The sequence below is a fragment of the Marinobacter sp. Arc7-DN-1 genome (assembly GCF_003441595.1).
GTDB classification, from domain to species: domain Bacteria; phylum Pseudomonadota; class Gammaproteobacteria; order Pseudomonadales; family Oleiphilaceae; genus Marinobacter; species Marinobacter metalliresistant.
The window spans coordinates 2,703,085-2,816,482 of the sequence record NZ_CP031848.1; the positions used below are offsets into that span (position 1 = coordinate 2,703,085).

Genomic DNA, 113,398 nt, shown 5'->3' on the forward strand with positions numbered 1-113,398 from the left:
GAGTCGGACGGTTCCAGATTCACCCGGGCAATCAGGCCGGAAGCTCCGCCCCTGGTGGTGGCCTTCACCACCTGTTCTCCATCCTCTGTTACCAACTCATAGCGGGTGAGCTGGTCGATTTTGGGAAACTCCAGAGGCTCCCAGCCGTCGTTAAGGGACTGCATTTCAGAAAACGGAGTCAGGATTGCTTCCTGCGCACCGGCCTGGGAAAACGCCAACAAACAAACGAGGCTCAGAGCCCAGGTTTTGCAATACCCGGTTAAATGCATGACGGTTTTCCTCTGCTCAGACAGTAAGAAGGCAGACAGATGTTTTACCGGAAAGTGCCTTGTTCTGTAAAAGCTACCTGTATATAGTGTCTCCATCCTTGGCAAAATACCATATGTAGTGACCATCGCATAACCAACATGGTTGGCGCCTGATCAATCCCTACATCCTGGTATCGGGAATCCGGTGAGACTCCGGAACTGACGCGCAGCGGTATTGGGGAACGAGCGTGGCATCACAGACACTGGCGCAAGCCGGGAAGTCGCCACGCAAGGCTGAATCGAACGATTCACGCCCCTGAGTCCGAAGACCTGCCTGGGAGAACACTGCACCTTCGCGTTTCAAGGTGAGCAGATCGGACCCAGGCCAGGCTCGTAGGTCGGATTACGCATTCGCTAATCCTACGGTGCTGCTGCTCAGATCCCCTGCCTACGCGAAGGTTATGGAACTCAACGCGTATTCAGGAGAACAAAGCATGTCCGCCTCTGCCCTGGCCGAACCCCGGTCAACCTCACACGCCGATACCCAATCCCTGCAGGTCATCAAACGCAACGGCACCCTCGTTGGCTTTGATCTGTCCAAGATCAGCGTCGCCGTCACCAAGGCGTTTCTGGCCGTGGAAGGGGACAAAGCCGCCGGTTCTGCCCGTATTAACGATGCTGTGCACCGGGTCACCGAACAGGTTATCCACGCCATTGGCCGGCGCCTGAAAGCCGGCGGTAAAGTGCACATCGAAGACATCCAGGACCAGGTGGAACTGGCCCTGATGCGGGCCGAGGAACAGAAAGTGGCCAGGGCGTATGTGCTGTATCGGGAAGAGCACGCCCGCGAGCGTGCCCGCCATGCCCCGGTGGAGGCCCACCCGCACCTGACCGTGAAGAAAACCAGCGGCGAGATCGCCGCCCTCGATCTTGGCCTGATGAAGCTCCAGGTGGAGCAGGCGGCGACCGGGCTCGAAGGCATTGATGGCGATTCCCTGGTGGACGATGCACTCACCAATCTTTATGACGGCATCGCCGAGGAAGACGTACTCTCCGCGCTGATCATGACCGCCCGCAGCCGGATCGAGCAGGAGCCGGATTACAGCGTAGTTACTGCGCGTTTGCTGCTGGAACAGCTGAGACTGGAGAATGCCGCCGCCCTGAACCTGCCCATCAGCCGGCCGCTGGCGGAAATCTACCCGCAGGCACTCTCGGCATTCATTGAGGCCGGTATTCGCTATGAGCTTCTGGACGAAGCGCTGGCGGCCTACGATCTGGAGCGCCTGGGCGCGGCCCTGAAACCGGAGCGGGACCTGCAGTTCGGTTTCCTTGGTTTGCAAACCCTGTACGACCGGTATTTCCTGCACTGGAACAAGGCCCGGCTTGAGCTGCCGCAGGTATTCTTCATGCGGGTGGCCATGGGCCTTGCCCTGCGTGAAGACGATCCGAATGCGCGCGCCATCGAGTTCTACAAGCTGCTGTCCAGTTTCGATTACATGGCTTCCACACCGACGCTGTTCAACAGCGGCACCCGCCATTCCCAGCTGTCTTCCTGCTACCTGACGACTGTCGGCGACGACCTCGAAGACATCTACGGCGCCATCCGCGACAACGCCCTGCTCTCCAAATGGGCCGGCGGTCTGGGCAACGACTGGACACCGGTGCGGGCGCTGGGCGCTCACATCAAGGGCACCAACGGTCAGAGCCAGGGCGTGGTGCCCTTCCTGAAAGTGGTGAACGACACCGCCGTGGCGGTGAACCAGGGCGGCAAGCGCAAGGGCGCGGTGTGCGCCTATCTGGAAAGCTGGCACCTGGACATTGAGGAATTCCTGGAGCTGCGCAAGAACACCGGTGATGAACGCCGCCGCACCCACGATATGAACACCGCCAACTGGGTACCGGACCTGCTGATCGAACGCATGCGCGAAGACCGCGACTGGACGCTGTTCTCCCCCAGCGATGTGTCCGATCTGCACGATCTTTACGGCAATGCTTTCCGTGAACGCTATGAGTATTACGAGGCACTGGCGGAGCAGGGCAAGATCAACCTGTTCAGGAAGACCCCGGCCAAACAACTGTGGCGCAAGATGCTCACTGTGCTGTTCGAGACTGGCCACCCCTGGATCACCTTCAAGGACCCCTGCAACCTGCGTTCACCCCAGCAGCACCGGGGCGTGGTGCATAGCTCCAATCTGTGCACGGAAATCACCCTGAACACCAGCGCTGATGAAATTGCCGTGTGCAATCTGGGCTCGGTGAACCTGGCCGCCCACATCGCCAACGGCGAGCTGGATGTGCAGCGACTGGAGCGCACCGTGACCACCGCCGTGCGCATGCTCGATAACGTCATCGACATCAACTACTACGCCGTACCCCAGGCCCGCAATTCCAACCTCAGGCACCGCCCGGTGGGTCTTGGCCTGATGGGTTTTCAGGACGCGCTCTACCAGCTGGGCCTGCCATACTCCAGCCCCGAGGCAGTGGAGTTTGCCGATGTCGCCATGGAACAGCTCAGCTACTTCGCCATCCGCGCCTCGGCCACGCTGGCGGGTGAGCGCGGCGCTTACGACAGCTATGACGGCTCCCTCTGGCAGCGAGGCATCCTGCCCATCGACTCCATCAGCCTGCTCAAAAACGCACGCAGGGAAGGGGACCTGTCCATTAATACCAATGCCCGGCTGGACTGGACCCCGGTGCGGGAACTGATTGCCCAACACGGTATGCGCAACAGCAACGTCATGGCCATTGCCCCTACGGCGACCATTTCCAACATTGTGGGCGTGTCCCAGTCTATTGAACCTGCGTACCAGAACCTGTTCGTGAAATCGAACCTCTCCGGCGAGTTCACGGTGGTCAATCCCTCACTGGTTCGGGATCTCAAGGCGGAGGGGCTGTGGGACAACGTAATGGTCAACGACCTGAAATACTTCGACGGCTCCGTGCAGCAGATCGACCGTATTCCGGCGGTACTGAAAGCCCGCTACGCCACTGCGTTCGAGCTTGACGCCCGCTGGCTGGTGGAAGCCGCCGCCCGCCGCCAGAAATGGCTGGACCAGGCTCAGAGCCTGAACCTCTACATGGCCGAACCCAGCGGCAAGAAACTGGATGCCCTGTACCAACTGGCCTGGGAACGGGGCCTGAAAACCACCTACTACCTGCGTTCCCTGGGAGCTACCGGCGCCGAAAAAATCGCACCCGTATCCGCGCCACAGCCGCAGGTTTGCAGCATCGATAATCCGGACTGCGAGGCCTGTCAGTAACTGACTTTTTTAGCCACGGACACTCACGGACCCACACGGACGAAAAAACATCTTTGTCTTTGTCCGTGTGGGTCCGTGGCAAATCAAATTAAAAGGAACGAATAATGCTGAACTGGGACGACGAACCAAAAACCGAAACCAGGGCCGCCAATCCAGACGCCCCGGCCCCAGTGAATGTGGACGACAAACGCGTCGTCAACGGCAACACCGACATCAACCAGCTTGCGCCATTCAGGTACCCCTGGGCCTGGGAGTACTTCATGAACGCCAACAAGAACCACTGGACGCCGCTGGACGTCAACATGGCCCAGGACGTCCATGACTACCACCACCGGCTGACCGCGCCGGAAAAGCACGTGTACGAGAACGTGCTGGCCTACCTCACCACCTCCGACATCCTCGCCATGCGCAACATCGGCCTGGCTGTGATGGAAAAGATGAGCGCGCCGGAACTGCAGATCTACCAGGCCCGGCAGGTGTACGAAGAAGCCATGCACACCTGGGCCTACCAGCACTGCATCGAAACCCTGAACCTGGACCAGAGCGAGATCTACAACCGCTACCGGGTGGTGCCCGCCATCAACGGCAAAATCCAAATTGCCAACCGCCGGCTGAACGCCGCCATGCGCCCGGACATGAACCTGCGCAACAAGGATGACCTGGAGGAATTCATCATGTCCTACCTGTTCTTTGCGGCCGTGTTCGAAGGCACCTGGTTCTACAACGGCTTCAGTCCCATCTTCGCCCTCCAGCGCCGCGGCCTCATGCGCGGCACCGGTGAGCAGCTGCAGTACATCCTGCGGGACGAAGCCATGCACTTCTCCTTCGGCTTGAAAGTGGTGAACCAGATTATGGAAGAGGAGAGCATCACCTTCGATCCCAAAGCCGTGCGCGAGATGTGGGATGAGTCAGAAGCGGCGGAAACCGCCTACGCCAACTACATCCTGCGCGACCCCATCCTGGGTTACTCCGCCGAGTACCACAGCGAGCAGTTCCGCTTCGTGGCCAACCGCCGAGCCAGAACCGTGGGCCTGGAAGAGCCGTTCCCCGGCGCGCAAAACGTCTCACCCTGGCTGGATGAACAGGCCACCCTGCGCAAGGAGAAGAACTTCTTCGAGACTCGGGTGATCGAGTACCAGACCGGGGCACAACTGGAGTGGTGAATACGCACTGACCATGAGTTAGCGCAAAGGCTAACCCAGGGGACTGCGCACCCCGGCAAAACCCTGGCCCAGTACATGGGTATAGATTTGCGTGGTGCGCAAGTCCGAATGGCCGAGTAAATCCTGCACCGTGCGGATGTCGTTACCTCGTTTCAGCAATTCGGTAGCGAAGGTATGCCGGTTATGCCGAATTCGGCATAAGCGCCATAATGCCGCATTCCGGATTATGCCGAGTTAGGTGCTTATGGAGTTGATGAGAAAGCTTAAAGAGTCCGCAAGACGCATCAAGCATGATGCGTTGACCGTTTACTTTATTGCGCGGAATCCGGATACACCAATATTCGTAAAGCTTCTCGCACTTGCAATCGCAGCATACGCCTTGAGCCCAATAGACCTAATTCCAGACTTTATACCTGTCCTTGGCTATTTGGATGACGTTATTCTGTTGCCATTAGGCATCATGCTTGTTATCAAGCTGACGCCAGCATTGGTCATAGAGGTAAGCCGGACGAGAGCGGCTGAAGTGGCGGCTCAGCCAGTCAGCAATGGTGCAGCCGCTGTAGTTATTGTTGTATGGCTCTTATGTGCTTGGGCTTTCGGTTACTGGTTACTGGGTATGGTTGGCACCTAACCCCAATAGTTCCAGTTCGTTACGGCCCTGGCGGGCCTCCACCGGACAGCCTTTTCTCCGCTTCGCTACGCAAAGGCTGCCGCTAAACAAAAGCGTTATGTGGTGCCAACCATGCTACACTCACGGGTTTTGGGCAATGTTTAATCACGGGTAGCCAGGAAGCTACTTTTTACTGAAAGGAACTCTCACCATGAGCAATCTGATTGCCGCCTGCGTCGGCGACATGCACGTTTGCCCGATCAAAGGGCACGGCTCCTCCCCCATCATGCCCAACGGCTCCAGCATCCTTGTTGAAGGTAAACCCATTGCCCGGGTGGGCGATGTCACCGGCTGCGGTGCCGTTATTACTCAAGGCTACCCACTGGCGTTGGCTGATGGTATGCCTGTGGCGTACCTTGGCAGCCCCACCAATCATGGTGGTTCCATTGTCAGCGGTAATCCACGAGTGATTTTGGGTGTGGCCACTAACACGGCACCGGTTGTGGATTTCGCCATGGCTGGCACACTGGATGACAAAGGCCAACTTACCCGCGCCGCCAAAAAGTTGCTGGACAAAGACCCGCAGGAATTTGTTCGCAAAGCCGCTCAGAAGGGTGCGTTGATTGACGAAGGCTTGCCGGACGAAGAACCGGAAGATTCCCCCGCTGAAGAAGATCGCCCCAAGGTTCGGGTAGAGGCTGGCATCTTTTTCGACGGCACTGGCAATAACCGCGACAACACCCAGACGTATCAGCAGCAGATGGACGAGTGTCTGACGGCCAATGATGCCGGAGCCATTTCAGAAGAAGAATGCAGCAGCGAACTGTCGCAGATCATGGAGGGCAGTTACCTTAATGCGGAAACCAATGTCTCCAAGTTAGAGCGAATGTATCAGCAGGGCCAAGTCCAGAGTGGCGACCGCGACCAAGTTCACCGCATTTCATCTTACGTATCCGGTGTGGGTACAAAGTCCGGAGAAGCTGACGATGGCCCCAGCATGGGACTCGGCCTTGGCGAACAAGGGATACTCAAGAAAATCGATCAAGGCTGTGCCAATCTGGCGATTGACGTTTTTGATTATGTCAGCGAACCCATAGATGAACTGATTCTTGACGTTTTCGGCTTCAGCCGTGGCGCGGCGACTGCGCGGCATTTTGTCAGGCGGGAGGTTCGTGACACAACGGGTTCCTTATATGGTGAATATAAGGGAAGGTTAGTCAGAGCATTCGAGCGGCAGGGCATCCCATGGCCCAAGAAAGTTACCGTTCGTTTTGTCGGCCTGTTCGATACTGTTGCGGGGATTGCCGACCTCGGCAATCTGGACGTATCGGCTCACGATGCAGAAACCGGACGTATCAACGTCAACCTACGGCCGGAGGATGCCGAACGAGTCGTTCAGTTTGCCGCGAGGGATGAGCGTCGGCACAACTTCTCACTCAACAGCCTCAGGGGTGAGTCCGGCAGCTTGCCGGACCACTTCAGCGAATGGGTGTTGCCTGGTGTCCACTCTGATATTGGCGGCGGTTACCCGGATCGCTTCCGGGAACGGATTGAAGTTCGCCCGCCCCTGGTCGTCAAAGGAAAGGACCGTCGTAATCCCGAAGCCAGTTTCGAATTCTCCCGCATGTTGCAGGAACGGGCGCTGATTAAAAACGAGGCTTGGATTGGGCCACTTAACCCACTCGCCACACTTGAAATTGAACAGGAGCGCTCACGTGGTTTGCCTGGTGGCGACATCACGCTTCGCCTTTGGCTGGACCGCGAGGTTCGTGGTGAATACTCCCGTATTCCGCTGTACCTGATGCATAAGTTGGCGGTGGATGCTGGTGTGCCTTTTGATGTGATTGATCCTGAAGACTCGTCACTTTCTCTTCCTGATGAGTTAATAACCGTCGCCAGAAATCTCGCGGCCCATGTCTGGCATGGCGGTCCGCTGTTGATGACACCGGAATCCAGAGCACTACTGAAACAGCGATATATTCACCATTCCGATCATTACCTGCTTCTTGGCCCCTTATACCCTTTCAAGCCCGGCGAGTATGGCCGCCGAACCGTCCATCCGAATAAAGGGCAATGGATTGAGGGGGAATACCATGAGTATTAAAACGCTCGTCGTCAGTCTTTGCGTTTTTTTGCTTCTGGGGTGTTCGGATCACACTGAATCAGAAGAACCAACGTATGGCCCGGATCCCTCCTATCGAAGTATCTCCGTTGTGGTGCCGCAACACTACGATGCATGGGTGGAGACTTTTATCCTCGAATCTGTGTCGGGTGAAATCGGTTGGCGGGCACCCATCGGCATAATCACCTGCTGTTGGAAACATCCGTCTGGAAAAAACGCAGAATGGCAGGCAATGCCGGGGCTGGTGCTCATCAAGTGGTTTTCGTTTGCAGAACAGCAATCTTACCGGGCGTTGATCAAACTAGAGAATGCTCGAGAAATCGAAGATAAAATGAAACAAATCACCAAACTTGAGCGGTATGGCAATATTCTTGAGGTACCTCGTTACAACCTCGTATTTGGTCTGGCACCTGGAGGAACAGTGGTTGTCTGGATCATGAACGGGGCGGAAAATGCGATTGAAGTGGGGCGGTACGAGGCTACGCCTTACGATCACAAAAAAGAAGGCGAGGTCTACACTAGGCGTACGGAGAGTTATCTTGAAAGGCAGGGAGATTTTCTTCAAGAAAACGGAATACGATACGACGGTTGGTGAACGTTTGCTTTTGACCTTCGAGGCAGGCCCACATAATGCCATGCACCGGATGCCAAACCCTCCGCTTCGCTCCGGTTTTGTCACCGGTGATAGCGGGCGTTATGTGTTACTGCCAAGGAGTAGGTTCTTTTGCCTGAGTTGAAAACCATTGGCCTATTCTTCGTTACCGCTTTAGCGGAGATTGTTGGCTGTTATTTACCCTATCTCTGGCTTCGCGAAGGTAAAACTATCTGGCTTCTGGTACCAGGTGCGCTGAGTCTTGCGGCATTTGCTTGGCTGCTGTCATTACATCCGACCGCTGCGGGTAGAGTCTATGCTGCGTATGGTGGCGTTTATATTTTCATGGCAATTCTCTGGCTGTGGGCAGTGGATGGCATCCGTCCAACGGCCTGGGACTTGGTTGGCTCAGCAGTCGCTTTAGTGGGCATGGCAATCATCATGTTTGCGCCGCGCACTACATAATCGGGTAGCCGGGGGTATTTAACCCCCAGCCCCCACAACACCCTGCATGCGGCTCCGCACAGGGCGTTTCACCGGGAATGGTGAAGCTTGATCCATCCATCACGCAGCGATACCAGACCCTCGGCTTTCAGATAGTCATTGGATAATGCCTGCTGAATGCCGGGCGTCTTGGAGCTACGCCAGGGACCTTTACTGGTAATGCCACACGCTACGGCGGCCTGCACGTGCACACCCAACTTCATCAGGCTCCTGACTTTGGTTCGCGGTTTGCGCCACTGTCGTCAGTAGGCCATTCGCACGCGGCGACGAATCCAGTGATCCAGATCGCAGCAGCGTTGGTAGCCGGTGGCGATGCCGAAGTAGTTGATCCAGCCCCGAAGGTACTGGCTTACCTTGAAAAGCTGGTAGTGCATCGACACACCCCAGTTCCGATTCGTCAGTTCCCGGATACGTTGCTTGAACTTGCGCAGCGTGTCCGGGTGCCAATGGATCTGGGTTCCCTTGAAGGTGAAGCCCAGGAACTTGCTGTCATTGGTTCTGACCACCCGGCTCTTGGTGGTGTTGACCGTCAGTTTCAGGCGGTGTTCGAGGAAGTGGCTGATGCTGGCCAGCACCCGGTCGCCCGCGCGGCGGCTGTTCACCACAATGGTGAAGTCGTCCGCGTAGCGGGCAAACCGATGGCCCCGCCGTTCCAGTTCTTTATCCAGCGGGTCGAGCATAATGTTGGCCAGCAGGGGTGACAATGGGCCACCCTGTGGGACACCTTCCCGACTCTCCAGATAGAGCTGGTTATCGATAATCCCAGCTCGCAGGTACCGGGCAATCAGTCCCAGCAAACGCTTGTCCCGGACCTTGTGGCCCAGGTGTGTCATCAGCAGGTCGTGATTGACCCGGTCGAAGAACTTCGACAGGTCCACATCCACGGTAAAGCGTCGCCCTTCCTTGAGAGCGCTTTGTACCCGTCGCACCGCCTGGTGCGCGTTCCGCCCCGGACGGAAGCCGTAGCTGTCCGCTGAGAATCCCGGGTCGAACAGGGGCATCAGGATCTGGGCAATGGCTTGCTGAATCACCCGGTCTGTCACCGTCGGGATGCCAAGCTGGCGCTTGCCACCGTCCGGGTTTTGTCGATCTCAACCCGGTTGCACCGGCGCTGGTGGTAATCGCCCGATGCGAATCGACTGCTGGGCCACACTCCAATGGCCGCCCTTTACCCAGGCGGAAACTCCTCGATGGTCATTATGCCATCGATACCCGCCGCTCCCTATTGGCTCGAACCTGCTTTCCAGGCTTGTTGTAGATTAGCCCCGGCTGCAGATACCGCATCGAGTAGATCTTCACTAAAGGCTGGCTTCGTGACCGTACGCTGAGTCACGTCATTGCCGGGCGGCATTCGTGCGTCAAGTCGGTCAGGCTCCTCCTTTATTTCCGGTGTTAGGCCCTTCACCTGTCCCGACCATTACGACGGGCGTTTGGCTACTAGTGGCCGCTGCTGACTTCTGCTCAATCACCGGTGGGGTTACCCCCATCGGCGCTATCGGTGTCCATCTCATTCGCTCGCAACCGCCGATGGCAACGGCTGCGCCCAGGCTTGATCGACCAGTGGCCTGACTGGTAATTAACCGATCGCTCGTTGAGCAGATCCCGATGCGTCGGACCGCCCCAGATAAGAGCATGCACTGTCACTGCACTGCTGCATCATTTACGGTGGCCGTTAGATCACGTGGCTTCGTCGTCTGGTGCCAACTCGCCTTCAGCCTACGCCTCATATGATGTTCTTGTTCATCAGCTCGCAGTTTTGCTAGCGGCTTACTTCCGGCCGGCGTTCCGGAGACCGCCCCTCACGGGTTGGCCCTTGCCATTCGCTAGTGGTTAGCGTTCAATCGGGTAAAACCGGCTAAACGGTGATCTTCCCACAGGGGACTTTCACCCCATAAGTTCATGCCCATGCTGGGCGTACACAAGTCGATCAAGTTCGTTCCGGCCGTTGGCCTCCACCGGACGCCCTTTACAGGGCGCCGCTTATCTTCGCGTGTGTGCCAGGCATGGCACCAGACTTGTCGGGTGAAAGTCCCGATACCAGGTATTCGCAGAGCCGAAGGTTAGCGAAAGGGCAAGGGCAAACCCGCGAGGGAATGTCTGGAGGAAGCCCAACGCAAAATGGCGGGATGACGAACAGGAACTGGATATGAGGTGTGACGTCGGTGGGGCCAGTGGGCACGTGACCATTAAGCCCTCCATCTGCATTTGGCCGGCGTTTTATAAATCCAGCATCTACGCAATGAAAGTCTGGTGTCTTACCCTGGGAGATCTCCTGTAGCTGCGCTGGGACGCTGCGTGCAGCCGAAAACCGCTGGGGGCTGAGTGATTGGCCCCGACCGCACAGGAGAAGTCAGCAGAAGGCATAGTACCGCGGATTACTCGGCAGGCATGGCCTGAAGTGAATGTCGGCGGGAAGGCCCGAACGGTGCCCTTTACCGGGCTTAAATGAAGAGAGCAGTCACTGTCGCGATGAGACCCCACAAGGCACCGGAGAAAGAGCAAACGCTGTCCCTGGAAACAGGGGGTGAAGTAGTGGCTGGATCCGGCAGGGAAGACACTCCGGTTGTTCACGATCGACTGATGGAACGGGTGCTGGAGAGGGACAACCTGCGCCGCGCTTTCCGTCAGGTCAAACGCAACAAAGGAAGCGCAGGGATAGACGGCATGACCGTTGACGACCTGACCGCCTTTGTAAAACAGCACTGGCCCAGCATCGCGGCACAGCTACTGGCGGGCGACTACCGGCCCCAGCCGGTTCGTCAGGTAGAGATACCCAAGCCCAAAGGTGGCGTGCGCAAACTGGGCATCCCGACCGTACTCGACCGCTTGATCCAACAGGCGTTGCTCCAGGTCTTGCAGGCGGAGTGGGACGGAAGCTTCTCCCATTCCAGCTATGGCTTCCGACCGGGGCGTTCCGCCCATCAGGCCATCCACCAAGCCCAGCGTTATATCAACAAAGGCTACCGATGGACCGTGGACATGGATCTGGAAAAGTTCTTTGACCGGGTCAACCACGACAAACTGATGACGTTGGTGAAGCGGCGAGTCACGGATGAGCGGGTACTCAAACTGATCAACAGCTACCTCAAGGCAGGCGCTTTGGTGGGAGATGTCTGGGCTCCGGCTTCGGAAGGCACCCCACAGGGTGGTCCACTGTCACCGCTATTAGCAAACCTGTTGCTCGACGAACTGGACAAGGAACTGGAGCGACGTGGCCACCGGTTCGTCCGCTACGCGGACGACTGCAACATCTACGTCAAGAGCCAGCGTTCAGGGCAGAGAGTACTGGCGAGCATCACCGGCTACTTGCGTCGCCGACTGAAACTGGTGGTGAATGAGGAAAAGAGTGCTGTTGGTCGCCCCTGGGAGCGGGTGTTCCTGGGGTTCACGTTCACTCGTAGAGGTGGGGAAAAGCGCCGCAAGGTGAGCGAAGACGCGATCCGGCAGTTCAAGTATCGCGTGCGGAAGATCACCCGGCGAACGCGGGGCCGAACCATGCAAACGGTGATCGACGAGTTGGCGGTGTACCTGAGGGGCTGGAAAGGCCACTACGGTTTTGCGCAAGTGAAATCGCCGATCCAGGACCTGGAAAAGTGGGTGCGGCGCAAGCTACGTTGCTATCACCTGAAGCAATGGGGACGATCCGGCTACCGCCAGTTGTGCAAGCGCGGAGTGAGTGTAAGACTGGCCTGGAATACGGCCAAGTCGGCTCATGGCCCGTGGCGTTTGAGCCGCAGTCCGGGATTGGCGCAAGCCTTACCCCGACAGTATTTTATGTCGATGGGGTTACCGGACCTTGTGGATCGCTGAACAACTCAATCAACCGAACCGCCGTGGTACGTGATCCGTATGCCCGGTGGTGTGGGGGGAGCGGGGCTGTGAGGCCTCGCCCTATCCCGATTAAATCAGTAGTGGTACCGGAGCTGGGCAATGAGCAAAGCGTCATCCGTGACCTTGTAAACGATGCGGTGTTCTTCGTTAATTCGGCGGGACCAGTAACCAGCGAGGCTGTGTTTGAGGGGTTCCGGTTTGCCCACTCCCTCGAATGGTTCTCGTTTGATCTCCTTGATAAGCTTGTTGATTCGGTTCAGGATTTTTTTGTCGGTTTTCTGCCAGTACAGATAGTCTTCCCAGGCGTTCTCGGAGAAGATAAGTTTCATTCAAGAAGTTCCTTTTCCTGCCCACCGCCTTGCTCCAGTTCGGCAACGGATTCCAGCAAACGACGGGCGTTTTTGGGAGCGCGCAGAAGGTATGCGGTCTCTTGCAACGCCTCATAGTCCTCAAGGGAGATCATCACAACGGATTGCGACTTGCTTCGGGTGATGACCACAGGAGAATGGTCTTCACAGACCTGCTCCATGGTTTTTGCTAGATTGGTTCTAGCGGCTGTGTAGCTAATGGCATCCATAAGGCTGCTCCTGTACAGAATGTTGTTCCTGTGCAGAATACCGTACATAGAAGGATTTAACAATTGGCTGCACAGCGACCGCTTTTCCGCCGCTTCGCGGCTCCAAACCGGCACGTGAGCCGGGCGTTACTTGCGACATGAAGTTGCATGAATATATGTTGTAACCCGATGTTTTTTCCGTAACTGAGCGGATGTCGGAAGTGCAACCTGGTGTTCTACCACCAGTATCCTACCCACCATGCGAAAAGGACTTGGTATGAAGCGTTGGGGACAATGAACCATGGCAATGTCGTAGAGCCTTCAGGGAGGAAGAAGGTAACCCGTGATGGAGCCGGAGACTCTGCGTCGATGAGATGGGGGAAGAAGCGAAGGGTCTTCTGTAATGGAAGACATACGGATTCAGGATTTGTCCGACGCGAAAGTGTGCAGACGTCCCCTTGGTGCTTTGGTGCGAGAGAATTTTCGGGATTGATTTTATGAAGGAAGGCAAATGATGGCCGAACAGGCTAGTGCACCTTCAAGCGATGCACAACGCTGGCAGGCGATTGACTGGCCGGAGGTTGAAAAGCGCGTTTATCGACTGCAGGTGCGTATCGCACAATCTGTTCGCGAACAAAGGTGGGGCAAGGCGCGTGCTTTGCAGCATCTGTTGTCGCGCTCGTTTGCCGCGAAAGTGCTGTCGGTCAAACGAGTCATAGCCAATAAAGGAAGTCGCACCGCCGGTGTTGACGGGGTGCTTTGGACGTCACCCGGCCAATACTGGCGCGCGGCGCAAAGACTAGGGACAGCCGGTTATCAAGCGCAACCGCTGCGCAGGATCTACATCCCGAAAAAGAACGGCGATCGCCGCCCTTTAGGGATACCCACCCTTCACGACCGGGCGATGCAAGCTCTCTATGCGTTGGGGCTCAAACCCATAGCAGAAACCACCGGAGACCAACACTCCTACGGATTCAGAGAGGGGCGTAGCTTGCACGATGCCTGCAAACAAGGCTTTATCGTACTGGCCCAAAGAACCGCTGCACAGTGGATTCTGGAAGCCGATATCAAGGCCTGTTTTTGATCGCATCCGCCATATTGGGCAAGGCTTCAACTTCCTGGGCTTTCACTACAGGAAATACCGAGGTACCTTGCTGGTCCAGCCGCAAGACGGCAAAACCCGGGAGTTGCTGGAGAAAGTGCGAGGTGTGCTGAAGAAGTACCGTGGCATCCCTTTCCACGCTTTACTGGCAAAGCTCAATGCCGTCATCAGAGGCTGGGCCTATGCGTATCGACACGTGGTAGCGAAAGAACGCCTGAGTTACGTCGATGACAGGATCTACCCACTGGTTAAAAAGTGGTTACAGCAGGAGCACCGATCCAAGACGTGGGCATGGATCAGAAAGCGCTACCGAGGGCGTTTCAAAGGTCGTATTGAGTATGGGTGCTATTACCCGACCGCGTCAGGTATGAAGCTCATACGGTTGTTCAAGGCCGGGGACTTGCCGATTCGGTATCATAGCAAAATCCGCAGTGGTGCCAATCCCTATGACCTGGCGGACAAAGACTACTTCGAAGCGAGAGCCCGAAAGCAGCGGATGAACGCACGACGGGACCGACGATTCCTCAACAGTTCGTCGTACGAGAAACTGGCCGCCTGAAGGGAGGCCTTACTGGATATGAATAGGTGGGTCGCCTGCGCGGCCTTCAAAGGGCTTGAGCTGTATGATGGGAAACTATCACGTACAGTTCTTATGGGGCGAAGGGCCGCAAGGCCCTTAGCTACCAGGTGTGTCAAACTCATCCCCCTCTCAGCACTATCTTCTTTATGTTTAGTATCACTTTTGATACCATTGAGTGATGGCAAATATAGAAGATATCCTCGCTAAAATGCGAGCTAACCCAAAAAGCATAAGGTTCAATGACTTATGCAAGGTCTGCGAGACCTACTTTGGAGAAGCTCGTCAGTCGGGTTCCAGTCATCGTGTCTACAAAACACCGTGGCAGGGAGATCCACGAGTCAATATCCAAAATGCCAAAGGTAAAGCCAAGCCTTATTAGGTGCGGCAAGTGCTCGCTGCTACCGAGCGGCTGGAGGTGAAAAATGGCTAAGTTTGTTGATCGTTATACATACCGCGTCACTTGGTCGGAAGAAGACCAGGAATATGTCGCAATGTGTGCTGAGTTCCCTAGCCTTAGCTGGCTTGCTGAAACTCAGGAAGAAGCGCTATCCGGTATTAGAGTTCTGGTTAAAGAATGCCTCAGCGATATGGAAGAGAATGGGGAGTTAGCGCCAGAGCCGATGGCAACAAAAAAATATAGCGGTAAGTTTATGGTGCGTGTGCCACCAGAAACACACCGTCACCTGGCGATAGAAGCTGCGGAGGCTGGTGTTAGCCTAAATAGGCTGGTGGCCAGCCGCTTGCATTAAACACGTAACAAGGCCATTAAATTTGTTCCGGCCTTCGGCCTCCACCGGACGGCCCTGTCGGGCCGCCGTTTATTGCTGGCGTGTGTGCCGGGCATGGCACTAGACTTGTCGGGTGAAAGTCCCGATACCAGGTATTCGCGGAGCCGAAGGTTAGCGAAAGAGCAAGGGCGTCATCGCGAGGTGGGGTCTGAAGGAAGCTCAACGCAAATTGGCGGGGCGACGAACAGAAACTGGATATGAGGTGTGGCGTACTCGGGGCGAGCTGGCACGTGACAGCGAAGCCCTCCATCCGCAACTGGGGTACGCTTTATAAATCCAGCGTCTACGCCATGAAAGTCTGGTGTCTTACCCGGGAGGTCTGTAGCGTGTTGGAGGGATCAACTGAGGGGTGGACAATTGCCCTGATCGCTTGCAGAAGTCAGCATGAGGCATAGTATGCGGCCTACTCGCCGGTGTTGCATCGGTGAAGCTGAATAGCGGCAGGAAGGCTGAACGGTTTAGAGGAGAAGCCTTGCCTTGGTACTGCGGTATTGCACCAGACCTGGTGAAGCGGCGGTGGGCTTGGCAAGTGATTGGAACCCGGTTGGCACACTACCGATTCGGCTGTTTTGAATGGACGTTCATGACGTTGGCTCACCATGGTAGTGAATCAAAACAATTAACCGAACCGCCGTGGTACGTGACCCGTATGCCCGGTGGTGTGGGAGGAGGGGCGCCGTGAGGCGCCTCCCTATCCCGATTATGTGTCATGAGGGATCATGGGTATTTTCGAAGTAGGCATGATTGTTTTTATTCCAACGGGCACTCTGCTCCTAAATGCATGGCGCAAGAAATTAGGTAACGGCCGAGGGTGGCGCTACGGTGTCTATGTGCTCGTTTCGATTGCAATGGCTGCAACTCCGCTGCTTTACGTTCGGAGTATCGAGCCTAATCACACCGCGCTGGGGGTTGTTTTGGCTGGGGTAGCGTTTTTTTGGTTCGCAATTGTAGGTGGGCGCAGTGCAAACACATAACCCATATGAGCCTTCTCGGAATCAATAGGCAATAGTCATTTTTTTTGGCCGCACCAGCGGCCAACCTAAACCCATGAGCGAGAACGCCTGCTTCGCGAGTCTCGCGGGGGCTGTCAGGCACTCACAGCAAACACATATAGGGGCTCTCTTACGTGGCTTTGGACCACGGCCTGACCAGTCGTTCCTTCGGTCGGTCAGGGGCACCAGACATTCATCGGTTAACCGGTCACTGGCACTATTCAAGGTGTCGGGCTGCATGGCTCCAGTTAGGGTCAGGCTCAGGACCGGTGTAAGCGCGCTGGCTCATGGTATTAAGGCACGCCCACGGGGTGGCTAATCAAAGCGACTGGCTTCAACGGCGGTGATAGAAGACCGGGCCGGTTTGGTATCGAGTACCAGTCAGCGGACTCCCGGCTTTCAGTCATCATCCTGTTTGATCCAGTTAGACGTCATGCCGGTCATCCTATTTGTCGCCGAACATTTCCTCACACAGATCCGAGATCCAGTACCAGCAGTGCATGCGCTCGACACCGACTACCAGGTCATCGCGAAAGGGTTCGAGCAGTGCCAACAGCGGTTCCGGGCGGGCTTTGATTTCCTTATGCAGCAACACCTCCCCCTGCTGGTCGAGGATGCAGACGTACAGGCTGCGGGCGTGCAGATCGATTCCACAATAATGACGGTGGGTGCTATGGTAAAAATTCATGAGTCTTCTCCCTTGTAGTGCTTGGTCGCCTTCCAGCTTAGCGGGCAACCGCCGGGCTGGGGAGAAGGCTCAATCAGTATCAAATCGTTGCAAGGGACGTTTGACCCGCTGCCCATTTTTGCTGCCGCAAAAACAGTCATCGCCTCAAACGCCCCTGAACTCAGGCGTTAAGTTTCAAGAAATAGATTGCCATGATATCGTTATGTGATATCATGACGGTATGAATTCAAAACAAAAGCGCACTTTGAAAACTATATACACTGATCCGGTATCATCCTCTTTAGCGTGGAAAGATATTGAATCTCTTTTTGTATCTTTGGAAGTTGAAGTAATAGAAGGCAATGGTTCTCGAGTAAGGTTCCATAAGAATGGAATTATTGCGAGTTTTCATCGTCCACACCCGAAAAAAGAAGCAAAACCATATCAAGTCAGAGATGCACGAACCTTTCTCAAACAACTAGGAGTAGAGCCATGAGTAATTCAATGGTATATGAGGGTTATGCTGCTCGCATAGAGTTTAGTTCAGAAGATGAGTGTTTTATCGGGCATATTGCAGGCATAAAAGACGTTGTAGGCTTTCATGGAGAAACAGTTTCTGAGTTAAAAACTGCATTTGAAGAAGCTGTTAATGATTACCTAGAAACATGTCATGCAGTTGGTAAGACACCTCAAAAACCATATTCAGGTAAGCTAATGCTACGCATTCGTCCTGAAATTCACGCAGCTGTTGCTACGGCAGCGGAGTTAAGCGGGCAAAGTATAAATCAATGGGCATCTGAAGCGTTAAATAGAGAAGCGAGCCTATAAAAACTTAACAAATAAGGATAGGTCGCGCGCAGCCGCGACCTGATCCGGTGTTGGACGAGCCCGGTGCTTCTCTATTAAGGAAATAGCGGCGGAGAACTCAGAGGTGATTTCGCCCTGACTTTGGGGCGGCTCTTTCGTCAGGCCAGAGTTGCCCGAGGCCGTCGGTAAAACCGACAGTTGGTTTGCCCTGGCGGGGCACGCATTGATAGCGGACCTCGCCACAGTCCGGCGTATGACAGGCGAGTATCGACTGAATGGCCGCGTGATGCTCCGGTCGCATCCGCTCGCCAAAATGGTGCTGCAGGTTGAGCTGATGATCGCGCAGAATCTGCGCCAGGGTGATCATTCGGTCACCCAGTCGACCTGCAGCCGGTCCACCAGGGCATTGATCATCAAGGCACTGTTCTGCTGGGCCTCATGGGTCATTCGGGTGTAACGGGCGGTGGTCACCGGCCCGGGCCATGATCCGGGACTCGCCGCCCTCAAAGGGCGGCTGGCCGCCGGGAAACAACAGGTCCGGGTGACGATGCGTGGTCCAGTAACGTCGCAGGGCCTTGAGCGTCATCAGCAGCAAAGGCACGAACCGGTCCTTCCTGCCCTTGCCACAGCGCACGTGGACCCGCATCAAGTGACTGTCGACATCGGCAATGGTCAGGTTCAGGGACTCACTCAGCCGCAGGCCCAGGCTGTAGGTGGTGAGGAAGCAAACCTGATAGCTGAGTTTACGGGTGTGGCTGATCAGGCGCCCGATCTCGTTCAGGGAAAGCACATCCTGCCGGGTCTGAACCTTGGGTGGCTTGGCGATGGGCACGTAGTCCCAGGGCTTGCCGAGGACATACTGATAGAAACGCTGCAGGGCATTGCGGGCAATCTTGACCAGACTCCAGGAGCGATGTTCGACCAGGTACATGACATACTGCTGCAGCTGATCGGTGCTAAGCTGGTCGGGACAGGTATCGAAATGGTCGCTCACCTGTCGTAGGCAGCGGGTGTAGAGATCGATGGTTTTAGGGCTTTTGACCCGCAGGGTGAGTTCGGTGAGGTAGCGTTGTTGCAGAGCTTGAAAACGGGTTTGTTCGTGGGTGTTCATCAGACTTCTCCTGACAGGCCCTTCCACAGTGGAAGGGGTCAGGGAAGTACAGACGAATTATGCCTCTGCCGCGTAGCGGCTTCGTTCAACCAGTAGTTGTAGTACGTTCCGGGCCTTCGGCCCTCCACCGGACGCCCTAGTCGGGCGCCGTTTATGCAGGCGTGTGTGCCGGGCATGGCACTAGACTTGTCGGGTGAAAGTCCCGATACCAGGTATTCGCGGAGCCGAAGGTTAGCGAAAGAGCAAGGGCGTCATCGCGAGGTGGGGTCTGAAGGAAGCTCAACGCAAATTGGCGGGGCGACGAACAGAAACTGGATATGAGGTGTGGCGTACTCGGGGCGAGCTGGCACGTGACAGCGAAGCCCTCCATCCGCAACTGGGGTACGCTTTATAAATCCAGCGTCTACGCCATGAAAGTCTGGTGTCTTACCCCGGGAGGTCTGTAGCGTGTTGAGGGATCAACTGAGGGGTGAGCAATTGCCCCTGATCGCGTTGCAGAAGTCAGCAGAGGGCATAGTACTGCGGCCTACTCGGCACGGTGTTGCATCGTGAAGTGAATAGCGGCAGGAAGGCCTGAACGGTTAAGAGGAGGAAGCCTTGCCTTGGTACTGCGGTATTGCACCAGACCTGGTGAAGCGGCGGTGGGCTTGGCAAGTGATTGGAACCCGGTTGGCACACTACCGATTCGGCTGTTTTGAATGGACGTTCATGACGTTGGCTCACCATGGTAGTGAATCAAAACAATTAACCGAACCGCCGTGGTACGTGACCCGTATGCCCGGTGGTGTGGGAGGAGGGGCGCCGTGAGGCGCCTCCCTATCCCGATTATGTTTGTAAGGAGTCAGACTCTCGCGCATGAAATTTAAAAACATTGAAATGCTTATTGATGGGTCAGGTGAAATTACTATCGGACAAGTTGGGCCGGTTCGTTGCGCCGCCACCGCTTCTGATGACCATCAGTGCCTTCGTTACCAATATACACGCGGCAGATAGTCAGTTTAAGCAGGCCGTACCGGGTTTGGTAGTGACTCATGATGTTTTGGGGTGGGAGCTCTTGAACTGAGCGCCAATCGCGATTTGTCCCGATCACGTTATCACGTTCGCCAGGTGGAGTCAGGTAGGCGGGTACTCGGGTCATAGCCGTCATAGCCCTTATCAAGCCGTGCGAAGTCACGGATTCAGGAGTATACGTTTGCATGAAATTGCTTTGATTCTTAGAATGAGAAAAGATTAGCGAAAAATAAAATGAGGCATATTAAGTAATGGAACCAGATAAATTGATGGAAGGCATTTCCAAGGAGATGTCTGTTGCTCTAAAAGCTATGGGTAAAGCCAAGACGGCTGAAGAAAAGCTCATGTACAGTGAAATAGTTAAAAACTTAAGCGAATCGCTTGGGGTTTTTCTCGGTTTGATGAGCGAAATGTCATATATGGAAGATGATGATGGACCAATTCCGTTTTAAAATGACAAAATTTGAAATACCAATGGTTTAAATAGTCTTGTGGTGAAAACTACATTGGAATCTTAAATCACCAATGTGGATGTCATTTGCTAACAAGTGCCTGCAATCGGAAATCGGACAGCCAAAACTGTCACTCAAATTGCTTGCGCAATTTAAGCACCAATTTTGTCTGCCGTTGAGACAGAGGTTATGCAGGGGGCCAAAATGAAGCCACGGATTAGTATGATCACTTTGGGGGTAAATGACCTGCAACGCTCAATTGTGTTCTATGAGCAGGGGTTAGATCTTCCGCGAATGGACTCTCCGCCTGGGGTGGCATTCTTTACGCTGAATGGGACCTGGCTCGGATTATATGGGCGTGAAGCTCTGGCGGAAGATGCGTCGGTGTCTGGAGAATCAAGCGGATTTGCAGGGTTCAGCTTGGCGCACAATGTTAGTTCCGAGCAAGAGGTTGACCAAGTTATGACTCAGGCTGCATCAGCCGGTGCCGTTGTCACGAAGCCTGCTCAGGAAACGGATTGGGGTGGCTACGCAGGTTACTTTTCTGATCCAGATGGTTATCTCTGGGAAGTGGCTCACAACCCGCTGTTCTGGGTCGGGCCCTCAGATGAACCTGCATAACAGTCGCTGTAGTACGCGGCCGATGGCCGCCGGACGCCCTTTTCATTGCGGCTTCGCCTTCATTACAAGGGCGCCGCTAAGCTCATTCGTTATGCCCCTCTCTCAGCTTACTTTGTCGTATACTAACGCTTGACGTTATTAACGCTCTGCGTCATCATTTCTCTATGATCATATCGTTCAAGTGTAAGGATACCGAGAAGCTGGCAAGCGGACGTCGCGTCAGACGCTTCGTCAATTTTGAGCGAGTTGCCTTGAGAAAAATTCGGCAACTCCAGACTGCAAGCCAGTTGGATGATCTTAAAGTACCGCCCGGCAATATGTTGGAGCCATTGCACGGTGACCGCCAAGGTCAGCACAGCATTCGAATCAACGGGCAGTTCCGGGTTTGCTTCCGCTGGACCAAGGCTGGTGCGGAAGATGTCGAAATTGTTGATTACCATTAGGAGGTAACTCATGCGCAACATTGAAGCTGTAACGCCAGGCGAGTTACTGAAGGAAGAGTTCCTTGAGCCGATGGGTATTTCTCAATACCGCTTGGCTAAAGAGATTGGGGTGCCTGCTCAGAGGATCGGCCAGATTATTGCTGGGAAGCGTTCGATAACCGCAGACACGGACCTGCGACTTTGTCGCTTCTTTGGTTTGTCCAATGGCTACTGGTTGCGAGCTCAGGCAGCCTATGACACTGAGATTGCGGAAGATGCGCTTGAGGATCAGCTGAAGAATATTCGTCCGTGGAGTGCTGTATCAGAAATCGGGCATAGGGCATAACCGGCTGCACGGCGACCGGTTTTCCGCCGCCTCGCGGCTCCAAACCGGCGCGTGAGCCGGGCGGTGTGCCAGGCATGGCCCCAGACTTGTCGGGTGAAAGTCCCGATACCAGGTATTCGCAGAGCCGAAGGTTAGCGAAAGGGTAAGGGCAAACCCACGAGGGGATGTCTCCGGAGCGCCGGCCGGAAGTAAGCCCAACGCAAAATTGCGGGATGACGGACAGGAGCTGGATAAGAGGTGTGGCATCGGTGGGGCCAGTGGGCACGTGACCATTAAGCCCGCCATCTGCACTTGGCCGGCGTTTTATAAAACCAGCATTTACGCAATGAAAGTCGGGTGTCTTACCCTGGGAGATCTCCTGATGCTGCGCTGGGACGCAGCGTGCAGCCGAAAACCGCTGGGAGCTGAGTGATTGGCTCCGACCGCACCGGAGAAACAGCAATCGCTGTCTCTGGAAACAGGGGGTGAAGTGGTGGCTGGATCTGGCAGGGAAGACACTCCGGTTGTTCACGATCAACTGATGGAGCGGGGTGCTGGAAAGGGACGACCTGCGCCGTGCCTTCCGTCAGGTCAAACGCAACAAGGGAAGCGCGGGGATAGACGGCATGACCGTTGACGACCTGACCGCCTGATCCAGCAGGCACTGCTCCAGGTCTTGCAGGCGGAGTGGGACAGAAGCTTCTACCCGGCGAACGCGGGGGTCGGGCCATGCAAACGGTGATCGACGAGTTAGCGGTGTACTTGAGGGGCTGGAAAGGCTACTACGGTTTTGCGCAAGCCTTACCCTGACTCGACTAAGCTCTATTGTTGCGTGGTGCGCAACATGCTAGGCTCCCCTCATGATTAAATCATTCCGTCACAAAGGACTAAAACGGTTCTACTCGACCGGTAGCATGGCTGGCATACAGTCTCTGATCACGCCAAGAAGCTGCGTATGCAGCTCGTTGCTCTGGATACAGCCACTTCGGTGGAAGACATGGACATCCCTGGTTTTCGGCTTCACCCATTGAAGGGAAAAGACAAAGGGCGGTGGTCGATTTGGGTTAACGGAAATTGGCGCACGACGTTCGAATTTCAGGACGGCAACGCCGACATTCTTGATTATGAGGATTATCACTAATGACTATGCATAATCCGCCGCATCCTGGTGAATTCATTCGGGAGGTGTACTTGGAGCCTTTCGGCATCAGTTCCCGTCAGCTTGCTTCCAGTCTGGGCGTTTCTCCTTCTACTTTGTCTCGCTTGCTCAAAGGGGATAGTGGTATTAGCCCGGAAATGTCTCTGCGGCTATCCAAGGTTCTCGGACGTAGCCCTGAGAGCTGGTTGGCGATGCAGGGCATGTACGATCTCTGGGTGGCTCGCAGCACGGTGAACCTGGATGGCATTCATCCCCTGGATTTCGAAGCAGCTTAAGGCCAGGCACGGCGGCGGCTCTTTCGTTCCGGCTTCGCCTCCATTGGGGGCCTATGAGCGGACTGCCTGCACCGCCACCCGCGTTCCGTTAAACGCCGCATTCCCTGTCAGTGCATCGATGCGCTGCGAATCCGTCACGTCGTTCATGCTGACCCCAGGTTGCGATTCGGCGATGGACATGCCGGTGTTGTCGCGATTATGGCCCCAGCCCTGTGGAATGCTGATCACCCCCTCGAACATGTCGTCGTCGATTTCCACCGGCAGTTGGATGGTGCCGGTGACTGAGCTGACACTCACCATCTGCCCGTCTTGAAGGCCGAGCTTGCGGGCATCGGCGTCGTTCATCTGCACCGTGCACGGGTTTTTGCCTTTCACCAGCCGGTGGGAATTCTGGGTCCAGGTGTTGTGGCTGCGTGGCAGTCGGCGGCTGATCATGGCGAAGGGATAGTCGTTGCTCTGATCAACCTGCAGCAGGCCCGAGGCATCCAGGCGTTTCAGATCCTCGAGGTACAGCTCCGGCGCGATCCGGATCATGCCGTCCCCGGTCTGGATGCGTTGTTCCAGGCAGGGCTGAAGAGGCCCCAGGTCTAATCCGTGGGGGTTGGCTTTCAGCTTTTCGAGACTCATGCCCTGCTTGCCATAGGCGCCGTGCCTGAGGCCAAGATCCAGCATCGCCTCGGGTGTGACGCCATCGTCTTTCAGCCCGGTCAGGTGCAGGGTCAGATCCCGGAGAATCTCCCAGTCATGTTTCTGGTCGGGTGTTTTCTCGAACATCGGCTCGGAGAATTTGGCGGTGTTGCGCACCGCAAACGAGTTGAAGAAGACATCGAAATGGGGCACTTCCAGGCCCGTCGTCGCCGGCAGGATGATGTCCGCGTGGCGGGTGGTTTCGTTCAGGTAGATATCCACCGACACCATGAAATCCAGCGCCTCGAAAGCCTCTTCCAGCCGGGCGCCGCCGGGCGCGGAGAGCACCGGGTTACCGGCGATGGTGATCATCGCGCGGATCTGGCCGTCGCCCGGCATGAGGATTTCATCGGCCAGGGTGGCGACCGGGAACTCGTTGTTGAAGTAGGGCAGTTTTCTCACCCGGGATTCGTAGCGGCCGTAGGAGCTGGGTTTGCCCTTCTTATCCCGTACCAGATCGAACGCCGGCTGCGGGAACATGGCGCCACCCCGGCGATCAAAATTGCCGGTGAGAAGGTTCAGCACGTTGTTCAGCCACTGGCAGAGGCCCCCGAAAGACTGGGTCGAGGCACCCATGCGGCTGTAGCAAACCGCGCTCTTGGCGGCGGCCATTTCCCGCGCCAGCCCACGAATGGCGGTGGCTGACATGCCGCAGGCCTCCGCCACGGTTTCCGGCGAATAGGGTTGAACCGCACCCGCCAGTTGGTCCAGGCCGTCAATCCGGGGTTCCAGGTGGCCAAGAGTCACCAGCTGTTCGTCAAACAGGGTGTGCACCAGCGCCAGCATGAACAGGGCGTCGGTCTCCGGGCGGATAAACAGGTGCTGGTCGGCCTTCCTGGCGGTCTCGGTGCGACGGGGATCAACCACCACCACCTTGCCACCCCGTTGCTGAATCGCCTTGAGCCGTTTGCCGACACCCGGGGCCGTCATCAGGCTGCCGTTGGAGACAATCGGGTTGGCCCCGATGATCAGCATGAAATCGGTGTGGTCGATGTCTGGAATCGGGATGAGCATGCCGGCGCCGAGCATGTAGTTGGAGGCCACGTGGTGGGGCAACTGATCGGCGGAGGCGGAGCTGTAGCGGTTGTTGGTGCCCAGGGTCTTGAAGAACCGCGGCAGCATGATGGCATTGCCGAAGTTGTGGGCGTTGGGGTTGCCGAGATACACACCGACCGCATCCTGGCCATGTTCCTCCTGGATGCCACGAAAACGGGCTGCGATTTCCTCGAACGCCTCATCCCAGCTGATCGCTTGCCAGCCGTCAGCGGTGCGCCTGATGGGTGTTTTCAGGCGGTCCTTGTCGTTGTAGAAGTCCTGGAGGGCGACCGCCTTTGGGCAGATATGGCCTCGGCTGAACGGGTCGTCGTGGTCGCCTTTGATCGACAGGATCTCGTTGCCCCGGTGCTTGATTTCGAGGCCACACATGGCTTCACAGATATTGCAGGTGCGATAGTGGGTCTGGGTCTCGCTCATGTCGACAGGCTCGGTTTTGGGTGTTGTCGTTGTTGGTTCGAGAAGTGTGGCACAACCGGGCAAAAAAACAGACCGTCGTAAGTCACACAAACCAGGTCAACCCCGGCAAATCACCTTTCTGCCTGCGGTAAAAAACACCGTTTTTCGTCGTACCACCATTTTTCGTCGTACCATGGCGTTATCGCCAAATCACTGGCAAAGAACGCCGGCCCCGGCAGCAGTGTCCTCGAATGGTTCCACGCCTTCCTGGTGCTTGGAACCCGGATCAGCTGTGTTTTTGTCGCCGGCGATGGGGGCGGCAGTTTCATTGAAAAAGTTAACGCGCATTGATCATGCCGGATTCATCCGAAATCACGATCTCCACTCGGCGATTCTGCTGTCTCCCTGCACTGGTATCGTTGGTGGCAACGGGATAGGCCTCGCCATAGCCTTCCACTTCAATCCGGTTACCGGGTATTCCCTGATTCAACAGCTCGCTCTGAACCGACATGGCGCGTCGCTCTGACAATCCCTGGTTGTATTCGGCAGAGCCTGTGCTGTCCGTATAGCCTTCAATGCGTACCCGGCGCTCCTGGTACTGCTTCATAAAGTCAGCCAGTCGTTCCACGGTGCGCTTGCCGGAGGCTTTCAGATCAGCTTTGTTGAGGTCAAAGAGCACATCACCCAACGTAAGCACCATTCCACGTTCGGTTTTCTCCGCTTTGAGAGCGGCCATTTCAGCCCTCAGCGCTTCTGCCTCCATGCGAGCCTCATTCGCCTCAGTTGACTTCATTTGCAACATTAGCTGTTTGCGGCGCTCTTCCGCAGAGCTGATCTCTTCTTCCAGATCGGCACGCTTTCCCTGTTGCATGGCGATCTCGGCGTGACGCTTTGCCAGGTAGGCTGCGTGTTCGACGCGGTTTACGTCAGCGCCTTCATTTAACAGCGCCTGGGCACGATCTAGTTCGATCTTGGCCTGGCGCAGTTGTGCCGCACCACTGCGCGCGACGTTGGGATCCTGCTCTATTTCCGTGTATGCGGCTCTGGCTTCGTCAATGTCGGCATTCTGTTTGGGCGTGCTTGCACAGCCAACCATAATTGCGGACAGCCCGACCGCGAAACCGATAGATAGTGTAACGTTCATTTTTCGTGTCTCCTGTCGCCGGGCTTACTGCTGATTTGAATTGAGCTGCTTGCGGAGGTTTTCGATGTTACTGTTGATCTCGGCAACCGCTTGCTGAGCCTTTTCGGTCTCCGAGCGCGCGCCTGCGAGTTGCGCATCAACCTCGGCCTGCTCCAGCAAGCGCCTGGCTTCCTTGTACTGTTCTTTGTCCATGAGGCCGCGAGCATCGGCCACTTTGTTTTTCGCTTCATTCAGCAACACAGGCTCGAATCTTCGGGCGTCCGAGGCCTCGGCCTGTTTGATGGCGGATTCCGCAGACTGCAGCTCGCTGTTGGGCTTTGGCCCCGGCCCGGCACAGGCGACTAAAAGGGTCGCCAACGTGAGGGTAGTCAGAGTGCGTGTCATTGAAAGGTGCGGTTTCATAAAGGAACTCCCGGGTTCACAACATGATCCGCAGCGTGACGGTACTGGCCATATTGTCAAATAATGTCAAATACGCTGTTTTCCAGTATAGCCAACGGCTCTCAGTTTGCTACTGGCAGGTTGGCCGCGCGTGCGCGAAACGGGACGAAACGGGGACAGGGACGAAAGGGGGACAGAACTATTTTCCCGCAAAATGGATCTGTCCCGGTTTTTGAGAGCAAACTGCTGCCTTTTTGAAGCCTGTCGGAGCTATTGAGGATGTAGGCAAAGGTAAAAGTGGGCAAATCGTCTCTGCAGGTTCGAAGCAGATTAACCTGAAAAGTAGCTGATGAGTTCGGTGCCTGGTACCGAAACACTTAACAATTTTTTCGAAATGACATCTTCCGCTGCGTTGAACTTTGGGGGCGGCTTCGCCACCGTACCCAAAAACCCCATTGCATAAAAAGCTTTCTATAAAGACGGGCAAATCCATTCCACAATAATGCCGGTAACTGCTACGTTTTAAGTTGAGGAGCCTCCCCGCCCCGCTTGATTACCATCCAGCCGAGGATCAATCAGCCGGGGGTGGCAGGTTGGGGCACCCTGCCAAACAGGGAGCAATGTCGTGCACAGCATTTATGGGGAGTTCCATGAACTACGATTTTCTGGACGAAAGCGGGCAAATTCTTCGTGAGGCGGGCCGTCTCGGTAAGATTGACCCCAATGTGATTGAATTTCTCGCGGCACCCGGGCGCGTAGTGTCTTTTCGCATTCCGATGAAAATGGACGATGGCAGTTTTCGGGTGTTTGATGCTCACCGTGTCCGTTATAACGATGCGCTTGGGCCGAGCCGTGATGGGACGCGTATTTCTGCCGATCTCGACCTTGATGAGGTGAAGTCCCTCGCCTTGATTATGTCGATCAAACACGCGGCTGGGCGAATTCCGGCAGGTGGCGGCAAAGGGGGCATCGTGGCCGACCCGCGTGAATTAAGTGACCGGGAGTTCGAGTCACTTTGCCGCGCCTATATTCGCTACCTGCGCCCGAAAGGGCAGGCGTACGATGTCCCCGGTGCGGATATCGGCACGGATCTGCAAACAATGAGCTGGATGCTGGACGAATACGAGTCGGTCACCGGCTATCATGAACCGGCAGCGGTCAACGATAAACCGCCCATCCTCGGCGGGTCGCTGGGGGGCTATGAAGCGACCGGGAGTGGGGTTTTCGATGTGTTCAGGGAGGCCGCGGAGCAGGCCGACTTTGCCATCGAAAATGCCCGTGTCGCTATCCAGGGATTCGGCCAGGTCGGCTCGGTGGCGGCGAGTATGTTCTACGAAGCCGGCTGTATGGTTGTGGCGGTGAGTGATAGCCGCGGCGGCATTTATTCGAACGACGGGCTCGATATTCCCGGCCTGCTGGCGCACAAAAAGTCCACGGGTAAAGTTTCGGGCTTTGCCGGCAGCGAGCCGATTACCAGTGAAAAGATGCTCGAATGTGACTGCGACGTGCTGGTGCCCGCGTCGGTTCAGGGCGTGATTACCGCGGACAATGCGGACCGGATCCAGGCCCGGATGGTCGTGGAAGCTGCCAATGCGCCGACGACCGTAAAAGCCGAAGTGATGCTGCTGGAAAGGGGCGTAACCATCGTGCCGGATGTGCTGGCTAATGCCGGTAGCGTGCACTTGTGCCAGATGGAACGCAGTCAGGGCCTTTCCGATAATTACTGGGATATCGATACGATTAACCGCCTGCGACAGGAGCGGTTGGCAAGGGGTTATCGGGAAGCCGCGAATGCTGCGGCTGACCACCAGGTGAAATCGGTCAGGCTGGGTGCCTGGATTAATGCGCTCAAACGGATTGAAGAGGCGATGCACCTGCGCGGCTGGTGTTAGTCGGGTACGGCCTCGATTTTGAAATAGCAGGGCGCCGCGATTCGGGCGATCTCGACTCGAAACCGGGACAGTGGAAACCGGGACAGAACTATTTTCCCACTTGGGCGTTACTCAGGTTACCGGTGGGTATCTCAATTAGACTTCCTATTCTTGACCGACGGCGATTCCGGCGAGTTGTTTCAGGCGGTTGCAGCATGCATCCAGCCCCTGTTCCGGAATATTGGTGATACCCAGCAGCAACCCGCTTCGGGTCCTCGCCGGATCGGCATACCAGGTAGACAATGGGGCGGGGGCCAGGCCAAACTCCAGCGCTTCAAGAGCAATCGCCTTGTCGTCCGTGCCATCGGGTAATCGAAGCAATAACGCCAAGCCCGCCATGGCTTCATCGGTAGCGGATGCGTTTAAGGCGCGCTGAAGTGAAGAGCGCCGGGCGGTGTAGGTCCGTTTCATCCTGCGCAAATGGCGCAGATAGTGACCTTTGCGCATGGACTCGCCGAGCGCTCTCTGGCTCGCTATCGAAGCGGCTGGGGCCAGAGCGGCGGCAACATCGCCAACCCGGTTTGCCAGCGCCGGCGGCACCACAATAAAGCCGAGACGCAGACCGGGGCTTATGGTTTTGCTGAAGGTGCCGATATGAATAACGCGGCCGTATTTGTCCTGCGACGCCAGAGCCGGAGCGGCGCGACCGGCGAGCTGCAACTCACTCAGGTAGTCGTCTTCGATGATCCAACCCCCGCGTCTGGCCGCCCATTCGAGCAACTGGTGACGCCGTGACAGCGACAGGTAAGCCGCAATTTCAGCCCGCAAGCCTGGCTCACCACGTGGGTCCGGATAGCTGACCGACGCCATGGCAGCCTCGCGGGCGGCGCCTGAGGCAATACGCGACCATACCTTGTAGGGGAATACGTCCTGGGCAGGTATACCAACCTGGAACACCATGGCCGGGTCGCCGAATGGATGCTGGTAGAACTCGGGCAACGGCCCTCGTAAGTCACTGGTGTCTGCCGGATGTGACACCGGCAACCGATCGGCGACAAAGGTACCCGCAGCGCCGCGGGCGACCACCAGTTGCTCATCGATCAGCCTCTCGTACGCGGACTTTACCGTACCGCGCGCGACCCCAAGCTGGGCGCTGAGATCACGCCACGAGGGCAGGCGAGCCCCGGAGTACAAGCGCCCTTCGGAAATGGAGGTTCCGATAGCTTCGACGATCTGTTCGACCAAAGACGTTCCGGCCTGACGGTTCAGTTCTATGCGCAAATCATCCATGGTGCGGTGACTCAGGCGTGGTTTGCGAATGGTACATTGAAAATTGCCATTCATGGTTCTTTTTAATGAACCTTAACCCGGTATTATTGGAAATGACACTTGCTATGGCAGGCCAGAAAGGACCCGCAATGGAAAACCTGCTCGTGATTAATGCCAGCCCTCAGGGCGAGGCGTCACACAGCCGCCAGATGACGGCGCGCTTTACCCGTCGATGGGCTGAAAATAATCCGGACGGCGTAGTGGTTGAGCGCGATCTCGGCCGCTGGCCTGTGCCTCACGTGGATCAGCAATGGATAAGCGCCGCGTTTACGCCGGAGGAGGCAAGGACTCCCAATCAAAGAGCCGCTCTTGAGGTCAGCGATGCTCTGGTCGCCGAACTACAGGACGCGACAACCATCGTTATTGGTTGCCCTATGCATAACTTGTCCGTGCCCAGTACGTTAAAAGCCTACATTGATCAGGTCGTACGTATCGGCGTCACCACCAAACTGGTGCCCGATACCCCGCAGAGTCCCTATGTCGGTCTTTTGAGCGACAAGCCCACCTACCTGATGCTGGTGCGAGGCGGCTACGGCTACGAACCGGGCGGGGCATATGCTCCCATGAACTTTCAGGAACCGTACCTTACCGCCGTCCTGGGTATGTTGGGTATCCAGAGCGTGAAAACCATCACCCTGGAATATACCGCCATGAATAGCGGCTGTTCCGACAATGCGCTTGAGGACACCAACGCATGTATTGACCGGTTGTTCGAGTAGTCGTTTTCAGCGATTTCGGACAATGTCCATGAAGATCCGTTAAATCTGTAAGCATAGTTCTAAGGAGATTCCGACATGCTTTTGAGACATACCCTTCACACGTTACTCGCGTTTCTCGTTTTGGCCGGCTTCAGCTTTTCAGCCTCAGCCGCCGATAAGAAAATTGGTGTACTGGTCTATGACGAAGTGCTGACCAGTGACGCTGTCGCCCCCGCCGAAGTGTTCGGCGTTGCCTCGCGAAAGGCCTGGTTTTCGGACTATGAGGTTGTACTCATCAACGTAGAGCGAAACGAAACGGTGACGACAGAGGAAGGGCTGACCCTCCAGGTCGATGCCACGATCTACGACGATCTTGATCTGGATGTGCTGATCGTCAACAGCGCATACGATATGGACTGGCTCTTTGAAAACGAGGATCTGACCAAATTCATGAGAGATCAGGCCAAAAAGGTCGAGTGGCTGGCCAGCAACTGCTCCGGTGCGTTCCTTTATGCCCACGCAGGGCTTCTGGATGGCTATCGAGCAACAACCTGGGCGGGTGGTGAACCGGACCTACAGGACCAGTTCCCGAAGATTGATGTGGTCGTCGATCAAAACGTGGTGGTTGATCGCAATCGAATCACCAGTAATGGCGGCGTTCCGTCTTATCAGGGGGCACTGGTGCTGCTATGGCTCATGAGTGGCGAAAGCAACGCAAAGGAAGTGTTTGAAACTATCCAGTTCAACCGGATTATACCGTGGTCAGAGATCGAGAAGTTTAAGCCCGATGCCTGATGTGAGAAACCGAACCGAGAAACCTTTTCCGCGGCCTCAAAATAGATCAGTCCCGGTTTTCCTTCGGTGTTGGCTACAGCACCAATGACGTTGCCAGGAACAGCATCAGGCCCATACCGATGATGTCTGTGAAGGTCGTCAGAAAGATGCTGCTGGCGGTTGCCGGGTCGGCGCCGAAGCGTTTGAGCACCAATGGCACTGCCACCCCGAAGATGCCGCTGCCAATGCAGGCGCCGATCATGGCAATGAAGATGACAAGGCCGAGCATGGCGGGGTTGGCGGAATCGGTGGCGAAGGCGTAGGCGAACATGGCGACGCCGGCGATCACGCCCACGGCGGCGCCATTGAGGGCGCCTAGCAGGACTTCCTTGCGCAGCAATTGCCTGATCGGATAGTCATTTATTTGCCCCAAAGTGATACCACGCAGGGTAATCGCCAGCGCTTGACAACCGGTATTTCCGCTCTGACCGGCAAGTACGGGCAGGAAGGCGGCGAGGGCGACGATCTGGGCGATAGTGTTCTCAAACATGCCTACCACGAAGGCGGCGGCAAAGGCGGTGATCAGATTCACCTGCAGCCAGGGGTGGCGCATGCGAAAGGCGGCAAGCACGGGTGTGTTTATCTGCTCTTCTTTCGCGACACCATACTGGGAGCCGGCCTGGGCGCTCAGTTCCGAGGCCATGCGTTCATACAGTTTCCAGCCGCGCACCTCACCCACCACGTGCTGTGCGTCGTCCACCACCGGGTACATTCGGTAGTGCCGGTAAAGCACTTCGCTAATCGCTGCTTCGATCCGTGTGTCCTGTTGAAAGGCGAAGGGCTCGCGCACCATGATGCTGGACAAGGCTTCGGAGGGCTTGGCAAGAATGAGGTCGCGCATGCCCACGACACCGACCAGGCGGTGATTTTCAGTCACAAAGATGTAACTGATCTCGGAAACATCCGCGCTCTTGACCATAAAGGTCAGCGCTTCTGCGACGGTATAGCTGTGCGGTAACGTCGCTGTAACCGGTGTCATCAGTTCACCGATGGTGTCCTCCATACCTGAGAGCACCGCACGGGTGGCCGCGTTGTTCGGCGCCGCTACCTCTCCGAGGTGAGAGGCGATAGTCAGAGCCTGTTCCGTGGGCAACCCCGAGAGAATGAACTGGATATCGTCCGCCGGCAGCGGAAACAGCTCTTCGGCGGCAGCCAGGGGGGTGAGTTCGCGGATGTGTTCAATCCGCTCGGTCAGTTCCATACTCTGCGACATGTCACGCTTCCGTATCCGTGTTGGAGTTCTGACTATAACAGGGGGTGGCGAGCGCGGGGAGAGACTAGTCTGTGTGCTGGAGGCGGGGAGACTGTCTTTCAATCACCAACCAGTTGCTTAACTCGCTGAGGGCTATGGGGCGGCAGAGCCAGTAGCCTTGTAACAGGCCAGCACCCATGCCCTGTAGCAGACGGGCCGTCTGCTCTGTTTCCACGCCTTCCGCCACTACCTGAAAGCCCAGGCCGCGGCCCATATTGATCGCCGTTTCCACAATCATTCGGGAGCTTTCACTGGAATCGATATCCTGCACCAATGCCCGGTCCAGTTTGATTTCCGTGGCCGGTAGCCGTTTAAGGTAAGACAGGGAAGAGTAGCCGGCACCGAAGTCATCAATCGAGATTTTCAGTCCGGTATTGGCCAGCCCTTCCAGCGCCGCGAGCCCTTTCTCGGGGTCATCCATGGCTGCGGTTTCGGTGAGCTCCACGGTAATCTGATCGGGGCGCAGCTGGTAACGCTTCATCCGGGTTTCGAACAGGCCTTTCAGCTCCGACGAGATCAGGTCCCGGGCGGATACGTTGACTGACACGGTCAGTGCCGGATCAACCTGGTGGAGGGTTTTGAGATCATTCAGGGCCTGGTCCACAACCCATCGGGTCAGGTGTTTGATAACGCCGGTTTTTTCGGCCAGTGGAATAAACTCGACGGGAGGTACCCAGCCCCTTTCGGGGTGATGCCAGCGGATCAGGGCTTCCACACCCACGACCTGTCCGGTTTTGAGGTCCAGTTTGGGCTGATAATGCAACTGGGCCTGGTTGTGGTGAAGGGCGCCCCGAAGATCCGACATCAGCGTCAGCCGGCTCTCACTGTAGATGTCGTTCTTGCTGGAGTAAACGCCGGTTTCGAAGGAGCCGTGGGGTGTCATTTCCATGCCGACATGGGCATTCCGGATCAGCATGGCGGCCTTTCTGCCATGCTCCGGGTAGCTGGCGGCCCCGAATCTCAGGTTGGGTTCGATGGCAAGATGATCCAGTAACACCGGGTCGGCCAGCCGTTTGAGCGCCTCGTTCAGGGTCTGGAAGTCGCCACCGGCTTTGCTGACATTGACGAGCAAGCCGAAACTGTCTCCCGAGAGCTGGTACACGCGTTCTTGCCGGCCCTGATTGTCACGGGTTGGGTGGACCATCGGCAGGCTTTCGGCCAGTTCGGTCATTTGCTCCGCCTTGCGCTTTAGCAAGCGCTCACTTCGCTCCAGGCCGAGCGTGCGGTTGATTTCCTTCAGCCGTGACACCCGGGCCACGCCGACCATGTAGCGCCCATCGGGGTTGCGTTCCAGTTGCTCGTCGACCATCCGTTCGAATCGGTTCCGGTTGGGCAGGCCGGTAACCGGATCATGGGTGAGTGCCTCATTCAGTCGGTCCTGGACCTCGCTGCGGGCTTTTTCTTTTTGAAGGTTATCGGCCTGGGCCTGTATTTTCTGTTCCCGCTCACGGTAAAGCCGATCAGCAAGTGCGAGGGTCAGTATGAACGCCTCAAGCCCCGAGCCGATCTGCATGGCGTATTCGGTGAAGAAATTCTCCGGCAGCAGACCAAGCGCCAGGCCGGCGGTTGCAGAAACGCCCAAGGCAAGTGGCGACCAGGCGATGGTGAAAAAGACACCTGCTCGAACACCGGCCGCCCAGGCGATGGGCCCGGCCACCAACAACAGTGAGAAAAAGATAAAAGCGGAGACCGCTGCGATTCGGACTCCAGTCTCATAGTCGAGCAAGGGCGCGCTCAGGAAAAACACAATCTCGAAGGCCAGCATTCCCAGTAACACCCGTCGCAAACGTGGGCTGTGGGAGCGTATTTTCAGGAACTCCATGCAGAAGAGAATCGAGAATATGGCCAGGAAGGGTGTGGACAGCAACAGCACATGGGTATGGAGAAACGGGGCGTTCGGGTAGAGATGCTGAAGGGTGAAACCCCGGAAGGAGGCAAAGAACACGAGGTAGCCGAAAATGGCCAGAGCGTAGAACAGGTACAGCTTTTCCTGCAGTGTGAGGAACACGGCCAGATTGATCAGGATAATGACCGTCAGGCTGCCGTAGTAGAAGAAATGCAGTTTCTCTTCAATGGCAACGGCTTCATAGAAGTCCTTTTGGCGCCAGAGTCGCAGGGGCACTACCATGGAACCCGCAGTGGCTACGCGGATATAGAGGGTTTTGGTGGTGTCCTGCGCAAGCTGAAATCGCAGCAGCATATTGGGGTGGTCGACATCCCTCGGATAAAACGGGCGGGTATCGCCGGTTCTGAATTCGCGGAGCAGGGTGTTTCCGGAGAACTCGTGGAACACGACGTCATCGAGCTGGGGGTAGGCAAGCTCGGCGATCAGAAGCTGGTCCTGGCCGGTCTGGTTCTGTACCGATAGCCGAAGCCAGTAGGCGGAGCCGGTAATACCGAATGAGGCCTTGCCCGAGGGTTTGAGCTGCCATTCTGACTCGGGAATTGTCAGGACTTCGTCTATCCCTGCATCGGCGCCTGGGTCTTCCCAGTACTGAAAATGGCTTTCGATGGGCGCATCCGGGGTAATAGTGATCGTGCCTGAGTTTGCGCTGGCAAGTTGCAGGGCGCAGGAAGCCAGAATCGGAATAAAGAAACGCAGAGCTTTGTTAAGGATCACGAACAGCAAACCCCGTTTGGTGGCCGTCAGACTTTTCTTGCTATCGCATCATTCAGCTTACTCGCCTTTCCCCGGCAAGAAAGCCGGAATCCGATATTTAACGTCGTGATTTGCGCCACATCACCAAGTTTCTGGTGCCCTTCCTTTGTTAAGACCCCATAGAGGGGCGGCGGCCGGTTCAGCGGATAGGAACCGCTGCCTTGGCGCCCGGCAGGGACTGTGTCTACGCCAGGACGACCCTGATAGGCACAGCCTATCTTTGGCTTGGAAATTATCAATTTTATTCGGTCGTCAAATCTCCGTATTGTTCGCGGCGTATATTCAGTAACGTATGAATCCATCAACAAGGAGTTAGCTTTAATGGGCATCATTAACAGCGAGATCAAGCCGTTCAACGCCACCGCCTTTAAGCAGGGCGAGTTTGTTGAGATCAGTGAAGCAGACGTCAAAGGCAAGTGGGCTGTATTTTTCTTCTACCCGGCAGACTTCACGTTCGTTTGCCCGACCGAGCTGGGCGACGTTGCAGACAAGTACGAAGAGCTGCAGAAGCTGGGCGTTGAAGTGTTCTCCGTGTCTACCGACACCCACTTCACCCACAAGGCATGGCACGACAGCTCCGAGACCATCGGCAAGATCAACTACTACATGGTGGGCGACCAGACCGGCACCATCACCAACAACTTCGGTGTGATGCGTGAAGGCCAGGGCCTGGCAGACCGCGCGACCTTCCTGGTCGACCCGGATGGCGTTATCCAGGCCATGGAAATCACTGCTGAAGGTATCGGCCGTGACGCCGACGACCTGATGCGCAAGGTTAAAGCGGCCCAGTACGTTCGCAACCATCCCGGCGAAGTGTGCCCGGCCAAGTGGAAAGAAGGCGAAGCAACTCTGGCCCCGTCCCTGGACCTGGTTGGCAAGATCTGAGTTTCTCCCTCAAGGGAAGCTTACGGACAAAAAACCCCGGATTTTCCGGGGTTTTTTGTATCTGCAAAAAGGTTTGCTCAGAGCGCGTCGAGAATGGTTTCGGCGCTGGTCTGGTCCAGGCCCTGGGCATCGATGTTGAGCAGTTCCACCTTGCCGTCATTGACAATCATGGCGTAACGCTGGCTGCGGATGCCCATCTGGCTCGCGGTTCGGTCCTGGGTCAGGCCGATGGCCCTGGCGAACTCTCCCAGGCCATCGGCCAGCATGGTGATGTCGTCTGCGTTATGGGCTTTACCCCAGGCGTCCATCACGAAGGTGTCGTTGACGGACGTGCAAATGATGCTGTCGACGCCTTTGGTGCGAAGCTTGTCGGCGTTTACTACGAAGCCGGGCAGATGGGCCGCCGAACAGGTGGGCGTGAAGGCTCCTGGTACGGCGAACAGCACCACTTTTTTGCCGGCAAAGAGGTCACCGGTGCGAATCTTCTCGGGGCCACTGGTACCCATCACCTGAAGCTCGATGTCTGGCAGGGTATCACCGGGCTGGATCGGCATTGCTCACACCTCCGTTGTTGTCGTTATTGAAGTAGTTCGCGCCACGGGCTTTGAGGCGATAGAACTCCTCAATGACGCCGGCCATGGCCTCCGCGCAATAAGGCCGAAGGCCGCTGAGAACCAGGCGTTTGGTGACTTCGCCCACGGTTTTGCCGTCTGCGGTCAGCTGGTACTCAAGGAGAACGTTGCCCCGCTTTCCGGCTGCATCCAGGGTCGCGTTGTGCAGCTCAAGGCCCGGCGACGGCAGATCCAGGTTGTCCAGGGCCACGCTCATGCTCTCGTACATCACCATCGGGCGGTCGGGATTGAACATCACCCCATTAGACTCCATTAACGGCTTCAGGGTATGGGGGAAGTTCTTGCCGGAGGCCGCCACGTAGGTGCGGGTGATGTCTTTAATCAGTTGCTCGTCCTGGGTCCGGGCGCCACTGCGGACCACTTCAATGTAGACTTTTCCCGCATCATCGCAGACCTCAATGGCGTCCTCGGTCTCCACGAACTTGAGCGGTACACCCTCGCCGAGCAGGCTGCGGAACCGGAAGGTCATGTTTTCCGAGAGCCCGAAGCGCGCCAGAATAAGGGCGAAGAGCAGGTCCCCGGGGACGCAGAAGCGGCGGGCATCCGGATCGTGGATGGGGTTGAAGTCCCCGGCAATCTCCTTGGCGAACTGACTGGCCTGCAGGGCCGAGATGATTACGTGTCCGTCCTGGACGGAGTGGAAACGGTCTAGAAACATGCGTTGCCTATTCTGGTGCCTGAGAGTGATGTTGCGACGTCCTTGTAACATGATACGTCGACAGGCTTCGGGTGGATATGCGCTATTGGTCAAGCCCCCGGAGACCTTCAATAAATCAGCATAGCAAAGTTCTATCAAACAGTTTGTGGCAATTAATTTGAGCGTACGCTTGCCACGCCGTATTGTTGCGCCATCTTCGCTTAGCGACCCGTTTTAAATTCAGATGCTTAGTTTCAACCTCTAAAGGAGAAGCAGGAATATGTTGGATGCCAATATCAAGGAACAACTGACGGCGTACATGGACAAGCTGCAGCAGCCGATCGAGCTGGTGGCAGCTTACGACGACAGCAAGAAGTCCCAGGAACTTCAGGAGCTGCTGGAAGAGCTGGAACCGATGTCTTCCAAAATCAGCCTGCGCACCGAAGAATCCGATGGTGTGCGTCGTCCTTCCTTCGCCATCAACCGTGTGGGTACCGATATTGGCGTTCGTTTTGCCGGCATTCCCATGGGCCACGAGTTCACCTCGCTGGTTCTGGCGCTGCTGCAGGTGGGTGGGCACCCGTCCAAGGCTTCCCAGGAGGTGATTGAGCAGATTCAGTCACTGGAAGGCAAGTTCGAGTTTGAAACCTATTTCTCCCTGTCCTGCCAGAACTGCCCGGATGTGGTTCAGGCCCTGAACCTGATGAGCGTGCTGAACCCGGATATCAAGCACACCTCCATCGACGGTGCCCTGTTCCAGGACGAAGTGGAGCAGCGGGAAGTGATGGCGGTGCCCAGCGTTTACCTGAATGGTGAGCCCTGGGGTCAGGGCCGGATGACGCTGGAAGAGATCGTTGCCAGGCTGGACACCAGCTCCAGCGAAAAAGAGGCCGAAAAAATCAATCAGAAAGACACCTTTGAGGTTCTGGTGATTGGTGGTGGCCCTGCCGGTGCCTCTGCCGCCATTTACGCTGCCCGCAAAGGCATCTCTACCGGTATTGCCGCCGAGCGTTTTGGTGGCCAGGTGGCCGACACCATGGGCATCGAAAACCTGATCTCCGTGCCTTACACCGAGGGCCCGAAGCTGGTGGCGGCCATGGAGCAGCACGTGAAAGAGTATGACGTCGATATCATGAACATGCAGCGCGCCGAGAAGCTGATCCCGGCCTCACGCCCGGGCATGCCCCACGAGATTCGACTGGAAAATGGCGCGACCCTCAAGGCACGCAGCCTGGTGCTGTCCACCGGTGCCCGCTGGCGCCAGATGGGCGTGCCGGGCGAAGCGGAATACCGCAACAAGGGCGTCGCCTATTGCCCGCACTGTGACGGCCCCCTGTTCAAGGGCAAGCGTGTTGCCGTGATCGGTGGTGGTAATTCCGGTGTAGAGGCAGCCATCGACCTGGCCGGTATCGTTGGCCACGTGACTCTGATCGAGTTCGGTTCCGGGATGCGCGCGGATGACGTATTGCAGAAGAAACTGCGCAGCCTGAAGAATGTGGAAATCATCACTTCCGGACAGACCACTGAAATTACTGGTGAGAACGGTAAGGTCAACGGCCTGAACTATACGGATCGCAACTCCGGCGAGCAGCACCACGTCGCGTTGGAAGGTGTGTTCGTGCAAATCGGCCTGGTTCCGAACACCGAGTGGCTGAAGGGGGACATCGAGCTGAGCCAGCATGGCGAGATTATTGTCAATGATCGCAACGAGACCTCCATTCCGGGGATCTTTGCCGCCGGCGATGTCACCACTGTGCCCTACAAGCAGATCGTGATTTCCATGGGCGAGGGTTCCAAGGCAGCTCTGAGCGCCTTCGACTTCCTGATCCGCAATTCCGTGGATGACAGCGAGAGCGAAGCGGCGTAAACGAAAACTGAGATGTCGGTTTCTCTTCCCTGCTTGCCTGTGAGCTGGCTGCCAGGTAGCTTATCCTCCTGAACGCCAGTCATGCCGGATCATCCAGGGGATGAGTAACTATATGATGTTCCGTACAGCCCTGATTCTGCTCAGCCTGCTTTTGCTATCGGGATTTCGTGTAGCAGATGCCGGGCCTCGTCCCAGCGTTGTTTTCCTCTCGCCGGATGACTCCCGGTTCTGGCAAATGGTGTCGGAGTTCATGGCCGAGGTGGCAACTGATCTGGATATGGACCTTGAAGTCCGGGTCGATCAGGACAGCCACCGCTTCAGTTACCTGAGAATGGCCGAACAGGTTCTCCGCCGTGAGGACAGGCCAGACTACCTGCTGTTCATTTGCAGGGAGCTTGTCACCACCCAAATGCTGACACGTGCGAATGATCTGGGAGTAAAAGTTTTCACCTTCAATACCGATGTGCCTGCCGATACCAGGGTTGCGGTCGGCCTGCCCAGAGAGACCTTGCCAAACTGGATCGGGCATATGGCGCCAGATAACGTCGGTGCCGGTCGCACCCTGACAGCACTCCTTGAGCAACGAGCCGAGCGACTGGATTTAGGCGAGCCGGGGCAGCCGTTGCCAATGATCGCCCTGTCCGGAACCCTGGATTCATCTGCAGCAAAGGACCGGAACCGGGGGCTCGAAGCCGCTGTAGATGACAAGAGTAGCGAGATTCTGCAACTGGTGTATGCCGATTGGAGCGATCGGCTGGCGAAAGAAAAATCGTTGGTACTGCTGAAACGATACCCACAGGTTGCCTCCATCTGGAGTGCCAGTGACGGCATGGCCATGGGGGCCATTGAAGCGGCAAAAATGCACGGCAAGCAACCAGGACAAGACGTTGTAGTCGGTGGGGTGGATTGGGAGCCCCGGGCTCTGGATGCAATACGCCGTGGAGAGCTTGCCACCAGTCTGGGGCGCCACTTCATGGGGGGAGGTCTGGCTCTGCTGTTACTGCACGATTTTCATCATGGTTACGACTTCGCGAAGGGGGTGTCTTCCGCTTCTTTGAGCTACCAGCTTAAGCCGGCCACTGAGGATAATATTCACAAGGTTGAACGGATTTTGGATCCGGAAAACTGGCGGCAGTTGGATTTCCGGCGTTTCAGCCGTGCCCATAGTCTGGCAGAGCCCGAACTATCCCTGAATGCTGATCAGCTTATGGATCGCTTCACATCGGTGCTCTCGGAGGAGAAGGGCGGCGGGCAGGTCGTTAGCAATCGATAGCTACTCCAGATCCGCTTCCAGACTACCTGCTTCAGAAAGAGAAGGTTCTTCCCCTCCCGATTCCGTAAAAAGATGGGGGTAGGCGTTCCGTATACCCGCCACGATAAAGGCGTGGGGCACGTCCTCGAACAGGCCGTGGTCGTTGACGTATTCCATGTGGGCCTCACCGGATTCTGTGTACTCCTGGAAGATCGAATCGTGAAGGCCATCAAACTCCAGAGGCTCCACATTCATCAGTTCACAGAGTTGCCGGTTGAAGGCCGGGGTGGCCTTCAACCATTTACCGTTCAGGTATAACTCGATAAACCCGTGCATGCGGAAAATGTCCGACTGCAGCCATTCGATCAGCCTGGGGCTGGACAGATGGTTGCGCACATCCGCCAGGCCCAGCCGGCTGGGGATGCCAATGGAGCGGGCAGCGGCACCCAGCAGAACCGCCTTGGGAATGCAGTAGGATTCGCCGGCTTCCAGGGCGTAGCTGGCGCTGAAGGTGTTCGGGGCGGTCCGGAACACGTAGGGGTTGTAGCTGATACTGTCCCGTACCGAGAGGTAGAGTGCCTTGATCTGCTCCAGCGGGTCGTCAGGCGCTCCCTCCAGCTGTGCTTCAATCCAGGCCTTCAGCTGGGGCTGGTCGTAGTCAAAGAAGGTGGTTGGCTGGAGATAGGGTTCCATAATCAAAAGTCCGGTATCGGTATCAGCCCCTGATCGTCACCAAATCCCCGCCGACAGGCAATGGCGGTATCCGCCAGAACGATTGCCGAAATAGCTCATTGCTCTGGTGCTGGCGGTTTACTGGCCGCGCATTAGTTCGTAGGTGCACATGTTTACCGCCGAGGCCAGGTTCAGGGAGTCGATCTGGCCCCGACCGTGAATGGTATAGGGCGCCGCCTGAAGCTCAGCCAGTGCGTCCCGTGGCACGCCCCGAGCTTCGTTGCCAAACAGGTAACAGTCGTGCTGCCGGAAGGCTTCCGAAATCATCGAGTCGCCATTCAGGTCGAGGCAGGCAAGGCTTTGGTACCGGCCGGACAGGCTGGCCAGGGTAACCTCGGTTTCCAGGGAAACGTGGAAGAGCGCCCCCATGCTGGCGCGAACCACTTTCGGGTTGTAGGGATCCACACTGCCCGGGCTCAGCAGGCACCGGAAACCGCCAAACCAGGCGAGGGTCCGCAATATCGTGCCCAGGTTGCCCGGATCCTGAACCTCGTGCAGGTAAACGGCTTTTTCGCCGGGTTCCGGCTCAGGAGGGCTGTCCGGCATGGGGACCACGGCCAGAATTCCCTGTGGTGTGCGGGTATCGGTGAGCTGTGCCATCTGGCGGTCGTTGATGAGATGGGTTTTGAACGGGCTTTGCCAGTGCCCGTAGGCACCGGTCACATACAACTCCGAGGCCCGCAGCGCTGGCTGGCGGGTAGCTGCTTCCTGCAGCTCGAGCACCAGGTGCTCCCCCTCGACCAGGTAGTGACCGAGTGACTGGCGGTATTTTTTCTGTTGCAGTTTCCTTATATCAGCCAGATTCACGCGGGGGTTCCCTCACTGCCCTGGAGGTCCTCCAGCATGGCCTGAGCCAGCGCCTCGGCGACCTTGATGCCATCCACTCCGGCCGAGAGAATGCCTCCGGCATAGCCTGCCCCTTCGCCTGCCGGATAGAGCCCGCGGGTATTCAGGCTCTGAAGGCTTACCCGGTCCCGGGTGATACGCACCGGCGAGGAGGTGCGGGTTTCAATGCCGGTCAGGATGGCGTCGTGCCGGTCAAAGCCCCGGATCTGCTTGCCAAAGGCCGGCAGGGCCTCGCGGATGGCTTCGATGGCGTAGGGCGGCAAGGCAGGCGCGAGGTCGCCCAGTTTGATGCCGGGCTTGTAGGAAGGCTCGACCTCACCCAGTTCGGTGGAGGGTTTGCCTTTGATGAAATCACCCACCAGTTGGGCTGGCGCGCAGTAATCGTTGCCGCCCAGCGTGTAGGCCCGGGATTCCAGGGCCTCCTGAAGGTCGATACCGGCCAGCGGGCCGCCCGGGAAGTCTTCCTCCGGGTGAATGGCCACAACAATACCGGCATTGGCGTTGCGCTCGTTGCGGGAATACTGGCTCATGCCGTTGGTGACCACTCGGCCCGGTTCGGAGGTTGCTGCCACCACCGTGCCGCCCGGGCACATGCAGAAACTGTAGACAGCGCGCCCGTTGCTGGCGTGGTACACCAGTTTGTAGTCTGCCGCGCCCAGGGCCGGGTGGCCGGCGTATTTGCCAAGGCGGGCAGTGTCGATGAGCGATTGCGGGTGCTCAATGCGAAAGCCGACAGCAAAAGGCTTGGCTTCGATAAAGACATCGTTTCGCTGCAGCATGCGGAAGGTCTCCCGCGCGCTGTGGCCGAGGGCGAGCACCACATAACGGCTGTCGAGGCATTCGCCACTGGCCAGTTCCACACCCTCGACCCGGCCGTTGCGGATGCGCAGGTCGGTAACCTTGCTTTCAAAGCGAACTTCTCCGCCGAGGCGGATGATCTCCTCGCGCATGGCAGACACCACGCCGGTCAGCCGGAAGGTGCCAATATGGGGCTTGCTGAGGTACAGGATTTCGTCCGGTGCGCCAGCCCGGACAAACTCGTGCATTACCTTGCGGCCGTAGAACTTCGGGTCCTTGATCTGGCTGTACAGTTTGCCGTCCGAGAACAGGCCGGCACCGCCTTCACCGAACTGCACGTTGGATTCCGGAGACAGCTGCTTGTTCCGCCACAGGGCCCAGGTGTCTTTGGTGCGGCGCCGCACGTCCTTGCCACGTTCCAGCACAATTGGGCGGAACCCCATCTGGGCCAGAAGCAGGGCGGCAAACAGACCACAGGGCCCGAAACCGATCACAATCGGACGCTCGGTGAGACCGGCGGGTGCCTGTGCGACCGGGTGATAGTCGGTATCGGGTGCCGGGCGTACGTGCTGGTCTTTTTCAAAACGGGCGAGGATGGCGTCTTCGTTTCGGGCGCGCAGATCTATGATGTAAACGAACTTGATTTCGGAGTTTTTCTTGCGGGCGTCGTAGCTGCGTTTGAACACGACAAAGTCGGTCAGATCAGCATCGCGAATGTCCAGTCGTTCGACAATGGCGGCACGCAGGGCGCTTTCCGGATGGTCCAGGGGCAGCGCCAGTTCAGTAAGGCGGATCATAGTCAGTCCTGCCCGGCTCGTGCCGCAAATGGAGTGGACGTTGCCGGGTAAAGGGGAATCGGAGAATGTTGGGTGAATTGTACGTGGGCCCGCCCCGGTTGTCAGGATTTTGCCGCAGGCGGGCCCGGCACGTACAATTGGCGCAGGCTTTCCCGGTTGATGAGTCCCTATGGCCCGATCCAAAAGCAGTAACCGCTGGCTTGAAGAGCATGTGAACGACCCCTTCGTGAAGCAGGCGCAGGTGGACGGCTACCGCTCCCGTGCCAGTTACAAGCTCCTTGAAATCAACAAGAAGGACCGCCTGATCCGCCCCAACATGGTGGTCATGGATCTCGGTTCGGCACCGGGCGGCTGGTCCCAGGTGGCGGCAAATCTGGTGGGCCATAAGGGCCGCGTGATTGCCTCTGACATACTGCCCATGGATGCCATTGCCGGTGTGGAATTCATTCAGGGGGACTTCACCGAGAATGATGTGTTTGACGCCATCATGGCCACCCTGGGTAATGACCCTGTGGACCTGGTGATTTCCGACATGGCACCCAACATCAGTGGGGTCACCGTAGCCGATCAGGCTTCGTCCATGTATCTGGTAGAACTGGCGCTGGACATGGCCTGTCAGGTGCTCAAGCCCAAAGGCAGCTTCCTCGCCAAGGTGTTTCAGGGTGAGGGTTATGACGAGTATCTGAAATCAGTACGCGCTGTGTTCGACAAGGTCGTGGTACGCAAGCCCGACTCCTCCCGTGCCCGCTCCCGGGAAGTCTACGTCCTGGGCAAGGGCTTCAAGGGCTGACTCAGCCTGTTGCCCTTTCGAAACCCTGCATCCAGGAAGGCGACATAGTTGTCGGTGTGCACCCGGCACTCCGTGGCTCAATTGCGATAATTGTGGCAGGCTGAAGCCTTTTTCAGGGAGAGGGGATGACCGTTATGACGCTGCAAGATTTGCTGGGTACCGAGTTGCCGATCATTCAGGCACCCATGGCGGGTGTTCAGGGAAGTGATCTGGCTCTGGCGGTATCAAACGCTGGCGGACTGGGTTCGCTGCCCTGTGCCATGCTGGGCCCCGGGGCGCTCAGATCCGAGCTGGAGGCCCTGCGGGCCGGTACCGACAAACCCTTCAACGTCAATTTCTTCGCCCATACCTCGCCAGTACCGAGCGACGCCCGGGAACAGGCCTGGCGGGAGGCGTTGTCCCCTTACTACAGCGCGTTCGGTATTGACCCCCAGACCATTCCTGCCGGGGGTGGCCGCACGCCTTTCAGCGCGGAAGCCGCTGCTCTGGTAGAGGAGTTCCGGCCGGCGGTGGTGAGTTTCCATTTCGGGCTACCGGATGCCACATTGCTGCAACGGGTCAAGGCGGCCGGCGCGAAGGTATTGTCGACAGCTACGACGGTTGAAGAAGCGCTTTGGCTGGAGCAGCAAGGGGCAGACGCCATCATCGCCCAGGGGCTGGAAGCCGGTGGCCATCGCGGTATTTTCCTGACCAGGGACATGTCCACGCAGATGGGCACCTTTGCCCTGTTACCCCAGGTGGTGGGCGCAGTAAAGGTTCCGGTAATCGCAGCAGGCGGCATTGCCGACGCCGGTGGTATTCGTGCGGCCATGGATCTGGGGGCGGTAGGCGTTCAGCTCGGGACCGCTTTCCTGCTGTGCCCGGAGGCTACCACCAGGCCCATTCACCGGGAGGCACTGAAAAGCCCGCAAGTCCGCCACACCGCTATCACCAACCTGTTTTCCGGCGGCCCGGCGCGGGGCATCATGAACCGAGTGATGCGGGAGTTGGGGCCGGTCGCAGAGGTGGCGCCTGAATTCCCGCTGGCGACCTCGGCCATCGCTCCGCTCCGGGCGGCGGCTGAAGCCAAAGGCTCCGGTGATTTCACCCCCCTGTGGTCGGGACAGAACGCCAGCGGCTGCCGGGAGATTCCCGCCGGGCAGCTGATCCGGCAGCTCGCCGGCGAGCTATGACTGATCTGATCGCAGAACTGTCCCTGGCCGAGGGGCTGGGCCAGCTTTTTTGGCCTGGTTGCCTGGGTTACCTGGAAATCGATCACGGACGTCTTTCCGAGCACTACGCCCCCGGGTCAGACGACTGACTGAAACAACCAGGGTCCGAGACCACTTTGGCCAATTTCCGCATAGCCCGGCCTGAGCTATCTTGATTGCAGACCATTGATTACCAAAAGCGGACTGGAATCCGAGAGGGCAGGTAATGGGCAAGCAGCATTTCGATGTACTGATCATCGGCGCCGGCGTTTCCGGCATTGGCATGGCGTGTCACCTGAAGCGTGAGTGCCCGGGCAAGTCGTTTGCCATCCTGGAGCGCCGGCAGTCCCTGGGTGGCACCTGGGATCTGTTCCGTTATCCCGGTATCCGGTCCGATTCGGACATGTTCACTTTCGGCTACGACTTCCGGCCCTGGACCGGCGGCAAGGTGCTGGCGGACGGTGCCTCCATCAAGGATTATGTGCGCGAGACGGCCAGAGAGCATGATGTTGAGCGCCACATCCGCTACGGACTGGCGGTGAAAACGGCAGACTGGTCCGGTATGGACAAGTGCTGGAAGCTCTCCGCCCGCAATGAAGCTACCGGTGAAACCGCAACCTTCACCGCCAGTTTCCTGATCGGTTGTACCGGCTATTACAACTATGACCAGGGCTATAAACCGGATTTTCCGGGTGAGAACGATTTCCGCGGCCGGATTGTGCACCCGCAACACTGGCCGGAAGATCTCGATTACACCGGCAGGAAGGTGGTGGTAATCGGCAGTGGTGCAACCGCCATTACCCTGGTGCCGACCATGGCGGAGAAGGCCGCCCATGTCACCATGCTTCAGCGCTCGCCCACCTACCTGATATCCTTGCCATCGACCGACAAGGTTACCCTGGCCCTGCAGAAGTTTTTGCCAGAGAAGACCGCTTACCGGCTTACCCGGGCCCGGAATATTGCGATTTCCCGTTTTCTTTACCTGCGTTCCAGAAAAAGCCCCCGGTTCATGCGGCGCCTGTTTCTCGGAATTATCAAGCGGCAGGTGGCCGGAAGGGCCGACATGCGGCACTTTACACCGGACTACAACCCGTGGGACCAGCGCCTGTGCGTGGTGAAGGACGGGGATCTGTTCCAGGCAATGAAAGCCGGCAGGGCATCTATCGCCACTGATCACATTGAGTGTTTCACCGAAACCGGGATCCGCCTGAAATCCGGTGAAGAGCTTGAGGCAGACATCATCATCCCGGCCACCGGCCTTGATATCCAGATGCTGGGAGGCATTCGGCCGACGGTGGATGGCCAGGAAGTGGTGATGAAAGACAAGGTCATCTACAAGAACGTGATGGTGGAGGGCGTCCCCAACGCCGGCATGATCTTCGGCTACACCAATATTTCCTGGACCCTGAAGGTGGATGTTGCGGCGGAATACCTGTGCCGCCTGATGAATCTGATGGACAGACAGGGTTACCGAACCGTGGTTGCCAGGGATACGGAAAACAGCCGTGCCGAAGACACCATCCTTGGTTCCCTCAACTCCGGCTACATTCGCCGCGCGGCCGACCGCTTGCCTCGCCAGGGCACCCATGGTCCCTGGAAATCTTCACAGAATTATCTGGAGGATGTGAAAATCCTGCGTTTCGAGCCGATTGAAGACGGCTATCTGGAGTTCGACGGCACACGAACCCCTGCCAGAGCGAGTGAATCCAGTGGCTGCCTGCGACCAATCCGCTCGGCTCTGTTTGGGGCCTGATCAGTCAACGGCGGAATGAATCACTTCCCGGCGTACCGCGGCCAGATGTCCTATGCTCAAACTGTCATCACAAGCTTTGGAGGATACTATGCGCTGCATTCTGAAATCGGTTCTGGTGGTTTCGACCCTGTTTTTTGCCACCCTGACCCTGGGTGCTGAAGGTCTGGTAACCGTCAAAAGCAGTCACGACGTCAAGGCCACGGTGGACAAACTTGAGTCCGTATTGAAGGACAAGGGCATGACCGTAATGGCCCGTGTGAATCATCAGCAAGGCGCCAAGAAGGCAGGGCTGGAGCTTCGCCCGACCGAAGTGCTGATTTTCGGAAACCCCAAAGTCGGCACGCCGCTGATGCAGTGTGCCCAGAGCGTGGCCATTGATCTGCCTCAGAAAGCGCTGATCTGGGAAGATGAAAATGGCGATACCTGGCTGGCTTACAATGATCTGGACTACCTGAAGTCCCGCCACGGTATCGAGGGTTGTGACGAGGTGCTTGAAAAGGTGAGTGGCGCCCTGGCCGCATTCGCCAAAGCCGCCACGGAATGATCCTTCGCACCCTACATTGTTAGATTGTTACGACTGGATAATGGCGAGCCTGATGGTTTCATCCTCCACGCTTTGGCTGGCGTCGAAGCGTTCAAGGCCTTGGGCCAGGCTGGCTCTGGAAAGTTCGCCCATATGGCTGTCCACCAGTTTGCCCTGGGCATTGTAGAACAGAGTGGTTGGAAGACCCTGGCTGCCGATGGCCCGGGCCAGCCCTCCCTGGCGGTCGCTGAGCACATGGTTCAGATTGAGGTTCTGTTGGCTGAGAAACCGGCTAATGGTCTCAGGGTGCTCACCCTGGTTGGCAAAGACAAAGTTGACCCCGGGGTAGCGGTTCTGGGCATCTTCCAGAACCGGCATTTCGCGAATGCAGGGAGGGCACCAGGTTGCCCAGAGATTAACCACCGTGGGTTGCCCCCGGGCAAGGGAGTCCAGACTGACCGGTTGCTCGTTCAGGTTGGTCAGGGCTACGTCGGGCAGGCCCTGGGTCTGGTCATCAATCAGGGCAATCACTCCGGTTGTGAAGCCCCAGATCAACAGGCCCGAGGCCACAGCGAACCCCAGTGGCCGGCGGATGTTGGTGCGGCGCCAGAGAAGGTAGCCGGTGAAAATCAGTGCTACCACGAGGCCGGATACCAGATCGAAGCCGCCATCACGAATGTCGATAATGCCCAGCCAGTCGTCCTGATAGTGTTCAAAGTAACGGACTACAAAGCCAAGGCGGGCGCCCACCATGGCAGCGAGGAAAATATCGGCAAGGGGACCGGCGATCGGGAGCTTTTCCTTGCGGCCGGCCAATGCTCCGACAATCAGGGCCACGATAAACGCCAGAAGCAGTAACAGATGTCCTATGGAAAGGCTGAAAGGGCCAACACCTACACTGAGCATGACTTCTCCGGTCATCGGGTGGTTTTCGTTGCGGCAAGGCGACTAGTGTCCCGTCTGGCTAATTCGCTAACCTACTGCGCAGCGCCCTTCGGGAGCCACTGAGGGCCTTGATAGCCGCGTTGCGCCGCCTCGATTTGGAACCACCAAACCTTCATCACCGCGCCTTGCTCTCAAGGCCCTCAGTGGCTCAGTAGGTTAGCGAATTAGCCAGACGGGGCACTGTGACCACTGACATAGGCGTGAGTTCCATCTTTCTGCTTTTCGCTGAAAAATAAAGAGCCTGCTAACTAAAAGCATCTATGGCTATTTCGAAGGTCCTCTGTTACTGTGCCCGCATCCTGCCTCTAGGGATTCCGCAGTTCAAGGCTTTAAGCCCGTGCGACCTTTCCATACGACCTGTCAGAGGACGTCACCCCGATACCGGCGCGTGACTGTAGTCGTCTTTTATTCCATGAATGTTCATGGTATCTGCCCGCATTCGCCGAAACCGGTGTTCGTGGAGGCAGAACAATCAAGAGTTGATTCTATATGAGTTTTTCTTCACTCGGTTTGTCCGAGCAGCTGGTCCGTGCCACCACCGATCAGGGTTATGAAACACCGTCCCCAATTCAGGCCCAGGCCATCCCCGCCGTTCTTTCCGGCCGGGATGTGATGGCTGCCGCCCAGACTGGCACCGGCAAAACCGCCGGTTTCACCCTGCCGCTGTTGCAGCGTCTTGGCGAAACCTCCCGTACCGGCAAGGGGCCCCGTGCCCTGATCCTCACGCCGACCCGGGAGTTGGCGGCACAGGTTCACGACAGCGTGAATCTTTACAGCAAATACGTTCCTACCAAGGCCGCTGTGGTTTTCGGTGGTGTGAAAATCAATCCGCAGATGATGAAGCTGCGCAAGGGTCTGGACGTATTGGTGGCAACACCGGGCCGGCTGATGGACCTGTATCAGCAAAACGCTGTGCGCTTCAACGAAGTGGAAATTCTGGTGCTGGACGAAGCCGACCGAATGCTGGACATGGGCTTTATCCGCGACATCCGCAAGATTCTTGCGCTGTTGCCGGCCAAGCGCCAGAACCTGCTGTTCTCCGCCACCTTCTCTAACGAGATCCGTACTCTTGCGGAAGGCCTGCTGGATAACCCGGTGCAGGTGGAAGTAGCGGCCCGTAACACCGCTGCGGAAAACATCAGGCAGTCTGTCTACCCGGTGGATCAGAGCCAGAAAACGGCGCTGCTGAGCAAGCTGGTACGTGACAATAGCTGGGACCAGGTACTGGTCTTTACCCGTACCAAGCACGGCGCCAACCGCCTGACCCAGAAGCTGGAGAAGGACGGTATTACCGCCGCCGCCATTCACGGCAACAAGTCGCAGGGTGCCCGCACCCGTGCGCTGGCTGACTTCAAGGCCGGCGAAGTGCGTGTGCTGGTGGCGACGGACATCGCAGCCCGTGGTCTGGACATCAAGCAACTGCCCCAGGTAGTGAACTTTGAACTGCCCAACGTACCGGAAGATTACGTGCACCGTATCGGCCGTACCGGCCGTGCTGGTGAGAGCGGTCATGCGTTGTCACTGGTGAGTGCGGATGAAGGCAAACTACTGACGGGTATCGAACGGCTGATCAAGAAGCAGTTGCCGCGCAAGAGCATGGAAGGCTTCGAGCCCACCAACAACCTGCCGCTGAAGCCCAAGGCCAAGGCAGACCCCAGCCGCGCCCGTACCCGCAGTAGTAACGGCGCTGGCAATGGCCGGCCCGGAGGCAAGCCGAAAAGCTTTGGGGACAAGCCAGGTGGCCGCAGTGGTGGCCGGAGCCAGAATGGCGGCGGTCAGCGAAGCCGCTCAGCCCAGCGCCAGAGTGCCTGAGGCCGGTCAGGACAGTTCAGGAAGGCGGAGCAGATGCTCCGCCTTCCTGTTTCTGGCGGACAAAAAAAGGCGGGGCCGGAGGGCCCCGCACAGGAGAGCGCACCTTTCGTCAGCCAACAGACCGTGGCGACTGACGGAGGCACGGGGATCAAAACTTGTAGGACAGGCCTACCATGTAGACCCAGGGGTCGATATCAACGTCAATGGTGCTGGTGTCTGCTTTAGTGTTGCCAGCGTAGGCGTTGATGGTGGCCTCGGTATCGATGTCTGCGTACCAGATAGCGGCGTTTACACCGATGTTGTCTGTGACCATGTAATCCAGGCCAATCTCAGCTGCCAAGCCAAAGCTGTCATCCAGTTCGATGTCGGTGCGGTCCACGCCTGAGGCGAGTGTTGCATAGGTATCGGTCAGAGTCTGGGTGGTTTTCTCTTCAAAGAAGTTGGTGTAGTTCACGCCAACGCCAACATAAGGCTGGAACTTGCTGCCACTTGGCATCGGGAAGTATTGCAGCGTGATGGTTGGCGGCAGTTGCTTGGTTTCGGCCAGTTTGCCAGCGCCACCCAGAATGGATCCATCACCTTCAATGTTGTGCTTGAACGGCGTCGCGCCCAGAACACCCAGAGCAATCTGATCAGTGAACATATAGCTCACGGTCAGGCCCAACTGAGTGTTGGAATCAACGCTAACCTTGGCGCCGTCAAGCTCACCAAGAGCGTTGGAGTTCAAATTGCTGCTGGAGGAATCCGGATCAACAGTCACCACGCCAACGCGGCCAATAAAATCACCAGCTTCGTACGCTTGAACAGCCGGCGCCGCAGCCATAACCGCTGCAGCCAGAACACCAAGTTTAAATGTGCGGGACATATCCATCTCCTTAACCTGAATCGTTGATGGCTTCAGATTAGTGGCAGCGGAGAAAGGAAACTTGATTTAGCGCAAGATTGGCCGGGCAGGGGGCCTGGTTTGATCGCCAGATTGACGTAGCTCAAGAAATCGGGCGGCGCTGCGATTACTGCGGAGAGTCAGGCTGAGTTCTTTTGCCTTCGGGCAGACTCTCGTCTGGTACGAACACATCACGGATAGTCAGGGGATTACCGTCGGCATTCTGGACTTCAACCGCCTGAATCGGGCGGCCGGTGGCACGGTCGCGCAGGTCCAGGAGTGTCTGGTCCGGGGCGGGATTCCATTTGTCGCCCCACTGGCGCAGGGCAATCACCACCGGGAACAGATCCCGGCCTTTCTCGGTCAGGCGGTATTCAAAGCGGGAGCCGTGTTCGCCGACATCCACCTTGCGCAACACCTCGTTATCCACCAGCCGGGCCAGGCGATCGCAGAGGATGTTCTTGGCAATGCCCAGTTCCTGCTGGAAATCCACGAATCGGCGGGTGCCGTACATGGCGTGCAGCACAATCAGCAGGGACCACCAGTCACCCACTTCATTGAGGGCACGGGCGACGGAGCAACTGGAGTCATCAAAACGTTTTCTGGCCATGGTGGGAGTGTACTGAATAGGGTTGCATTTTAAAACCAGATTCAATATGGTTGCTTAACGAAACCAAACTAGTGAGGTTGCACATTACCATGAGCATGAATCTTGGCCCGCTTTTCGAACCTTTTGAGCTCCACAATCTCAAGCTGCGGAACCGGGTGGCGATGGCACCGATGACCCGCAACTTCTCGCCTGATGGTGTGCCGGGTGAGGATGTTGTGGCCTATTATCAGCGCCGCGCCGAAGCCGGCGTTGGTCTGATCATTACCGAAGGCACTACAGTAAATCACCCCGCCGCCAGTGGTTATCCCAATGTGCCGGCATTTCATGGTTCCGACGCCCTTCAAGGCTGGAAAAACGTTGTTGATGCCGTGCACGAAGCCGGTGGAGCCATTTTCCCGCAACTCTGGCACGTTGGCGCCGTACGCAAGGAAGGCACACCTCCGGATCCTTCGGTGCCCGGTTACAGCCCATCCGGTCTGTTTGGCCCTGGCAAGCCCAACGGCAAAGCCATGACCAAAGAGGATATTGAGGATGTCGTCACCGCCTTTGCCGATGCGGCGCAGGATGCGAAAGCCCTCGGTTTTGACGGTGTAGAGATCCACGGCGCCCATGGTTACCTGCTGGATCAGTTCCTTTGGGAAGGCACCAACCAGCGTGACGACAAATACGGCGGCAGCATGGAAAACCGCCTGCGTTTCGTGGTCGAGGTTGTTGAGGCGGTTCGTCACCGGGTAGGCCCGGACTTCCCGATCATGTTGCGCTTTTCGCAATGGAAGCAGCAGGATTATGAGGCGAAACTGGTGAACACCCCGGAACAGCTCGAGCAGTTCCTAACGCCCCTGGTGGAAGCCGGTGTGGACATTTTTCACGCCTCCACGCGCCGTTTCTGGGAGCCGGAATTCAAAGGTTCGAACCTGAACCTCGCCGGCTGGACCCGGAAGCTGTCCGGTAAACCGACCATGTCGGTTGGCAGTGTCGGGCTCACTGAAGACTTTATCAGCGGGACCTTTGCCAGCAAGCAGGAAGCCGTTGAGAAGGCCGGCATCGATGAGCTGGTGGAGCGCATGAACAACCATGAGTTCGAGTTGATCGCCGTGGGTCGTGCGCTTCTGCAGGACCCGGAGTGGCTGGTCAAAGTGAAGGAAGGCCGCCTGAACGAGGTGGAATCCTTCGCCAGGAAGTCCCTCGCCAAGCTTTACTGATCGCCCCTTCGATCAGACCCTGCCGCAGCGCTTTCGGGCCTGCGGCTTTTTTGTGGCCCCCGGCGAACCTGTCGTCTTCGTAATCGCGTCTGAACTGAGACACGTTATGATGGATGAAATTCACCCGAAAGTGAGGGCCCCGTATGACGATGATTGGTTCGGTTAAAGTACTGTTTGTGGCACTGGTGATGGCGGCGATGGTGGGCTGTGCGACCGTTGGAAAGGATTTTGCCACCCACAACGTCGATCAGATACAGATTGGAGAAACCACGCGGGCAGACATCCAGGAGATGTTCGGCGAGCCCTGGCGCACCGGGATCGAGGACGGCAAACGTACCTGGACCTACGGCAAGTACAAGTGGTCGGCCTTCGGTGACGCGGAAACCACCGATCTGGTGGTGCGATTCAGCCAGGACGGCACCGTGTCGTCCTACGTGTACAACACCACCGAATAAACTCCGTAGAAAACAGGCGTGGGGCTGTCCTCAGCCCCGCAACCCTCCTACCAGTTTATCGATGCTTTCCTTGGCATCGCCGAACAGCATGCGAGTGTTGTCCCTGAAGAACAGCGGGTTCTCAACACCGGAATAGCCTGTGGCCATGCCCCGCTTGAGAACAACCACCTGCCGGGCTTTCCAGACCTCCAGCACCGGCATACCGGCAATCGGACTGCCCGGGTCTTCGGCGGCTGCCGGATTCACCGTGTCGTTGGCGCCAATTACCAGCACCACATCGGTTTCCGGGAAATCGGCGTTGATCTCGTCCATTTCCAGCACAATGTCGTAAGGCACGTGGGCTTCGGCCAGCAGCACGTTCATGTGTCCGGGCAACCGGCCGGCCACCGGGTGGATGCCGAACCGCACGTTCGCGCCCCGCTCCCGGAGTATCTTCGTCATCTCGCTGACGCCATTCTGAGCCTGGGCCACCGCCATGCCGTAACCGGGCACAATAATCACCGAGTCGGCATTGCGCAGTTCTTCACAGACATCATCCACGCTGGATTCATGGACCGTCTGGTCCGAATCGGCCGCGCCCGCGCTGCTGGTGGTCTGGCCGAAGCCGCCAAGAATCACGCTGATGAACGAGCGGTTCATGGCCTTGCACATGATGTAACTGAGGATGGCGCCGCTGCTGCCCACCAGCGCACCGGTCACGATCAGCAGATCGTTGCCCAGCATGAAGCCGATGGACGCCGCTGCCCATCCGGAATAGCTGTTGAGCATGGACACCACCACCGGCATGTCGGCTCCGCCGATGGCCATGATCAGGTGAATACCGAGTACCGAGGCGATGGCGGTCATCAGCACCAGGGCAACGATGCCCAGCGCCGTACTGTCGGTGCCCAGGAACCAGACTCCCAGCAATACGCAGGCGATGATCGCCGCCAGGTTCATCAGGTGCCGGCCGGGCAGGGTCAGGGCCTTGCTGTCGATGCGGCCATCCAGCTTACCGCAGGCTACCAGTGACCCGGTGAAGGTGACGGCACCGATAAAGATGCCCACAAACACTTCCACCAGTTTGATGGTGTGCTCGGCTCCGGACCTTGCGCCCAACGGTTCGATGTAGCCGGAGAAGCCCACCAGCACCGCTGCCAGCCCGACAAAACTGTGCAGCAGGGCCACCAGTTGCGGCATCTGGGTCATTTCCACCTTGTTGGCGATGGGAATGCCAATGCCGGCGCCCAGCAGCACCGCAATCACGATGGCGATGATGCCGCCATCACCCACGCTGGCGAGGGTGGCCCCCACCGCGATGATGATGCCGGCGACCCCATAGAGGTTGCCCCGCCGTGCCGATTCCTGGTGGCTGAGGCCGCCCAGGCTGAGGATGAAGCAGATACTTGCGACCACGTAGGCCACGCTCACCAGTCCTGTACTCATATCGGGCGTCTCCTACCTGCGGAACATTTTGAGCATGCGATGGGTGACCCGGAAGCCGCCCCCCACGTTGATGCTGGCAATCAGCACCGCAACAAAGGCCATGATGCCGACGGCAAGGTTCTCTGCCTGGGCCAGATGCAGCATGGCACCGATCACGATGATGCCGCTGATGGCGTTGGTTACGCTCATCAGGGGGGTGTGCAGGGAGGGTGTCACGTTCCAGATTACCTGCCAGCCGATAAAGCAGGCCAGCACAAACACCGTGAAGTGTTGCAGGAAGCTTTCCGGCGCGTAGGCGCCAACCCCATAGAGCGCCAGCGCTGTTACCACCAGAAGCGTGCTCTTGCCAATCAGGCTGCGACGGTCGGCGTTCTTCTTTGCCGCGGCTTTGTCGGCGGCCGACGGTTCCTCTGTTCCGGGCGGCGGTGCGGAGCTGACGGGCGCCTCCGGCTGGGGTGGCGGCCAGGTAATGCTGTTGTCCCGAACCACGGTCAGGCCCCGGATGACGTCGTCCTCCATATTGACCAGGGGCTTACCATCTTTCTCCGGGGTCAGTTCGGTGAGCAGGTGCAACAGGTTGGTGGCGTACAGATCACTGGCCACCTTGGCCATCCGGCTGGGCAGGTCGGTGTAGCCGATCAGCGTAACGCCATGGTGATGGGCCACCGTGCCGGGTTCGGTGAGTTCGCAGTTGCCGCCGCGCTCGGAGGCCAGATCGACAATCACGCTGCCGGGTTTCATGGATTTGACCATATCGGCGGTGATCAGTTTCGGTGCCGGCTTGCCGGGAATCAGCGCGGTGGTGATGATGATGTCCACCTCCTCAGCCTGCTCCGCAAACAGCGCCATCTCCGCCTTGATGAACTCGTCGCTCATCTGCTTGGCGTAGCCGCCGGAACCGCTGCCATCCTCATCGTCGAAATCCAGTACCAGGAACTCGGCACCCATGCTCTCGACCTGTTCCTTCACCTCCAGCCGGGTGTCGAATGCCCGCACGATGGCACCCATGCTGTTGGCGGCACCAATGGCGGCAAGTCCCGCCACGCCGGCGCCAATCACCATGATCTTCGCCGGCGGCACTTTGCCAGCCGCCGTCACCTGGCCGGTAAAGAAACGCCCGAAGTGATTGGCCGCCTCAATCACCGCCCGATAGCCGGCGATGTTCGCCATGGCGCTGAGTGCATCCATCTTCTGGGCCCGGCTGATGCGGGGCAGGCTGTCGATGGCAAACGAGGTAATCTTCTTCGCCGCCAGCTTTTCCAGCAGCTCCGGATTCTGCGCCGGCCAGATATAGCTGACCAGAAACGCCCCTTCCTTCATCAGGTCCACTTCATGCCTGTTCAGGGAAGGGTTTTTCATCGGCGCGCGGACTTTCAGGATGAAATCCGCGTCCTGCCACAGCGACGTGGTATCAGCCGCTATGGCCGCGCCCACTTTCTCATAGGCCTCATCGGAGTAATTCGCGGCCTCGCCGGCGCCGCCTTCAACGACCACCTCGTAGCCAAGCCCGATAAGTTTGTGAACGGACGGTGGCGTGGCTGCCACCCGCCGCTCATCCTTGAAAATTTCCCTGGGGATACCGATTTTCATTGTTGGTATGTCCTCCGGATTGCCCGATGAACCAGTTACCTGGATACCTACATACCTACATACTAGTGCAGGTTGCCAGATCTGCCCGAAACTGCCGGTTGATGAAATGCCCGGTTTCCCGCTGTGCCGGTTCTCAATTGTTCAAGCAAACCTTGGGCTGCACCATGGAACAGTATCGCAAGCGCTTCATACGTCCACTTCCTTACGGCAGAAACCGTTGCAGCACGCTATGCTTGCCGGCTTTCTTTGAACCTTGGACTGCCCGGAATGCTTGAGACGTTTTTCTCCACCTTTATCAGCAGTACTGTTCGCTTTTTGTTCCTGCTGGCACCCTTTTTCGTGGTGACCATGTTCCTGGCACTGACCAGAGGATTGCCGGCACCCGAGAAGTCGTCGATCATCCGCCGTGCCTGTGTCTCGGCGTTTGTTCTGGGCGTGATTCTGTTCTTTGCCGGTCCGCTGCTGTTCAGCGCCATTGGTATCACCCTCAACTCCTTCCGGATCGGCGCAGGCAGTTTGCTGTTCCTGACCGCCATCAGTCTGGTCACCAGTGGCACCCGCAATCACGCCACCGGCTTGCCGGATGAAGATCGTGACGACATCGCCGTGGTGCCCCTGGCGATTCCGGTGATGATCGGCCCGGCGACCATTGGTGCGATTCTGGTGTACGGAGCGGAGCTGAAAACCGTCGCCGAAGTGTCCGGTGGGCTTCTCGGGCTGGTGTCCGGGTTGCTGATCCTCGGGGTTCTTTTGCACCTTTCCGGCTATCTGGAAAAGGTTCTGGGCAAGACCGGCCTCAACATTCTCTCGAAAATCAGTGGGCTGATTCTCTCCGCCATGGCTGCTGAAATTGTGCTGACGGGCATTGCGGGATTCATCGCCTCCACCTAGAGTATCGCGAGTCTTTTTTCCGCAGTGGGGTCTGTGATGTCCGCCAACACCATTGAGCATAATCGCAACCGGTACAACTTCTCCGGCGTTGAGTCGATCTGGCTGTTCGGCTACGGCTCGCTGATCTACAAGGTGGATTTCCCGTTCCTGGAGCGGCGCCCGGCCTCGATTCGTGGCTGGGATCGGCGGTTCTGGCAGGGCTCCCACGATCACCGGGGCACGCCGGAAGCGCCGGGCCGGGTGGTGACCCTGGTGGAGAAGCCCGGTGCCGTCTGCAAGGGCATGGCGTTCCGGGTGTCGCCCAATGTCTTCGAGCACCTGGACGTACGGGAAAAGAACGGTTACCTCCGCTTCAGCACTACCCTCACGTTCGAGGACGGCAGCCATGCCGGAGGTCTGGTTTACATTGCTACTGAAGACAACGAAGCCTTCCTCGGCCACGCGCCGGAGGCAGATATCGCCCGTCAGATTGCCTTGGCGACTGGTCCCAGCGGCCCCAATGCGGAGTATCTTCTGAGGCTGGCGGAATCGCTGCGCGCCCTTGGCGCCGATTGTCCCCACACCTTTGCCATTGAATCCCATCTTCGGTCTTCCGCCAGAGGCGCGGATTGGCCGGATCATTCACGACACTCACGTGCTGATTGAATCGTCGCGCCGCTGAGTGGACCAGTGCTATGCCGCGGCACCGGGGCGGGATTGAAACCCCGGGCCGGTGACCTGCGCCTTTGCTGCAGGCCGATCAGCAGCAAGGGCACCACAATCATCAGGCTGCCGGCCAGGAACCAGAGGTCCGGCACTTCTCCGAACCAGATCCAGCCAATGCCCACGGCCCAGATCAGCCCGGTGTATTCGGCGCTGGTGACTTGGTTGGCATCCACCTGGCGGTAGGCCAGCAGCACGGTGATGTTGTAGCCCAGGATGAACAGGGCAGACCCCATGGCGCTGATGAGCATCCCTGAATTCCATTGTGCGCCTTCCCACCAGGCCAGGGCGCCGGCCGCTGGCAGAATCAGCAGGTAGTTCAGGAACAGTTTGTGGACGGTAGTCTGCTGTTTCGGGAGCTGGCGGACCAATACGGCATTGATGGCCAGGGCAAACGCGGACGCCAGAGCTGCGACGGCGGCCCAGTTGAATTCCACCGGCCGGAGGATCAATACGATGCCAGCAAAACCGCTGAACACGGCGGTCACACTCAGCGGCGTCAGTTTCTCCCGGAACAGGAAAACGGAGAGCACCATAACCAGAATGGGCGCTGCGTAGAAGACGGCATTGGCGGTGGCCAGCGGCAGGTTGCCGAGGGCGATGACCATGCAGATGATCCCGGCCAGGTGGATGTGGGCCCGGAAAGCGTGGATTTTCAGGCCGGCGAAGAGATTCTTCCGGTCCAGTTGTCCTGCCAGGGGCAGCAGGAATGCCAGTGTGATCAGGCTGCGCAGGAAGGCAAACTGGAACACCGGTGCGCCGGGCTCGAGCAGTTTTATGAATACGTCAGAAATCAACGCCATGGCGTTGCCGATGATCAGCAGCACAATGGCACTGTTTACGGTTTTTCCTGACATATTCTTTTCCTCCGTTCTCAAACCCTGAGTGCATGAGCCCAGGCAGGAAATGGCTTCCGAAAACCGCTGTGAATACGTCCCTGTACGCTTGCTTTCCGCCATCCATGGCTCCAAGCATTTTCGGAAGCCATTTCCTGCCTGGTCTCCCCTAACTCGCAGTGAGAGTCTATTTGGGTTTTAATATCCGATAAAATGATCTTTATTTAACCGGTATTAGAAAAATAGATAATGAAGCTGCCACCCCTGAAAGCCCTGCCCGTATTCGAAGCCGTTGCCCGCCTCAACAGCTTTTCACTCGCTGCCGATGAACTGGCGGTAGGCCAGAGTGCGGTCAGTCATCAGATCAAACAGCTGGAAACCTACCTGGGGGAGCAGTTGTTCTGGCGCAGTGGGCGAACTCTTTCGTTGACCGACGAAGGCCGGCAGTACCTGGATGCGGTCAGTTCGGCCCTGTTGCAGATTGAACGGGCCAGTGAACAGTTGCTGGGGCATGAGGAGTCGCGGTTGCGGTTGTCGGTGTTCAGTTCGTTTGCAGTGCGCTGGATGGTGCCAAGGTTGCCGGATTTGCAGCGGTTGCATCCGCAGCTGGATCTGGCGCTGGAGATGAGCAGTGAGAATCCGGTGTTGTCGGACCGGGTGGCGGACTGCTTCATAACCATCCACAAGGACTCACCGGCTTACAGCTATGAGTTGCTGTATGTGGAGCGTCTGTTTCCCGTGTGCAGTCAGGATTACTGGCAGAAAATCCGCCGGGAGCTGGGCCTGGAAGGGGTCGATGGTGATGATATCTCACTGACACCCGCGGACATTTCCCGTTTCCCGTTGTTATCGACCCACAGCATTTTCGACCGTGCCGCGGGTGACTGGGAGGTTTGGTACAAGGCCGTCGAACAGCTAATTCCGCGGCACGCCCGGGTTCAGCATTTCAGCCACATGTTGCTGGCGCTGGAAGCGGCCCGGTTCCATCAGGGTATCGCGCTCACCAACGACTACATGCTGAGCACGCGTAAGGATTCGGAGGACTTTGTCCGGTTGCCGTGCCATCCGGTGATGACTGGGGACCAGTTCTACTTTGCCTGGAAAACCAGCCGGCGCCAGGAGCGGGGTATTCAGTTGTTGCGACGCTGGCTGGTGAGTCAGGCCATCGAGGGTGGGCTTCGGGGTGAGGCGAATTAGCCAGACGGGACACTGCGTTCCAGGGTTTCCCAGACTTCGATGGCGGCGGCCAGGTCTTCCAGCGAGGCGCCCACGGATTTGAACAGGGTGATGGCGTCATCACTCGTGCGTCCCGGTTTGTCGCCCCGCAGCAGTTCCGCCAGTTCGGCCCGCAGGTCGGTCTTGCGGAACGCGCCTTCGTCGATGGCCTGGAGAATGTCGCCGGCCTCGCCCAGGGCACCGGCGTAGGTGTCGACAAAGACCTGGCTGTGGGCCAGGCACTGACTGTCGGTTTCCCGCATGGAGGGCCGGAATGCGCCCACCAGATCCAGGTGGCTGCCAGGTTGCAGCCATTCACCCCGGATCAGCGGTTCGGTCGACAGGGTGGCGCAGCTGATGATGTCTGCCTCGGGTACTGCGGTTTCCAGATCGGTTACCGCCTCACAGTCGAACCGGTCGCGGAATGTGTCGGCCAGGGCTTTTGCCTTGTCCGGGTTTCGGCCCCAGATCCGTACGGTATCGATGGGCCGGACGGCCGCGTGAGCCTCAACCAGCATTGGCGCCAGTTTGCCGGTGCCGACCACCAGCAACGATTTGGCATCGTGCCGTGCCAGTTCGCGGGCGGCCAGGGCTGAGGCCGCGGCGGTCCGTCGGCTGGTCAGGGCGCTGCCGTCGATACACGCGAGCGGAGTGCCATGTTCGCCTTCGCACAGGATGTACAGACCCGAGATGGCGGGCAGGCCGGCGTTGGCGTTCTGGGGAAACACGTTGACCATTTTCATGCCGATGTAACCTGTTTTTTCCCAGGCCGGCATCAGGAGCATGGTGGCCTCACCGTCCGGGCGGTGCATGGCGTGATGATGTCGTGGCGGCGCTTCCACTCCCTCGCGAAACGTGGTGGCGAGACGTTCAATCAGTGCCGGCCATGCCAGTGCGCCGGCCACCTCCTGTGCAGAAATAACCCGCATAGACCTTAACCCTGTTTACGACTGGCCAGTCGCTGGATTTCACCGATGATGCCGCGGCGGAATACCATGACGCAGACCACGAAGATGGTGCCGAGTATGACCTGTACCCAGGAGCCAAAGGCGGACAGCTCGTGGCTGAGGGCTCCCACGGTGATGGCACCCACCACCGGGCCGAATACCGTGCCCAGGCCGCCGACCAGGGTCATCAGGATGACCTCACCGGAGGTTTGCCAGTGGGCGTTGGTGAGCGCTGCGAACTGGAAAATGATCGCCTTGGTGGCGCCGGCCAGCCCGGCCAGGGTGGCGGATATCACGAAGGCCAGCAGTTTGAAGTGATCGACATCGTAGCCCAGCGACAGCGCGCGCGATTCGTTTTCCCGGATCGCCTGCAGCACTTCGCCGAACGGCGAATTGATGGTGCGGTAGATGATGCCGAAGCCAACGAGGAAGATGGCGAACACGAAGTAATACATGGCGAGGGAGTTGTTCAGGTCGATCAGGCCGAACAGGTGCCCCCGGGGAATGCCTTGCAGGCCGTTTTCGCCGCCGGTGAAGGGCATCTGCAGGGCCAGGAAGTAAATGATCTGGGCCAGTGCCAGGGTCACCATGGCGAAGTAAATGCCCTGGCGGCGTATGGCCAGGAACCCGAAGGCCGCGCCGAGCACCATGGCAAACCCCGCGCCGGCGAGTATGCCAAGCAGCGGGGTAAAGCCCCATTCCTTGGTGACGTAACCGGTGATGTAGGCGGCGCCGCCGAAGAACGCAGCGTGGCCGAACGAGAGCAGGCCGGCATAGCCCAGCAACAGGTTGAAGGCAGAGGCGAACAGGGCAAAGCACAGCAGGTCCATGACGAACACCGGGTAGGCGAACAGTGGCGCTGTCAGGCCTGCCACCAGCATGAGGATAAAGAGGATGCGGTTGGTCATGGCGCTTACTTCTCCTTACCAAACAGGCCGGCGGGGCGGAACAGCAGAACCAGCACCATGAGGAAGAAAATCACGGTACTGGCGGCGGGCGGGTAGAACACCTTGGTCAGCCCTTCAACCAGGCCCAGGGCCAGGCCGGAGAGGATGGCGCCCATGATCGAGCCCATGCCGCCGATGACCACCACGGCAAACACCACGATGATCAGGTCGGCCCCCATCAGCGGGCTGACGGAGTAGATGGGAGCGGCCAGAACCCCGGCCAGGCCAGCCAGGCCAGCACCGAAGGCGAAGGTCAGGGTGACCATGAGGGGAACATTCAGGCCGAAGGCCTGGGTCAGGTCGGGGTTTTCTACGCCGGCCCGCAACCGGGACCCGAGCTTGGTGTGTTCGATGACCCACCAGGTGAGGAAACAGACCACCAGGGAAAACACAATGGCAAACAGGCGGTACGTGGGGAAGTACATAAAGCCAAGATTGACCACGCCACTGAGGCTCTCCGGCTGGCCCGGGTAGGGGGTGCCGGAGACGTTGAAATAGTTGGAAAACAGACCCTGCAGAATCAGCGTGATACCGAAGGTCAGCAGCAGCCCGTAGATGTGATCCAGAGCGTACAGACGCCGGAGCAGAAGGCGTTCAATGAGAACCCCCAGCAGCCCGACCAGCACGGGCACCAGAATCAGGGACGCCCAGAAGCCGATCTGAACGCTGATACCAAACCATTGCTCCAGAAAGGAGTAGCCAATCAATGCGATGAAGGCACCGAGCATGTACATGGCGCCATGGGCAAAGTTGATGATATTGAGCAGTCCGAATATCACCGCAAGCCCGAGGCTCAACATGGCGTAGAACACACCGACATTAAGCCCAAGCAGCGCCTGGGCCAGGATGACCTGCATCGACACGTTGGCTATCTCCTCTTTAAGTGGTGGTCAAACCGTGTGTTAGTTAACCAGCGAACATTTGGTGTCTGCCATCGAGATGTAGGCCTGGTCGGCGGGAATCTTTGAGATCACGTTCAGCAAGTCCCACTCACTTTTCGATTCCGACGGTTTCTTCACTTCCACCAGGTACATGTCGTGCAGCATGGAGCCGTTGGGTGCGATTTTTCCGCCCTTCACGAACATGTCGTTCAGGGTCATTTCCCCCAACTTGGCGCGAACCGTGTCGGTATCGTCCGTTCCGGTCTCCTTAACCGCGTTCAGGTAGTTGGTCACCGCCGAATAGACACCCGCCTGGACCATCGTTGGCATGGCACCATGGCGCTCATTGAATCGATTGGACCACGCTTTGGTTTCGTCGTTCTGGTTCCAGACAAACGCGGTGGTGAACTGCAGGCCCTGGGCAATGTCGAGACCCATACTGTGCACATCGGTTAGAAATACCAGCATGCCAGCCAGTTTCTGGCCACTCTGGACGATCCTGAACTGGTTGGCCTGTTTGATGGCGTTCACGGTGTCCTGGCCCGCGTTGGCAAGCCCGATGACATCGGCACCGGATGATTGCGCCTGCAGCAGATAGGAGGAGAAGTCGTTGGTGGACAGCGGCGCGTTGACGTTGCCAACCACTTCACCGCCCAGGCTCTCCACTACCGCGCCGGTGTTGTCCCGCAGGGAGTGGCCGAAGGCATAGTCAGCGGTGATAAAAAACCAGCTCTTACCGCCGTTCTTGACCATGGCCGTGGCCGTGCCCACGGGTAACGCGTGGGTGTCGTAGACATAGTGAATGCCGTAGGGCGTGCACTGCTCCTCGGTGAGGGCCGTGGTGCCGGCGCCGGTGTTCATGGTGATGATCTTCTTGTCCTTGGCCAGTCCCTGAACCGACAGGGCCACCGAGGAGTTGTCGAGGGCGGTGATCATGTCGACTTCCTTGGCGTCGATCCATTCCCGGGCAGTACTGGCGCCGATGTCGGGCTTGTTCTGGTGATCAGCAGAGATGATTTCGATTGGTTTGCCCATAACCGAGCCACCGAAGTCTTCGATGGCCATTTGGGCCGCGATAACGGCGCCCGGGCCCTCCAGGGACTTGTAGACCCCGGACATGTCACTGAGTACACCGATTTTGACCTTGTCGTCAGACAAAGCTCCGGCTGCGGTTAGCGGCAAAGTTAGTGTTGCTGCAGTCACAGCGCCGACCAGTCCTTGTTTCCAGTGCTTGAACATAGTGGGTATCCTTTTGTTATTAGATTCCGGGTCGGACCGGCGAAGGCGGTCCAGGCCCACAGGCTCAGACACTCAGGTGTCTGTTCAACTGCTCTTTTTTGGCCTCGAGATCGGCCGCATCAATCTGCTCTACCACCTGACCATGCTCGATCACATAGTGTCGATCGGCCAGAGGCGCGGCAAAGCGGAAATTCTGCTCCACCAAAATGATCGTGAAGCCCTTTTCCCTCAGTTTGCGAATGACATCATCCAGGGCTCTCAGGATCACCGGAGCAAGCCCCTCGGTAATTTCGTCCAGCAACAGCAGGTTGGCACCGGTGCGCAGGATGCGGGCAATGGCCAGCATCTGCTGTTCACCCCCGGAGAGCTTGGAGCCCTGGCTTTTCCGCCGCTCCCTGAGGTTCGGGAACATGGTGTAGATGTCATCCACCGACAGGCCACCCTCGGCGACCATCGGGGGCAGTTCCAGGTTTTCGTCGACATTGAGTGAAGCAAAAATACCACGCTCTTCCGGGCAATAGCCGAGCTTGCCGACATGGGCAATCCGGTGTGTGGGCATGTCGATGATTTCAGTGCCATGGATTTTGATAGAACCGGTGCGACGGCCCACCAGGCCCAGAATGGCCTTCAGGGTGGTGGTGCGCCCGGACCCGTTACGGCCCAGCAGCGTAATCACCTCGCCTTCGTGCAGCGTCAGGTTCATGCCGTGGAGAATGTGGGACTCGCCGTACCAGGCGTGCAGGTTCTCGATTCGGAGTAACTCCGGGCGTTGATCAGGCGGCATCGGTGGTCCCCATGTACGCTTCCATCACGGCTGGGTTGGTGGAGACGGTGTCGTAATCACCTTCCGCCAGTACCTCGCCCCGGTTAAGCACGGTGATGGTGTCGGCCAGGGTGGCGACCACATTCAGGTTGTGCTCTACCATCACAATGGTCCGGCCCTCGACCACTCGTCTGATCAGATCGGTGACCGTACCCACATCCTCGGAACTCATGCCCTGGGTGGGCTCGTCCAGCAGCATCAGCCGGGGCTTCAGAGCAATAGTGGTGGCAATTTCCAGGGCCCGCTTCTGGCCGTAAGGCAGCTCGACCGCCCTGGTGTCGGCATAGGCGCCAAGCTCCACCAGCTCCAGGGTTGCCTGGGCTTCTTCATTCAGTTGGTCCAGCACCCGCTTGGAACGCCAGAACTGGTAAGAAACCCCCAGTGTGCGCTGCAGGGCAATGCGTACATTTTCCCGGGCAGACAGGTGCGGAAACACCGCCGAGATCTGGAACGAGCGAATCATGCCTTGCTGGGCGATGCCAGCGGGCCGGGAGTGGGTGATGTCTTTACCGTCGTAGATGATCTGGCCCGCACTGGGCCTGAGAAACTGGGTCAGCAGGTTGAAAAAAGTGGTTTTGCCGGCACCGTTGGGGCCAATGAGGGCATGGATGCTCCCCGTCTCCACTTTTACGCTGACGTTGTTGATGGCGGTAAAGCCCTTGAAATCCTTTTGCAAATTCCGGGTTTCGAGGATGATCGGGGAAGGCGTTGTCTGTTCGCCCGCAGCCTGGTCGTTCACGGAAATACACCCCTTTCGGTTCAAGTCGGCGACGGGTGCGCCGTAGGTTCGTTATTATTGGTTATTCAAAATTTTTCTGAAAAGGTTGCAGATACTGCCAATTGAACTGACATTCAGTAATAGTCGGGGAGTGTGGAGTCTGTCAAGAAAAGAGGGGGAGGCAGGGCGCCTCCCGGAGAGCGGAAACCGGTTTTACAGATACTGGTAGCGCAGCAGCCGGTGCTTGATGCGTTCGAGGACGACCTGGTCGATCACCGCAGCCAGCACCGCGATGACCAGAATGTTGGTCATTACACCGGTCATGTCGGCGATTTCGCCGGAGTAGGCCAGGGATTTGCCCAGGCCGGCACTGAAACCGACGATCATTTCGGCGGAAATCAATGCCCGCCAGGCGTTGCCGAAGGCCAGTTGAGCGCCGGTGATCAGTTCCGGTGTCACCGCCGGGAAATAGACCCGCTTGAGCATCTGCAGCTTCGAAGCGCCCATCACCCGGGCGGCGGAGATATGCACTTTTTCCACGCTCTCGGTGGCGTTCATCACGCTCAGAGCGGTGGGGAAAAAGGCACCAATGGCCACCACCACGATGATCGGCAGGTTGCCGAATCCCATCAGGATCAGGAACAGCGGCACCCAGGCAATGGAGGGAATCGACTGCAGAATGATGATGGCGGCTTTCAGTGGGCTGCGAACCGCGTTCAGGGTGCCGCCCACCAGCCCGATCAGGATGCCGAGCACGATTGCGGAGCCGTAACCGGCACCCAGGCGGGTCATGCTGTTGCCCAGCCCTTCCCAGAAGGTCGGGTTGTTGAACTCTTCCCACAGACGGACAAAGGCGGCGGGAACGTCCGGCATCAGGAAGTCCGGCAGGAACCAGGCGGCCACCTGCCAGAAGAACAGAATGACGGCGATGGCGACCACATAGGCCCGTTTGCTGGCGACGCCGGCGGTTTGATTAGTACTCATGCTTAAAGCTCACGGGCCTTCTGCCAGGACAGATCGAGCAGCGAGTCAACGTCGAAATCGCTGTCTGCCGGAAGAATGCCCTGGGCCTGCATGATGCCGGCCAGTTCCTTCATCCGGTTGATGTCGTCCCCGGTCAGTTTCGCGCTGAAATCATTGGTCTGGATGGCCTGGGCAATGACGTCCACGGCAGGAACCTTGCCCTGGTTGCGTGATTCGACGAACTCATCCTTGATGAAATACTCGGTGATCAGCGGCGCCGCTGTCGCGGGTTCGCTTTCAAGCATGTCAATGGCCTCGCGCTGGGCATCCAGCGCCGCCCAGAGAACGTCTTTCCGGTTCTTCAGGGTGTCGGCGGAGGTGATGACCACCATGCACGGGAACGGCCAGACTTCGCCGATTTCATAGATCTGCTTGACCGGCGCCACCAGCCGGGCAATACGGTCGTAGGGCTCGAACAGGAAGGCCGCATCCACCCGGCCGCCAACCAGGGACTGAACGGCGACAGCCGGTGCCACACCCATGATGTTCAGATCACCGGGCTGGAGGCCGGCGTTGTCGAGCATCACGCCTTTGAGCACGATGTCGGCGGTGCTGCCCTGCTTCTGGGAAGCCAGGTTTTTGCCTTTCAGGTCCGCCACCGATTCAATGCCGGAATCGTCACGCACCAGCAGGGAGTGGTAGCCGCGCTGGGCGCCACCAACGATTTTCAGGTCCGCCCCGCGGGACGCCCAGGTAAAGGCGTTGGAGAAACCAAGCACACCAATATCGAGCTGGCCGCCCACGATGCCCTTGATCAGGTCGGTGCCGGAGCTGAATTCGATCAGTCTGGCATCCAGGCCGTACTTCTCATACAGCCCGGCCTCATAGGCCAGCATGGCCTGGGCATCGTCCATAACCCGGACGTAACCGACCCGGAATTCTTCTGCCGCATTAACCGGACTGGCGATCACCAGTGCCAGGGCAGCCGTAACTAACCAGCGGATCATACAGTTTCTCCTTTCTCAACAGGGGTTGAGGTTGTGTCGGTGTCGATACCGAGCAGGTTCAGAACGTCGCGACGGATATCGGCGAATGCTGACAGGTCGTGGGTTTTGGGAATGTGGCCCAGGGTAATTTCCTTGAGCACAACGGCTGGGCGGTTGCTGAACACCAGCACCCGGTCGGCCAGGTACAGGGCTTCGTCGACATCGTGGGTGACCAGGACCACCGTCGGACGCTCTTCCTCGATCAGGTCTTTCAGCACGCTTTGCAGGGTCATCCGTGTGAGGGCATCGAGGGCGCCAAACGGTTCATCCAGCAGCAGCACCTGGGGCCGGGCAATGAAGGCCCGCGCCAGGGCACAACGCTGGCGCATGCCACCGGACACCTGGTGCGGGTAATAGTCCTCGAAACCGGTGAGTTTTACCCGGCCCAGCCATTTGTGGGCATCTTCCCGGGCGGCCTGCTTTGGCTGGTTCTGGAATTCCAGGGCCAGAGCCACGTTCTCGAGCAGCGTCATCCACGGGTAGAGAGCGTGTTCCTGAAACACCAGGGTCCGCTCCGGTGAGGGGTTCGAGACGCTTTTGCCATCGGCCGTCAGCGTACCGGTAGAGGCACCCTGCAAGCCCGCGACCATGTGCAGCAGGGTGGACTTGCCGCAGCCGGACGGGCCAACGAGCGCCACTATTTCTCCGGTTTGGATGGTGGTGTCGAACTGTTTGATCACGTTCAGGTCGCCAAAGCTTTTGGTCACCTGGTCGAAATGGAGTTCCATATAACCCGCCAGAATATGTTTATATTCTAAAAAAGAATAACTAATCTCTATTTTATAACTACGAAGCGTTGTATAAAAGTGGATTATGCACTTTTACCTATTCGAGGACACTGGCGGGGAATCCCGGCTGGGGAATTGCGCCAGTTCTGCAAGGAGATAAGATCAGAGTGAAGTGGCCGGGCCGTGAGAGCGGCCCGGCAGGCAGAGACTGGACTCACTCCCGGGCGGGGCGCTCAACGACCTTGCGTTTGCCCTTGGCACAACGGGACAGGGCCTTAAGGCCATCACCATCGAAGGCATCTACACGGATAACGTCATAGAGCGCCGTCAGCGCCTCCAGCAGCTTGTCGCACTCATCCGCCTTGACGACGCCCTCGGCGCAGGCCCAGTCCACCAGTTCCTTGCGTTGGTGGCCCATCAGCAGGGCGATGCCATCCAGTTCGTCTTCGTTCCGGTTGCGGATTGCTTCATGCAGCCGGCTGCGCATCTCTGCGGTCTCGTTGGCCAGTCTGTAGGCATTGAGTACCCGCCCCAGGGGATCTTCCGGGTCCATGGTGGTGTAGGCGCCACGGCTGATCCGCTGACGCACGGGGGTGTCCTTCACAATACTTTCAGCCACTCTGGCGCCGAGCTTGTCGTCCGGACCATTGAGCCCGGTGGCGCCCAACGGGAATACCAGCAGGCGCAGTGGCCAGCGCAGGGCCGGAACCGGGAAGTTGATGATGGCTTCGCGCATGGAACCCTGAAGATCCCGCAGGCAGGTTTTCAGGCACCATTCCACCAGTGGTCGCTGGTCATCCGGGTAGCCCTCCTCGTGCCATTGTTTGATCACGGCAGTGGCGTAGTACAGGTGTACCAGGCAGTCTGCCATGCGGCCTGAGAGCCGTTGCCGGGCCTTGAGGCCGCCACCTACCGTCAGCAGGGTCACGTCGGTCATCAGCGCGAATGCGGCCGAGAACCGGGCCAGTTGCCGGTAGCAGGGCTTGATATCACCCTGGCGCGGCACCGATTCGATCCAGCCCCGGGTCAGGCCCAGCAGCAAGGCCCGCAGGGCGTTGCGGGTGGTATGGGCCAGGTGGCGGTAGAAAATGCCGTCGAATGTCTTCGCGGCCTTGTCTTCATCCTCCATGCCGGCCGCTTCGATTTCCTCCACGATAAAGGGATGGCAGCGGATGGAGCCCTGGCCGAAGATCATCAGGCTGCGGGTGAGGATGTTGGCGCCCTCCACGGTGATGCCAATGGGCACCGCCTGGTAGGCCCGGGCCAGGAAATTGCGCGGGCCGGTGATCACGCCCCGGCCCGCCACAACATCCATGGCGTGGTTGATCACTTCCCGCATCAGGTCGGTGTTGCGGTACTTCAGCACGGCCGAGGGCACGGAGGGCCTGCCCCCCCGGTCGAGCATACCGGAAGTGAGCAGCCGGGCCGCGTCCATCATGTAAGTGTAGCCGGCAATTGGCTCCAGGGCTTCCTGTACGCCCTCAAACTGGCTGATGGAACGGCCGAACTGCTCCCGGGTGTAAGCGTAGGACCCGGTGGCAAGGCTGGCCACCTTGCCGGCGCCGGTGCCCAGGGCGGGCAGGGAGATGGAACGGCCGATGGAGAGGCACTCCAGCAGCATGGTCCAGCCCTTGCCGAGCATGTCCTGGCCGCCGATGACCTGGTCCATGGGAATGAAGACATCGCTGCCCCAGGTTGGCCCGTTCATGAACACGGTGTTCATGGGCAGGTGGCGGGCGCCGGCATTGACGCCCTCGGTCTCCCGCGGGACCAGCACGCAGGTCACACCGATCTCATCATTATCGCCGAGCAGCTTGTCCGGGTCATAGACCTTGATGGCCAGGCCAATCAGTGTGGCCACCGGTGCCAGGGTAATATAGCGCTTGTTCCAGGTGACCTTCAGGCCCAGTACTTCCTTGCCGTTCCATTCACCCGTGCAGACGATGCCCTTGTCCGGAATGGCGCCTGCATCGGAGCCGGCCACCGGCGAGGTCAGGGCAAAGCACGGAATCTCGTCGCCGCCGGCCAGTCTTGGCAGGTAGTGCTTTTTCTGCTCATCGGTGCCGTAGTGCATCAGCAGCTCGCCGGGGCCCAGCGAATTGGGCACCATCACGGTGACGGCGGCCGACACACTGCGGGTGGAGATTTTCATCACGATTTCCGAGTGGGCGGTGTTGGAGAAACCCAGGCCACCGTCCTCTTTCGGGATCACCAGGCCGAAAAAACCCTTTTCCCGGATGAATTTCCAGACCTTGTCCGGCAGGTCGTACTGTTCGTGGGTAATTTTCCAATCGTCCAGCATGGCGCAGAGCTTTTCCACCGGGCCATCCAGAAAGGCCTGCTCGTCGCTGGTGAGGTGTGCCGGTTTGGCGTCCAGCAGTTTGTTCCATTTGGGGTTGCCGGAGAAGAGTTCGCCGTCCCAGTCCACAGAGCCGGATTTCAGGGCTTCGGCTTCGGTATCCGAGAGCTTTGGCAGGCGGCTGCGAACCCAGCCAAGCAGCGGTCGGCTGAGCTTGTCGAGCCGTAAATCGCCGGGAACCGCCAGAATCAGGGCCAGGGCCAGCAGAGCGCCACCGAAAAGGATGCTGAGAATGTGCCAGTCATCCTGAAACAGACCGATAACTGTGGCAATGGACATCACCAAAGCAGCTGTGGTGCCGCCGATACCCAGATAAATCAGTATCAGGGCACTGATCAGCAGGAACAGAACACTCATGGGGCAGACCTCCGTATCGTGAATTCAATCAGCCAGAACGTGCTTCTAACCATCGGTCAAAGTTCCTGCAGTTGCAAGGAGAGCCGGCGGGCGCAGGGTTTGGTTCGTATGATCGGCCTTAAAAGCTGAGGCCAAAGATCAGTAATGCCAGTGTGGCCAGCAGCACCGCCACGTTCATTCCAAGAACAGAATTAAGCCGCGGAGGATCCGCCAGGGCGCCCGGCAGCCTGAGGCTGACCCACAGAGCTGCAGGCGCCGGAACGAGTGCGATGGTGGCCCATACCGGCAACCAGCCTACCAGTATGCCGGCCCCCAGAACGCCGTAACTTCCCAGCAGCAGAATGCCCACCAGTCTGGCGGCGGCAGGCTGGCCCAGGGTTATCACCAGGTGTCGGCGCCCGACTTTCCGGTCTGCTTCGGCATCCGGTATCTGATTGATCAGCAGTAGCTCGCTGACCAGCAGCAAGCTGATGGCAGACACTGCAATGGCCGCAGCGTCAAGGCGGGCACCCAGGGCAATCAGACTGCCCAGAATCATTACCGGCCCGAATCCAAGCCCCGGGGCCAGCAGGCAGAGGATGGGCGAGCGGGTAATCCAGCGGGTGTAAGTCAGTACCAGCACCACGCCCGCGGCCCCGAGCACCAGCATGGTCAGCCCCCGGAGCCAGAGAAAGTACAGGCCGATTGCTATCACCACGGCCAGCGTGCCGAGGGCCGTCAGCAACACGCGTTTTGCGGCGGTGGGAACCTCTGGAAGCGCCCCGCTGCCGCCGGAAAAAGGCGTGCGCCGGGTGATCAGATCCAGCCCGGAAACAAAGTCCTCGTATTCATTGAGCAGGTTGACCGCCGCGTGGGCGAGCAGGGCGCCGACCAGAACCAGAAGGGTATCCAGTAACGCCGGTGGCTCGCCCTGTTGCCAGGCCAGTGCCACACCGAGGCCCGCACACAGGGGGGCGAGCACCAGAAAGTTGGGGCGGGCGGCACGCACGACCGCGACGGTTTCAGACATGGGGTCCTTCCTTAACGAAACAGGGCTGACTTGATCCGGTGGTCAGATGTAACCGGCTGCGAACACCAGCCCGAGCACCACGGGCATCACAACGAGACTACCAAGATTACTCAATAATACCAGTGAAGCCACCTTATGTGGCTCCTGGCGATATTGTTCAGCCACTATGTAGTTCAGTACCGCCGGTGGCAGGGCGGCGAATACCCACAGCGCCGCGACCTGCATCCCCGGCAGGTCGAGGATGGCGATCATGGGCCAGGCCAGCAGCAGGCCACTGGCCGGGCAGGCGATTGCACCGAGCATGCCCAGTTTCCAGTCGCTGAAGTCCACATCCAGCATACGGACGCCCAGAGCAAACAGCATCAGCGGAATACTGACACCCCCAAGCATGTTCAGTGTCTCCAGCAGCCACCCCGGCAGGGGAACGGCGGCAAGATTCACCGAGAGCCCGGCCACACTGGCGAGTACGATTGGCAGTTTCAGGCGTTTCACAATGGAGGCATGGTGGTCCAGTATGTACAGACCGACAGAGAAGTGCAGCAGCATTTCCACGACGAACAGCACAATCGCCGCTGGCAGGGCCGCATCACCAAAGGCCAGCACCAGCAGGGGAATGCCCATGTTGCCGGAATTGTTGAACATCATGGGAGGCAGGAAGGTTTTCAGGTTCAGCTTCAGAACCTTTGCCAGCGGATACAGCACGATACCCGAACCAAGCACCACCACTGTGGCCGCCAGCGCCAGCTGGGCATAGTCCTGCAGGGGGGCCTTCTGGTCCGCCAGCACCGCAAACACCAGCATGGGCACGAACAGTTCCATGTTGAGAACGTTGAGTCCCTGGATATCCGGGGTGCGGTAACGGCCATAAAGGGCACCGCAACCGGCGATCAGGAAAACCGGCAACATGGTGGACAGAATCTGGCCGATCATTGAACAGGCTCCGACAGGCGTAAGAGAGATAGTGAATGAATAATCCGTTAGGTTCGCAAGTATCGAGCCGGTTGGGCAAGCATTAATCGCAAACGTTCGACCAAAGCCGGAGGCAACATGGTGTGAGCGGACCAGGTTGCGGTGGCCGGCCAGGCCCACCAGAATACCGGCCTGAGATTCTTAATCTGCTGCGGAGAGTCCCTGTGTCCAGTCCCTTTGATCAGCCTGTTTTCCGGGAACACACCTGTTCGGTCAAATTTGATGCCCGTAGGGCGGTGTTTGGCCGCGATGACGTTATTCCGGTGTGGGTTGCCGACATGGACTTTGCCGCTCCTGAGGCTGTTACCCGGGCGCTTAGCGAGCGGGCTGCACACCCGGTGTATGGTTACACACTGTTCCCGGACAGTCTTTATCGGTCCATGATCGACTGGTTCGCCGACCGACACGGCTGGCAGATCCAGCGGCAATGGATCCTGATGGCACCCGGTGTGGTCCCGTCCCTGAACGCGGCCTGCATGGCCTATGCCGGGCCGGGCGAGGGTGTCATCATCCAGCCACCGGTGTATCCGCCGTTTTTCAGTTCGATCCGGCACAGTGGCCGGAAGGTGATCGAGAACCCCCTGGTGCCGGAAGACCCTGACACCGGTGACCCCGGCCATTACCGGATGGATCTGGACCACCTTGAACAGTGCGCCGCGCGACCGGATGCCCGTATCCTGTTGCTGTGTTCACCCCACAACCCGGTCGGGCGGGTTTGGTCTGATGACGAGCTCAGGGCCGTGCTCGCCATTGCCCGACGGCACCAGCTGGTGGTGGTCTCGGATGAGATTCACTGCGACCTGACCTATCGGGACAAGCCCCGCCACACCATGTTGGCCAACCTGGCCGGGCCGGAGGATGCCCTGGTGATGGCGGTGGCACCCAGCAAGACTTTCAATATGCCCGGCCTGGGGCTGTCCGCGCTGGTGATCCCCGATTCGGACCGGCGCAGCGCCATGAAAGCCGTGTTCGCGTCCATGCATCTGCCCCAGTGCAACCCGTTCAGCATCGCCGGCTTCGAAGCCGGTTATCGCCACGGCGGTCCCTGGCTGGATGATCTGATGGCATACCTTCAGGCAAACCGGGATTATGTGGTGGAGGCGGTCAGCCAACGGCTGCCGGGCATTCGGGTATCGGCTCCCGAGGGAACCTACCTGATGTGGCTGGATTGCCGCGGGCTGGATCTGGACGATGCCGGCCTGAAGCGGTTTTTTGTCCGGGACGCCGGTATCGGCATGAATCCCGGGGTATCGTTTGGTGATCAGGGCAGCGGCTTCATGCGGCTCAACATCGGCTGCCCCAGAGCCGTGCTTGAAGAGGTTCTTGATCGAATCGAAACCGCACTCGGGAACCTCGGACCGGATCACTGATCCTTCATGGAGCAGTGATTTTGCACCGGTTTCCAGTGGGGTGGTTCGGCTATGCCGGGCAGGTCGCCACTGGTGGGCCGGATTGCCTCCCAGATCTTGCCACCGTGGCGGGTCAGGCTGCCGACGGTGTAACTTCGGGAGAACAGCCATGGCTCGGGTTGTTCGCACGGCTCCTGAGCCGGGTTACGGCTCTGGGCAGTCGACCGCTCACTGTTGCCGGTTTCTGACATGCTTGCATCAGTGTCGACGCGGGCGCCGGACTTGCCGCCGGCGTTGTCGCTTTTGGCGCCACAGTCCGGAACCGAATCGAGCCGCTTCCAGTTAAATGCCGTTCCCGGTTCCTGCCCTTCGTGCAGTTCACGGGATTCAAACCAGTTTCCCTGATGAAATACCACAGTGCCTGCCGGGTAGTAGCGGGTAGGCACCCACTTGGCCTGCTCCGGATCACAGGGCTTAGCGGCAGCCGGAAGTGAGAGGCCAGGCATCAGCAGCACCAGAAAGAGAAGGCTGCGAAAGCGTCGGATGGATTCAGTCATGGTTGTCTCCTTTTGCTTGCTGTTCTTTGATCCGGTAGTTCGCACGTTTGCCGGTCTGAGTTGCCAGTAGCAGTCCGGCGAGAATCAGCAGACCACCGATGATATGAAACACCCCGAGGGACTCCCCCAGAAAGACACCCGCCAGCACGGAGGCGAAGACCGGCGTCAGGTACATGAAGATGGCCGCCCGGGCCGGGCCGATTTTATGCACACCGTGATTCCAGAAACCGTAGGCCAGAATGCCCGGGAAAATGGCGAAATACAGCAGGGGCAGGGCTGTGTCCCGCGACAGATCGAAACCACCTGCGAAGAAAAACAGATCGGTCAGGTAAAAAGGCAGTATCACCAGGGTACCCAGAAGTATCTGGGTAGTCAGAAAGGTCAGGGCCGGCAGCGGCACCGCCTGGCGTCGCAGCAGGACCGAAAACAGCCCCCAACTGAAGACCGCCGCCACCATGATCAGGTCCCCCGGCTGCGCCTGCAGGCCGGTGAGTACCGCAATGTCGCCCCGGGCCACTACGGTGATAATCCCGATGATGGCCAGGGCGATACCGAGGGCCTGGATGGGGCGGGTCCGGTCGCCGAGCAGAATCCAGGCCAGCAGTGCCACGAAGATCGGAATGGTGGCGTTGATCAGGGCGATGTTGGTGGCCGTGGTGGTGGTCGCCGCGAAGTAGAGTAACGAGTTGAAGGCCGCCACGCTGAAGGTCGCCAGGGCAAGCATGGACCCGAAACGCTGGCGAATAACCTGGCGGTGGCGCCAGACACCCGGAAACCCGAAGGGCAACAGAATGGCGAGTGCAATGATCCAGCGCCAGAAGGACATGGACAGGGGCGGGATGTTCTCAACCGTGCCCCGGGCGACAACGGCATTGCCGGCCCAGAACAGAGGCGTCAGGACCAGACCAACGTAGGCCAGCCCTGGAGTTCGGGGCAAGATTCCGGCGCTTTCCGCAGACACACACGCTCCTGTTGGTTGGGTACTGGCCGATAAAACGCATAGGATACTACTCTCCCGGAACTTCTGCCTCCGTACCAATGTGGTAGGCTGCGAAACCAGCCATTACCACCTGGTCGACCGCCATACCGATAACCCGCCCATCACTGGAGGAACGGATGGGATGCTGGGCATTGGTGATGGGGTCGGAGACGTAACCGAGAATCTCTCCCTGCGATACCCGGGCCCCAAGCTCGATCTCGCTGAACAGAATGCCGCCGTGATCAGCGCGGATCCAGTCGGAATCGTAGTAGACCGGCTCCGGATCCCCCCACACGAACATCCGCGAAATCATGCCCTGGCGTTCCATCAGGCTGGTCAGGCTGTTAACCCCGGCGCTGATCTGGTGTTGCTGAATCCGGTGGGATTCCCCGGCTTCCATGGTCACGGTGCGTATGCCGGCAGCAACCGCGGCGGTGCGAAGCATGCCGGGGGAGCCGGTGCTGTGAACCACCGCCATTCGGTCAAAGCCCCGGGTGAATTCGGCCACTTCCGGGTTGTTCATGTCGGCCCTGAGCTGGGGCAGGTTGGTGCGTTTCAGTGAGCCAGTGTGAATGTCCACCAGCATGTCGCAACGGCGGATGACGTTTTCGAACAGCGAATAGGCAATCCGGTCGGCCAGGCTGCCCTCCGGGCTGCCGGGGAAATGCCGGTTGAGATCCCGCCGGTCGGGCAGATAGCGGCTGCCTTGTTGGAACCCCGGCAGGTTGACGATGGGAATGCCTACGACCCGGCCAGAGAGTTTTTCCGGGTTCAGGTCATACACGGTCTGGCGAATAATCTCGATGCCGTTGAGTTCATCACCGTGAACGGCACCGGTGAGGCACAGGGTCGGACCTGCATTGACGCCATTAACCACCAGCACCGGTGTCGGCTGGGATAAACCGGCAATCTGGATGCCCGGCGCCCAGGCCAGACGGGTCGAGGTTCCCGGCATGACATCATTACCAAGGAGGGTGAAAGCTTCTCCTGGCCGAAGCTCGGGTCCGGGCTCCGATTCTGTCCCGGCGCCAGCGTCCGGCAATTCAGATCCGGTGGTATCCGCAGTGTTCTCGGCCGGGGCTGTCGCCTGTGCCTCAGGCGCTGGCGCAACCTCCTTGAGGTCAATATTCGGAGCCACTTTGCGGGCAGGCGCCGAGGGCGTATCGATACCAGCCCCGGTCCGGGACGGATGTGGCTTCAGGGCTTTGTTTTCCCGTTCCGCGGTTGTCCGTGGCACCGATTGTTCAACGTCCTCCACGCTCTCGTCTTCGGCGAGTTCCGCGACCAGGACTTCGGATGCCTTGCGGGATTTGGCGGGATCGGGATTGGCGAACAGGGGCGCCGGCAGCGAGATTGCAAGCAGGCCGGTCAGCAATATCAGGTGGCTCGGTTTTTGAAGCCGCTCAAACAGCATAATTCCTCACGGATCGTCCGTATGCGCCCAAGGATAGAGGGTCTCTGGCGGTCATGGATACGGCTGTAACAAAGGTTTAATGCCCCTTCCATGAAGTCTGGGCAAACCCGGCGCGGCAGTACCTGTCCAGCCAGTGTCAAATGCATTGGTTTGCATGAAGGTGATCGTTATACGCCGACAGGGCCTGTAACAATAGGGGTTGATCGCGACATCCGGTGTGCTTCTGTTACTGCCCTGTTAGTTCGCGTGTACAACCTGCCACAGGTCGCCCTTGCGGAACGCCCTGTGCTCGGCCTCCAGCTTCAGCAGGTGCGCCAGTGCTGACCGTTCGGCCACCCCGTGAATCGCCGCCGGCACATCATCGTATGCCTTTGCTGTCAGCGTTTTGAGATTCACCGGGGTCAGCGCTTCCAGGGCACGAGCGACCTTGTGCTCCCGTGACAGTCGGTGGGTAATCAGGAAATCAATGACCGCTTCCGGTTGTCCCATTAAGAATCCATGGGCCGGGGCAATGTAGCGGATGGACTCGGCCAACAGGTCGTACAGGGACTCAATGTAGGCCTTCATGTCCCCGTCCGGCGGATTAATCACTACCGTGGACCCCTGCATGATGTGGTCGCCGGAGAAAAGCAGCTCCTGATCCGTCAGCAGATAACACAAATGATTCGAGGCATGGCCCGGGGTGTGCAGTACTTTCAGAATCCCGGCTTCGGTAACAATCAGGTCACCGTGCTCCGGTTCGTCATCCGCACGGAACGTCTGGTCCTGACTCGCGCCTTCGGGCGCCGGCCAGCCGTAAACACGGCAACCGGTTCGCTCCTTGAGAGCCGCAACGGCCGGCGAGTGATCCTTATGGGTGTGGGTAACCAACACCTGATCAATCACCCCACCGGTCACCTCCAGAATCCGCTCAATATGGTTGTCGCTCGCGGGGCCGGGGTCAATCACGGTAAACCGCTTATGACCCAGTACATAGGTGTTGGTGCCCGGCCCGGTCATCATCCCGGGGTTGGGTGCCGTCAGCCGGATCACCCCCGCCGCCACTTCAACCGGCTCACCGGGAATAATCTCTGCCCGGGTTGAGCCCTCCCCTTCCGGATCCAGCTTGGCCGCCTCATCATAGGCCGGCGCCCCCGGCTCCAGCGTCACCGGCTTGCCTTTCTTCAGCCCCGGCCAGGGTTTGCTTGGATGAGGTTCAGGCGGATTGGCGTGGGCATAACGCATTAGCGCATCCGTGGTTTCGAAATCACTGAGCACCCGCAGCGTCCGGATCGTCGGCAACCCCAATAACCGCCGGCCACCGCGGTGATCCTCCAGTGCTTTCTCCGGCCGGATCCAGACATGATCAATGGTCTCCACCCCATCATGACTGGCCAGTTGGCCTTCAGGCGCGGTGGTCACAAAGAACCGTGTATCAAACCGCCGGGGCGGTCCCGGCGGCGTAACCCAGTGGCCCAGGTAGGCCAGCCGGTCCAGCGGAATCGACAGCCCATGGTTATTGCACAGACTGGCCAACGACAAATCGCCCCTGAACAAAGCTTCCCGGTCGCCATGGGCCGGATGGTCCCCGGAAACCGGATGCCCCTGCGCATCCACCGCAACCAGAATCCCGGCTTCCTCAAAACACTCCCGAACCGCCGCCAGCATGTAATCCGCGCCACCCTCGTCGACACTCATGGTCTGACTGACCTCGGCATCTCCGGGCCCAAGGGCGTGTTCCCGCCCGCTGGGCTCGTGTTCTTCGACCCTTCCTCCGGGGAACACAAAATAGCCGGGCATGAACACCGCATCCCAGGTACGTTGCAGCAGCAGGACTTCAAGGCCTTCGGCAGTGTCGCGAATTAAAACCAATGTGGCGGCAGGGCGGATATCCATAAAACTCCAAATGCGATCTTTATTATTCGGTGCGCGAAGAGAGTACGAACGACATCAGGAAAGAGCCTTCCAAAACTGTGTGGAGCCAGGGATGGCGGAACTCAAGCGTCACAGGGACGTGCCGCAAGGAGCGTGTTTTGGAAGGCTCTTTCCTGATGTCGCTGCACCAAAGCTTACAGCGCAAAGGTCCAATAGCAAGATAACCGATTTAAAGCAGAACGTCTTGAGATGAACACTAAAGTCGAACAGCGTATGATTCGCCCCCAGAGACCCAGCGAGAACAGGAACCCAATGTGGCCCGAATCAAACTCTCCTTCCCGGACGACGCCTTCCGCTTCGAAACCAGAATGCCCGTCAGAATCACCGACATCAACGGCGCCAACCACCTGGGCAACGACGCCCTGATCTCCATGCTCTCCGAAGCCAGGGCCCAGTTCCTCGTCAGTTACGGCCTCCAGGAAGCGGGCAAGGATGGCACTGGCATCATCGTCACCGACCTGGCCACCATGTACCAGTCCGAGTCCTTCTTCCCGGAAATGCTGCGCTTCGAAGTCGGCCTGATGGACTTCAACAGGTACGGTGGGGATTTCGTGTTCCGGGTCACCAAGGCCGAGAGCGGCCAGCCCGTTGCGCTCGCCAAGTACGGATTCGTGTTCTTCAACTACCAGCGCAAGGAAGTGGTGCCTGTGCCGGAAAGCTTCCGCTCACGCTTTGCCTGACCCAGCACTGGACATGAAGGCGGGGTCAGATGAACCCTTTCATCTGACCCCATTCTGTCTCGTGCTGTTCCGGAGCCGTTTCATGCCGGCCCGATAGAAGCCGTAAGCCATAACGCCAGCGAGGAGATTGCCCACCAGTGCGCCACTCATGAGGCCAAAGATGCCACTGATCTGGCTGCCCAACCAGAGTAGCGGCAAGTAGCAAAGAAACAGCCGCAAAGTGGATACCAGCAGCGCCCGCATCGCCAGTCCCAGGGCGTTGCACACCGACACCATCAGCATACACACGCCCAGGCCGCTGTAACTGAGCGGCACCCGCACCAGATAGGCGGCCAGCACCTCCCGGACGTCGCTGTCGCTTGAGAACAATTCAGACACCAGCCCTGAAGCCAGCACCCAGGTCAGGCCAATGGCAAGCTGCCAGACCACCACGAACCGGACCGCGATGCGCACCAGTTTTCGGATCTGTTCAATATCTCCGGCACCCAGCAACCGGCCAATCATCGGCGGCATCGACATGGTCAGTGCCAGCACCACGACAATGGAGAAAAACTCCAGGCGGGTGCCGAGGCCCCAGGCGGCTACGGCTGCGGAGCCGAAGCCGGCGACAAGGGCTGTTGCCAGCATCGCCGAGACGGCGGGCATCAGCTGACTGACCATGGCCGGTGCCATGATGCCGTTGAGCTGCTTGAGGGCCTGCCAAAGGGCAAGCTGGCGCAGATCAAACCGGACCCAGTGACGCTTCAGAAGTTTCGGGTAGATCACCAGGCAGCCGATACCGAACGAGGTGACGGTGGCCCAGGCGGCGCCGGGTAAACCCCAGCCAAAGGTAAAAATATAGAGCGGATCCAGGGCGATGTTGGTCAGACTGGTGGCCACCATCATGTACCCCGGCAGTCTGGTGTCGCCGTGGGAGCGGCACACACTGTAGCCGAAGTAGAGAACCGCGCCGGTCCAGGCGGCGATCAGCCAGGGAATCCAGTAGCGTCTGATCAGCGGCAGCAATGTCTCTTCCGCGCCGAGTGCGGTCATGATGTGGCCCTGGAGAAGCCACAGGGTCACACAGATCAGGAAAACCAGGGTTCCACCTACGGTAATGATCAGGCCGCCCAGACGATAGGCGCGGAGTTCGTCACCGGCACCCAGTGTGCGGGAAACGATGGCGGTAGTGGCAATGCCCAGGCCCACCTGAAGACCGATGATCAGCTGCTGCATTGGCAGGGTGAAGCCGAGTGCCGCCAGCGGATCCCGGCCAAGCTGACCCACGAAGGCACTGTCGGCCAGTTGGAAGGTCATCAGGGAGAGTACCCCGAACAGCATGGGCCAGGTCATGCTGTAGAGCTGGCGGGCCAGGCTTGGGGTTTGGGCGGTTGTTTGCACGGAGTGATTGGGGCCTTCGATTGGGGTTCCGGCTTTGGGCGGGGATTCTAACAGGTTCTGGTTTGGGTGTTAGCAAAGCTGCTGGCACGGCTTTCCAGGACACGCCGTGAACCCATCCATGGGGGCTTGGCATTGCCATCCCTGGCAATGCACAGTCCTGGAAAGCCGCGCCAGCAGCTTTGCTCGAGCTCAGGCGTTACGGCCAGCGCCTGATTACTGATCCAGTGTTTTAAAGCGCGTTCAGTGCTGCGTCGTAATCCGGCTCGTTCTTGATCTCGTCGACCAGCTGGCTGTGCAGAACCTTGTTGTTCTCATCCAGTACCACTACTGCCCGGGCGCAAAGGCCGGCGAGGGGGCCGTCCTGGATGGCGACGCCGTAGTCCTGCTGGAAGCTGTAGTTCCGGAAGGTGGAGAGGGTTTCGACATTTTTCAGGCCTTCGGCACCGCAGAATCGGGCGGCGGCAAAGGGCAGGTCGGCGGAGATAACGAGTACCACGGTGTTGTCGAGGTTGCCGGCTTTTTCGTTGAATTTCCGGGTGGAGGCGGCGCAGACGCCGGTGTCGATGCTGGGGATGATGTTCAGGATTTTGCGTTTGCCGGCCCAGTTATCGAGTTTGACTTCTTCCAGGCCGCTGTTGGTCAGGGTGAAGGGTGGTGCGTTGTCGCCTGTTTCGAGGAATTTGCCGCTCAGTTCAATAGGGTTGCCGTCGAGGGTAACGTTGTTCATGGGGTTTGCTCCTTGTCGTCTGGTTTAGAGTCTTACGTACTCTGTGTAGACCACTTTGGATGATTTTGCATGTGAGCTTTGGTGGCTGGACTGGTGCGGGGCGGTTATCCAAAACACGCTCCTTGCGGCACATCCCTGTGGCGCTTGGGCTCCGCCATCCATGGCTCCGCACAGTTTTGGATAACCGCCCCGCACCAGTCCCCGAGCCTCGGAGTGGCCTACCTTAGTGCTCAACTGATCTTAACCGCTGGTCGCACTTTGTGCTTCGAAACCCCTTGCAGGATAACGCTGAACCAGCAGCAGATAACAGCCCATGGCAATGGCGGCGCAGGCGGCGATGATGGTGGCCATGATCAGGGAGGTGCCGTCGTGCAGGTGGCCGACGAGCATGCCGGCGAAGGCGGCGATGGCCATCTGGGTGAAGCCGAACAGGGCGGAGGCGGAGCCGGCCATGGTCGGGAAGTTGGCCAGGGCACCGGCCATGGTTTGGGGCAGGACCATGCCGGTGCCGATCATGAACAGGGCCTGGGGCAGGATGACGGCCCAGACGCTGAAGACTTCGCTCAGGGCCAGCACGGCCATCAGGCTGCCTCCACCTACTGCGATTACCAGGCCACGAACCAGGATCTGGTCAGGCAGCAGGCGGCGGCCGAGCCGGACGGCGGTCAGGTTGCCGACAATGTAGCCGGCGACCATGCCGGCGAAGTAGAGGCCGAACTGTTCCGTAGGCACGCCCAGAAAGTCGATGAGCACGAACGATGAGCCGGACAGGAAAGCGAACAGGCCAGAGAAGATCAGGGCGTTGGTCAGGGTGTAGCCAAGGAAGCTGATGTCCCGTGCGATGGTGCGGTAGTTCCGGAGCAGGCTGCAGAGTTTCAGGGATTGGCGATGCTCCGGGCGCATGGGCTCGGGAAGGCCGATGGCAACCACCACAGCCATCACCAAGGCATAGCCGCCCAGTACCAGGAATACCGATGACCAGCCCAGGCTGGCAGTCATAAGCCCGCCAATGGTTGGTGCGATCGCCGGCGCCAGGGCCATGATGCTGGCCAGGATGGCGAGGATCCTGGCGGCTTCACGGGGCGTGTAAATGTCCCGGATCGCCGCACGGCCCAGTACCGGGCCTGCGGAGCCACCCAGGGCTTGCAGGAAGCGGAACAGGATCAGGGTTTCGATATTGGTGGCCAGCGCGCAGCCAATACTGGCGATGGCAAAAAGCACAAATCCGCCAATCATGATCGGTTTGCGACCAAAACGGTCCGCCAGGGGGCCGCAGACTAGCTGGGCAATGGCAAAGCCCACCATGTACAGACTGAGAGTCAGCTGTACCTGATCGGTGCCGGTACCGAAGTCTCTGCCAATCTGTGGCAGTGCCGGCAGATACATATCCGTCGCCAGCGGCCCGAGAGCCACAGCCGCAGCAAGAAGTACAGTTGTCCAGACACTGGTCAAAGTAAGCATTCGCTTCCTGAGTGCGTTATCGAGGAGTTACGACAGGTCAGGTTGGGGAGGTGGCTTTCCGAAACTGTGCGGAGCCATGGATGGCGGAGCCCAAGCGTCACAGGGATGTGCCGCAAGGAGCGTGTTTCGGAAAGCCACCTCCCCAACCTGGCCGACCACCGAGTGTTGGCAGTCTAGGCGAGGGGCGACCAAAAGATAACGGCCTGCACGCTCATACAACCTATGAGTAAAAGTAATTGATTAACTCTTCAGGCTGTTGAGTGCGGCCGCAACGACGTTGATCTGATTGCGCAGCCACTTATGGGCAGGGTCGTTCTGGTTGCGGCGGTGCCAGAGCATCAGCAGGGTAAAGGGTTTGAAATCAAAGGGCAGGGGCACCCAGGCGAAGTCGCGGAGTAAGTGTTTGCTCATGCCTTGCGGGGCTGTGGCCAGCATGTCAGTACCACGGAGGAACTCGGGGAGGCCAGAGAAGTTGGAGACCGTCACCACGTTACGGCGGATCAGGCCCCGGGTGTCGAGCGATGTTTCCAGGCTCGGTTTCTCGCCGGTGGCGAACAGCAGGGCGATGTGGTCGGCCTTCAGGTAATCCGCCAGATCCGCCGGAGGCTCCCGGTGCGCCGGGTCGTAGAACACCACCATGCGGTCCGCCATCAGGCCCCGTTGCATAATGTCCGTGGCTTCCGGGGCGTGGGGCGAGAGGATCAGATCACAAACGTCCTTCCGGAGCATATCCGCCCTTGGAATACCCGACGGAATGACCTGCAGGCGGATACCGGGAGCCTCCCGGCGCAGGGTGCGCACGAGGCCCGGCAACAGCAGGTCGCGCTGGTAATCGTTGGCAGCGATCGTGAAGGTGAACTCCGCGGTGGCGGGGCTGAAGGGCGGGCCGGCGGACAGGGACTGGAGGTCGTCCAGAATCTGGCGCACGTGGGGGCCGGCCTGGAGTGCATACCGCGTCGGGGCGATGCCCCGCCCGGATTTGACGAACAGCGGATCGCCGAGGGCGTGGCGGAGGCGCTCAAGCGTGTGGCTCACCGCGGACTGGGTGACGCCCAGCCGCACTGCGGCACGGGAGACACTGCCCTCGTCCAGCACAGCCAGGAAAGTGCTCAGGGCACGGAAGTCCAGGTTCAATGTATCAATTGGATTCATGAATGGCAGTGTAACCCGATACCAGCAGGTGGTGCCACGGTGGGTCTGCGTTCCTGTCTGTTCGTGTTGAGTGATCGTTCAAATCCCGATACTGTGGTTTCAGTACACGATCCCAATACCCGTCCGGATGAGGAGTTCCACCGATGACCATGACTCTTGCTTTTGATGTCTACGGAACCCTGGTCGACCCCATGGGCATGTCCCGCCTGCTGGCGGAAGATGCCGGAGACAAAGCCGAAGCAGTCGCTGCGCTCTGGCGCGAGAAGCAACTGGAGTTCTCGTTCCGGAAGGGCCTGATGAAGGTGTATGAGGATTTTGGCGTGTGCACCCGCCAGGCCCTGCGCTATGCCATGGCGGCCCACAAATTGCCGTTAACCGAAGAACGTGAGAACGCCCTGATGGCGGCGTATCTCTCACTGCCCGCTTTTGACGATTCGTTGCCGGCACTGGAAAGCCTGAAGGGGCAGTATCCGTTGTTTGCGTTTTCCAATGGCAGCTACCCGGCCCTTGAGAAAGTGCTAGGGCACAATAACCTGCTTGATCAGTTTGAAGGCCTTGTCTCCGTCGACGACATCAAAAGCTTTAAACCCGACCCCGCTGTGTATACTCATGCGCGGCGTGTGACCGGAGCTTGGGAGAAACCTCTCTGTCTCGTTTCCAGTAACGCATGGGATGTCATTGGTGCGAGGGCGTCTGGTTTGTTGGCAATCTGGGTGAAAAGGGATCCTGATAAAGTATTCGAAGATTGGGGTATTGAACCTTCGGCGGTGATAAGCAGTCTTTTGGAACTACCATCAGCGCTACGAAACCTTAAAAGCTAGCGGAGGCGGGTGTTGGGTCAGGCTGTCCAAAACTGTGCGGAGCCATGGATGGCAGTGCCGAGCCCCCAGGGATGGGTTCACGGCGTGCCTGGCAAAGGCCTGCCCACTGACCGCCGGACTCCTGGCCTCGCAGGCTGATTATCCATGGTGATGAACAAAGCACCATGGCATTACGGTCACATCCGGTGGGCAAACCGGTCACTTCCGGCCACTGCCCAATCCCGCCTCTGGTTGATATGATTACACCCCACTGGAAACAACCACCAAAAACAGGACTGCCATGCTCAGCTTCCTCCCCGCCCCCGTTATCGGCGTACTTAACTCCATCCTGCTGGGACTCAACACCCTGTTCTGGTGCATCCTGCTTTACATCCCGGCCATCCTGAAACTGATCATCCCCATCAAGGGCTTCCGGATCCTGTGCACCAAAGCCATCATCTGGGTCGCCGAAGCCTGGGTCGCCTGTAACACGGGCTGGATGAAGCTGACCCACAAAACCAAATGGGAAGTGAAAGGCGCCGAAAACCTCAAACGGGAAAGCTGGTACCTGGTGCTGGCCAATCACCAGAGCTGGGTTGATATCTTCGCCATGCAGCGGGTCTTCAATCACCGGGCGCCATTCCTGAAATTTTTCCTCAAGCAGCAACTGATCTGGGTGCCGGTTATCGGCCTGGCCTGGTGGGGGCTGGACTTCCCGTTTATGAAGCGATACACCCGCGAGTATCTGATCAAACACCCTGAAAAACGGGGCGAAGATCTCAAGGCGACCCGCCGGGCCTGTGAGCAGTTCCGACATACCCCGGTCAGCGTCATGAACTTCGTGGAAGGCACCCGGTTTACCCAGGCCAAGCACGACAAGCAGAAGTCCCACTACACCCACCTGCTTACCCCCAAGGCCGGCGGTGCCGCCTTCGTGCTGGACGCCATGGGCGACTCGATTCAGACCCTGGTGGATGTCACCATCGCCTACCCGGGTGGCGCGCCGACCTTCTGGGAGTTTATCTGCGGCCGGGTGAGCGAAGTCAAAATGGAAATCCACACCGTCGACATCCCGGAGCACCTGAAAGGCCGGGACTATTCAACGGATGCCGAGCACCGCCGGAATGTGAAAAACTGGCTGCGGGATCAGTGGCGGGCGAAAGATGAGCGGCTGGAGCGAATGCTGGCCCAATAATAACACCGGCGGAGGGTGTCAGCTCTTGCTTTCGTCCTCCTCAATCTCATCCGGATGCGCCTGCCACTGCGGTTTTTCAACCGTTGGCGGAGCCGTTCCCGGTTGGGATTTCTTCGGCTGCGACCAGCTTGAAATTGATCTGTCTGCGCTCCTCATCCACGCCGGAAAAACTCACGGTTACGGGCTGCTCCAGCTGGAAGATGCGACCGTTCTTGTTGTGGATCAGGCGGAGGGTGACCGGATCAAAGCCGTATTTACCCTCCAGATCCTTGCAGCTGACAAAGCCTTCCAGTCCGTTTGCGTCCAGGCGCACAAAGAATCCGGCTGGCACGGTGCGGCTGATGACACCGGCCATGGGCTCGTCGCCCAGGGTTTTGGCAAAGTCGCTCTTGAGCCAGGCTTCCAGGCTGTTTGCGGCCTGGCGGGCGCGGATCTGGGCAGCCTGCAGGGCCTCCAGCTGATCCACGGTCAGAGCCTTCATGGGTATATCCCAGAGAGCGGCCTTGATCAGCCGGTGCACATAGAAATCGGAGAACTTGCGCAGCGGTGACGTGAAGGTGGTGTAGGCCTCCAGTCCCATGCCGTGGTGGGGCTCGGGCCTGAAGCCCAGCTCGGCCCTCGCCAGCTGCCTTGAAAGGATGGCCTTGACCGGCACCTCCGCTTCCAGTGCGTCGGTTTCCTTCATCAGGGTCCTGAAGCCGTCAGCCTGATGGGCGTCCACTCCGGAAAGGTGCGGTGCATGGCTGTCGATCAGCGCCCGGATGTTGTCGGCGCGATCATCCCGCAGGCCGGGATGCCGGATGAACAGGCCGTCAGTCTGGCGAGTGAGGAAATCGGCGGCGCAGCGGTTGGCGGCGACCATGCATTCCTCTACCAGACGATGGGCCTCGTTCTGCACGGACGGCTCAATCAGGCGGATGCGTTTGTTCTCATCCAGCCGTAACCGGAATTCCGGCCGGTCACCGCTGAGCAGTGCATGCTCGCTGCGCCATTTTCTGAGGGCGGTAGCCGCCTGATGCAGCTGGTCCAGGCTGTTGCCTACGGCATCCGGCAGGGCCTTGATGTCATCGTCTATCCGGCCTTCGATCAGGTTGGAGACCAGCTCGTAACTGAGCTTGCCTTTGGACTGAATCACCGCCTGGTGAAAGCTGTAGTCGCCCAGGCTGCCATCATTATTCACCTGCAGGTCGCAGACCAGCGCCAGACGTCTCGCCTCCGGCATCAGGGAACACAGGCGGGTACTGATACTGTCCGGCAGCATCGGCAATGGCTCGCCGGGGAAGTAGATGGCGGTGGCCCGGTTGAACGCCTCCTGCTCGGCCGGGCTGTCCGGTTCAATCACCGCGGTCGGGTCGGCAATGGCGATGGACAGAGCCCAGCCGGTGGCATTGGGCTCGGCCAGCAGGGCGTCGTCCATGTCCTGGGTGCCCGGACTGTCGATGGTGACATAGGCGCGGTCTGTGCGGTCTTCCCGCCCGGCTTTCCGGGATTCGATATCGCGGTCACTCAGGCTGTCGGCCTGCTTCTGTACGGCGTCCGGCCAGGTGTCCGCCAGGTCAAATGTAGCCAGGGTGAAGGCGCGTTCAATGCCAGGTTCCCCGGCCTTGCCGATGACCCGCAGCACCTTGGCCTGGCCCTTGCCATCCTTGATCGGATGCTTGTGAATCTGGCAGTAGATGTAGTCATCCGGCTGGGCATTCATCCGTTCTTTGGGCGGAATGAAGATCCAGCGATTGATACCCGGGGTCTCGGGTACGACGAAATGGCCTTTGCCTTTGACCAGGTAACGGCCAACAAAGGTGTTCAGGCGGGTTTCCAGCAGTTCGTCCACCACACCCTGGGTTTTGCCTTTCTCCACTTCCTGCTCGGTGACATTCACCCGGTCTCCCGGCAGGACTTTCTGCATTTCTTCCGGAGGCAGAAAAACATCGCGGCCCTCGTCAAGCGCAACGAACCCGAAGCGGCCATTGGTGGCTTTGACGGTACCGGGGAAGACCACCTTGTTTTCCTCGATATCGGATTTCAGCTGGCGCAACCGGCTGAGAGCGTCGGCATTAAGCATGAAGTAACCTGGCTGGTAAATAATGAATGATGGGGCGGAGTATAACGGTTATGGCCTCATGCGTCAGATAGCAGAATACCCGAATCAGATCTCGGCCCAGAATCGCTGAAGATTGGCCAGGGACTTGGTGAGCAGATCGAACTCGGCGGTCTTGCCCTCACGTTCGAAAAGCTGCCGCCGGGCCGTGTCGAGGTCGAACAGCACCTCTCTGTGAGCCGGATCCCGGATGGTACTCTGAATCCAGCCAATGGCGACACGGCGCTGGCCCAGGGTCACCGGCTCAACCCGGTGCAGGGTCGAGGAGGGATAGACCACGGCGGCGCCGGCGGGCAGTTTGTAGGACTGTTCACCGGCCGTGGTATCGGTCACCAGTTCACCGCCCTCGTAGCTGTCGGGATCATCCAGGAACAGGGTAAAGGAAATGTCGGTCCGCAACCGGCCGGGCCCGCGGCCCATCACCGGATCGTCCACATGGTTACCGTAGGTCATGCCATCCCGGTAGCGACTGAACAGGATGGGCGTCATTTTCGCGGGCCTTACCGCCATCTGGAAGAGCGGGTGTTCGGTCAGTGCCTTCTCCACCTCGGAGCGAAGCTCGTTTGCGGTTTTGTCGGCCATCTGCATCTGCTCATTGTTCTTGACCAGTCTGGCGTGCCAGCCGGCGGTGTTGCGGCCATCCTCAAAGCGGCCGCTGTCCAGCGCAGCGCGTATACGGTCCAGTTGCCCGGTGGTCAGGATCTCGCTGATGCACAGAATCATGGGGTCTCCAATTCGTAATAGGAATAATTTGCAATTAAACCCGGCATTAAAGCATCATGCCCTACCATGGCACAGCCATCAATCTTCCCGCCGTTGAGGGTGCTCAGCCGGCGGCCTGTTTGAGGAGAACACGATGACAAACCAGAAACTGAAACTGTGGGCCGGTATCGGTGTGGCGACCTTGCTGGCAAGCTCCGGTGCCATGGCCGATGAGCAAAAGGACCGGCAACACGGCGACAGGATGACCTCCGGTGCGCATGGCGGCGAAGGTGGTGAAGGCTATGGCGGCGAGGGCGGCGAACGCCACGGTGGCGAAGCCGGTGCCGCATTCAGCTATTTTGCCGACGGCGGAGAAGGCGGAGAAGGCGGAGAAGGTGGTGGCTCCATCTCCCCGGTTGAATCGGATGGTACCTATGTTGCCATGCTCCAGATGATGCAGGGGCACCTGATGGCCGCCCGGGAGCTGATCAAAGCGGGGAAGGCCGCCGACGGCCGGCCCCACCTGACCCATCCCTGGGTTGAGGTATACCCGATGGCCGAGGCAGGTCTTGAGAGCCGGGGCCAGGCGCAGCTGGCCGGCCATCTGAAGGCCCTGGCTGAAAATGCCGGACGGGTAACAAGCTGGGGAGATGTCAGCCAGCAATTCCAGGCCGCCTGGGTGGCCATCCAGAAGGCGGAGAAATCCGTTGAGGGCCGCAGTGCCGCCAGCGTGTCGAAAGTCGTGCTGTCGCTGACCAAGCAAGCGGTACTGGAGTATGATGAGGCGCTGGAGAACGGGCGTTTCGTGGCCGCGCACGAATATCAGGACGGCCGGGGCTTTGTGCTTTCAGCCCGGGATCATCTCGACAAACACCAGGCGATTCTGAACAAGCAGAACAGCGAAGCCCGGCGTGATGCCGGCAAGGCTCTGGCTGACATGCTGAAGGCCTGGCCAACAGCAGTGCCGCCGGAACAGCCTGTCATTCCTGTCGCCAATCTGTATGCCGCCCAGGCACGCCTGGAGCTGGCACTGGCACCTTACCTGTATTGAGCCCGACATCAGAGCCGGGGCCGCTGCGGCCCCGGTTTTGGCTGCCCGAGCCCTGATTCCGGGTTAATTGTACTGTGCAAATACCCGGGTCTGGCCGGTCTCGTTAAACAGGATGACCTTGTAATGGTCTTTCCGGTCACCCATTTCCATGCCCGGCGAGCCGACCGGCATGCCCGGAGCGCTCAGGCCGGTTGCCTTGGGTGCTTCGCTCAGCAGCCGCTTGATGTCATCCGCCGGAACATGGCCTTCAATCACATAATCACCCACAAAGGCGGTGTGGCAGCTGCCAAGACCCGGAATCAGGCCGGCGTCGGCCTTGATCTTGCCCATGTCATTGGAGTTGGTGGTCTCAACCTCGAAGCCGTTCTCTTTCAGGTGGTCGACCCAGTCACCGCAGCAGCCGCAGGTAGGTGATTTGTAAACGTGAATGCTCGGGGCCGGACCACCGGCAAGAGCGGTGGTGCTGAAGCCCAGGGCAGCCATCAGGCCGAGAGCCAGGGTGTGTTTTTTCATGGTGTTTTCCTCAGTGGTGAATGTTTCGGTGCGCTTGAGCCTTGGTTGCCGGAACCGGAAAGCCAGAACCACCAGACGATGGCTGCCATCAGGGCAAGCCCTCCGGCATTGACCAGAAGTGTTTCCATCAGTTCCACTCCTTTTGCTGTTTCGGATCATTGTTCGCGTCGCCCCGTGCCGGCCTGTAGCCGGTTCTGAACAGCCGCAGGCGGTTGGCGTTGGAGACCACGGTCACCGACGACAGGGACATGGCGGCGCCGGCCAGTATCGGGCTCATCAGGATTCCCCAGACAGGGTAAAGCAGGCCGGCGGCCACTGGAATACCCAGTGTGTTGTATATGAAAGCGCCAAACAGGTTCTGGTGAATGTTTTTCACCGTGGCCCGGGAAATTTCAATGGCATCGGGCACGCCGTGCAGGGAGCCGCGCATCAGCGTGATACCGGCGCTTTCGATGGCAACATCGGTGCCGGTGCCGATGGCAAAGCCGACATCGGCCGCTGCCAGGGCCGGGGCGTCATTGATGCCGTCGCCGACCATGGCGACGGTATGGCCCTTGCTGCGCATCTCACTGACCACTTCGGCCTTGTCTTCCGGCAGCACTTCCGCCCGGTAGTCGTCAATCCCCGCTTTGTTCGCAATGGCTTTGGCGGTGGCGTCGACATCGCCGGTGACCATCATTACCCGAATTCCGGCGTCGTGCAGGCGCCGTATCGCCGCCCGGGAGTCGGCCTTGATGGCGTCGGCAACACCGATGACACCGAGGGCTTTGTTGCCCAGTGCCAGGAACAGCGGCGTGCCGGCCTCTTCAGCAATCGTGCTGGCGGCATCGGTCAGGTCGCCCAGGGCAATACCTTCGCCTTCCAGCCAGCGCCGGTTGCCCAGGCGCAAGGGCTCGCCGTCGAACTCGCCTCTAACGCCCTTGCCGTTCAGGGCTTCAAACCCGCTGACCTTTGCGGCCTCGGCACCTTCCTCTTTCGCCTTTGCCAGAATGGCTTCGGCGAGAGGGTGTTCCGAGTGCTGTTCGAGCCCGGCCGCCAGAGTCAGCAGGCGCTGCTTGTCGCCATTGCTGGCATGCACGCGGGTTACCGCCGGATGCCCTTCGGTGATGGTGCCGGTCTTGTCCAGAATCACCAGATCCAGCTTTCCGGCCGTCTGCAGGGCATCGCCCTGGCGAATCAGCGCGCCGTATTCCGCCGCCTTGCCAACGCCGACCATCACCGACATGGGTGTGGCCAGCCCCAGGGCACAGGGGCAGGCAATGATCAGCACCGTGGTGGCGGCTACCATCATGTGGACCACTGCCGGCTCCGGCCCGACGTTGTACCAGACCAATGCCGCCGTTACCGCAATCAGCATGACCGTGGGTACGAACACCGAGGAAATCCTGTCGGCCAGCCGGCCAATGGCGGGCTTGGAGCCCTGGGCCTTTTTCACCAGCCTGATGATTTGCGCCAGTGCGGTTTCGCTGCCCACTCTTGTGGCTTCGTAGACAATGGAGCCATGGGTGTTCAGGGTGCCGGCAGACACCTCATCGCCCTGAGACTTGCTCACCGGCATGGGCTCGCCGGTCAGCATGCTTTCATCAATACGGGTGGAGCCTTCGGCGATAATACCGTCCACCGGCAGTTTCTCCCCGGGCCGGACCCGGATGTGGTCGCCCTTCCGGACCTCTTCCACCGGGATATCCTGCTCTTCACCGTCACGGATCACCCGGGCAGTTTTCGCTCTCAGGTCCAGCAACCGGCGCACTGCTTCGGAAGTCTTGCCCTTGGCCCGCAGCTCCAGAGCCTGACCCAGGTTGATCAGGCCGATGATCATGGCCGAGGCCTCAAAATACACATGCCGCGCCATCTCCGGCAGCGCGCCGGGTACACTGGCTACCACGATGGAGTAGAGCCAGGCGGTGCCGGTGCCGAGGGCGATCAGGGTATCCATGTTGGCGTTATGATGCCGGAGGGCCTTCCAGGCCCCGGTGTAGAAATGCCCGCCGGTGGCGGCCATCACAATCAGGGTCAGCACCCCCAGCCCGAGCCAGGTGCCCTGGTTGGCCTCGGTCACCACCATGGTGCCAAAACCCATCCCCCAGACCATCAGACCGAGGCCCAGCACGAGGCTCACCGCCATCTTCACCAGCAAGGACTTGTACTGCCTGGTGTCCTGTTCCTGCCTGCGGTCGTCCGCTTCGTCCTCATCCTCAATCACACTGGCGCCATAACCGGCGCTTTCCACCGCCCTTACCAGAGTCCCGGGATCTGCGTCACCCGTGGCCGTCGCGGTGTTGTCCGCCAGATTCATGTGCGCATGGCTGATACCGGGCACCGACATCAGGGCTTTCTCGATGGTATTGACACAGGATGCGCAGGTGGCGCCTGTCACCGACAGATGAACCTGACCGTCCCCGGCGGCAGAAGATCCGGACCGGCTATCGTCAGAGACCGCCTCAGGAGTAACGTCAGCCAGATCATCCTGACGATCACCGATGTCTTTGCTGTCCCCATGTTTGGACGCGCAGCAACCGGCAGGCTCCGGGGCGTCTTCGAAGGGTCCGGCCGGGTAACCCGTTTTAGTCACAATCCGCGCCGCCTCGGCCGCATTCACTCCTTCAGGCAGTGCGACTGTCTGTTTGTCGAGATCCACTTCTACCAGCTCCGTATCGCCAGTCAGCGGCTCCAGGGCCGTGCGGATCTTTCTGGCACAACCCTGGCACGAGGCCCCGGAAATACTGAGTGTGGTGTGTAACACGACTGCCTCATTCATTCGTTACTGCTCCTCAACCGGGTCGCTTTTCCCACGAATGGGCGAAGGGTCTTCCCAGTGTTCGATCAACCGACAGATGGTATGGCCATCCGGCGTGCCATCCGGCATCTCCTGCCACGCGGACAAGGCCGCGGTCATCCGCTGGCGAAGCTGCTGCAACTCACGAATTTCCCGCTCAACCTCCGCAAGCCGCTGCTGAAACACATCCCGCACCATCGGACACGGAGAATGGTGATCGTCCGCCTGATCCAGAATCTGCCGGATCTCCGGCAATGAAAACCCCAACTGCCGCGCCTTCCGGGCAAACCGGAGGCGTCGTAGATCGTCGGCATCAAACTGCTGGTAGTTGTTGTCCGGATTGCGAGCCGGCTTCAGCAGATTTTCCCGGGTGTAAAAGCGCACGGTATCCGGGTTCACTCCAGCGGCTTCTGCAATGTCTTTGACTTTCATGGCGGATCTTCCGATACAGTTCTGATCATTTACCCGGACGGGAAGCATACAACTTGCGGAGCGCCGGCGTGGGAGATTCTTCCGAAAACCGCTGTGAATACGTCTCTGTACGCTTGCACTCCGCCATCCTTGGCTCCGAGCATTTTCGGAAGAATCTCCCACGCCGACGCGGCAATCACCGAAACCGAAAACTTAGAACAGTTTAAAACCTGTGAGCACCTCACAGGTCAAAGGTTTTTTTGGGAAGGAAAGCTACTGGCCCCTGGAGCGAAGAAACGTACCGCAGGCCTTGCACTGGTCCGGTGCCATCAGTTTCGCCTGCCAGCCAATCCTGTGGCCACAGGCCGGGCACGCCAGCCGCAACTGAAGCACAATGATCGGCGTAATCAGAGCAGCGATCAGAACCCCAAGAGGCCCCCAGCTCTCACCACTGGACAACCCAAGCTGACTGCTGAACACCAGGATGATTGTCAGCGCCACAAAGGCAAAAATAAAATAGTTCCGGTTCCAGCGCTCCCACTGGCGGATTTTTTCGTCCTGTTCCGGAGTCAGGTATTTTTCGGCCATAAAGTCTCACCTGAAGTATCTGACGGGTATCATGGCGATGGCCGGCGGCAATTACAAACCGGAATCGGCGGTAATGCCCGCCACCAGAATGCCGGAAGCCAGCGCCTGCTCAAGATCGGACACTGGAATCGGCCGGCTGATCAGATACCCCTGGGCAAAGTTGCACCGGTGATTCTTCAGGAAACTCAGTTGGTCCTCGGTTTCGACACCTTCCGCGACCACCTGAATGCCGAGATTGTGGGCCAGATTGATCACTGCCCGCGTGATCACCGCATCATCATGGCGCTCGGTGACATCCGTGATAAAGGAACGGTCAATTTTCAGCAGGTCCACCGGGAAGTCGCGCAGATAGCCCAGAGAAGAATAGCCAACCCCGAAATCATCAATCGCCAGACGCACCCCGAGTTGATGCAGGCGGGAGAGCTGGTTCAGGTTGTGCTCAATGTTCTGGATGAAGATCTCCTCGGTGAGTTCCACCTCCAGGCGATCAGCGGGCACATTTTCCGCGGCCAGAGCTTCCCGGATGTGATCCACCAGGCCTTCGTCATCCAGCTCCCGGCCGGAGAGATTCACTGCAATGCAAAGCCCTTCTTGCGGGGTCCCCTGCCATTTTGCCAACTGGCGACACGCCGCCATCACCACCCAGCGACCGATATCGGTAATCCGGCCGCTTTCCTCGGCCAGAGGAATGAACTCCACCGGCGGCAATAGCCCCCGCCGTGGGTGCTGCCAGCGAATCAGCGCTTCAACACTCTGGATTTCACCGTTGTCCAGGTTCAGCTGGGGCTGGTAATAGAGCACGAACTCATTGTTGGCCAGGGCCTGGCTCAGGTCCTTGTCCAGCTCAAGGCGCATGACCTCCCGGTCCTGCATGCCTTCGGTGTAGAACTGATAAGTGTTCCGACCCTGCTCTTTGGCCCGGTAGAGGGCGACGTCGGCATTGCGCAGCAGGGTGTCCGCATCCAGACCGCTCTGGGGATACACCGCCACGCCCACGGTGGCGGTAATGCTGTGGGATTGTCCCTGCACATCAAAAGGCAGGTCGAAACACTGTTTGATCTGGCCCAGCAGGTGGATGATATCGTCAATATCATCCACCTGCTGCTGGCAGAGCATAAACTCATCGCCACCGGAGTAGGCCACCAGAATCCGCTCATTACTGAGTCGGTTCAGCCGCTCGGAAACCTTGATCAGCAGCTCATCGCCAAACTGGTGGCCAAGGGAGTCGTTGAGGGTCTGGAAGCGGTCCAGATCGAGCATGATCAGGGCGACCTGGCGCATCTGGCGATCGGCAATATTCAGGGTATGGGACAGGTCTTCCATGAAGAAACGACGGTTCGCGAGGCCGGTCAGGGTATCGGTGGATTCCAGCCGGGCCAGGTCTTTCTGGATGGCGGCTCGTTGCGCGATTTCCTGGTCCAGCTCCCTGCGGGTCTTCAGCAGGGTCCGGTTCCGTTTCAGGATCAGTTGCACCAGCAATGCGGTCAGGCTGGTGAGCAGCCCCATCAGCAGGAGGGTTGTGAAGGTCATTCCCGGCCAGTCGCTGTACCGGTTCTCCACCCACTCTTCGGAAGGGTAGAGGGTCAGTGTCCAGTCCAGTGTTGGCAGATCAACCGGGTGGGTATGCGCGAAGTCAGGATTAACGGATTGCGAGTCGTTCAGCACATAGCGCACTGCGCCGGCCTGGCGGATCTCGATCCGGACAAACTCCAGCACCCGGCTGGTCAGGAGCTGGCGGGCCAGTACGTCCATCCGGAACACGCCGGCAATGAAGCCGTTGTTGTCGGCGCCGGCGCCCACCGGCGCATAGATCACCATGCCCTTGCCGCCCTGGCGCAGATCAACGATGCCGGACAGGTCCCAGTTGCCGGTTTGCCTTGCCAGCTCAAGGGCCTGTCGGCGTTCATCGTTAAACGCCACGTTGTAGCCGATAACCTCTTCGTTGTCGGTTACCGGCTCCAGCCAGCGGATAACAAAGTTCCGGTCGATCCACTCGATAGCCTGGTAAACACCGAAGTCGTCCAGGTAATTGCGGGCGTCTTGCCGCCACTCACGTTCGGTCGTGGAGGGATTTGCCTGCAGGCGTTTCGCCATGCGCCGGATGGCCTCGGAATGGACCCGAAACTCCCGTTCCAGATGGTTGGCCAGGGCCCGGGCTTCATTGGCCAGACTGGTATCGATCTGGATCTTGTCCTGTTGTGCCAGTCCGTAACGCAGGCCCGTGGCCAGGCCCAGGAAAACCAGAAAGATCACCACCGGAAACACCGGGCTTAAAAGACCCGATATAACGGCTCCAGGGGGCGATGCAGGTTTTTCCACAGGTTACTCCGTGACTTTGAACGGGTTGGCAGAGCGAAATCGATTATGAGGCATTTTGATCGGGCACCGCTATCAGTTGCTGAATCCGGTCATGCAACGAGACTCCGAAGGCACCATCAGGCAGGGGGCGTGCAATTTCCGGTGAGGTCCGGCCCTGGAAAGCGGTAGTGGCTGCAAGATCAATCACCCTGGGCTCTACCGGCTTCTTGCCGGCATCCAACATAATTTCCACCCTCGGCCTCAGCTTGCGCCCCGGGTGTGTTGCCACCACGATGGCAACCTCTCCGGTAGACAGTTCTACCAGACTGCCAGGCGGATACACACCAACCATTCGGATAAATGCCTCCACCATACTGGCATCGAACTGCTGGCCCCGGTTCCGGTAGAGAATGCGAATGGCATCGGAAGTGGGCAGCCCGTCCCGGTAGCAACGGTCGCTGGTGATGGCATCAAAGGCATCAACGATGGAGACGAGCCGGGCAAACCGGCTGATCTGCCATTCCGCCAGTTGTTGCGGGTAGCCCTGACCATCCATTCTTTCATGATGGTGGCAGGTGACATCGCTGACGATGGGGTCAAGGCTTGAGTCGGCCCGGAGCAGTTCATACCCCAGCGTGGTGTGCTGGCGCATGATGCTGTGTTCGTCCGGAGTCAGTGCTCCGGGCTTGTTGAGGACCTCGTCAGGCACCTTGAGCTTGCCGAGATCGTGCAGAAGCCCGCACATTCCCACTGTCTCCAGATCATCGTCCGGCAATCCCAGAAATCGGGCAAAGGCCACGCAGAAAATGGCCACCCGCAGACAGTGCTCAGCGGTGTAGGCGTCCCGGGATTTGATCCGGCTCATCCAGAACATGGCGCTGGCATTGGCTTTCACGCTCTCAACACACTCCCGAATGACCGGGCGGGCACTCTGGAGATTGAGGTCCTTGCCCGCCTCGATCTTTCGGGTAACCTCCTCCACAAACGCCTGAGTCCGGTTCCAGGTCTCTTGTGCCCGGGGGATTTCCTGGGCCAGGGTGCGGGTTTCCGGTAACGGCTCAGTAGTGCGCCGCTTGAGCAGCGATACCTGGTCGAGCACCGGATTCAGCCGATCTTCCTCGTCTTCCACGAGGACCCATTCGCAATACTGGCGGAGAATCTGCGCCTCGTCATCATCGGTTAGGGTAAAACCCTGGAACAAAACCGGAACCTGGGTCCACGGCCGGTCCAGGCTGACAATCCGCATCCCCGGTTTTAACAGATCGACAGGTAGCCTTGCCCGCCGAAGGATCGAAACGCGGGAGCGGGCGTTGTCAGGAAACGTGCCTGCTGAACTCGTTGATTTCAGGGCCGGTTTACTGGATTTACGTCGGAACCACATGGCTCTACCAGACTTCTGATTATTTGTGCCGATTATGTCAGACCTGACAGGCCTGTTACAGCGGAGTGCCAGAAGTGTGACGTGGTTCCTGATTCAGGTCAGGTTTCAGGTGCGTCCGGCAACTGGGGGGATGCCCTGGCGTGGGATTTCCTGTTTCGGACAGCGATCCATCACCACTGTCAGGCCGGCGGCCTCGGCCCGGGCAGCGCCCTCTTCGTTAATCACCCCAATTTGCATCCAGACCACCGGAATATTCAGTTCGATGGCCTGATCGATCACTGTGTCGGTGCGCTCAGGCGCGAGGAAGAGCTCAACCATGTCAACCGGTTCCGGCAGGGCATGAAGGTCGGCGTAGACGGGTTCACCGAGTACCTGCTGCCCGGCCAGCCGGGGATTCACCGGAATGATCCTGTAGCCGTGGGCCTGCAGGTATTCCATGACCTCGTGAGAGGGCCGGGTGGTCTTTTCACTGGCGCCCACAAGTGCAATGGTTTTTACGGTTTCCAGAATATGGCGCAACTGGTCGGGATTGTTGCTTGGCATAAAGAATGGACGCCTTCGCTGATTTAACGGTGTGCCTCAAGGCAGACTGACACAGATTCCGCATAGCGTAGCGCGTGTGGCTTGTCGATTTCCACCTGGGCCCATTGGACCGCCTCGTGCTCCATCACGATAGTCAGCACTTCATGGGTCAGCCGTTCCAGCAGGACAAAGCGGTTGCCATTCACATGATGGATGATCTGCTTGGTGATCGTGCGGTAGTTCAGGGCCGCCGAAATCTCATTGCGGTTGACCGCCTCGGTGGCATCGTAAGTCAGGCTTACGTTAATCAGCACGTCCTGCTGATTGCTGATCTCTTCTTCCTTGATACCAATATAGGCTCTCAGTAACAGGTCCTTGATACGGACCCTGGCCTGGTGATTCCCGATAACCTCTGTCATACCGTCGCCCTCCGGGATGCTGTTCTCAGCGGTTGGTGCCTATCAGGTTGAGAAACTCGGTACGTGTCGCCTGGGATTTTCGGAACTGCCCCAGCATCATGGAGGTTTTCATGCGGGAGTTCTGTTTCTCCACGCCCCGCATCATCATGCACATGTGCTGCGCCTCGATGACCACGGCCACCCCCTTGGCGTCGGTGACGCTTTCAATGGCCTCGGCAATCTGCCGGGTCAGGTTTTCCTGAATCTGCAGGCGGCGGGCATACATATCGACAATGCGAGCAAACTTTGACAGGCCAAGCACCTTGCCCTGGGGCAGATAGGCGATGTGGCACTTGCCAATGAACGGCAGGATATGGTGCTCGCACATGCTGTACAGCTCGATGTCCTGAACCACTACCATCTCGTCCATGGCAGACTCGAACACGGCATTGTTGATCAGGTCGCCGAGATCCTGCTGATAGCCGTGGGTCAGGAACTGCATGGCTTTGGCGGCACGCATGGGGGTGTCCTGCAGACCTTCACGGTTGGTGTCTTCGCCCAGCCCGTCAATAATGGCGCGGTAGTGGCCCGAGAGGTCGTCAAGGAGTCTGGTCATAATCTCTTCCGGTTAGCTGTGTCTTACGAGGGCAAAAGCTTAAGTCAATTCGTCCGTTATCTCTACGGTTTACGGCAACACGCCGGGAAAAGACCACTTTCTCGGTAACGCTGCCCGCCTGTTTGGTAAGGCTATGGCAGTTCGCTAAGGCTATGGCAGAGGGGGCGGGTTTGTTCTAAAGTTTCAGGCTGTGAACGTTCGCCGGGGACAGTGCATGGAACAGGTGATAGCCAATGTCGGTGGTGCAACCGCCGCAGGGCATGATGCCGCCACCCTTGAGGGGTGGCAACAGGGAGGTAAATGGTTCAGTTACGAGGGCCATGCCATTTTCAGTCGCATGGCGGGCACGGGAGAGCCGCTGGTCCTGATTCACGGATTTCCCACTGCCAGTTGGGACTGGAACCGGCTTTGGCCGATGCTGGTGCAGCAGCACAATGTTCTGACCCTGGACATGTTGGGTTTCGGTTTTTCCGACAAGCCTCTGAACTACGATTACAGCATTGAGGACCAGGCTGACCTGTTCCAGGGCTGGATCGAGGGCCTGGGTTTGCCTTCGGTACATCTGTTTGTCCATGATTACGGATGCAGTGTGGCACAGGAGCTGCTGGCCCGTGAGCAGGAAGGTGGTTTGCCGTTCCGGATTGCCAGTGTGTGCTTTCTGAATGGTGCCCTTTTTCCGGAAGTGCACAATCCCTTGCTGATCCAGAAGCTGTTGCGAAGCCCTTTTGGCGGGCTGATCAGCCGGGGTCTGACCCGGCGCAGTTTCGAGCGCAACTTCCGCCGGCTGTTCGGGAGCCAGAACCCGCCGGACCGGCAGGATATGGAAGACTTCTGGCACCTGCTGACCTACAACAACGGCCGGGGCATACTGCACCACCTGATCCAGTTCATGGAGGAGCGCCGGTGTCATCGAAACCGGTGGGTCGGCGCCTTGCAGAAGGCAAAACAGCCGATGCGACTGATTTCCGGTACCGCCGATCCGGTGTCCGGTGCCGGCATGGCCAGACGTTACCGGGAACTGATTCCAGATGCCGATGTGGTCTGCCTGAGGAATACCGGCCATTACCCCCATTTCGAATGCCCTTGGGACGTCTTCAGCGCCTACCGGGATTTACGCAAACAGTGCGATCATTGAGCGGGCCTGGCAGCCTGTCCGAGGTTGTCAGACCCCTCTGAGTCGCGGACGGTCTATACTGGTACAGATTACAGGTAAAGAGTGCAGACCGAACCGTCCGGGAGAAGAATATGTCAGATGAGAAACCGGTAGTGGCCAGTAAGACACCCTTCTCCGTGCTCGTGGAAGCCGGCAAGAACTACTTCTGGTGTGCTTGCGGGCGAAGTCAAAGCCAGCCCTTCTGTGATGGGACCCACAAAGGAACCGGGATAACACCGGTGAAGTATGAGGCCCGGAAGAAGGAGTGGGTCTGGTTTTGCGGCTGCAAGCAGACCGGCAATGCCCCGTTTTGCGACGGCAGCCACAAGAATCTTGCCTAAGGGAAATACTCAGGCCCGGGCCTTGCCGGCCGCGCCGTACACCAGTAGAAACGTCGCAAAGGCCGTCACCACAACCGAAGGCCCCGCGGGCGTGTCCAGGTGCCAGGACAGGCTCAGGCCTCCGGTCACCGCAACAAATCCGAACACCACCGCCATGGCCGCCATGATTTCCGGGTTATGGGCCAGTCGCCGGGCGGTCGCGGCGGGAATAATCAGCAAGGCGGTGATCAGCAGCACACCGACGATTTTCATGGCCACCGCGATCACCAGGGAGAACATCAACATCAGCACCAGCCGGAGACGTTCCACGGCAATGCCTTCGACCCGGGCCAGCTCCTCGTGGATGGTGCTCATCAACAGCCCGCGCCAGAGCACGGCCAGAAGGATCAGGATGAGCGTGGCGCCCCCGTAGATCCACAGCAGGTCGTTCCGGCTCATGGCGAGCAGGTCGCCGAATAGCAGGCCGGTGAGATCCACCCGGACATCCGGCATGAAGCTCAGGGTAACCAGACCGATGGCGAGGGCACTGTGGGCGAGAATGCCCAGCAGGGTATCGGTGGCCAGGGCCTGGGTGCGGGAAAACATCACCAGTGCCATGGCCAGAACCGCACAGGTGATGATCACGCCGACGTTCAGTGGCACGCTGATCAGAAAACTCAGGGCAATGCCGAGCAGGGCAGAGTGTGCCAGGGTGTCGCCAAAATAGGCCATGCGGCGCCAGACCACAAAACAGCCCAGCGGTCCCGCCACCAGCGCCACACCCAGGCCGCCGATCAGGGCACGCCAGAAGAAGTCGTCCAGAACGGCATCAATGGTGGGCATGGTCACACCCCTCATGGCCGGTATGGGCACGATGCGGTCCAGCGGCAACCACATCGCCGTGCAGATCATGGCGATGATTGTGGTGGTGATGGTAAACCGCGAGGGACTCAGCCACCGGCTGTCCGAAGGTTTCGATAAAGGCCGGGTCGTGGGAGATATCCGCCGGGGAGCCGCTGCAGCACACATGCTGGTTCAGGCAGATGACCTTGTCGGTTGCCGCCATTACCAGGTGCAGATCGTGGGAGATCATGATCACGCCGCAGTTCAGCTCGTCCCGGAGCTGGCGAATCAGGTCATACAGCGATGCCTGGCCGTTGATATCCACGCCCTGGGCAGGTTCATCGAGTACCAGAAGATCCGGCTTCCGGGCCAGGGCCCGTGCCAGCAGGAGCCGCTGTTTCTCGCCGCCGGACAGGTGGTGGACGGAAGCGTCCAGCAGCTGCCGGACCCCGGTGCGGGCCAGGGCTGACTCACATTCCGCCAGTGGCATGCCACTGAGCAACATGAACCGCTTTACGCTCAGGGGAAGCGTTGCTTCGAGTGTGAGATGTTGCGGAACGTAGCCGATCACCAGGCCCTTCCGGAGCGACACCTTGCCATCCGACACCTTCTGAATGCCAAGAATGGCCTTGATCAGGGTGGTCTTGCCCGCTCCGTTGGGGCCGATAACGGTGATGATATCCCCGCGGTGCACTTTCAGATTGACCCGGTCCACCACCGGCCGTTTGTCAAACCGGACGGTGAGATTGTCGAGGGTTACCAATGGGTCAGTCATGGCCGGGCTCCGCCTGGCAACGGGGACATAGCCCGGCGATCTCGAGGGTGGTGTTTTCGGCTCTGAAACCCTCGTCAGCAGCCGCTTTACGTACCTCGGAAGAGACTTCCGGCACAGTCAGCTCCAGGACATTGCTACAGGCGCGGCAGATCAGAAACATACCGGTGTGGCTTTCCCCGGCGTGGGTACAGCCGATAAAGGCATTGAGGGAGGCAATGCGGTGCACCAGGCCGTTTTGCTGCAGGAAATCCAGCGCCCGGTAAACCGTGGGTGGCGCCGCGTTATGGCCATCAGAGGACAGCTCTCCGAGCACATCGTAGGCCCCCAGGGGCTTGTGGGACTGCCAGATAAGTTCCAGAACGCGCTCCCGGATGGGGGTCAGGCGGGCATTGTGCTGCTGACAGATGATCCTGGCGTCAGCAAGAGCCTGGCTGACACAGGCATCGTGATTGTGGGGCCGATAGGGAATGGGTCGGGCAGACATGACGGAAATCCTGCAAAATTTGCAACATTATAACATTTGCAAGAATCCCTGCCATGCCGGCGCGGCGGTCCGGGAGAACAGCTCAGTGACGGGTCTGTCGGACGAGAGACTCCAGGAACTCAAGGTTGGGAATCCAGGCGTTTTCCCCGTCCACTTCCACCTGCATCAGGTCAGCGGGGCCGGGTTCGCCATCCAGCTTCCTGACCTGTTCCCCGGTCAGGCGGGCCTGGCTGGGAATACCCTGGGTAACCAGGGCCATGAACGGAACTTCCTTGTGGTGGTCTCCGATGCTGTTGAGAACCACAATCCGGCCACGGCTGTCGCCGGGCACGGTCAGAGCGCCGCCGTTGGCCGCGTCGTAGGAAATCACCGGAAGCTGCAGGCCCCGCCAGTCCAGGTAGCCCACAAGCCACTCCGGTGTATTGGCTCCCGCTTCGGTGCTGGCGTAATCCACCACTTCCGCAATCGAGACGTTGGGCAGCAACAGTTGCCGACCGCTCATGGGGATCATGACGCAGGAGAGGGTTTGGCTGTTGTCATTCATTGCTTGTTTCCTCAGGCGGAATCACGTTTCTGCCGGTTCTTGAGCAGGCAGGATTCTTCAATGATTTTTACCAGTTCCCGGGCCAGTTGTTCCGGGGAGCCGCAGAATCCGGTGCAGCCGGTGGCTGCCACGGAGTCCGGCATTGAGCTGTTGCCGCAGCTGGTGCTTTCCTGCACCCAGATCCGGCTGCCGTAGGCTTTCAGCAAAGGTGCTGCAATCGCGCCGTCGTTGCCCATGCCGGAAAAAAGAATCGCATGGCAGCGCTGGCCATAATGATCCGCAACATTCAGCAGCACCTGATCGATGGAAGGGCCGTAGGGTCCCGGCCAGGTGTTGCCGGTTTCCGTCAGCGCACCCTGCTCATTCAGCTTCCATTCGTGTTCAACCGGCATCAGTACCACATCGCCGTTTTTCACCCGGTAGCCTTCGTGTGCCCGTTTGAGCTGGTAATGGGCATGGCGGCCCAGCACCCGGGCCAGCACATCGGTGAAATTGCCATCGATGTGCTGGGCGTAGATAAAACCCACCGGAAGGCCGGCTGGAAGGTGATCGAGGAACGTCTTGACCGCCGCCGGGCCACCCAGTGAGGCGCCCAGAATCCAGACTTCCTCGGCCACCGATCCGGGAACCGCCGGCGTAATCCAGTGTGGCAGGTCCGGCGAGGAAGGCACGGCCGGCGCGTCCTCCTCCAGTTGCTCCAGTGTTGCCTTTGAATCCAGTTCTTCCAGGTGCCCAAGCTGTTGCTCCAGCTTGCCCAGCAGTCGCCGTTCCCAGCGAAAATACTCGGTGCTGCCGGGCCTGGGCGCTTCGTCCAGACCGAACAGCACCGGCACTTCGGTGTTCTCCAGAAGGTGATCGAACAGCACCGGGTGATCCGCCTCGTCTTCCAGGGTCACCAGCCAGAGGCTGGCATCCGGAAATTCCGGATAGCCCTGAAGCCGGTCCGGATCCCCGGAAAAGCAGACGTCGAGACCGAACTTGGCCGTGGCGGCCTGCAAGCGATGACGCTGCAGGACCACATCCGAGACAATCCCGACCCTCGGCCTGGCAGACTGGCCGGCCATCACTGCCTTCCGGTCAGTCGCTCAATCGTCTCGAGCAGCTCGGTTTCCTGGAATGGCTTGCCGAGGTACTCATTCACGCCGATGGCGAGCGCCCGCTCGCGGTGTTTCTCACCGGTACGGGAGGTGATCATGCAGATCGGGGTTTCCCGCAGGTTATCGTCGTGGCGCACGAAGCTGGCAACCTCGAAGCCATCCATGCGCGGCATCTCGATATCCAGCAGAATGATGTCCGGTTTGTGGTCCTGAAGCTGGGCCACGGCATCCAGGCCGTCTTTCGCAGTGATGACTTCCATGCCATTGCGCTCCAGCAGTCGCGAGGTAACCTTCCGTACCGTAACCGAATCGTCCACCACCATCACCACGGTGGCCTGCTCCTCATACCGCGCCGACTCGCGGGCTTTCTCGAGATTGGCCAGGCGCTGGCGTTCGGACAGGATGTCGGAACGGATCATCGCCGGCAGGTCGAGAATCACCACCACGTTACCATCCCCCAGGATGGTGGCACCGGACACGCCCCGGACCGTGCTGAACTGCGGCCCAAGGGATTTAACAACAATTTCCCGGCTGCCCATCAGGTTATCCACCTGCAGGGCCATGGGCTGTTCGGCACCACGAACCAGAATCACCGGAAGTGGCAGGGCCTGGCCCTGCAGCTTGGGATGGTGGTCGCTGTTCAGCAGGCTGCCGAGGTACTGAAGCCGGTATTCCTGGCCGGCATACTCGTACATCGGCGCGTCCGGCTTGTAGTACTCTTCGAGTTCGTAAGTGCTGACCCGGACAATGCCTTCAATGGTGTTCAGCGGGATGGCGTAGAAGTCTTCGCCGGTGGAGACCATCAGGGCCCGGTTCACGGATACGGTAAACGGCAGGCGCACCGTGAAGGTCGTACCACGACCGACCGCAGAATCGATATCCAGGCTGCCACCGAGCTGCTTGATTTCGCTGGCAACCACATCCATGCCCACACCACGGCCGGAAATCTGGGTTACCTGCTGCGCGGTCGAGAAGCCCGGCTGCAGGATGAACTGCAGGATTTCCCGTTCGGACAGATCCTCATCTTCCCGCAGCATGCCCTGGCGGATGGCCTTGTCGCGGATGACCGGGGAGGGAATGCCGGCGCCGTCGTCAATCATGCGCAGCACCACATCACCACCTTCGCGGGTCAGTGACAGGGTGACTTCGCCGGTTTCCGGCTTGCCGGATTTCTTGCGGTCGGCGGGGCTCTCGATACCATGGTCAAGCGCGTTCCGGAGCATGTGCTCCAGCGGTGCAATCATGCGCTCAAGGATGTTCCGGTCCATCTCGCCTTCGGCGTTGCGGACATCGAAGTCCACTTTCTTGCCCAGTTCGCCGCTGATCTGGCGGACGATCCGCCGCAGGCGCGGCACCATGGAGGCGAACGGAATCATCCGGGTCTTCATCAGACCTTCCTGGAGTTCCGTGTTGATCCGGGACTGCTGTACCAGCAGGGTTTCTGTGTCCCGAACCCGGTCAGACAGGGTTTCACGAAGGTCTGCCAGGTCAGAGGAGGACTCGGTCAGTGCCCGTGACAGCTGCTGAATGGACGAGTAACGGTCCATCTCCAGAGGGTCGAAATCGTCGCCGTAGTCCGGCCCGTGCTCCTTTTCGGCACTGAACAGGATCTGGGCTTCGGTTTCGATTTCCATCCGGCGCAGCTGCTCCCGCAGACGCTCGATGGTGGCGGCCATTTCGTCCAGGGTTTGGCCGAAGTCACTGGTCTGTTGCTCCAGCCGGCCACGGGTGATACTGGTTTCACCCGCCAGGTTGACCAGCTCGTCCAGCAGCGGTGCGGATACCCGGATGGTTTCCTGGGCAGCGCGCTGTGCTTCCGCCGCCTGTTTGCGAACCTTGGCGGGAGACTTCGCGGGCTTTGGCGTTGGTGCGGCCGGCTCTTCCGGCCGTTTCGGTTCCGGCGCGACGGGGGCTGGCCTGGGTTCTTCGGCCTGGACCCGTTCCGGCGCAGACGCACCGGATTCAAAGCGTTTCTGAATACCGGAGACCAGGGCAATAATGGCGTCGTGGTCTTCGGTAATGGCCTGCCACTGATGCTCGTCGGGGGCATTGCCGCCCAGGTCAATCAGCCGGGTTTCAAGGGCGTGGGCCTTGTCGCCAAGCTGGGTAAGCCGGGACAGGCGGGCGCCACCCTTGAGGGTGTGCAAGGCCCGCTGGGCTTCCTGGTTGAAGTGGTGGTTTGCGGGTTCCTTGCGCCAGTCATCGAGCAGCTGTTCGAGCTGATCCATGATGTCACCGGCTTCCTCAAGGAAGATTTCCATAACTTCCGGATCAATGGCTTCCTGCCCCGTTTCTTCGGTTTCTTCCCGAGGCGAGGCAGTCTCTCCGGCAGCGATGTCGTGGGCTGACCGGAAGTCAGCGATGAGTCCGCCATCGGGTTCCGCCTTTTTGCCTTCTTCCAGGCTGTTGAGCATGACCTTCAGGCTGGCCAGCGCGCGGTCGCTGAGGCCAAGCAGGGTATTCTGGTTGTTGGCACCCGAGATCAGGGGGTCCAGGGCATCAGACCAGGCTTCCGCCAGATCGGCAATCGGGTCGATGTCGGAGAGTCTTGCTCCGCCTTTAAGGGTATGCAGCTCCTGCTGCAGCTGGGTCACGCCGGTCAGTTCTTCCGGTTCGTCGCGCCACTGGTCCAGACACTCACGGATGGCGTCGCGGATTTCCAGGCCTTCATCCAGGAAAATACCAGTGAGGTCGTCATCACTGGCTTGGGCCAGGGTGGCGCTGAGGCTGGTTGTTTCCGGCATTGCCTCGGCAGGCTCGGCTTCTGTCGGCTCGCCGGACTCTTCCACGCCGGCCAGAGGCGGCATGGGTTCGCCACGAAGAAGAGCCTGAACCTGAGCGACCAGTTCGTGCGCTGGCGGGCAGGGTTTCTGGGTGGCGACCTGTTCGACCATCCGGGCCAGCCGGTCATGGCAGGCGAACAGCAGGTCGTTCATGGTATCGCTGGCGTCCAGCTGACCTTCAGCAACCTTCTCGAAAAGGTCTTCAAGAACGTGAGTCAGGTCGCCGATGGCTTCGACGCCGGCCATTCTGGCGCCACCCTTGAGGGTATGCACGTCCCTCTGGAGTTCTGCGGCAACCTGGCGATCCGAGGGATCTTCGGTCCAGGTGTGCAGGGCGCTGCCGGTGGAATTGATCAGGTCATAGGCTTCTTCCAGGAAGATGCCTAACAGTTCCGGATCCAGGTGGGAGAGGTCGGTTACGCCGTCCCCGGCATCAGGCTCCTGTTCGGAGGCAACCTCTGCCGGTTCGAACTTCTCCGGCTCATCAAGCTCCGGAAGTGGAGCCTGCTCACCGGAGCTGTCCTCCAGGTCCGTCTGATCGTCGCGGGCACTGACGTTAGTCACTGGCCGTGTCCCGGTGGCGCTGTCCATATAAGCCTGGATCTCACCGATAAGGTCCGGTGCCGGGCGCGGTGTTTCCCTGGCTTCCAGGTTCTCTACCATGCCGGCCAGGCGATCGTGGCAGCGGAACAGCAGATCTGACAGCTCATCGTTGACCGACAGCCGTTGTTCAGTCAGTCCTTCGAACAGGTTCTCCAGCTCGTGGGAGAGATCGCCAACGGCTGGAATATCCGCCAGTCGTGCACCGCCCTTGAGGGTATGCAGGTCCCGCTGCAGCAGGCGGAGGATATCGAGGTTGCCGGTGTTCTCGCTCCAGCTCTGGAGGGCTTCCGCGGTGCTGTCGATGAGGTCCTGGGCTTCTTCCAGGAAGATTTCTGCCAGTTCCTCGTCCATATCATCGTCGGATTCCGACAATTCCGGCAGGGGCGGCTGTTCTTCGGCCGGGGATGGTGCTTCCGAAGGCGCTTCTGTCTCGTCCATGTCGAAGCTGAGATCGATCTCTTCCAGGTCGTCGGTGAACTCCTGTTCGAAGGCATCCGGCTCGGCGTGTTCTTCCGTTGGGGCCTGCTTCAGGGCTTCGAGACTGGCAACCAGCTCGTCACTGGACTCGGTGGCGAGTCCGGCGGCGACCTGATCCATCATGTTGATCAATTGTTCGTGGGCGGCCCGAACGGTTTCAAAGAAACCGTCATCGGGCGCTTCATCGTTTTCGGCGGCGGAATCGTAGGTATCTTTCAGGGCACCCGAGAGCGCGGCCAGGTCGGTAAGTCCAGCATCGGAAGAACCCTGGGTGAGCTGCTCAAGTTCGGAGCGAAGCTGGTCCAGTGAGCCAGTCTCCTGGGGATTAGCGGCCCAGTGATCAAGAATCCGGTCGGCATCCAGAACGATATCCAGACCTTCGTTCAGGAACAGTTGAACCAGCTGAGAGGGGGCTTCCTGCTGATGCTGGTCGGTCTTGTCTTCGCTATGAGTGCGCAGGGTCTCATCCGTGAGGCGATCCAGTTTTTCAAGGAACACTTCAGTGCCTGGCAGGGAGGCCTGCGGGTTTTCGCGAATCTGGGCCAGTCCCTGGGTCAGGAAATCGCAGGCAGACCCGATCAGCGAGAGTACCTCGCGGTTGGCCCGTTTGTTCTGGGCACGGGATTCCTTGACGAACCGTTCCAGCGGCGTGATGACTGCCGCGATCGGTGCAATACCGGCCGTATGGGCGCTGCCCTTGAGTGTGTGCAGGGCCCGGGACAGGTCGTCGGTATAGGTAACGGTCGTCTTGTCACCGGCTGTGGCCAGGAAGTCCTTCAGCGTTTGCAGGTGGGTCTCGGTTTCGCTCTCAAAGATGTCGAGCAAAACTGGATCAACGGCGTCTTCCTCAGCTTCTCCGGCGTCAGTTCCGGTCTCTGTTTCCACCTCGTCCATGGATTCCGCGGCGGGCATTATGCTGGCGTCCGGAATTTCTCCATTGGCCAGAGCGTTGGCCCGGGCTTCAAGATTGGAAATGTCCAGTGAGGGTGCCCGGCGCTTTTCAAAATCCTCAACCAGTGCCGGCAGATTGGTGGTGACATCGTCCAGCAGGCTGGCAATGTCGTCATTCATGAAGATGCTGCCGTCGATGACCCGGTTCAGCATGTTTTCCACGGACCAGGCCAGCTCCCCGACAACCAGTGCGCCTACCATCCGGCCACTGCCCTTCAGGGTATGGAACGCCCGGCGGACTTCGGATAGCGCACTGCGGTCATCGTGCCGCCGCAGGAGCATGGGCAGGTATTCGCGGATGGTTTCCAGTACCTCGCCGGCTTCCTCGACAAAGATTTCAAGGATTTCGTCGTCGATCAGGTTGTCGTCATCGGCGGGCTTTTCAGCTGCGGCGCTGGTGTCCGCGGGCGTGAGCTCAGGTTCCTCGACAGGAGGCGCCTGCACCATTGGCTCTTCAGCGGCTTTTCGGGTATCCGCTTCGGCCGGTGCCTCGCCCTCGGTGCGGCGTGTGGTAGCCATGGCTTCGGCGCGCTGAATGAGCTCACCGACATCACCGGCCGTCTGGCCAGCCTTGAATTCCCGAATCAGTGAGGGAATGCGGGCATTGACCTCATCCACCAGAGTAAACATGTCGTCGGTCGGCCGGATGGTCTGGTCGATAACGCGGTTGAGCAGGTTTTCCACCGACCAGGCTAATTCACCAATGCTGGTTGCGCCGACGAGGCGACCACTGCCCTTGAGCGTATGGAATGCGCGACGCACTTCGGTCAGGGCTTCACGATCACCATGATTCTGGCGCAGGCGCGGGTAGAACTCATGGATGGTTTCGAGAACTTCCTCGGCTTCCTCAACAAAAATACCGAGGATTTCATCGTCCAGAAGTTCCGAATCCGAGCCCTTGGATTCTTTGGGACTGGCTGCATCGGTTTCCGGAAACTCTTCAGCCGGCTCAACCACGGGAATTTCTTCCGCAGCGGATTCGGACCAGGTGGGCTCGGCACCAACCGGGAAGCCGAGGGAGGCCAGGCTGTCCTCTGCCACTCTGAGGATGGAGTCGTTCTCGCCGATCCCTTCGGCAAGGCGCTCCAGGTAATATTCGATGCTGGTTACCGCATCGGCCAGGATGTCGAGCTGTTGCCAGTCCGGTACCTGCTTGCTGCCCAGCAGCACGTCGGTAATGTAGCGCTCGGCTGAGGCCAGCATGCTGGCAACGCGATCCAGCGGGATCAGACTGAGGCCACCGCGAATGCTGTGCAGCAGGCCGGGCACGTGCCCAATTTCCCGGGTATCCCATTGTGATGCAATGAAGTTCACAATGGCGGACTTGACCTGTTCCAGGGTGTTCCGGGATTCTCTCAGCAGGGCGCCGCTGGCCTCTCCAAGCTCACGAGAGCCCAGGTTAACCGGAGCATCGTTGGCTTCATCGCCGGAAGTTTCCTGGCGGCCTTCTGCGTCCAGGCCGGCCAGACTGGCTTCGACATAGAGCAGCGCACCGGCAATGTCCATCAGGGTGCCGTCATCCACCGGTTCGGTCTGGGCGCTGAGTTTTTCGACCAGTTCAACCTGCTCGGTAATGACTTTTCGTGGTATGCCGAGACCGAGTACCGCCAGGGTATTGGCCACCTGGCGCAGTCCGGGCAGCAGGTCGTCAAGCTCGCTGTTCTGGCGAAGCTCTGAACGTACATACAGGTCGAGCTGGTCTTTTAGCTTGGCCAGCTCTTCGTTAAGTGCGCCGACAACCGAGTGAATAGCATCCCGGCCAGGGCCGGAGACCCGGCTTCGGGCGGCATCCACGTCGTCTTCCGAGGGCAGCGCCTGACTGAGCTGGTAGGTATCCCGAAGGGCACTGACCTGAGGTGAGTCCAGGTCACGGGCGCGGGCCACGTAGTAAAGCAGGTGCTTGAGCAGGGCTTCCGGCGCTGGTTGCTGAAGAATATCCGCGTGCTCATCGGTCAGCCGGCGCACTTCGCTGTCGAGTTCCCGAAGCAGGGACTTCACCGCTGCGTTCACCGGATTGACGTTTGCCTGCAGGGTCTCAACAAATGCGCTTGCGGCCTTCCAGAGTTCGCCCCTGGGCGTTTTCTGGCATAACCGGATGAGCCGTTGGATGACCTTCTGCATGTAATCGAAGTGGGCGCCGAGATCCGCCTCCCGGATGACGCCGGCCAGAGCGAACTGGTACATCTGCCGCAGTTTGCGGATGTGGCCGAGAACTGTCGGGTCCTGCAGACGCTGTGAAACCTTTCCGGTGACCCGGATCTTTGAGGGGCTCAGGTCAGGTTTGAACAGTGACGTATCAGACAGCAGGGATTCGCCACGGGCAGCACGGAGGTCATTCAGCAGCGGCAGCAGCACCATTGGAAAATCGTCCTGGCTGCTGGCCAGGTGCTCAAGGTACTGGGGCAACTGAAGGATTGCCTGCATCAGTACTTCGACCGCTTCATCCGTATTGGCAACGGTGTCGTTGAGTACCGCCTGGGTGAGCTTTTCCATTTCTTCGGTGAGCAGCGCCGCACCGTAAAGCTCGACCATTTGCAGGGTGCCATGCACCTGATGGAGATAATTCAGGCAGAAGCGCAGGCGCGCAGTGTCGTCACGATTCTCGACATACGCTTCCAGTGCATGCTGGCCCTGGGTCAGCGTGTCC

Annotated in this window: 105 protein-coding genes, 3 pseudogenes and 1 riboswitch (2 of these 109 running past the window's edge); of the genes and pseudogenes, 45 read left to right on the plus strand and 63 right to left on the minus strand. The window is 58.8% G+C overall.

The features are described 5' to 3' along the window. Positions 1–164, minus strand: partial view of a DUF3047 domain-containing protein gene (locus D0851_RS12685; protein ID WP_264756487.1) — the beginning only. Its footprint begins 457 nt before the window's first position; 164 of the gene's 621 nt are visible here — the first part of the coding sequence; it begins with the start codon at positions 162–164; its stop codon lies off the left edge, out of view. 227 nt (positions 165–391) lie between these two features. Then, positions 392–601: riboswitch (cobalamin riboswitch) on the plus strand. A gap of 141 nt (positions 602–742) precedes the next feature. Between D0851_RS12685 and D0851_RS12690 the strand changes: the two genes are divergently transcribed. Together D0851_RS12690 and D0851_RS12695 are read left to right on the plus strand one after the other, a co-directional pair. Next, a complete protein-coding gene (locus D0851_RS12690; protein WP_117618967.1) occupies positions 743–3,508 on the plus strand; it encodes a ribonucleoside-diphosphate reductase subunit alpha in 2,766 nt (921 codons plus the stop codon). 104 nt (positions 3,509–3,612) lie between these two features. Further along, a complete protein-coding gene (locus D0851_RS12695; protein ID WP_117618968.1) occupies positions 3,613–4,671 on the plus strand; it encodes a ribonucleotide-diphosphate reductase subunit beta in 1,059 nt (352 codons plus the stop codon). Positions 4,672–4,701: 30 nt separating this feature from the next. Here D0851_RS12695 and D0851_RS12700 read toward each other — a convergent pair. Beyond that, positions 4,702–4,851: pseudogene (locus D0851_RS12700) on the minus strand (tyrosine-type recombinase/integrase); the annotation flags it as partial. 73 nt (positions 4,852–4,924) lie between these two features. On the opposite strand from D0851_RS12700, the gene D0851_RS12705 reads away from it, so the two are divergent. The 4 genes from D0851_RS12705 (at position 4,925) to D0851_RS12720 (ending at position 8,460) form a co-directional block, all read left to right on the plus strand. After that, positions 4,925–5,302, plus strand: a complete 378-nt coding sequence (locus D0851_RS12705) for a YkvA family protein (RefSeq protein ID WP_227539293.1) — start codon at positions 4,925–4,927, stop codon at positions 5,300–5,302. Positions 5,303–5,492: 190 nt separating this feature from the next. Next, positions 5,493–7,385: a phospholipase effector Tle1 domain-containing protein gene (locus tag D0851_RS12710; RefSeq protein ID WP_117618970.1), complete on the plus strand. Its 1,893-nt coding sequence runs from the start codon at positions 5,493–5,495 to the stop codon at positions 7,383–7,385. Beyond that, entirely contained in the window at positions 7,375–7,998 is a 624-nt protein-coding gene (locus tag D0851_RS12715) for a DUF2931 family protein (protein WP_162893731.1), read from the plus strand. The genes D0851_RS12710 and D0851_RS12715 overlap by 11 nt, the downstream gene beginning before the upstream one ends. Positions 7,999–8,127: 129 nt before the next feature. Then, entirely contained in the window at positions 8,128–8,460 is a 333-nt protein-coding gene (locus D0851_RS12720) for a YnfA family protein (protein WP_117618972.1), read from the plus strand. A gap of 68 nt (positions 8,461–8,528) precedes the next feature. Here D0851_RS12720 and D0851_RS20590 read toward each other — a convergent pair whose 3' ends face one another. Together D0851_RS20590 and D0851_RS20595 are read right to left on the minus strand one after the other, a co-directional pair. Beyond that, positions 8,529–8,702 (minus strand): hypothetical protein, encoded by a 174-nt coding sequence (locus D0851_RS20590; protein ID WP_227539269.1) that lies wholly within the window; start codon positions 8,700–8,702, stop codon positions 8,529–8,531. A 39-nt stretch (positions 8,703–8,741) separates the two neighbouring features. Then, the gene (locus tag D0851_RS20595; protein WP_264756446.1) at positions 8,742–9,530 is read right to left on the minus strand and encodes a group II intron reverse transcriptase/maturase; all 789 of its coding nucleotides are present in this window, start codon (positions 9,528–9,530) and stop codon (positions 8,742–8,744) included. Positions 9,531–10,968: 1,438 nt separating this feature from the next. On the opposite strand from D0851_RS20595, the gene ltrA reads away from it, so the two are divergent. Beyond that, the gene (gene ltrA / locus D0851_RS12730) at positions 10,969–12,309 is read left to right on the plus strand and encodes a group II intron reverse transcriptase/maturase (protein WP_117618973.1); all 1,341 of its coding nucleotides are present in this window, start codon (positions 10,969–10,971) and stop codon (positions 12,307–12,309) included. Between the two features lie 95 nt (positions 12,310–12,404). Here the strand turns inward: ltrA and D0851_RS12735 are convergent, their stop codons facing one another. After that, complete coding sequence (locus D0851_RS12735; RefSeq protein WP_117618974.1) at positions 12,405–12,659, minus strand: Txe/YoeB family addiction module toxin; 255 nt, start codon at positions 12,657–12,659, stop codon at positions 12,405–12,407. Further along, a complete protein-coding gene (locus D0851_RS12740) occupies positions 12,656–12,907 on the minus strand; it encodes a type II toxin-antitoxin system Phd/YefM family antitoxin (RefSeq protein WP_117618975.1) in 252 nt (83 codons plus the stop codon). The genes D0851_RS12735 and D0851_RS12740 overlap by 4 nt, the downstream gene beginning before the upstream one ends. A gap of 490 nt (positions 12,908–13,397) precedes the next feature. Between D0851_RS12740 and D0851_RS20600 the strand changes: the two genes are divergently transcribed. The 4 genes from D0851_RS20600 (at position 13,398) to D0851_RS12760 (ending at position 16,330) form a co-directional block, all read left to right on the plus strand. After that, positions 13,398–13,970, plus strand: a complete 573-nt coding sequence (locus D0851_RS20600) for a reverse transcriptase N-terminal domain-containing protein (protein WP_227539294.1) — start codon at positions 13,398–13,400, stop codon at positions 13,968–13,970. A 67-nt stretch (positions 13,971–14,037) separates the two neighbouring features. Continuing rightward, the gene (locus D0851_RS20605) at positions 14,038–14,547 is read left to right on the plus strand and encodes a group II intron maturase-specific domain-containing protein (protein ID WP_227539295.1); all 510 of its coding nucleotides are present in this window, start codon (positions 14,038–14,040) and stop codon (positions 14,545–14,547) included. Positions 14,548–14,990: 443 nt separating this feature from the next. Beyond that, positions 14,991–15,317, plus strand: coding sequence for a type II toxin-antitoxin system HicB family antitoxin (locus tag D0851_RS12755; RefSeq protein WP_117618977.1), 327 nt, complete (start codon positions 14,991–14,993; stop codon positions 15,315–15,317). Between the two features lie 758 nt (positions 15,318–16,075). After that, positions 16,076–16,330, plus strand: coding sequence for a hypothetical protein (locus D0851_RS12760; protein ID WP_117618978.1), 255 nt, complete (start codon positions 16,076–16,078; stop codon positions 16,328–16,330). 487 nt (positions 16,331–16,817) lie between these two features. Here the strand turns inward: D0851_RS12760 and D0851_RS12765 are convergent. Beyond that, positions 16,818–17,036, minus strand: a pseudogene (locus D0851_RS12765) (IS110 family transposase); the annotation flags it as partial. 220 nt (positions 17,037–17,256) lie between these two features. Between D0851_RS12765 and D0851_RS12770 the strand changes: the two are divergent. From D0851_RS12770 to D0851_RS20345, 3 genes are all read left to right on the plus strand, one after another. Further along, positions 17,257–17,511, plus strand: a complete 255-nt coding sequence (locus D0851_RS12770) for a type II toxin-antitoxin system HicA family toxin (RefSeq protein ID WP_117618979.1) — start codon at positions 17,257–17,259, stop codon at positions 17,509–17,511. Further along, complete coding sequence (locus D0851_RS12775; protein WP_117618980.1) at positions 17,508–17,843, plus strand: type II toxin-antitoxin system HicB family antitoxin; 336 nt, start codon at positions 17,508–17,510, stop codon at positions 17,841–17,843. Before D0851_RS12770 ends, D0851_RS12775 begins: the two co-directional genes overlap by 4 nt. Positions 17,844–17,991: 148 nt before the next feature. Beyond that, positions 17,992–18,279, plus strand: coding sequence for a hypothetical protein (locus D0851_RS20345; protein ID WP_205422358.1), 288 nt, complete (start codon positions 17,992–17,994; stop codon positions 18,277–18,279). Here D0851_RS20345 and D0851_RS12785 read toward each other — a convergent pair. Next, positions 18,259–18,933, minus strand: a complete 675-nt coding sequence (locus D0851_RS12785; RefSeq protein ID WP_117618981.1) for a tyrosine-type recombinase/integrase — start codon at positions 18,931–18,933, stop codon at positions 18,259–18,261. The genes D0851_RS20345 and D0851_RS12785 overlap by 21 nt on opposite strands. A gap of 1,262 nt (positions 18,934–20,195) precedes the next feature. Here D0851_RS12785 and D0851_RS12790 point away from each other — a divergent pair. From D0851_RS12790 to D0851_RS12830, 7 genes and pseudogenes are all read left to right on the plus strand, one after another. After that, positions 20,196–20,396 (plus strand): hypothetical protein, encoded by a 201-nt coding sequence (locus tag D0851_RS12790; RefSeq protein ID WP_117618982.1) that lies wholly within the window; start codon positions 20,196–20,198, stop codon positions 20,394–20,396. A gap of 204 nt (positions 20,397–20,600) precedes the next feature. Beyond that, positions 20,601–21,017: a VOC family protein gene (locus D0851_RS12795; RefSeq protein WP_117618983.1), complete on the plus strand. Its 417-nt coding sequence runs from the start codon at positions 20,601–20,603 to the stop codon at positions 21,015–21,017. Positions 21,018–21,181: 164 nt separating this feature from the next. Further along, positions 21,182–21,460 (plus strand): type II toxin-antitoxin system RelE/ParE family toxin, encoded by a 279-nt coding sequence (locus D0851_RS12800; protein ID WP_117618984.1) that lies wholly within the window; start codon positions 21,182–21,184, stop codon positions 21,458–21,460. Positions 21,461–21,470: 10 nt separating this feature from the next. After that, positions 21,471–21,785: a HigA family addiction module antitoxin gene (locus D0851_RS12805; RefSeq protein WP_044385058.1), complete on the plus strand. Its 315-nt coding sequence runs from the start codon at positions 21,471–21,473 to the stop codon at positions 21,783–21,785. 708 nt (positions 21,786–22,493) lie between these two features. Further along, complete coding sequence (locus tag D0851_RS21090; RefSeq protein WP_117618986.1) at positions 22,494–22,574, plus strand: hypothetical protein; 81 nt, start codon at positions 22,494–22,496, stop codon at positions 22,572–22,574. Positions 22,575–22,624: 50 nt separating this feature from the next. Further along, positions 22,625–22,905: pseudogene (locus D0851_RS12825) on the plus strand (type II toxin-antitoxin system RelE/ParE family toxin). Then, complete coding sequence (locus D0851_RS12830; protein WP_117618987.1) at positions 22,905–23,198, plus strand: HigA family addiction module antitoxin; 294 nt, start codon at positions 22,905–22,907, stop codon at positions 23,196–23,198. Before D0851_RS12825 ends, D0851_RS12830 begins: the two are co-directional and overlap by 1 nt. Before the next feature lie 51 nt (positions 23,199–23,249). On the opposite strand, the gene D0851_RS12835 is transcribed toward D0851_RS12830, so the two are convergent. The 3 genes from D0851_RS12835 to D0851_RS12845 all read right to left on the minus strand — a co-directional run bounded on the left by D0851_RS12835 (position 23,250) and on the right by D0851_RS12845 (position 26,883). Continuing rightward, positions 23,250–25,358, minus strand: a complete 2,109-nt coding sequence (locus D0851_RS12835; protein ID WP_117618988.1) for a molybdopterin-dependent oxidoreductase — start codon at positions 25,356–25,358, stop codon at positions 23,250–23,252. Between the two features lie 316 nt (positions 25,359–25,674). Next, a complete protein-coding gene (locus D0851_RS12840; RefSeq protein ID WP_117618989.1) occupies positions 25,675–26,481 on the minus strand; it encodes an OmpA family protein in 807 nt (268 codons plus the stop codon). A 24-nt stretch (positions 26,482–26,505) separates the two neighbouring features. Then, complete coding sequence (locus tag D0851_RS12845) at positions 26,506–26,883, minus strand: DUF4398 domain-containing protein (RefSeq protein WP_117618990.1); 378 nt, start codon at positions 26,881–26,883, stop codon at positions 26,506–26,508. Between the two features lie 629 nt (positions 26,884–27,512). Between D0851_RS12845 and D0851_RS12850 the strand changes: the two genes are divergently transcribed. Then, positions 27,513–28,754 carry a Glu/Leu/Phe/Val family dehydrogenase gene (locus D0851_RS12850; protein WP_117618991.1) on the plus strand — a complete coding sequence of 414 codons (1,242 nt, stop codon included), beginning with the start codon at positions 27,513–27,515 and terminating at the stop codon, positions 28,752–28,754. Positions 28,755–28,898: 144 nt separating this feature from the next. On the opposite strand, the gene D0851_RS12855 is transcribed toward D0851_RS12850, so the two are convergent. Then, on the minus strand, positions 28,899–30,023 hold the full coding sequence (locus D0851_RS12855; RefSeq protein WP_117620399.1) for a PLP-dependent aminotransferase family protein: 1,125 nt from the start codon (positions 30,021–30,023) through the stop codon (positions 28,899–28,901). Between the two features lie 128 nt (positions 30,024–30,151). Between D0851_RS12855 and D0851_RS12860 the strand changes: the two genes are divergently transcribed. Both D0851_RS12860 and D0851_RS12865 read left to right on the plus strand, forming a co-directional pair. Continuing rightward, positions 30,152–30,781 (plus strand): FMN-dependent NADH-azoreductase, encoded by a 630-nt coding sequence (locus tag D0851_RS12860; protein ID WP_162893733.1) that lies wholly within the window; start codon positions 30,152–30,154, stop codon positions 30,779–30,781. Positions 30,782–30,856: 75 nt separating this feature from the next. Then, on the plus strand, positions 30,857–31,555 hold the full coding sequence (locus D0851_RS12865; protein WP_117618993.1) for a DJ-1/PfpI family protein: 699 nt from the start codon (positions 30,857–30,859) through the stop codon (positions 31,553–31,555). A 73-nt stretch (positions 31,556–31,628) separates the two neighbouring features. On the opposite strand, the gene D0851_RS12870 is transcribed toward D0851_RS12865, so the two are convergent. Then, a complete protein-coding gene (locus D0851_RS12870) occupies positions 31,629–32,807 on the minus strand; it encodes a magnesium transporter (protein ID WP_227539296.1) in 1,179 nt (392 codons plus the stop codon). Positions 32,808–32,871: 64 nt separating this feature from the next. Further along, positions 32,872–35,466: an EAL domain-containing protein gene (locus tag D0851_RS12875; protein WP_117620401.1), complete on the minus strand. Its 2,595-nt coding sequence runs from the start codon at positions 35,464–35,466 to the stop codon at positions 32,872–32,874. Positions 35,467–35,826: 360 nt separating this feature from the next. On the opposite strand from D0851_RS12875, the gene ahpC reads away from it, so the two are divergent. Next, positions 35,827–36,390: an alkyl hydroperoxide reductase subunit C gene (gene ahpC, locus D0851_RS12880; RefSeq protein WP_117618994.1), complete on the plus strand. Its 564-nt coding sequence runs from the start codon at positions 35,827–35,829 to the stop codon at positions 36,388–36,390. 77 nt (positions 36,391–36,467) lie between these two features. Here ahpC and D0851_RS12885 read toward each other — a convergent pair whose 3' ends face one another. Together D0851_RS12885 and D0851_RS12890 are read right to left on the minus strand one after the other, a co-directional pair. Next, positions 36,468–36,944 carry a peroxiredoxin gene (locus tag D0851_RS12885; RefSeq protein ID WP_117618995.1) on the minus strand — a complete coding sequence of 159 codons (477 nt, stop codon included), beginning with the start codon at positions 36,942–36,944 and terminating at the stop codon, positions 36,468–36,470. After that, positions 36,925–37,680, minus strand: coding sequence for a DUF3581 family protein (locus tag D0851_RS12890; protein ID WP_117618996.1), 756 nt, complete (start codon positions 37,678–37,680; stop codon positions 36,925–36,927). The genes D0851_RS12885 and D0851_RS12890 overlap by 20 nt, the downstream gene beginning before the upstream one ends. 259 nt (positions 37,681–37,939) lie before the next feature. Between D0851_RS12890 and ahpF the strand changes: the two genes are divergently transcribed. Both ahpF and D0851_RS12900 read left to right on the plus strand, forming a co-directional pair. Next, positions 37,940–39,526 carry an alkyl hydroperoxide reductase subunit F gene (gene ahpF / locus D0851_RS12895; protein WP_117618997.1) on the plus strand — a complete coding sequence of 529 codons (1,587 nt, stop codon included), beginning with the start codon at positions 37,940–37,942 and terminating at the stop codon, positions 39,524–39,526. A gap of 100 nt (positions 39,527–39,626) precedes the next feature. After that, positions 39,627–40,799, plus strand: coding sequence for an ABC transporter substrate-binding protein (locus tag D0851_RS12900; RefSeq protein ID WP_227539297.1), 1,173 nt, complete (start codon positions 39,627–39,629; stop codon positions 40,797–40,799). Here D0851_RS12900 and D0851_RS12905 read toward each other — a convergent pair whose 3' ends face one another. The 3 genes from D0851_RS12905 to D0851_RS12915 form a co-directional block, all read right to left on the minus strand. Next, positions 40,800–41,471 (minus strand): transglutaminase-like domain-containing protein, encoded by a 672-nt coding sequence (locus D0851_RS12905; protein WP_117618998.1) that lies wholly within the window; start codon positions 41,469–41,471, stop codon positions 40,800–40,802. It lies immediately after the preceding gene. A 117-nt stretch (positions 41,472–41,588) separates the two neighbouring features. After that, entirely contained in the window at positions 41,589–42,317 is a 729-nt protein-coding gene (locus D0851_RS12910) for a TrmH family RNA methyltransferase (RefSeq protein ID WP_117618999.1), read from the minus strand. Further along, positions 42,314–43,951, minus strand: coding sequence for an NAD(P)/FAD-dependent oxidoreductase (locus D0851_RS12915; RefSeq protein ID WP_117619000.1), 1,638 nt, complete (start codon positions 43,949–43,951; stop codon positions 42,314–42,316). The genes D0851_RS12910 and D0851_RS12915 overlap by 4 nt, the downstream gene beginning before the upstream one ends. 169 nt (positions 43,952–44,120) lie before the next feature. On the opposite strand from D0851_RS12915, the gene rlmE reads away from it, so the two are divergent. The 5 genes from rlmE to D0851_RS12935 all read left to right on the plus strand — a co-directional run bounded on the left by rlmE (position 44,121) and on the right by D0851_RS12935 (position 48,228). Next, on the plus strand, positions 44,121–44,741 hold the full coding sequence (gene rlmE / locus D0851_RS12920; RefSeq protein ID WP_117619001.1) for a 23S rRNA (uridine(2552)-2'-O)-methyltransferase RlmE: 621 nt from the start codon (positions 44,121–44,123) through the stop codon (positions 44,739–44,741). 134 nt (positions 44,742–44,875) lie between these two features. Further along, on the plus strand, positions 44,876–45,913 hold the full coding sequence (locus D0851_RS12925; protein WP_117620403.1) for an NAD(P)H-dependent flavin oxidoreductase: 1,038 nt from the start codon (positions 44,876–44,878) through the stop codon (positions 45,911–45,913). Beyond that, positions 45,910–46,041: a hypothetical protein gene (locus tag D0851_RS20840; protein WP_264756447.1), complete on the plus strand. Its 132-nt coding sequence runs from the start codon at positions 45,910–45,912 to the stop codon at positions 46,039–46,041. The genes D0851_RS12925 and D0851_RS20840 overlap by 4 nt, the downstream gene beginning before the upstream one ends. Before the next feature lie 116 nt (positions 46,042–46,157). Beyond that, a complete protein-coding gene (locus D0851_RS12930; RefSeq protein WP_117619002.1) occupies positions 46,158–47,684 on the plus strand; it encodes a flavin-containing monooxygenase in 1,527 nt (508 codons plus the stop codon). Positions 47,685–47,772: 88 nt separating this feature from the next. Beyond that, on the plus strand, positions 47,773–48,228 hold the full coding sequence (locus D0851_RS12935; RefSeq protein WP_117619003.1) for a DUF302 domain-containing protein: 456 nt from the start codon (positions 47,773–47,775) through the stop codon (positions 48,226–48,228). Positions 48,229–48,255: 27 nt separating this feature from the next. Here D0851_RS12935 and D0851_RS12940 read toward each other — a convergent pair whose 3' ends face one another. Further along, positions 48,256–49,113, minus strand: coding sequence for a TlpA disulfide reductase family protein (locus D0851_RS12940; RefSeq protein ID WP_117619004.1), 858 nt, complete (start codon positions 49,111–49,113; stop codon positions 48,256–48,258). A gap of 528 nt (positions 49,114–49,641) precedes the next feature. Here D0851_RS12940 and D0851_RS12945 point away from each other — a divergent pair. Beyond that, entirely contained in the window at positions 49,642–50,964 is a 1,323-nt protein-coding gene (locus D0851_RS12945) for a DEAD/DEAH box helicase (RefSeq protein ID WP_117619005.1), read from the plus strand. Positions 50,965–51,112: 148 nt separating this feature from the next. Here the strand turns inward: D0851_RS12945 and D0851_RS12950 are convergent, their stop codons facing one another. After that, complete coding sequence (locus tag D0851_RS12950) at positions 51,113–51,829, minus strand: OmpW/AlkL family protein (protein WP_117619006.1); 717 nt, start codon at positions 51,827–51,829, stop codon at positions 51,113–51,115. Between the two features lie 145 nt (positions 51,830–51,974). Continuing rightward, the gene (locus D0851_RS12955; RefSeq protein WP_117619007.1) at positions 51,975–52,457 is read right to left on the minus strand and encodes a winged helix-turn-helix transcriptional regulator; all 483 of its coding nucleotides are present in this window, start codon (positions 52,455–52,457) and stop codon (positions 51,975–51,977) included. An 89-nt stretch (positions 52,458–52,546) separates the two neighbouring features. Here D0851_RS12955 and D0851_RS12960 point away from each other — a divergent pair, with 89 nt between their 5' ends. Both D0851_RS12960 and bamE read left to right on the plus strand, forming a co-directional pair. After that, positions 52,547–53,659, plus strand: a complete 1,113-nt coding sequence (locus D0851_RS12960) for an NADH:flavin oxidoreductase (RefSeq protein ID WP_117619008.1) — start codon at positions 52,547–52,549, stop codon at positions 53,657–53,659. Positions 53,660–53,808: 149 nt separating this feature from the next. After that, entirely contained in the window at positions 53,809–54,114 is a 306-nt protein-coding gene (gene bamE / locus D0851_RS12965) for an outer membrane protein assembly factor BamE (protein WP_117620404.1), read from the plus strand. Between the two features lie 30 nt (positions 54,115–54,144). Here the strand turns inward: bamE and pntB are convergent, their stop codons facing one another. Together pntB and D0851_RS12975 are read right to left on the minus strand one after the other, a co-directional pair. Continuing rightward, entirely contained in the window at positions 54,145–55,539 is a 1,395-nt protein-coding gene (pntB, locus tag D0851_RS12970) for a Re/Si-specific NAD(P)(+) transhydrogenase subunit beta (RefSeq protein ID WP_117619009.1), read from the minus strand. A gap of 12 nt (positions 55,540–55,551) precedes the next feature. Beyond that, a complete protein-coding gene (locus D0851_RS12975) occupies positions 55,552–57,129 on the minus strand; it encodes a Re/Si-specific NAD(P)(+) transhydrogenase subunit alpha (RefSeq protein WP_117619010.1) in 1,578 nt (525 codons plus the stop codon). 267 nt (positions 57,130–57,396) lie between these two features. Between D0851_RS12975 and D0851_RS12980 the strand changes: the two genes are divergently transcribed. Next, complete coding sequence (locus tag D0851_RS12980; protein WP_117619011.1) at positions 57,397–58,020, plus strand: MarC family protein; 624 nt, start codon at positions 57,397–57,399, stop codon at positions 58,018–58,020. 36 nt (positions 58,021–58,056) lie between these two features. Next, positions 58,057–58,665 (plus strand): gamma-glutamylcyclotransferase, encoded by a 609-nt coding sequence (locus tag D0851_RS12985; protein ID WP_117619012.1) that lies wholly within the window; start codon positions 58,057–58,059, stop codon positions 58,663–58,665. Here the strand turns inward: D0851_RS12985 and D0851_RS12990 are convergent. Beyond that, positions 58,638–59,579, minus strand: coding sequence for a DMT family transporter (locus tag D0851_RS12990; RefSeq protein WP_227539299.1), 942 nt, complete (start codon positions 59,577–59,579; stop codon positions 58,638–58,640). The genes D0851_RS12985 and D0851_RS12990 overlap by 28 nt on opposite strands. A gap of 228 nt (positions 59,580–59,807) precedes the next feature. Here D0851_RS12990 and D0851_RS12995 point away from each other — a divergent pair, with 228 nt between their 5' ends. Continuing rightward, the gene (locus tag D0851_RS12995) at positions 59,808–60,755 is read left to right on the plus strand and encodes a LysR family transcriptional regulator (RefSeq protein WP_117619013.1); all 948 of its coding nucleotides are present in this window, start codon (positions 59,808–59,810) and stop codon (positions 60,753–60,755) included. On the opposite strand, the gene D0851_RS13000 is transcribed toward D0851_RS12995, so the two are convergent. The 12 genes from D0851_RS13000 to D0851_RS13055 all read right to left on the minus strand — a co-directional run bounded on the left by D0851_RS13000 (position 60,752) and on the right by D0851_RS13055 (position 73,720). Further along, a complete protein-coding gene (locus D0851_RS13000) occupies positions 60,752–61,702 on the minus strand; it encodes an ornithine cyclodeaminase family protein (RefSeq protein ID WP_117619014.1) in 951 nt (316 codons plus the stop codon). The genes D0851_RS12995 and D0851_RS13000 overlap by 4 nt on opposite strands. A 5-nt stretch (positions 61,703–61,707) precedes the next feature. Further along, positions 61,708–62,628, minus strand: coding sequence for a branched-chain amino acid ABC transporter permease (locus D0851_RS13005; protein WP_117619015.1), 921 nt, complete (start codon positions 62,626–62,628; stop codon positions 61,708–61,710). Between the two features lie 5 nt (positions 62,629–62,633). Beyond that, positions 62,634–63,524 (minus strand): branched-chain amino acid ABC transporter permease, encoded by an 891-nt coding sequence (locus D0851_RS13010; RefSeq protein WP_162893788.1) that lies wholly within the window; start codon positions 63,522–63,524, stop codon positions 62,634–62,636. A 45-nt stretch (positions 63,525–63,569) separates the two neighbouring features. Beyond that, positions 63,570–64,787 carry an ABC transporter substrate-binding protein gene (locus D0851_RS13015; protein ID WP_117619017.1) on the minus strand — a complete coding sequence of 406 codons (1,218 nt, stop codon included), beginning with the start codon at positions 64,785–64,787 and terminating at the stop codon, positions 63,570–63,572. Between the two features lie 64 nt (positions 64,788–64,851). Then, on the minus strand, positions 64,852–65,571 hold the full coding sequence (locus D0851_RS13020) for an ABC transporter ATP-binding protein (protein ID WP_117619018.1): 720 nt from the start codon (positions 65,569–65,571) through the stop codon (positions 64,852–64,854). After that, a complete protein-coding gene (locus D0851_RS13025; RefSeq protein ID WP_205422204.1) occupies positions 65,561–66,349 on the minus strand; it encodes an ABC transporter ATP-binding protein in 789 nt (262 codons plus the stop codon). The genes D0851_RS13020 and D0851_RS13025 overlap by 11 nt, the downstream gene beginning before the upstream one ends. 192 nt (positions 66,350–66,541) lie before the next feature. After that, positions 66,542–67,312 (minus strand): ABC transporter permease, encoded by a 771-nt coding sequence (locus tag D0851_RS13030; protein WP_117619019.1) that lies wholly within the window; start codon positions 67,310–67,312, stop codon positions 66,542–66,544. Between the two features lie 2 nt (positions 67,313–67,314). Continuing rightward, positions 67,315–68,298: an ABC transporter substrate-binding protein gene (locus tag D0851_RS13035; RefSeq protein ID WP_117619020.1), complete on the minus strand. Its 984-nt coding sequence runs from the start codon at positions 68,296–68,298 to the stop codon at positions 67,315–67,317. Then, the gene (locus tag D0851_RS13040) at positions 68,295–69,065 is read right to left on the minus strand and encodes an ABC transporter ATP-binding protein (RefSeq protein WP_117619021.1); all 771 of its coding nucleotides are present in this window, start codon (positions 69,063–69,065) and stop codon (positions 68,295–68,297) included. Before D0851_RS13040 ends, D0851_RS13035 begins: the two co-directional genes overlap by 4 nt. Positions 69,066–69,279: 214 nt before the next feature. Next, positions 69,280–71,781: an acyl-CoA dehydrogenase gene (locus D0851_RS13045; RefSeq protein WP_117619022.1), complete on the minus strand. Its 2,502-nt coding sequence runs from the start codon at positions 71,779–71,781 to the stop codon at positions 69,280–69,282. Positions 71,782–71,899: 118 nt separating this feature from the next. Further along, on the minus strand, positions 71,900–72,790 hold the full coding sequence (locus tag D0851_RS13050) for a prenyltransferase (RefSeq protein ID WP_117619023.1): 891 nt from the start codon (positions 72,788–72,790) through the stop codon (positions 71,900–71,902). 42 nt (positions 72,791–72,832) lie between these two features. Beyond that, complete coding sequence (locus D0851_RS13055; protein ID WP_117619024.1) at positions 72,833–73,720, minus strand: AEC family transporter; 888 nt, start codon at positions 73,718–73,720, stop codon at positions 72,833–72,835. A 203-nt stretch (positions 73,721–73,923) separates the two neighbouring features. Here D0851_RS13055 and D0851_RS13060 point away from each other — a divergent pair, with 203 nt between their 5' ends. Continuing rightward, positions 73,924–75,129: a MalY/PatB family protein gene (locus D0851_RS13060; RefSeq protein ID WP_117619025.1), complete on the plus strand. Its 1,206-nt coding sequence runs from the start codon at positions 73,924–73,926 to the stop codon at positions 75,127–75,129. Here D0851_RS13060 and D0851_RS13065 read toward each other — a convergent pair. From D0851_RS13065 to D0851_RS13080, 4 genes are all read right to left on the minus strand, one after another. Beyond that, a complete protein-coding gene (locus tag D0851_RS13065) occupies positions 75,123–75,665 on the minus strand; it encodes a carbohydrate-binding protein (protein ID WP_117619026.1) in 543 nt (180 codons plus the stop codon). The genes D0851_RS13060 and D0851_RS13065 overlap by 7 nt on opposite strands. Further along, the gene (locus D0851_RS13070; protein ID WP_117619027.1) at positions 75,658–76,626 is read right to left on the minus strand and encodes a DMT family transporter; all 969 of its coding nucleotides are present in this window, start codon (positions 76,624–76,626) and stop codon (positions 75,658–75,660) included. The genes D0851_RS13065 and D0851_RS13070 overlap by 8 nt, the downstream gene beginning before the upstream one ends. Before the next feature lie 46 nt (positions 76,627–76,672). Continuing rightward, positions 76,673–78,058, minus strand: a complete 1,386-nt coding sequence (locus tag D0851_RS13075) for a succinylglutamate desuccinylase/aspartoacylase family protein (protein ID WP_117619028.1) — start codon at positions 78,056–78,058, stop codon at positions 76,673–76,675. Between the two features lie 237 nt (positions 78,059–78,295). Beyond that, positions 78,296–79,933, minus strand: a complete 1,638-nt coding sequence (locus D0851_RS13080; RefSeq protein WP_117619029.1) for an MBL fold metallo-hydrolase — start codon at positions 79,931–79,933, stop codon at positions 78,296–78,298. A gap of 293 nt (positions 79,934–80,226) precedes the next feature. Between D0851_RS13080 and D0851_RS13085 the strand changes: the two genes are divergently transcribed. After that, positions 80,227–80,652 carry a thioesterase family protein gene (locus D0851_RS13085; protein WP_117619030.1) on the plus strand — a complete coding sequence of 142 codons (426 nt, stop codon included), beginning with the start codon at positions 80,227–80,229 and terminating at the stop codon, positions 80,650–80,652. 39 nt (positions 80,653–80,691) lie between these two features. On the opposite strand, the gene D0851_RS13090 is transcribed toward D0851_RS13085, so the two are convergent. From D0851_RS13090 to D0851_RS13105, 4 genes are all read right to left on the minus strand, one after another. Further along, entirely contained in the window at positions 80,692–81,984 is a 1,293-nt protein-coding gene (locus D0851_RS13090) for an MATE family efflux transporter (RefSeq protein ID WP_117620406.1), read from the minus strand. Positions 81,985–82,261: 277 nt separating this feature from the next. Continuing rightward, positions 82,262–82,759: a thiol peroxidase gene (gene tpx, locus D0851_RS13095; RefSeq protein WP_117619031.1), complete on the minus strand. Its 498-nt coding sequence runs from the start codon at positions 82,757–82,759 to the stop codon at positions 82,262–82,264. Positions 82,760–82,999: 240 nt separating this feature from the next. Beyond that, positions 83,000–84,220 (minus strand): Bcr/CflA family multidrug efflux MFS transporter, encoded by a 1,221-nt coding sequence (locus D0851_RS13100; RefSeq protein ID WP_117619032.1) that lies wholly within the window; start codon positions 84,218–84,220, stop codon positions 83,000–83,002. A gap of 240 nt (positions 84,221–84,460) precedes the next feature. Continuing rightward, positions 84,461–85,372: a LysR family transcriptional regulator gene (locus tag D0851_RS13105; RefSeq protein WP_117619033.1), complete on the minus strand. Its 912-nt coding sequence runs from the start codon at positions 85,370–85,372 to the stop codon at positions 84,461–84,463. 143 nt (positions 85,373–85,515) lie between these two features. Here D0851_RS13105 and D0851_RS13110 point away from each other — a divergent pair, with 143 nt between their 5' ends. Continuing rightward, the gene (locus tag D0851_RS13110; protein ID WP_117619034.1) at positions 85,516–86,193 is read left to right on the plus strand and encodes a haloacid dehalogenase type II; all 678 of its coding nucleotides are present in this window, start codon (positions 85,516–85,518) and stop codon (positions 86,191–86,193) included. A gap of 280 nt (positions 86,194–86,473) precedes the next feature. Then, positions 86,474–87,367, plus strand: coding sequence for an acyltransferase (locus tag D0851_RS13115; protein WP_117619035.1), 894 nt, complete (start codon positions 86,474–86,476; stop codon positions 87,365–87,367). A gap of 76 nt (positions 87,368–87,443) precedes the next feature. Here the strand turns inward: D0851_RS13115 and D0851_RS13120 are convergent, their stop codons facing one another. Both D0851_RS13120 and D0851_RS13125 read right to left on the minus strand, forming a co-directional pair. Then, positions 87,444–89,429 (minus strand): ribonuclease R family protein, encoded by a 1,986-nt coding sequence (locus D0851_RS13120; protein ID WP_117619036.1) that lies wholly within the window; start codon positions 89,427–89,429, stop codon positions 87,444–87,446. A gap of 84 nt (positions 89,430–89,513) precedes the next feature. Continuing rightward, positions 89,514–90,188 (minus strand): Fe2+-dependent dioxygenase, encoded by a 675-nt coding sequence (locus D0851_RS13125; protein ID WP_117619037.1) that lies wholly within the window; start codon positions 90,186–90,188, stop codon positions 89,514–89,516. 133 nt (positions 90,189–90,321) lie between these two features. Between D0851_RS13125 and D0851_RS13130 the strand changes: the two genes are divergently transcribed. Further along, positions 90,322–91,218 carry a hypothetical protein gene (locus tag D0851_RS13130; RefSeq protein ID WP_117619038.1) on the plus strand — a complete coding sequence of 299 codons (897 nt, stop codon included), beginning with the start codon at positions 90,322–90,324 and terminating at the stop codon, positions 91,216–91,218. 63 nt (positions 91,219–91,281) lie between these two features. Here the strand turns inward: D0851_RS13130 and D0851_RS13135 are convergent, their stop codons facing one another. The 10 genes from D0851_RS13135 to folE form a co-directional block, all read right to left on the minus strand. Further along, positions 91,282–91,731, minus strand: a complete 450-nt coding sequence (locus D0851_RS13135; protein ID WP_117619039.1) for a DUF411 domain-containing protein — start codon at positions 91,729–91,731, stop codon at positions 91,282–91,284. Next, positions 91,728–91,859, minus strand: coding sequence for a hypothetical protein (locus D0851_RS20845; RefSeq protein WP_264756448.1), 132 nt, complete (start codon positions 91,857–91,859; stop codon positions 91,728–91,730). Before D0851_RS20845 ends, D0851_RS13135 begins: the two co-directional genes overlap by 4 nt. After that, positions 91,859–94,489 carry a heavy metal translocating P-type ATPase gene (locus tag D0851_RS13140; RefSeq protein WP_117619040.1) on the minus strand — a complete coding sequence of 877 codons (2,631 nt, stop codon included), beginning with the start codon at positions 94,487–94,489 and terminating at the stop codon, positions 91,859–91,861. Before D0851_RS13140 ends, D0851_RS20845 begins: the two co-directional genes overlap by 1 nt. Positions 94,490–94,492: 3 nt before the next feature. Further along, on the minus strand, positions 94,493–94,939 hold the full coding sequence (locus D0851_RS13145) for a MerR family transcriptional regulator (protein ID WP_117620407.1): 447 nt from the start codon (positions 94,937–94,939) through the stop codon (positions 94,493–94,495). Between the two features lie 252 nt (positions 94,940–95,191). Continuing rightward, positions 95,192–95,506, minus strand: a complete 315-nt coding sequence (locus tag D0851_RS13150; protein WP_117619041.1) for a hypothetical protein — start codon at positions 95,504–95,506, stop codon at positions 95,192–95,194. Between the two features lie 51 nt (positions 95,507–95,557). After that, entirely contained in the window at positions 95,558–97,825 is a 2,268-nt protein-coding gene (locus tag D0851_RS13155; protein WP_117619042.1) for a putative bifunctional diguanylate cyclase/phosphodiesterase, read from the minus strand. Between the two features lie 43 nt (positions 97,826–97,868). After that, positions 97,869–99,185, minus strand: a complete 1,317-nt coding sequence (locus D0851_RS13160; RefSeq protein ID WP_117619043.1) for an HD-GYP domain-containing protein — start codon at positions 99,183–99,185, stop codon at positions 97,869–97,871. A 105-nt stretch (positions 99,186–99,290) separates the two neighbouring features. Then, the gene (locus D0851_RS13165; RefSeq protein ID WP_117619044.1) at positions 99,291–99,728 is read right to left on the minus strand and encodes a CoA-binding protein; all 438 of its coding nucleotides are present in this window, start codon (positions 99,726–99,728) and stop codon (positions 99,291–99,293) included. A gap of 23 nt (positions 99,729–99,751) precedes the next feature. Further along, positions 99,752–100,126, minus strand: a complete 375-nt coding sequence (folX, locus tag D0851_RS13170) for a dihydroneopterin triphosphate 2'-epimerase (RefSeq protein ID WP_117619045.1) — start codon at positions 100,124–100,126, stop codon at positions 99,752–99,754. Between the two features lie 25 nt (positions 100,127–100,151). Further along, complete coding sequence (folE, locus tag D0851_RS13175) at positions 100,152–100,721, minus strand: GTP cyclohydrolase I FolE (protein WP_117619046.1); 570 nt, start codon at positions 100,719–100,721, stop codon at positions 100,152–100,154. A gap of 214 nt (positions 100,722–100,935) precedes the next feature. Between folE and D0851_RS13180 the strand changes: the two genes are divergently transcribed. Then, on the plus strand, positions 100,936–101,856 hold the full coding sequence (locus tag D0851_RS13180; protein ID WP_117619047.1) for an alpha/beta fold hydrolase: 921 nt from the start codon (positions 100,936–100,938) through the stop codon (positions 101,854–101,856). A gap of 110 nt (positions 101,857–101,966) precedes the next feature. Then, positions 101,967–102,215: a CDGSH iron-sulfur domain-containing protein gene (locus tag D0851_RS13185; RefSeq protein WP_117619048.1), complete on the plus strand. Its 249-nt coding sequence runs from the start codon at positions 101,967–101,969 to the stop codon at positions 102,213–102,215. Between the two features lie 9 nt (positions 102,216–102,224). Here the strand turns inward: D0851_RS13185 and znuB are convergent, their stop codons facing one another. The 6 genes from znuB to D0851_RS13215 all read right to left on the minus strand — a co-directional run. After that, entirely contained in the window at positions 102,225–103,037 is an 813-nt protein-coding gene (gene znuB, locus D0851_RS13190; RefSeq protein ID WP_117619049.1) for a zinc ABC transporter permease subunit ZnuB, read from the minus strand. Beyond that, positions 103,024–103,812 (minus strand): zinc ABC transporter ATP-binding protein ZnuC, encoded by a 789-nt coding sequence (gene znuC / locus D0851_RS13195; RefSeq protein WP_117619050.1) that lies wholly within the window; start codon positions 103,810–103,812, stop codon positions 103,024–103,026. The genes znuB and znuC overlap by 14 nt, the downstream gene beginning before the upstream one ends. Continuing rightward, the gene (locus D0851_RS13200; RefSeq protein WP_117619051.1) at positions 103,805–104,296 is read right to left on the minus strand and encodes a Fur family transcriptional regulator; all 492 of its coding nucleotides are present in this window, start codon (positions 104,294–104,296) and stop codon (positions 103,805–103,807) included. Before D0851_RS13200 ends, znuC begins: the two co-directional genes overlap by 8 nt. A gap of 82 nt (positions 104,297–104,378) precedes the next feature. After that, positions 104,379–104,840 (minus strand): chemotaxis protein CheW, encoded by a 462-nt coding sequence (locus D0851_RS13205; protein ID WP_117619052.1) that lies wholly within the window; start codon positions 104,838–104,840, stop codon positions 104,379–104,381. A gap of 11 nt (positions 104,841–104,851) precedes the next feature. Then, the gene (locus D0851_RS13210) at positions 104,852–105,904 is read right to left on the minus strand and encodes a chemotaxis protein CheB (protein ID WP_117619053.1); all 1,053 of its coding nucleotides are present in this window, start codon (positions 105,902–105,904) and stop codon (positions 104,852–104,854) included. Continuing rightward, positions 105,904–113,398, minus strand: the 3' portion of a protein-coding gene (locus D0851_RS13215) for an Hpt domain-containing protein (protein WP_117619054.1). It continues 53 nt past the right edge of the window; only the last 7,495 of its 7,548 coding nucleotides appear in the window; the start codon falls outside the window, past its right edge; it ends in the stop codon at positions 105,904–105,906. Before D0851_RS13215 ends, D0851_RS13210 begins: the two co-directional genes overlap by 1 nt.

What these genes read in the sequence shown, in the direction of transcription:
- D0851_RS12690 (WP_117618967.1), top strand. Translation starts at nt 743, where the DNA reads ATGTCCGCCTCTGCCCTGGCCGAACCCCGGTCAACCTCACACGCCGAT.
- D0851_RS12695 (WP_117618968.1), top strand. Translation starts at nt 3,613, where the DNA reads ATGCTGAACTGGGACGACGAACCAAAAACCGAAACCAGGGCCGCCAAT.
- D0851_RS12705 (WP_227539293.1), top strand. Translation starts at nt 4,925, where the DNA reads ATGAGAAAGCTTAAAGAGTCCGCAAGACGCATCAAGCATGATGCGTTG.
- D0851_RS12710 (WP_117618970.1), top strand. Translation starts at nt 5,493, where the DNA reads ATGAGCAATCTGATTGCCGCCTGCGTCGGCGACATGCACGTTTGCCCG.
- D0851_RS12715 (WP_162893731.1), top strand. Translation starts at nt 7,375, where the DNA reads ATGAGTATTAAAACGCTCGTCGTCAGTCTTTGCGTTTTTTTGCTTCTG.
- D0851_RS20590 (WP_227539269.1), bottom strand. Translation starts at nt 8,702, where the DNA reads ATGAAGTTGGGTGTGCACGTGCAGGCCGCCGTAGCGTGTGGCATTACC.
- ltrA (WP_117618973.1), top strand. Translation starts at nt 10,969, where the DNA reads ATGAGACCCCACAAGGCACCGGAGAAAGAGCAAACGCTGTCCCTGGAA.
- D0851_RS12735 (WP_117618974.1), bottom strand. Translation starts at nt 12,659, where the DNA reads ATGAAACTTATCTTCTCCGAGAACGCCTGGGAAGACTATCTGTACTGG.
- D0851_RS12740 (WP_117618975.1), bottom strand. Translation starts at nt 12,907, where the DNA reads ATGGATGCCATTAGCTACACAGCCGCTAGAACCAATCTAGCAAAAACC.
- D0851_RS20600 (WP_227539294.1), top strand. Translation starts at nt 13,398, where the DNA reads ATGATGGCCGAACAGGCTAGTGCACCTTCAAGCGATGCACAACGCTGG.
- D0851_RS12755 (WP_117618977.1), top strand. Translation starts at nt 14,991, where the DNA reads ATGGCTAAGTTTGTTGATCGTTATACATACCGCGTCACTTGGTCGGAA.
- D0851_RS12760 (WP_117618978.1), top strand. Translation starts at nt 16,076, where the DNA reads ATGGGTATTTTCGAAGTAGGCATGATTGTTTTTATTCCAACGGGCACT.
- D0851_RS12770 (WP_117618979.1), top strand. Translation starts at nt 17,257, where the DNA reads ATGAATTCAAAACAAAAGCGCACTTTGAAAACTATATACACTGATCCG.
- D0851_RS12775 (WP_117618980.1), top strand. Translation starts at nt 17,508, where the DNA reads ATGAGTAATTCAATGGTATATGAGGGTTATGCTGCTCGCATAGAGTTT.
- D0851_RS12785 (WP_117618981.1), bottom strand. Translation starts at nt 18,933, where the DNA reads ATGAACACCCACGAACAAACCCGTTTTCAAGCTCTGCAACAACGCTAC.
- D0851_RS12790 (WP_117618982.1), top strand. Translation starts at nt 20,196, where the DNA reads ATGGAACCAGATAAATTGATGGAAGGCATTTCCAAGGAGATGTCTGTT.
- D0851_RS12795 (WP_117618983.1), top strand. Translation starts at nt 20,601, where the DNA reads ATGAAGCCACGGATTAGTATGATCACTTTGGGGGTAAATGACCTGCAA.
- D0851_RS12800 (WP_117618984.1), top strand. Translation starts at nt 21,182, where the DNA reads ATGATCATATCGTTCAAGTGTAAGGATACCGAGAAGCTGGCAAGCGGA.
- D0851_RS12805 (WP_044385058.1), top strand. Translation starts at nt 21,471, where the DNA reads ATGCGCAACATTGAAGCTGTAACGCCAGGCGAGTTACTGAAGGAAGAG.
- D0851_RS21090 (WP_117618986.1), top strand. Translation starts at nt 22,494, where the DNA reads ATGCAAACGGTGATCGACGAGTTAGCGGTGTACTTGAGGGGCTGGAAA.
- D0851_RS12830 (WP_117618987.1), top strand. Translation starts at nt 22,905, where the DNA reads ATGACTATGCATAATCCGCCGCATCCTGGTGAATTCATTCGGGAGGTG.
- D0851_RS12835 (WP_117618988.1), bottom strand. Translation starts at nt 25,358, where the DNA reads ATGAGCGAGACCCAGACCCACTATCGCACCTGCAATATCTGTGAAGCC.
- D0851_RS12840 (WP_117618989.1), bottom strand. Translation starts at nt 26,481, where the DNA reads ATGAACGTTACACTATCTATCGGTTTCGCGGTCGGGCTGTCCGCAATT.
- D0851_RS12845 (WP_117618990.1), bottom strand. Translation starts at nt 26,883, where the DNA reads ATGAAACCGCACCTTTCAATGACACGCACTCTGACTACCCTCACGTTG.
- D0851_RS12850 (WP_117618991.1), top strand. Translation starts at nt 27,513, where the DNA reads ATGAACTACGATTTTCTGGACGAAAGCGGGCAAATTCTTCGTGAGGCG.
- D0851_RS12855 (WP_117620399.1), bottom strand. Translation starts at nt 30,023, where the DNA reads ATGGATGATTTGCGCATAGAACTGAACCGTCAGGCCGGAACGTCTTTG.
- D0851_RS12860 (WP_162893733.1), top strand. Translation starts at nt 30,152, where the DNA reads ATGGAAAACCTGCTCGTGATTAATGCCAGCCCTCAGGGCGAGGCGTCA.
- D0851_RS12865 (WP_117618993.1), top strand. Translation starts at nt 30,857, where the DNA reads ATGCTTTTGAGACATACCCTTCACACGTTACTCGCGTTTCTCGTTTTG.
- D0851_RS12870 (WP_227539296.1), bottom strand. Translation starts at nt 32,807, where the DNA reads ATGTCGCAGAGTATGGAACTGACCGAGCGGATTGAACACATCCGCGAA.
- ahpC (WP_117618994.1), top strand. Translation starts at nt 35,827, where the DNA reads ATGGGCATCATTAACAGCGAGATCAAGCCGTTCAACGCCACCGCCTTT.
- D0851_RS12885 (WP_117618995.1), bottom strand. Translation starts at nt 36,944, where the DNA reads ATGCCGATCCAGCCCGGTGATACCCTGCCAGACATCGAGCTTCAGGTG.
- D0851_RS12890 (WP_117618996.1), bottom strand. Translation starts at nt 37,680, where the DNA reads ATGTTTCTAGACCGTTTCCACTCCGTCCAGGACGGACACGTAATCATC.
- ahpF (WP_117618997.1), top strand. Translation starts at nt 37,940, where the DNA reads ATGTTGGATGCCAATATCAAGGAACAACTGACGGCGTACATGGACAAG.
- D0851_RS12900 (WP_227539297.1), top strand. Translation starts at nt 39,627, where the DNA reads ATGAGTAACTATATGATGTTCCGTACAGCCCTGATTCTGCTCAGCCTG.
- D0851_RS12905 (WP_117618998.1), bottom strand. Translation starts at nt 41,471, where the DNA reads ATGGAACCCTATCTCCAGCCAACCACCTTCTTTGACTACGACCAGCCC.
- D0851_RS12915 (WP_117619000.1), bottom strand. Translation starts at nt 43,951, where the DNA reads ATGATCCGCCTTACTGAACTGGCGCTGCCCCTGGACCATCCGGAAAGC.
- rlmE (WP_117619001.1), top strand. Translation starts at nt 44,121, where the DNA reads ATGGCCCGATCCAAAAGCAGTAACCGCTGGCTTGAAGAGCATGTGAAC.
- D0851_RS12925 (WP_117620403.1), top strand. Translation starts at nt 44,876, where the DNA reads ATGACGCTGCAAGATTTGCTGGGTACCGAGTTGCCGATCATTCAGGCA.
- D0851_RS20840 (WP_264756447.1), top strand. Translation starts at nt 45,910, where the DNA reads ATGACTGATCTGATCGCAGAACTGTCCCTGGCCGAGGGGCTGGGCCAG.
- D0851_RS12930 (WP_117619002.1), top strand. Translation starts at nt 46,158, where the DNA reads ATGGGCAAGCAGCATTTCGATGTACTGATCATCGGCGCCGGCGTTTCC.
- D0851_RS12935 (WP_117619003.1), top strand. Translation starts at nt 47,773, where the DNA reads ATGCGCTGCATTCTGAAATCGGTTCTGGTGGTTTCGACCCTGTTTTTT.
- D0851_RS12940 (WP_117619004.1), bottom strand. Translation starts at nt 49,113, where the DNA reads ATGCTCAGTGTAGGTGTTGGCCCTTTCAGCCTTTCCATAGGACATCTG.
- D0851_RS12945 (WP_117619005.1), top strand. Translation starts at nt 49,642, where the DNA reads ATGAGTTTTTCTTCACTCGGTTTGTCCGAGCAGCTGGTCCGTGCCACC.
- D0851_RS12950 (WP_117619006.1), bottom strand. Translation starts at nt 51,829, where the DNA reads ATGTCCCGCACATTTAAACTTGGTGTTCTGGCTGCAGCGGTTATGGCT.
- D0851_RS12955 (WP_117619007.1), bottom strand. Translation starts at nt 52,457, where the DNA reads ATGGCCAGAAAACGTTTTGATGACTCCAGTTGCTCCGTCGCCCGTGCC.
- D0851_RS12960 (WP_117619008.1), top strand. Translation starts at nt 52,547, where the DNA reads ATGAGCATGAATCTTGGCCCGCTTTTCGAACCTTTTGAGCTCCACAAT.
- bamE (WP_117620404.1), top strand. Translation starts at nt 53,809, where the DNA reads ATGATTGGTTCGGTTAAAGTACTGTTTGTGGCACTGGTGATGGCGGCG.
- pntB (WP_117619009.1), bottom strand. Translation starts at nt 55,539, where the DNA reads ATGAGTACAGGACTGGTGAGCGTGGCCTACGTGGTCGCAAGTATCTGC.
- D0851_RS12975 (WP_117619010.1), bottom strand. Translation starts at nt 57,129, where the DNA reads ATGAAAATCGGTATCCCCAGGGAAATTTTCAAGGATGAGCGGCGGGTG.
- D0851_RS12980 (WP_117619011.1), top strand. Translation starts at nt 57,397, where the DNA reads ATGCTTGAGACGTTTTTCTCCACCTTTATCAGCAGTACTGTTCGCTTT.
- D0851_RS12985 (WP_117619012.1), top strand. Translation starts at nt 58,057, where the DNA reads ATGTCCGCCAACACCATTGAGCATAATCGCAACCGGTACAACTTCTCC.
- D0851_RS12990 (WP_227539299.1), bottom strand. Translation starts at nt 59,579, where the DNA reads ATGTCAGGAAAAACCGTAAACAGTGCCATTGTGCTGCTGATCATCGGC.
- D0851_RS12995 (WP_117619013.1), top strand. Translation starts at nt 59,808, where the DNA reads ATGAAGCTGCCACCCCTGAAAGCCCTGCCCGTATTCGAAGCCGTTGCC.
- D0851_RS13000 (WP_117619014.1), bottom strand. Translation starts at nt 61,702, where the DNA reads ATGCGGGTTATTTCTGCACAGGAGGTGGCCGGCGCACTGGCATGGCCG.
- D0851_RS13005 (WP_117619015.1), bottom strand. Translation starts at nt 62,628, where the DNA reads ATGACCAACCGCATCCTCTTTATCCTCATGCTGGTGGCAGGCCTGACA.
- D0851_RS13010 (WP_162893788.1), bottom strand. Translation starts at nt 63,524, where the DNA reads ATGCAGGTCATCCTGGCCCAGGCGCTGCTTGGGCTTAATGTCGGTGTG.
- D0851_RS13015 (WP_117619017.1), bottom strand. Translation starts at nt 64,787, where the DNA reads ATGTTCAAGCACTGGAAACAAGGACTGGTCGGCGCTGTGACTGCAGCA.
- D0851_RS13020 (WP_117619018.1), bottom strand. Translation starts at nt 65,571, where the DNA reads ATGCCGCCTGATCAACGCCCGGAGTTACTCCGAATCGAGAACCTGCAC.
- D0851_RS13030 (WP_117619019.1), bottom strand. Translation starts at nt 67,312, where the DNA reads ATGAGTACTAATCAAACCGCCGGCGTCGCCAGCAAACGGGCCTATGTG.
- D0851_RS13035 (WP_117619020.1), bottom strand. Translation starts at nt 68,298, where the DNA reads ATGATCCGCTGGTTAGTTACGGCTGCCCTGGCACTGGTGATCGCCAGT.
- D0851_RS13040 (WP_117619021.1), bottom strand. Translation starts at nt 69,065, where the DNA reads ATGGAACTCCATTTCGACCAGGTGACCAAAAGCTTTGGCGACCTGAAC.
- D0851_RS13045 (WP_117619022.1), bottom strand. Translation starts at nt 71,781, where the DNA reads ATGAGTGTTCTGTTCCTGCTGATCAGTGCCCTGATACTGATTTATCTG.
- D0851_RS13050 (WP_117619023.1), bottom strand. Translation starts at nt 72,790, where the DNA reads ATGTCTGAAACCGTCGCGGTCGTGCGTGCCGCCCGCCCCAACTTTCTG.
- D0851_RS13055 (WP_117619024.1), bottom strand. Translation starts at nt 73,720, where the DNA reads ATGATCGGCCAGATTCTGTCCACCATGTTGCCGGTTTTCCTGATCGCC.
- D0851_RS13065 (WP_117619026.1), bottom strand. Translation starts at nt 75,665, where the DNA reads ATGACTGAATCCATCCGACGCTTTCGCAGCCTTCTCTTTCTGGTGCTG.
- D0851_RS13075 (WP_117619028.1), bottom strand. Translation starts at nt 78,058, where the DNA reads ATGCTGTTTGAGCGGCTTCAAAAACCGAGCCACCTGATATTGCTGACC.
- D0851_RS13080 (WP_117619029.1), bottom strand. Translation starts at nt 79,933, where the DNA reads ATGGATATCCGCCCTGCCGCCACATTGGTTTTAATTCGCGACACTGCC.
- D0851_RS13090 (WP_117620406.1), bottom strand. Translation starts at nt 81,984, where the DNA reads ATGACCTGGCCCATGCTGTTCGGGGTACTCTCCCTGATGACCTTCCAA.
- tpx (WP_117619031.1), bottom strand. Translation starts at nt 82,759, where the DNA reads ATGAACAACGTTACCCTCGACGGCAACCCTATTGAACTGAGCGGCAAA.
- D0851_RS13100 (WP_117619032.1), bottom strand. Translation starts at nt 84,220, where the DNA reads ATGCTTACTTTGACCAGTGTCTGGACAACTGTACTTCTTGCTGCGGCT.
- D0851_RS13105 (WP_117619033.1), bottom strand. Translation starts at nt 85,372, where the DNA reads ATGAATCCAATTGATACATTGAACCTGGACTTCCGTGCCCTGAGCACT.
- D0851_RS13110 (WP_117619034.1), top strand. Translation starts at nt 85,516, where the DNA reads ATGACCATGACTCTTGCTTTTGATGTCTACGGAACCCTGGTCGACCCC.
- D0851_RS13115 (WP_117619035.1), top strand. Translation starts at nt 86,474, where the DNA reads ATGCTCAGCTTCCTCCCCGCCCCCGTTATCGGCGTACTTAACTCCATC.
- D0851_RS13120 (WP_117619036.1), bottom strand. Translation starts at nt 89,429, where the DNA reads ATGCTTAATGCCGACGCTCTCAGCCGGTTGCGCCAGCTGAAATCCGAT.
- D0851_RS13125 (WP_117619037.1), bottom strand. Translation starts at nt 90,188, where the DNA reads ATGATTCTGTGCATCAGCGAGATCCTGACCACCGGGCAACTGGACCGT.
- D0851_RS13130 (WP_117619038.1), top strand. Translation starts at nt 90,322, where the DNA reads ATGACAAACCAGAAACTGAAACTGTGGGCCGGTATCGGTGTGGCGACC.
- D0851_RS13135 (WP_117619039.1), bottom strand. Translation starts at nt 91,731, where the DNA reads ATGAAAAAACACACCCTGGCTCTCGGCCTGATGGCTGCCCTGGGCTTC.
- D0851_RS20845 (WP_264756448.1), bottom strand. Translation starts at nt 91,859, where the DNA reads ATGGAAACACTTCTGGTCAATGCCGGAGGGCTTGCCCTGATGGCAGCC.
- D0851_RS13140 (WP_117619040.1), bottom strand. Translation starts at nt 94,489, where the DNA reads ATGAATGAGGCAGTCGTGTTACACACCACACTCAGTATTTCCGGGGCC.
- D0851_RS13145 (WP_117620407.1), bottom strand. Translation starts at nt 94,939, where the DNA reads ATGAAAGTCAAAGACATTGCAGAAGCCGCTGGAGTGAACCCGGATACC.
- D0851_RS13150 (WP_117619041.1), bottom strand. Translation starts at nt 95,506, where the DNA reads ATGGCCGAAAAATACCTGACTCCGGAACAGGACGAAAAAATCCGCCAG.
- D0851_RS13160 (WP_117619043.1), bottom strand. Translation starts at nt 99,185, where the DNA reads ATGTGGTTCCGACGTAAATCCAGTAAACCGGCCCTGAAATCAACGAGT.
- D0851_RS13165 (WP_117619044.1), bottom strand. Translation starts at nt 99,728, where the DNA reads ATGCCAAGCAACAATCCCGACCAGTTGCGCCATATTCTGGAAACCGTA.
- folX (WP_117619045.1), bottom strand. Translation starts at nt 100,126, where the DNA reads ATGACAGAGGTTATCGGGAATCACCAGGCCAGGGTCCGTATCAAGGAC.
- folE (WP_117619046.1), bottom strand. Translation starts at nt 100,721, where the DNA reads ATGACCAGACTCCTTGACGACCTCTCGGGCCACTACCGCGCCATTATT.
- D0851_RS13180 (WP_117619047.1), top strand. Translation starts at nt 100,936, where the DNA reads ATGGAACAGGTGATAGCCAATGTCGGTGGTGCAACCGCCGCAGGGCAT.
- D0851_RS13185 (WP_117619048.1), top strand. Translation starts at nt 101,967, where the DNA reads ATGTCAGATGAGAAACCGGTAGTGGCCAGTAAGACACCCTTCTCCGTG.
- znuB (WP_117619049.1), bottom strand. Translation starts at nt 103,037, where the DNA reads ATGCCCACCATTGATGCCGTTCTGGACGACTTCTTCTGGCGTGCCCTG.
- znuC (WP_117619050.1), bottom strand. Translation starts at nt 103,812, where the DNA reads ATGACTGACCCATTGGTAACCCTCGACAATCTCACCGTCCGGTTTGAC.
- D0851_RS13200 (WP_117619051.1), bottom strand. Translation starts at nt 104,296, where the DNA reads ATGTCTGCCCGACCCATTCCCTATCGGCCCCACAATCACGATGCCTGT.
- D0851_RS13205 (WP_117619052.1), bottom strand. Translation starts at nt 104,840, where the DNA reads ATGAATGACAACAGCCAAACCCTCTCCTGCGTCATGATCCCCATGAGC.
- D0851_RS13210 (WP_117619053.1), bottom strand. Translation starts at nt 105,904, where the DNA reads ATGGCCGGCCAGTCTGCCAGGCCGAGGGTCGGGATTGTCTCGGATGTG.